The sequence below is a fragment of the Amycolatopsis sp. NPDC114503 genome, assembly GCF_055633655.1.
The window spans coordinates 915,729-1,028,044 of record NZ_JBVKDT010000002.1; the positions used below are offsets into that span (position 1 = coordinate 915,729).

The 112,316-nt window shown below is 70.3% G+C and carries 108 protein-coding genes (2 of these 108 cut by a window edge); 61 read left to right on the forward strand and 47 right to left on the reverse strand.

Annotated elements, in window-relative coordinates:
- Positions 1–1,849 carry the 5' portion of a heavy metal translocating P-type ATPase gene (locus tag ACZ7OI_RS12005; RefSeq protein ID WP_470264177.1) on the reverse strand. 395 nt of this gene lie to the left of the window's left edge, so the window shows 1,849 of its 2,244 coding nt (coding positions 1–1,849); its start codon is at positions 1,847–1,849; its stop codon lies off the left edge, out of view.
- A gap of 190 nt (positions 1,850–2,039) precedes the next feature.
- Between ACZ7OI_RS12005 and ACZ7OI_RS12010 the strand changes: the two genes are divergently transcribed.
- Positions 2,040–2,273, forward strand: a complete 234-nt coding sequence (locus ACZ7OI_RS12010) for a hypothetical protein (protein WP_470264178.1) — start codon at positions 2,040–2,042, stop codon at positions 2,271–2,273.
- 159 nt (positions 2,274–2,432) lie between these two features.
- On the opposite strand, the gene ACZ7OI_RS12015 is transcribed toward ACZ7OI_RS12010, so the two are convergent.
- Together ACZ7OI_RS12015 and ACZ7OI_RS12020 are read right to left on the reverse strand one after the other, a co-directional pair.
- Positions 2,433–4,373 (reverse strand): bifunctional copper resistance protein CopD/cytochrome c oxidase assembly protein, encoded by a 1,941-nt coding sequence (locus tag ACZ7OI_RS12015; RefSeq protein WP_470264179.1) that lies wholly within the window; start codon positions 4,371–4,373, stop codon positions 2,433–2,435.
- Positions 4,374–4,828: 455 nt separating this feature from the next.
- Positions 4,829–5,398, reverse strand: coding sequence for a sigma-70 family RNA polymerase sigma factor (locus ACZ7OI_RS12020; protein ID WP_470264180.1), 570 nt, complete (start codon positions 5,396–5,398; stop codon positions 4,829–4,831).
- A gap of 100 nt (positions 5,399–5,498) precedes the next feature.
- On the opposite strand from ACZ7OI_RS12020, the gene ACZ7OI_RS12025 reads away from it, so the two are divergent.
- A complete protein-coding gene (locus ACZ7OI_RS12025; protein ID WP_470264181.1) occupies positions 5,499–6,239 on the forward strand; it encodes a zf-HC2 domain-containing protein in 741 nt (246 codons plus the stop codon).
- 866 nt (positions 6,240–7,105) lie between these two features.
- Here ACZ7OI_RS12025 and ACZ7OI_RS12030 read toward each other — a convergent pair.
- Positions 7,106–7,714 carry a DUF5134 domain-containing protein gene (locus tag ACZ7OI_RS12030; protein ID WP_470264182.1) on the reverse strand — a complete coding sequence of 203 codons (609 nt, stop codon included), beginning with the start codon at positions 7,712–7,714 and terminating at the stop codon, positions 7,106–7,108.
- Positions 7,711–9,153, reverse strand: coding sequence for a PepSY-associated TM helix domain-containing protein (locus ACZ7OI_RS12035; protein ID WP_470264183.1), 1,443 nt, complete (start codon positions 9,151–9,153; stop codon positions 7,711–7,713). The genes ACZ7OI_RS12030 and ACZ7OI_RS12035 overlap by 4 nt, the downstream gene beginning before the upstream one ends.
- A gap of 190 nt (positions 9,154–9,343) precedes the next feature.
- Between ACZ7OI_RS12035 and mftA the strand changes: the two genes are divergently transcribed.
- From mftA to mftD, 7 genes are read left to right on the forward strand one after another with little or no spacing between them, the layout of a single operon-like run.
- The gene (mftA, locus tag ACZ7OI_RS12040) at positions 9,344–9,448 is read left to right on the forward strand and encodes a mycofactocin precursor MftA (RefSeq protein WP_470264184.1); all 105 of its coding nucleotides are present in this window, start codon (positions 9,344–9,346) and stop codon (positions 9,446–9,448) included.
- Positions 9,438–9,731 carry a mycofactocin biosynthesis chaperone MftB gene (mftB, locus tag ACZ7OI_RS12045; RefSeq protein ID WP_354743320.1) on the forward strand — a complete coding sequence of 98 codons (294 nt, stop codon included), beginning with the start codon at positions 9,438–9,440 and terminating at the stop codon, positions 9,729–9,731. The genes mftA and mftB overlap by 11 nt, the downstream gene beginning before the upstream one ends.
- Positions 9,731–10,903 carry a mycofactocin radical SAM maturase gene (gene mftC, locus ACZ7OI_RS12050; RefSeq protein WP_470264185.1) on the forward strand — a complete coding sequence of 391 codons (1,173 nt, stop codon included), beginning with the start codon at positions 9,731–9,733 and terminating at the stop codon, positions 10,901–10,903. The genes mftB and mftC overlap by 1 nt, the downstream gene beginning before the upstream one ends.
- A 1-nt stretch (position 10,904) precedes the next feature.
- Positions 10,905–11,594: a mycofactocin biosynthesis peptidyl-dipeptidase MftE gene (gene mftE, locus ACZ7OI_RS12055; RefSeq protein ID WP_470264186.1), complete on the forward strand. Its 690-nt coding sequence runs from the start codon at positions 10,905–10,907 to the stop codon at positions 11,592–11,594.
- The gene (locus ACZ7OI_RS12060; RefSeq protein WP_470264187.1) at positions 11,591–12,379 is read left to right on the forward strand and encodes a mycofactocin-coupled SDR family oxidoreductase; all 789 of its coding nucleotides are present in this window, start codon (positions 11,591–11,593) and stop codon (positions 12,377–12,379) included. Before mftE ends, ACZ7OI_RS12060 begins: the two co-directional genes overlap by 4 nt.
- Positions 12,376–13,803, forward strand: coding sequence for a mycofactocin biosynthesis glycosyltransferase MftF (gene mftF / locus ACZ7OI_RS12065; protein ID WP_470264188.1), 1,428 nt, complete (start codon positions 12,376–12,378; stop codon positions 13,801–13,803). Before ACZ7OI_RS12060 ends, mftF begins: the two co-directional genes overlap by 4 nt.
- A complete protein-coding gene (gene mftD, locus ACZ7OI_RS12070) occupies positions 13,800–14,972 on the forward strand; it encodes a pre-mycofactocin synthase MftD (protein WP_470264189.1) in 1,173 nt (390 codons plus the stop codon). The genes mftF and mftD overlap by 4 nt, the downstream gene beginning before the upstream one ends.
- Before the next feature lie 89 nt (positions 14,973–15,061).
- Here mftD and ACZ7OI_RS12075 read toward each other — a convergent pair whose 3' ends face one another.
- The 5 genes from ACZ7OI_RS12075 to ACZ7OI_RS12095 form a co-directional block, all read right to left on the reverse strand.
- Positions 15,062–16,030 carry a hypothetical protein gene (locus tag ACZ7OI_RS12075; RefSeq protein WP_470264190.1) on the reverse strand — a complete coding sequence of 323 codons (969 nt, stop codon included), beginning with the start codon at positions 16,028–16,030 and terminating at the stop codon, positions 15,062–15,064.
- 82 nt (positions 16,031–16,112) lie between these two features.
- Entirely contained in the window at positions 16,113–17,435 is a 1,323-nt protein-coding gene (locus ACZ7OI_RS12080) for a HAMP domain-containing sensor histidine kinase (RefSeq protein WP_470264191.1), read from the reverse strand.
- The gene (locus ACZ7OI_RS12085; RefSeq protein WP_470264192.1) at positions 17,432–18,118 is read right to left on the reverse strand and encodes a response regulator transcription factor; all 687 of its coding nucleotides are present in this window, start codon (positions 18,116–18,118) and stop codon (positions 17,432–17,434) included. The genes ACZ7OI_RS12080 and ACZ7OI_RS12085 overlap by 4 nt, the downstream gene beginning before the upstream one ends.
- A gap of 30 nt (positions 18,119–18,148) precedes the next feature.
- Positions 18,149–18,733: a nuclear transport factor 2-like protein gene (locus ACZ7OI_RS12090; RefSeq protein WP_470264193.1), complete on the reverse strand. Its 585-nt coding sequence runs from the start codon at positions 18,731–18,733 to the stop codon at positions 18,149–18,151.
- 64 nt (positions 18,734–18,797) lie between these two features.
- Entirely contained in the window at positions 18,798–19,490 is a 693-nt protein-coding gene (locus ACZ7OI_RS12095; protein WP_470264194.1) for a helix-turn-helix transcriptional regulator, read from the reverse strand.
- 244 nt (positions 19,491–19,734) lie between these two features.
- Between ACZ7OI_RS12095 and ACZ7OI_RS12100 the strand changes: the two genes are divergently transcribed.
- The 3 genes from ACZ7OI_RS12100 to ACZ7OI_RS12110 all read left to right on the forward strand — a co-directional run bounded on the left by ACZ7OI_RS12100 (position 19,735) and on the right by ACZ7OI_RS12110 (position 21,977).
- The gene (locus ACZ7OI_RS12100) at positions 19,735–20,592 is read left to right on the forward strand and encodes a MerR family transcriptional regulator (protein ID WP_470264195.1); all 858 of its coding nucleotides are present in this window, start codon (positions 19,735–19,737) and stop codon (positions 20,590–20,592) included.
- Between the two features lie 82 nt (positions 20,593–20,674).
- Complete coding sequence (locus ACZ7OI_RS12105) at positions 20,675–21,604, forward strand: hypothetical protein (RefSeq protein WP_470264196.1); 930 nt, start codon at positions 20,675–20,677, stop codon at positions 21,602–21,604.
- A 7-nt stretch (positions 21,605–21,611) separates the two neighbouring features.
- On the forward strand, positions 21,612–21,977 hold the full coding sequence (locus ACZ7OI_RS12110; RefSeq protein WP_370938275.1) for an RNA-binding S4 domain-containing protein: 366 nt from the start codon (positions 21,612–21,614) through the stop codon (positions 21,975–21,977).
- A 134-nt stretch (positions 21,978–22,111) separates the two neighbouring features.
- Here ACZ7OI_RS12110 and ctaD read toward each other — a convergent pair whose 3' ends face one another.
- The 4 genes from ctaD to ACZ7OI_RS12130 form a co-directional block, all read right to left on the reverse strand.
- Complete coding sequence (gene ctaD, locus ACZ7OI_RS12115) at positions 22,112–23,815, reverse strand: aa3-type cytochrome oxidase subunit I (protein ID WP_470264197.1); 1,704 nt, start codon at positions 23,813–23,815, stop codon at positions 22,112–22,114.
- Between the two features lie 101 nt (positions 23,816–23,916).
- Positions 23,917–24,159: a hypothetical protein gene (locus tag ACZ7OI_RS12120; RefSeq protein ID WP_470264198.1), complete on the reverse strand. Its 243-nt coding sequence runs from the start codon at positions 24,157–24,159 to the stop codon at positions 23,917–23,919.
- Positions 24,160–24,163: 4 nt separating this feature from the next.
- A complete protein-coding gene (locus tag ACZ7OI_RS12125; RefSeq protein ID WP_344279461.1) occupies positions 24,164–24,589 on the reverse strand; it encodes an SPW repeat domain-containing protein in 426 nt (141 codons plus the stop codon).
- 22 nt (positions 24,590–24,611) lie between these two features.
- Complete coding sequence (locus ACZ7OI_RS12130; RefSeq protein WP_470264199.1) at positions 24,612–25,376, reverse strand: acetate uptake transporter family protein; 765 nt, start codon at positions 25,374–25,376, stop codon at positions 24,612–24,614.
- Positions 25,377–25,575: 199 nt separating this feature from the next.
- On the opposite strand from ACZ7OI_RS12130, the gene ACZ7OI_RS12135 reads away from it, so the two are divergent.
- From ACZ7OI_RS12135 to ACZ7OI_RS12150, 4 genes are all read left to right on the forward strand, one after another.
- Positions 25,576–26,670 carry a calcium:cation antiporter gene (locus ACZ7OI_RS12135; protein ID WP_470264200.1) on the forward strand — a complete coding sequence of 365 codons (1,095 nt, stop codon included), beginning with the start codon at positions 25,576–25,578 and terminating at the stop codon, positions 26,668–26,670.
- A 282-nt stretch (positions 26,671–26,952) separates the two neighbouring features.
- Positions 26,953–27,177, forward strand: coding sequence for a hypothetical protein (locus ACZ7OI_RS12140; RefSeq protein ID WP_470264201.1), 225 nt, complete (start codon positions 26,953–26,955; stop codon positions 27,175–27,177).
- Positions 27,174–28,616 (forward strand): MDR family MFS transporter, encoded by a 1,443-nt coding sequence (locus ACZ7OI_RS12145; protein ID WP_470264202.1) that lies wholly within the window; start codon positions 27,174–27,176, stop codon positions 28,614–28,616. The genes ACZ7OI_RS12140 and ACZ7OI_RS12145 overlap by 4 nt, the downstream gene beginning before the upstream one ends.
- Before the next feature lie 53 nt (positions 28,617–28,669).
- Complete coding sequence (locus tag ACZ7OI_RS12150) at positions 28,670–29,026, forward strand: hypothetical protein (protein ID WP_470264203.1); 357 nt, start codon at positions 28,670–28,672, stop codon at positions 29,024–29,026.
- Positions 29,027–29,673: 647 nt separating this feature from the next.
- On the opposite strand, the gene ACZ7OI_RS12155 is transcribed toward ACZ7OI_RS12150, so the two are convergent.
- From ACZ7OI_RS12155 to ACZ7OI_RS12170, 4 genes are all read right to left on the reverse strand, one after another.
- On the reverse strand, positions 29,674–31,266 hold the full coding sequence (locus tag ACZ7OI_RS12155; protein ID WP_470264204.1) for an FUSC family protein: 1,593 nt from the start codon (positions 31,264–31,266) through the stop codon (positions 29,674–29,676).
- 275 nt (positions 31,267–31,541) lie between these two features.
- Positions 31,542–31,982 (reverse strand): Asp23/Gls24 family envelope stress response protein, encoded by a 441-nt coding sequence (locus ACZ7OI_RS12160; RefSeq protein ID WP_470264205.1) that lies wholly within the window; start codon positions 31,980–31,982, stop codon positions 31,542–31,544.
- Between the two features lie 57 nt (positions 31,983–32,039).
- A complete protein-coding gene (locus tag ACZ7OI_RS12165) occupies positions 32,040–34,211 on the reverse strand; it encodes an ATP-binding protein (protein ID WP_470264206.1) in 2,172 nt (723 codons plus the stop codon).
- Between the two features lie 62 nt (positions 34,212–34,273).
- Positions 34,274–34,417, reverse strand: coding sequence for a hypothetical protein (locus tag ACZ7OI_RS12170; protein ID WP_470264207.1), 144 nt, complete (start codon positions 34,415–34,417; stop codon positions 34,274–34,276).
- A gap of 505 nt (positions 34,418–34,922) precedes the next feature.
- Between ACZ7OI_RS12170 and ACZ7OI_RS12175 the strand changes: the two genes are divergently transcribed.
- On the forward strand, positions 34,923–35,882 hold the full coding sequence (locus tag ACZ7OI_RS12175) for a hypothetical protein (RefSeq protein WP_470264208.1): 960 nt from the start codon (positions 34,923–34,925) through the stop codon (positions 35,880–35,882).
- A 290-nt stretch (positions 35,883–36,172) separates the two neighbouring features.
- Positions 36,173–36,823 carry an RNA polymerase sigma factor ShbA gene (shbA, locus tag ACZ7OI_RS12180; RefSeq protein WP_470264209.1) on the forward strand — a complete coding sequence of 217 codons (651 nt, stop codon included), beginning with the start codon at positions 36,173–36,175 and terminating at the stop codon, positions 36,821–36,823.
- A gap of 115 nt (positions 36,824–36,938) precedes the next feature.
- On the opposite strand, the gene ACZ7OI_RS12185 is transcribed toward shbA, so the two are convergent.
- The gene (locus ACZ7OI_RS12185) at positions 36,939–37,355 is read right to left on the reverse strand and encodes an STAS domain-containing protein (protein ID WP_470264210.1); all 417 of its coding nucleotides are present in this window, start codon (positions 37,353–37,355) and stop codon (positions 36,939–36,941) included.
- A 260-nt stretch (positions 37,356–37,615) separates the two neighbouring features.
- Here ACZ7OI_RS12185 and ACZ7OI_RS12190 point away from each other — a divergent pair, with 260 nt between their 5' ends.
- Entirely contained in the window at positions 37,616–38,323 is a 708-nt protein-coding gene (locus ACZ7OI_RS12190; RefSeq protein ID WP_470264211.1) for a S1 family peptidase, read from the forward strand.
- A gap of 49 nt (positions 38,324–38,372) precedes the next feature.
- Here the strand turns inward: ACZ7OI_RS12190 and ACZ7OI_RS12195 are convergent, their stop codons facing one another.
- From ACZ7OI_RS12195 to ACZ7OI_RS12210, 4 genes are all read right to left on the reverse strand, one after another.
- Positions 38,373–41,732 (reverse strand): ATP-binding protein, encoded by a 3,360-nt coding sequence (locus tag ACZ7OI_RS12195; RefSeq protein ID WP_470264212.1) that lies wholly within the window; start codon positions 41,730–41,732, stop codon positions 38,373–38,375.
- On the reverse strand, positions 41,729–42,355 hold the full coding sequence (locus ACZ7OI_RS12200; RefSeq protein ID WP_470264213.1) for a hypothetical protein: 627 nt from the start codon (positions 42,353–42,355) through the stop codon (positions 41,729–41,731). Before ACZ7OI_RS12200 ends, ACZ7OI_RS12195 begins: the two co-directional genes overlap by 4 nt.
- 65 nt (positions 42,356–42,420) lie before the next feature.
- Positions 42,421–44,028: a KGGVGR-motif variant AAA ATPase gene (locus tag ACZ7OI_RS12205; protein ID WP_470264214.1), complete on the reverse strand. Its 1,608-nt coding sequence runs from the start codon at positions 44,026–44,028 to the stop codon at positions 42,421–42,423.
- Between the two features lie 4 nt (positions 44,029–44,032).
- A complete protein-coding gene (locus ACZ7OI_RS12210) occupies positions 44,033–44,608 on the reverse strand; it encodes a toll/interleukin-1 receptor domain-containing protein (protein WP_470264215.1) in 576 nt (191 codons plus the stop codon).
- 190 nt (positions 44,609–44,798) lie between these two features.
- On the opposite strand from ACZ7OI_RS12210, the gene ACZ7OI_RS12215 reads away from it, so the two are divergent.
- Positions 44,799–45,767, forward strand: a complete 969-nt coding sequence (locus ACZ7OI_RS12215; RefSeq protein WP_470264216.1) for an SEFIR domain-containing protein — start codon at positions 44,799–44,801, stop codon at positions 45,765–45,767.
- A 362-nt stretch (positions 45,768–46,129) separates the two neighbouring features.
- Here ACZ7OI_RS12215 and ACZ7OI_RS12220 read toward each other — a convergent pair whose 3' ends face one another.
- Complete coding sequence (locus tag ACZ7OI_RS12220) at positions 46,130–47,035, reverse strand: serine hydrolase (RefSeq protein WP_470264217.1); 906 nt, start codon at positions 47,033–47,035, stop codon at positions 46,130–46,132.
- Positions 47,036–47,039: 4 nt separating this feature from the next.
- Complete coding sequence (locus tag ACZ7OI_RS12225; RefSeq protein WP_470264322.1) at positions 47,040–47,924, reverse strand: LysR family transcriptional regulator; 885 nt, start codon at positions 47,922–47,924, stop codon at positions 47,040–47,042.
- A gap of 105 nt (positions 47,925–48,029) precedes the next feature.
- On the opposite strand from ACZ7OI_RS12225, the gene bla reads away from it, so the two are divergent.
- The 7 genes from bla to ACZ7OI_RS12260 all read left to right on the forward strand — a co-directional run bounded on the left by bla (position 48,030) and on the right by ACZ7OI_RS12260 (position 52,894).
- The gene (bla, locus tag ACZ7OI_RS12230) at positions 48,030–48,917 is read left to right on the forward strand and encodes a class A beta-lactamase (RefSeq protein WP_470264218.1); all 888 of its coding nucleotides are present in this window, start codon (positions 48,030–48,032) and stop codon (positions 48,915–48,917) included.
- Complete coding sequence (locus tag ACZ7OI_RS12235) at positions 48,914–49,435, forward strand: D-alanyl-D-alanine carboxypeptidase family protein (RefSeq protein WP_470264219.1); 522 nt, start codon at positions 48,914–48,916, stop codon at positions 49,433–49,435. The genes bla and ACZ7OI_RS12235 overlap by 4 nt, the downstream gene beginning before the upstream one ends.
- Positions 49,436–49,567: 132 nt before the next feature.
- Positions 49,568–50,320 carry a hypothetical protein gene (locus ACZ7OI_RS12240; protein WP_470264220.1) on the forward strand — a complete coding sequence of 251 codons (753 nt, stop codon included), beginning with the start codon at positions 49,568–49,570 and terminating at the stop codon, positions 50,318–50,320.
- A 169-nt stretch (positions 50,321–50,489) separates the two neighbouring features.
- Positions 50,490–51,224, forward strand: coding sequence for a hypothetical protein (locus ACZ7OI_RS12245; protein WP_470264221.1), 735 nt, complete (start codon positions 50,490–50,492; stop codon positions 51,222–51,224).
- Positions 51,225–51,264: 40 nt separating this feature from the next.
- Positions 51,265–51,990, forward strand: a complete 726-nt coding sequence (locus ACZ7OI_RS12250; protein WP_470264222.1) for a maleate cis-trans isomerase family protein — start codon at positions 51,265–51,267, stop codon at positions 51,988–51,990.
- A gap of 53 nt (positions 51,991–52,043) precedes the next feature.
- On the forward strand, positions 52,044–52,406 hold the full coding sequence (locus ACZ7OI_RS12255) for a VOC family protein (protein ID WP_470264223.1): 363 nt from the start codon (positions 52,044–52,046) through the stop codon (positions 52,404–52,406).
- A gap of 32 nt (positions 52,407–52,438) precedes the next feature.
- Positions 52,439–52,894: a MarR family winged helix-turn-helix transcriptional regulator gene (locus ACZ7OI_RS12260; protein ID WP_470264224.1), complete on the forward strand. Its 456-nt coding sequence runs from the start codon at positions 52,439–52,441 to the stop codon at positions 52,892–52,894.
- On the opposite strand, the gene ACZ7OI_RS12265 is transcribed toward ACZ7OI_RS12260, so the two are convergent.
- Positions 52,895–53,341: a hypothetical protein gene (locus ACZ7OI_RS12265; RefSeq protein WP_470264225.1), complete on the reverse strand. Its 447-nt coding sequence runs from the start codon at positions 53,339–53,341 to the stop codon at positions 52,895–52,897.
- A 215-nt stretch (positions 53,342–53,556) separates the two neighbouring features.
- Between ACZ7OI_RS12265 and lexA the strand changes: the two genes are divergently transcribed.
- Positions 53,557–54,210: a transcriptional repressor LexA gene (gene lexA, locus ACZ7OI_RS12270; RefSeq protein WP_470264226.1), complete on the forward strand. Its 654-nt coding sequence runs from the start codon at positions 53,557–53,559 to the stop codon at positions 54,208–54,210.
- A 55-nt stretch (positions 54,211–54,265) separates the two neighbouring features.
- Here lexA and ACZ7OI_RS12275 read toward each other — a convergent pair whose 3' ends face one another.
- From ACZ7OI_RS12275 to ACZ7OI_RS12290, 4 genes are all read right to left on the reverse strand, one after another.
- Positions 54,266–55,525 carry a Bcr/CflA family multidrug efflux MFS transporter gene (locus tag ACZ7OI_RS12275; RefSeq protein WP_470264227.1) on the reverse strand — a complete coding sequence of 420 codons (1,260 nt, stop codon included), beginning with the start codon at positions 55,523–55,525 and terminating at the stop codon, positions 54,266–54,268.
- Between the two features lie 104 nt (positions 55,526–55,629).
- Positions 55,630–58,767 carry a GH92 family glycosyl hydrolase gene (locus tag ACZ7OI_RS12280; RefSeq protein WP_470264228.1) on the reverse strand — a complete coding sequence of 1,046 codons (3,138 nt, stop codon included), beginning with the start codon at positions 58,765–58,767 and terminating at the stop codon, positions 55,630–55,632.
- Between the two features lie 121 nt (positions 58,768–58,888).
- Entirely contained in the window at positions 58,889–59,566 is a 678-nt protein-coding gene (locus ACZ7OI_RS12285) for a phosphotransferase family protein (protein WP_470264229.1), read from the reverse strand.
- A gap of 201 nt (positions 59,567–59,767) precedes the next feature.
- Entirely contained in the window at positions 59,768–59,956 is a 189-nt protein-coding gene (locus tag ACZ7OI_RS12290; protein ID WP_470264230.1) for a hypothetical protein, read from the reverse strand.
- A 381-nt stretch (positions 59,957–60,337) separates the two neighbouring features.
- Between ACZ7OI_RS12290 and ACZ7OI_RS12295 the strand changes: the two genes are divergently transcribed.
- The 6 genes from ACZ7OI_RS12295 to ACZ7OI_RS12320 all read left to right on the forward strand — a co-directional run bounded on the left by ACZ7OI_RS12295 (position 60,338) and on the right by ACZ7OI_RS12320 (position 65,176).
- A complete protein-coding gene (locus ACZ7OI_RS12295) occupies positions 60,338–61,588 on the forward strand; it encodes a helix-turn-helix domain-containing protein (RefSeq protein ID WP_470264231.1) in 1,251 nt (416 codons plus the stop codon).
- Between the two features lie 30 nt (positions 61,589–61,618).
- Positions 61,619–61,957 (forward strand): hypothetical protein, encoded by a 339-nt coding sequence (locus ACZ7OI_RS12300; protein WP_470264232.1) that lies wholly within the window; start codon positions 61,619–61,621, stop codon positions 61,955–61,957.
- A 57-nt stretch (positions 61,958–62,014) separates the two neighbouring features.
- Complete coding sequence (locus ACZ7OI_RS12305) at positions 62,015–62,323, forward strand: cupin domain-containing protein (protein WP_116205631.1); 309 nt, start codon at positions 62,015–62,017, stop codon at positions 62,321–62,323.
- 79 nt (positions 62,324–62,402) lie between these two features.
- A complete protein-coding gene (locus ACZ7OI_RS12310; RefSeq protein ID WP_470264233.1) occupies positions 62,403–63,230 on the forward strand; it encodes a peptidoglycan-binding domain-containing protein in 828 nt (275 codons plus the stop codon).
- A 58-nt stretch (positions 63,231–63,288) separates the two neighbouring features.
- Positions 63,289–64,107 (forward strand): LLM class flavin-dependent oxidoreductase, encoded by an 819-nt coding sequence (locus tag ACZ7OI_RS12315; protein WP_470264234.1) that lies wholly within the window; start codon positions 63,289–63,291, stop codon positions 64,105–64,107.
- A gap of 46 nt (positions 64,108–64,153) precedes the next feature.
- Positions 64,154–65,176 carry an NADPH:quinone reductase gene (locus ACZ7OI_RS12320; RefSeq protein ID WP_470264235.1) on the forward strand — a complete coding sequence of 341 codons (1,023 nt, stop codon included), beginning with the start codon at positions 64,154–64,156 and terminating at the stop codon, positions 65,174–65,176.
- Here the strand turns inward: ACZ7OI_RS12320 and ACZ7OI_RS12325 are convergent.
- Positions 65,169–66,029, reverse strand: a complete 861-nt coding sequence (locus tag ACZ7OI_RS12325) for an SDR family NAD(P)-dependent oxidoreductase (RefSeq protein WP_470264236.1) — start codon at positions 66,027–66,029, stop codon at positions 65,169–65,171. The two genes, ACZ7OI_RS12320 and ACZ7OI_RS12325, sit on opposite strands and share 8 nt — an antisense overlap.
- Positions 66,030–66,096: 67 nt before the next feature.
- On the opposite strand from ACZ7OI_RS12325, the gene ACZ7OI_RS12330 reads away from it, so the two are divergent.
- Positions 66,097–66,669 carry a TetR/AcrR family transcriptional regulator gene (locus ACZ7OI_RS12330; RefSeq protein ID WP_470264237.1) on the forward strand — a complete coding sequence of 191 codons (573 nt, stop codon included), beginning with the start codon at positions 66,097–66,099 and terminating at the stop codon, positions 66,667–66,669.
- 38 nt (positions 66,670–66,707) lie between these two features.
- On the opposite strand, the gene ACZ7OI_RS12335 is transcribed toward ACZ7OI_RS12330, so the two are convergent.
- On the reverse strand, positions 66,708–67,277 hold the full coding sequence (locus ACZ7OI_RS12335; RefSeq protein ID WP_470264238.1) for a TetR/AcrR family transcriptional regulator: 570 nt from the start codon (positions 67,275–67,277) through the stop codon (positions 66,708–66,710).
- 85 nt (positions 67,278–67,362) lie between these two features.
- Here ACZ7OI_RS12335 and ACZ7OI_RS12340 point away from each other — a divergent pair, with 85 nt between their 5' ends.
- Together ACZ7OI_RS12340 and ACZ7OI_RS12345 are read left to right on the forward strand one after the other, a co-directional pair.
- Positions 67,363–68,280 (forward strand): NADP-dependent oxidoreductase, encoded by a 918-nt coding sequence (locus tag ACZ7OI_RS12340; RefSeq protein ID WP_470264239.1) that lies wholly within the window; start codon positions 67,363–67,365, stop codon positions 68,278–68,280.
- Positions 68,281–68,666: 386 nt separating this feature from the next.
- Positions 68,667–69,095, forward strand: a complete 429-nt coding sequence (locus tag ACZ7OI_RS12345; protein WP_470264240.1) for a DoxX family protein — start codon at positions 68,667–68,669, stop codon at positions 69,093–69,095.
- Positions 69,096–69,102: 7 nt separating this feature from the next.
- On the opposite strand, the gene ACZ7OI_RS12350 is transcribed toward ACZ7OI_RS12345, so the two are convergent.
- A complete protein-coding gene (locus ACZ7OI_RS12350; RefSeq protein ID WP_470264241.1) occupies positions 69,103–70,137 on the reverse strand; it encodes a LacI family DNA-binding transcriptional regulator in 1,035 nt (344 codons plus the stop codon).
- Positions 70,138–70,255: 118 nt separating this feature from the next.
- Between ACZ7OI_RS12350 and ACZ7OI_RS12355 the strand changes: the two genes are divergently transcribed.
- The 4 genes from ACZ7OI_RS12355 to ACZ7OI_RS12370 are packed head-to-tail and all read left to right on the forward strand — an operon-like array spanning position 70,256 to position 75,256.
- A complete protein-coding gene (locus ACZ7OI_RS12355) occupies positions 70,256–71,692 on the forward strand; it encodes a purine-cytosine permease family protein (protein WP_470264242.1) in 1,437 nt (478 codons plus the stop codon).
- Between the two features lie 20 nt (positions 71,693–71,712).
- The gene (locus ACZ7OI_RS12360) at positions 71,713–72,777 is read left to right on the forward strand and encodes a C45 family autoproteolytic acyltransferase/hydolase (protein ID WP_470264243.1); all 1,065 of its coding nucleotides are present in this window, start codon (positions 71,713–71,715) and stop codon (positions 72,775–72,777) included.
- Positions 72,774–74,366 carry an amidohydrolase gene (locus ACZ7OI_RS12365; protein WP_470264244.1) on the forward strand — a complete coding sequence of 531 codons (1,593 nt, stop codon included), beginning with the start codon at positions 72,774–72,776 and terminating at the stop codon, positions 74,364–74,366. Before ACZ7OI_RS12360 ends, ACZ7OI_RS12365 begins: the two co-directional genes overlap by 4 nt.
- 32 nt (positions 74,367–74,398) lie before the next feature.
- Positions 74,399–75,256 (forward strand): LLM class flavin-dependent oxidoreductase, encoded by an 858-nt coding sequence (locus tag ACZ7OI_RS12370; protein WP_470264245.1) that lies wholly within the window; start codon positions 74,399–74,401, stop codon positions 75,254–75,256.
- A gap of 243 nt (positions 75,257–75,499) precedes the next feature.
- Here the strand turns inward: ACZ7OI_RS12370 and ACZ7OI_RS12375 are convergent, their stop codons facing one another.
- The 6 genes from ACZ7OI_RS12375 to ACZ7OI_RS12400 form a co-directional block, all read right to left on the reverse strand.
- The gene (locus ACZ7OI_RS12375; protein ID WP_182891926.1) at positions 75,500–75,958 is read right to left on the reverse strand and encodes a MarR family winged helix-turn-helix transcriptional regulator; all 459 of its coding nucleotides are present in this window, start codon (positions 75,956–75,958) and stop codon (positions 75,500–75,502) included.
- On the reverse strand, positions 75,955–77,313 hold the full coding sequence (locus ACZ7OI_RS12380; protein WP_470264246.1) for an MFS transporter: 1,359 nt from the start codon (positions 77,311–77,313) through the stop codon (positions 75,955–75,957). The genes ACZ7OI_RS12375 and ACZ7OI_RS12380 overlap by 4 nt, the downstream gene beginning before the upstream one ends.
- Before the next feature lie 141 nt (positions 77,314–77,454).
- A complete protein-coding gene (locus tag ACZ7OI_RS12385; protein WP_470264247.1) occupies positions 77,455–78,003 on the reverse strand; it encodes a hypothetical protein in 549 nt (182 codons plus the stop codon).
- A 56-nt stretch (positions 78,004–78,059) separates the two neighbouring features.
- Positions 78,060–79,373, reverse strand: a complete 1,314-nt coding sequence (locus tag ACZ7OI_RS12390) for a M14 family zinc carboxypeptidase (RefSeq protein ID WP_470264248.1) — start codon at positions 79,371–79,373, stop codon at positions 78,060–78,062.
- A gap of 109 nt (positions 79,374–79,482) precedes the next feature.
- On the reverse strand, positions 79,483–80,133 hold the full coding sequence (locus ACZ7OI_RS12395; protein ID WP_470264249.1) for a VldE C-terminal domain-containing protein: 651 nt from the start codon (positions 80,131–80,133) through the stop codon (positions 79,483–79,485).
- Between the two features lie 148 nt (positions 80,134–80,281).
- Complete coding sequence (locus ACZ7OI_RS12400) at positions 80,282–81,139, reverse strand: NAD(+)/NADH kinase (RefSeq protein WP_470264250.1); 858 nt, start codon at positions 81,137–81,139, stop codon at positions 80,282–80,284.
- 65 nt (positions 81,140–81,204) lie between these two features.
- Between ACZ7OI_RS12400 and ACZ7OI_RS12405 the strand changes: the two genes are divergently transcribed.
- The 4 genes from ACZ7OI_RS12405 (at position 81,205) to ACZ7OI_RS12420 (ending at position 85,334) form a co-directional block, all read left to right on the forward strand.
- Positions 81,205–82,440 carry an FAD-binding protein gene (locus tag ACZ7OI_RS12405; protein ID WP_470264251.1) on the forward strand — a complete coding sequence of 412 codons (1,236 nt, stop codon included), beginning with the start codon at positions 81,205–81,207 and terminating at the stop codon, positions 82,438–82,440.
- Between the two features lie 151 nt (positions 82,441–82,591).
- The gene (locus ACZ7OI_RS12410) at positions 82,592–83,566 is read left to right on the forward strand and encodes an amino acid ABC transporter permease (RefSeq protein ID WP_470264252.1); all 975 of its coding nucleotides are present in this window, start codon (positions 82,592–82,594) and stop codon (positions 83,564–83,566) included.
- Entirely contained in the window at positions 83,563–84,348 is a 786-nt protein-coding gene (locus ACZ7OI_RS12415; protein WP_470264253.1) for an amino acid ABC transporter ATP-binding protein, read from the forward strand. The genes ACZ7OI_RS12410 and ACZ7OI_RS12415 overlap by 4 nt, the downstream gene beginning before the upstream one ends.
- Positions 84,345–85,334, forward strand: a complete 990-nt coding sequence (locus ACZ7OI_RS12420) for a transporter substrate-binding domain-containing protein (RefSeq protein ID WP_470264254.1) — start codon at positions 84,345–84,347, stop codon at positions 85,332–85,334. The genes ACZ7OI_RS12415 and ACZ7OI_RS12420 overlap by 4 nt, the downstream gene beginning before the upstream one ends.
- Positions 85,335–85,470: 136 nt before the next feature.
- On the opposite strand, the gene ACZ7OI_RS12425 is transcribed toward ACZ7OI_RS12420, so the two are convergent.
- Together ACZ7OI_RS12425 and ACZ7OI_RS12430 are read right to left on the reverse strand one after the other, a co-directional pair.
- Entirely contained in the window at positions 85,471–86,163 is a 693-nt protein-coding gene (locus ACZ7OI_RS12425) for a GNAT family N-acetyltransferase (RefSeq protein WP_470264255.1), read from the reverse strand.
- A complete protein-coding gene (locus ACZ7OI_RS12430) occupies positions 86,163–87,512 on the reverse strand; it encodes an aminotransferase class I/II-fold pyridoxal phosphate-dependent enzyme (RefSeq protein ID WP_470264256.1) in 1,350 nt (449 codons plus the stop codon). Before ACZ7OI_RS12430 ends, ACZ7OI_RS12425 begins: the two co-directional genes overlap by 1 nt.
- 188 nt (positions 87,513–87,700) lie before the next feature.
- Here ACZ7OI_RS12430 and ACZ7OI_RS12435 point away from each other — a divergent pair, with 188 nt between their 5' ends.
- From ACZ7OI_RS12435 to ACZ7OI_RS12445, 3 genes are read left to right on the forward strand one after another with little or no spacing between them, the layout of a single operon-like run.
- Complete coding sequence (locus tag ACZ7OI_RS12435) at positions 87,701–88,531, forward strand: ABC transporter ATP-binding protein (RefSeq protein ID WP_470264257.1); 831 nt, start codon at positions 87,701–87,703, stop codon at positions 88,529–88,531.
- 28 nt (positions 88,532–88,559) lie between these two features.
- Complete coding sequence (locus ACZ7OI_RS12440; RefSeq protein WP_470264258.1) at positions 88,560–89,570, forward strand: ABC transporter substrate-binding protein; 1,011 nt, start codon at positions 88,560–88,562, stop codon at positions 89,568–89,570.
- Between the two features lie 4 nt (positions 89,571–89,574).
- Complete coding sequence (locus ACZ7OI_RS12445) at positions 89,575–91,668, forward strand: iron ABC transporter permease (protein ID WP_470264259.1); 2,094 nt, start codon at positions 89,575–89,577, stop codon at positions 91,666–91,668.
- Here the strand turns inward: ACZ7OI_RS12445 and ACZ7OI_RS12450 are convergent.
- Complete coding sequence (locus tag ACZ7OI_RS12450) at positions 91,665–93,080, reverse strand: FAD-dependent monooxygenase (RefSeq protein ID WP_470264260.1); 1,416 nt, start codon at positions 93,078–93,080, stop codon at positions 91,665–91,667. The genes ACZ7OI_RS12445 and ACZ7OI_RS12450 overlap by 4 nt on opposite strands.
- A 59-nt stretch (positions 93,081–93,139) precedes the next feature.
- Between ACZ7OI_RS12450 and ACZ7OI_RS12455 the strand changes: the two genes are divergently transcribed.
- Together ACZ7OI_RS12455 and ACZ7OI_RS12460 are read left to right on the forward strand one after the other, a co-directional pair.
- Positions 93,140–93,745 carry a TetR/AcrR family transcriptional regulator C-terminal domain-containing protein gene (locus ACZ7OI_RS12455; RefSeq protein ID WP_470264261.1) on the forward strand — a complete coding sequence of 202 codons (606 nt, stop codon included), beginning with the start codon at positions 93,140–93,142 and terminating at the stop codon, positions 93,743–93,745.
- Positions 93,746–93,841: 96 nt separating this feature from the next.
- Positions 93,842–95,044, forward strand: coding sequence for an FAD-dependent oxidoreductase (locus ACZ7OI_RS12460; RefSeq protein WP_470264262.1), 1,203 nt, complete (start codon positions 93,842–93,844; stop codon positions 95,042–95,044).
- A gap of 64 nt (positions 95,045–95,108) precedes the next feature.
- Here ACZ7OI_RS12460 and ACZ7OI_RS12465 read toward each other — a convergent pair whose 3' ends face one another.
- Positions 95,109–96,725, reverse strand: a complete 1,617-nt coding sequence (locus tag ACZ7OI_RS12465; RefSeq protein WP_470264263.1) for a choice-of-anchor A family protein — start codon at positions 96,723–96,725, stop codon at positions 95,109–95,111.
- Positions 96,726–96,913: 188 nt separating this feature from the next.
- Between ACZ7OI_RS12465 and ACZ7OI_RS12470 the strand changes: the two genes are divergently transcribed.
- Together ACZ7OI_RS12470 and ACZ7OI_RS12475 are read left to right on the forward strand one after the other, a co-directional pair.
- A complete protein-coding gene (locus ACZ7OI_RS12470) occupies positions 96,914–97,585 on the forward strand; it encodes a FadR/GntR family transcriptional regulator (RefSeq protein WP_470264264.1) in 672 nt (223 codons plus the stop codon).
- Entirely contained in the window at positions 97,582–98,388 is an 807-nt protein-coding gene (locus ACZ7OI_RS12475; protein WP_470264265.1) for an ABC transporter ATP-binding protein, read from the forward strand. The genes ACZ7OI_RS12470 and ACZ7OI_RS12475 overlap by 4 nt, the downstream gene beginning before the upstream one ends.
- Positions 98,389–98,495: 107 nt before the next feature.
- Here ACZ7OI_RS12475 and ACZ7OI_RS12480 read toward each other — a convergent pair whose 3' ends face one another.
- Positions 98,496–99,719 carry an MFS transporter gene (locus ACZ7OI_RS12480; protein WP_470264266.1) on the reverse strand — a complete coding sequence of 408 codons (1,224 nt, stop codon included), beginning with the start codon at positions 99,717–99,719 and terminating at the stop codon, positions 98,496–98,498.
- Between the two features lie 107 nt (positions 99,720–99,826).
- Between ACZ7OI_RS12480 and ACZ7OI_RS12485 the strand changes: the two genes are divergently transcribed.
- From ACZ7OI_RS12485 to ACZ7OI_RS12495, 3 genes are all read left to right on the forward strand, one after another.
- Complete coding sequence (locus ACZ7OI_RS12485; protein ID WP_470264267.1) at positions 99,827–100,732, forward strand: LysR family transcriptional regulator; 906 nt, start codon at positions 99,827–99,829, stop codon at positions 100,730–100,732.
- A 79-nt stretch (positions 100,733–100,811) separates the two neighbouring features.
- Positions 100,812–101,309, forward strand: a complete 498-nt coding sequence (gene msrA, locus ACZ7OI_RS12490) for a peptide-methionine (S)-S-oxide reductase MsrA (RefSeq protein ID WP_470264268.1) — start codon at positions 100,812–100,814, stop codon at positions 101,307–101,309.
- Complete coding sequence (locus ACZ7OI_RS12495; RefSeq protein WP_470264269.1) at positions 101,306–102,037, forward strand: DUF427 domain-containing protein; 732 nt, start codon at positions 101,306–101,308, stop codon at positions 102,035–102,037. The genes msrA and ACZ7OI_RS12495 overlap by 4 nt, the downstream gene beginning before the upstream one ends.
- Here ACZ7OI_RS12495 and ACZ7OI_RS12500 read toward each other — a convergent pair whose 3' ends face one another.
- Positions 102,038–104,857: an MGDG synthase family glycosyltransferase gene (locus ACZ7OI_RS12500; protein ID WP_470264270.1), complete on the reverse strand. Its 2,820-nt coding sequence runs from the start codon at positions 104,855–104,857 to the stop codon at positions 102,038–102,040.
- 18 nt (positions 104,858–104,875) lie between these two features.
- Entirely contained in the window at positions 104,876–105,859 is a 984-nt protein-coding gene (locus tag ACZ7OI_RS12505; protein ID WP_470264271.1) for a DMT family transporter, read from the reverse strand.
- Between the two features lie 98 nt (positions 105,860–105,957).
- Here ACZ7OI_RS12505 and ACZ7OI_RS12510 point away from each other — a divergent pair, with 98 nt between their 5' ends.
- A complete protein-coding gene (locus ACZ7OI_RS12510; protein ID WP_470264272.1) occupies positions 105,958–106,623 on the forward strand; it encodes a VC0807 family protein in 666 nt (221 codons plus the stop codon).
- Positions 106,623–107,372, forward strand: a complete 750-nt coding sequence (locus tag ACZ7OI_RS12515; protein WP_470264273.1) for an SDR family NAD(P)-dependent oxidoreductase — start codon at positions 106,623–106,625, stop codon at positions 107,370–107,372. The genes ACZ7OI_RS12510 and ACZ7OI_RS12515 overlap by 1 nt, the downstream gene beginning before the upstream one ends.
- 122 nt (positions 107,373–107,494) lie before the next feature.
- On the opposite strand, the gene ACZ7OI_RS12520 is transcribed toward ACZ7OI_RS12515, so the two are convergent.
- Complete coding sequence (locus ACZ7OI_RS12520) at positions 107,495–108,691, reverse strand: PucR family transcriptional regulator (RefSeq protein ID WP_470264274.1); 1,197 nt, start codon at positions 108,689–108,691, stop codon at positions 107,495–107,497.
- A gap of 151 nt (positions 108,692–108,842) precedes the next feature.
- On the opposite strand from ACZ7OI_RS12520, the gene hpnC reads away from it, so the two are divergent.
- The 4 genes in view from hpnC to ACZ7OI_RS12540 are tightly spaced (each overlapping or abutting the next) and all read left to right on the forward strand, a layout consistent with a single transcriptional unit that may run on beyond the window.
- Positions 108,843–109,709, forward strand: a complete 867-nt coding sequence (gene hpnC, locus ACZ7OI_RS12525) for a squalene synthase HpnC (RefSeq protein ID WP_470264275.1) — start codon at positions 108,843–108,845, stop codon at positions 109,707–109,709.
- Positions 109,706–110,572, forward strand: a complete 867-nt coding sequence (gene hpnD / locus ACZ7OI_RS12530; RefSeq protein ID WP_470264276.1) for a presqualene diphosphate synthase HpnD — start codon at positions 109,706–109,708, stop codon at positions 110,570–110,572. Before hpnC ends, hpnD begins: the two co-directional genes overlap by 4 nt.
- The gene (hpnE, locus tag ACZ7OI_RS12535) at positions 110,569–111,906 is read left to right on the forward strand and encodes a hydroxysqualene dehydroxylase HpnE (RefSeq protein ID WP_470264277.1); all 1,338 of its coding nucleotides are present in this window, start codon (positions 110,569–110,571) and stop codon (positions 111,904–111,906) included. The genes hpnD and hpnE overlap by 4 nt, the downstream gene beginning before the upstream one ends.
- Positions 111,903–112,316, forward strand: the beginning of a protein-coding gene (locus ACZ7OI_RS12540) for a polyprenyl synthetase family protein (RefSeq protein ID WP_470264278.1). Its footprint extends 618 nt past the window's final position; 414 of the gene's 1,032 nt are visible here — the first part of the coding sequence; its start codon is at positions 111,903–111,905; the stop codon falls past the right edge of the window. Before hpnE ends, ACZ7OI_RS12540 begins: the two co-directional genes overlap by 4 nt.

The window sequence follows — 112,316 nt, forward strand, 5'->3', positions numbered from 1 at the left end:
AAACCCCGGCGCGCACCTCCGGGATCCCGACCTCCGCCGCGACGGCCTGGGCCGTCGCCTCGTTATCGCCGGTCAGCAACACCGTTTTCAGCCCCAGCCGATGCAACTGCGCGACCGCCGCCCGCGCCGACGGCTTCACCTCGTCCCGCACTGCGAGCATGCCCGCGACCTCGCCTGCCTTCGCCACGAGCACGACCGTCGCCCCGCCAGCCTCCGCCGACGCGACTTCAGCCTCGACCTCCGGGCCAACCGAAACCCCTTCGCCGACCAGCAACCTCGGCCGCCCGACCACGACCGCCGTACCCTCGACCACGCCGCGCGCACCCAGCCCCGGCAAGGCCTCGAACTCGGCGGCGGCCGGAAGCACCTCCGGCCCACCGGCGACAATCGCCGCCGCAATCGGGTGTTCCGACGAAGCTTCCACCGCGGCCGCGAGACGCAGCACCTCCGTCGGCGAGCACGACCCGAACGCCCTGGTCTCGGCGAGAGTCATCCGCCCTTGAGTCACCGTTCCGGTCTTGTCCAGCACGACGGTGTCGACCGTACGGCTCGCCTCGAGCGCGTCCGGCCCCTTCACCAAGATCCCGAGTTGCGCGCCTCGGCCGACGCCGACCATCAACGCCGTCGGGGTCGCCAGCCCCAGCGCACACGGGCACGCGATGATCAGCACGGACACCGCCGCCCCGAACGCATCCCGCACCGGGTTCCCGCTGAGCAGCCACCCCGCCAGCGTGAGCACCGCGAGCGCCGAAACCACCGGGACGAACACCGCGCACACCCGGTCGGCCAGCTGCTGCACCGCCGCCTTCCGCTCCTGCGCCCGCTCGGCCAGCGCGCTCATCTGCGCCAGCTGCGACCGTGCTCCGACCGCCTCCGCACACACGACCAGCCGGCCGTTCAGGTTGATGCTCCCGCCGATCACCCGGTTTCCCGGCCCGACCTCCGCCGGCACCGGTTCTCCCGTGATGGCACTGACATCCACTGTGGACAGACCGCTGTCGACAGTTCCGTCGGCGGCGATCTTCTCCCCTGGCCGCACCACGAACCGGTCGCCGATCGCCAGTTCGCCTATTCCGACCAGCACTTCGCCGTCCGCGCGCAGAATCCGCACGTCCTTCGCCGCCAGCGCGTCCAGCGCGCCGAGCAGGTCCGCCGCGCCTCGCCGGGACCGTGCCTCGAAGTACCTGCCAGCGAGCAAGAACGTCGTCACTCCTGCGGCGACGTCGAGATACACCGAATCCGCACCCGGCGCGGTCGCGCCGAACCCGATCCAGTAGCCCGCCTCGCCGCCCGAACCGATCAGCACCGAAGCCGCCGACCACAGATAGGACGCCAGGACGCCCAAGGAAACGAGAGTGTCCATACTGGACGATCGGTGCCGCAGATTGCGCAGGGCGGCTCGGTGGAACGGCACCGCCGCCCAGAACACCACCGGCGTCGCCAGCAGCAGGCACACCAGCTCCCACAACGGGAATCGCAACGACGGCACGAGCGCGAGCGTGATCGACAGGTTTCCCAGCGGGACAGCCAGCACCGCGGCCACGATCAGCCGGCGGCGCAGATCGCGAACCCGCGCGTCGCGGTTTTCCGGGCTCGTTTCGCCGCGGACAGCCGCCGTGTAACCCGCCCGCTCGATCGTCGCGACCAGCGAGGCGGGGTCAAGGTCAGGCGGACAGTGGACGGTCGCGCGTTCGGTCGCGTAGTTGACCGTGGCGCGGACGCCGTCGAGCTTGCCGAGGGAACGCTCGACGCGCGCCGCACAAGCGGCACAGGTCATCCCGCCGACGGCGAGATCGAGGCGACGGGTCGGGGTCGGGGTCGCTGCGGGGGCAGCGGTGTGCGTAGACATGGTTCTCCGGATTCCAGGACGGGCGCTAAGGCGGTGGCAGCGCCGACGCCGGGAAGGCGGACTGATTTCCATAGTACGCCTGGTTTTCCGTCGCCACTCCTTCGGGTGACTTGGGAACCTTTCGGCCCTCCCCGACGACTATCCAGATGGTGGCAGTGCCCGACCCGACCCCGATCAGACAGGAGCGAGAATGTCCGAAACCTTTGCCGCATCAGGAGATCTGCAGCACGTGACCACGTTCTGCGGCAACTGCGACTGCGGCTGCCCGGAGCTGTTCCTCGACGACGCCGCCCCGCCGGAACGTGGTGTCGTCTTGACCGACGACTTCGGGCAGCGCGTGCAGATGAGCTTGGCACAGCTGAAAGTTCTCGTCGCGGACGTCAAGGACGGAGCCTTGGACAAGGTGGTGACAGCCGTGGTTTAGCGACGGAATCGGTGCGGTGCGGCGAGATCGAGACTTCCCCTATGCGGGACGTGCGATCTGGGGCTGCCAGATTTCAGCGTGCGGTGGGCCGATGCCGGTCGAGCGGAATTCAGGAGTGAACCAACCTGATTCGCCGAGGCAGGCACCGGGCTGCGGCTGCTACTGCCTTCTGGCCGCCAGGTTGGCGAGCATCGCGTTGTAGGCGGCGAAATCGTCGTCCTCGCCTTCGTCGTAGCGACGGTCCAGACGCGCGGCTTCGCGGTCGTCGTAGCGGCCCCACTGCACCAGCAGCGCCACGACGACCACGATCATCGGGATTTCGCCGGTGGCCCAGGCGATGCCGCCGCCCAGGCGTTGGTCGGAGAGGAGGTCGGGCATCCACGGCAAGGACAGGTAGCGGTAGAACGTCTCGGCGATCACCGTCTGCTTGTTCATCAGGATCACGCCGAAGAAAGCGTGGAACGGCATCACCGCGAACATCATGCCGAGCCGCGCGAGATGCGGCATGGAGCGCGGCGGGCGGTCGACGCCGATCACCAGCCAGAAGAAAACGTAGCCGGACACGAGGAAATGGAGGTTCATCAGCTGGTGCGCCCAGTGGTAGCGCATTGCCTCGCCGAACAGGCCCGAGAAGTACAGCGCGTAGTACGAGCCGACGAACACCACTGACGCCACCAGTGGGTTCGCGACCAGGCGCGTGAACCGCGAGTGCAGCAGCGCCACCAGCCACTCGCGCGGACCGTCCGGCCCCTTGCCTGCCACCGGCAAGGCGCGCAGCGCGAGGGTCACCGGGCCGCCGAGCACGAGCAGCACCGGGGCGAGCATGGCCAGCGTCATGTGGATGACCATGTGCAGGCTGAAGGTTCCGGACGAGTACTTGCCCAGGCCGGACGACGTCGCGATCAGCACCGTCGCCCAGCCGCAGGTCCACGCCCAGAACCGGCCGCGCGGCCAGTCGTCGCCGCGGACGCGGAGACGGCGTGCCCCGACCGCGTAGGCCGCGACGGCGAGAACTGCCACGACGCCGAGCAGCAAGTCCGGCCGCCAATCGAGGAAGAGCCGGGCGAACGTCGGAGGGTCAGGCAGGTCGTAGCCGAGCACTGTCTCGCCGACGGTCGCCGGATCGTTCACGAACGCAGGCGGCACCAGGTGCGCCAGCCCAGCAGAGACGCCCATAGCCCCAGACAGCACCACGACCTCGACCGCGAGAGCCGCTTTCCCGCCACTCCAACGACGGCGCGCAACGGCGATCAGCACCGCCAACACCACCGTGAGCACAACCTTCACCCCGAGGAGAAAGCCATAGCCAGTAACTAACCCATCCGGACGAGCAAGTGCGAGACCGTCGACGGCTCCGGACGCGGCGAGTACGACGAGGCAACACGTCGCCAACCGTCGATACCGGCGCAGCGCGACCTCTCGTGCCGAGCCCGAGCGTCGGACGTGAACCAGCAGCGCAACCAGGGTTCCAGTCCACAACGCTGCCGCGATCACGTGCCACACCAACGCATTCGTGGCCAGGTCATGCCACGCGCCGATGGAAACGTGCCCGGCGATCGCCCTCGGCAGCAGCCCGACCGTGGCCAAGCCCAGCCACCATACGGTGGTGCGCCAGGTCAACGTGCGCCACACGCCGATCGCTACGACCGTCGCGACCGCCAGGACGCAGAGCCAGGCTTTGGGTTCCTCCATGGCGTCAACGAGGACCGCGAGGTTCGCCAGGTGCAATGCCTCGGAAACTGGCCGCCCGGACGCGTCAGCGGCGTCGAACGGCACCAGTGCCGCGGCCGCGAGCGCCCAGACGACCGCAGCACCCGCTGCGGTGCGGGTCGCCGCGTAACCGTCCGGGGAAAGCCGTCCCGATTCGCCGGGCGGGCTGAGGAACGCGGCGAACGCGAGCGCGCCGACGCAGACCACGCCGGCCGCGTTGGCGATCAACCGGAGCAAGGAGGTGCCAACGGACGTCAACGGGCCAGGAGCCGGGTTGCCGAGCGCGGCATAGACATCGCCCGCCGCGGCGACCACCGCCACGACGGCCACCGCGGCAAACCCCGCCGCGGCAAGCAAACCCCGCCGATGCGGGGCCGGAATAGTACGCACAGCAGAGTGGTCGCGCGGAGACGGCCGCGAGTTCCCGCGATCTGGATCACGGCCGGATCCACCGGCGAGTCCTGGCGGGCTGCCGGAACGCCGGCTCCGGCTCCGGCTCCGGCTCCGGCTCCGGCTCCGGCTCCGGCTCCGGCTCCGGCTCCGGCTCCGGCTCCGGCTCCGGCTCCGGCTCCGGCTCCGAAAAGCCAAGCAGATGGCCCAGCCTGGCAATCCGCAACGGTCCACGGCGGACAATCGCCGTCGAGCGGCCAACCGGCAGCCGTCATCCGATACAGCCAGCCGTCCACCCCGCTTGCGGCCCGACATGAGCAGCGGCCGGTCCGGCAGCCGAAGCGATCCGCCCGGCTGCCGCGCAATCCGGCTCGCCCGCCGACAGCCAAGATCCGCCGAACGATCCCGCACACACCGATATCCAGACGCCCCAGCAGAACCGGAACAACCCCGCATCACATCGCGGTGTCGCTCTCCTCCTGCGCGCGCAGCAAATCATCACGGGCACGGGACACCCGGGAACGCACTGTGCCGACCGGGCAGCCGCACACCTCGGCCGCCTCCGCGTACGACAGGCCCAGGAATTGGGTCAGCACCAGGGCTTCCCGGCGGTCCTCGTCCAAGGTGTCGAGCAGGAGGCCCAGTTCGATCAGGTCCTCGAAGCCCGCCGTGCGCGTCCGGGCCGACTGCTCTTCGGCGGCGCGCTGCCAGTCGGCCGTCGTGGATTCGCGGGGGCGGACCGAGCGCGCGCGGATGCGGTCGACGACGACCCGGCGGGCGATGGACAGCAGCCACGTCCGCGACGACGACCGGCCCGCGAAGCGCGGCAGCGAGCCGAACGCGCGCAGGTAGGTTTCCTGGGTGAGGTCGTCCGCGTCGGCCGGGCTGGTGCGGTGGGCCAGGAATCGCCACGCGTCGGCTTGCGTCGCGCGGACCCACGCTTCCAATGCGACCTGGTCACCGCGGCCTGCGGCGAGGGCCAGCGCGGTGATCCGCTCGTCGTCGTTGTCGCGGCCGGTGGACACGCGCCTCACGGTAGTCCATGCCGGACGGCGGCGGTTCCACGACCAGGTCCCGGGAAAATGGCCGAACCCGCCGGGAACTCGGGCGGGCATCCGAGCGACTATGACAGACGTGAGCTGTGAAATCTTCCGCGAAGCGCTGTCCGCGCGACTCGACGGCGAAGCGGGTCCGCTGCCCGAACCGCAGGTCGACCAGCACCTCGAGACCTGCGCGGCGTGCCGGAGCTGGTACGAGCGAAGCGCGACGCTGCGTCGCACCCTGCTGGTCCGCAGCGCGCCCGAGGTGCCCGACCTCACCGACCGGATCCTCGCCGAAACCCCGGCCCCGCCACGGGAAAAATGGGGGCTGCGGGTCGCGCTGGGGCTGGTCGGGCTGGTCCAGTGCGGGCTGGCGTTCGCGCAACTGCTCGGCATGGACAACGCCCACCGCGGCGGCGGTTTCATGGAAGGCCACCTCATCAACGAAAGCGCGGCCTGGAACCTCGCGGTCGGCGTCGGCCTGCTGTGGGCCGCGCTGCGAACCCGCGCGGCGGCCGGGCAGCTGCCGATGATCACCGGTTTCGTGATCGTCCTCGCAGTGCTCACGACCAGCGACCTGATCGGCGACCGGGTGACCGTCGCCCGGGTGCTGTCGCACGTCTTCCTCGTCGTCGGCCTGGCGCTGCTCTACGCAGTCCACCGCCAGCACCGGCTCCGGCACCAGCCGGGCCCGGACCTTGCCGACACCGCCGACGACCCGGACCAGACCACCGTGACGACCCACGGCGCCCTGGCCCTGGTCCGCCCGCACCCGAAGCGCGGCCGCGACTCCCAACGCCCGACCGGACGGCACCGCGCCGCCTGACACCCGCCCGCTCGGGAATCCCGGCCAAGCAGCTCACCCCGCCGGGACTGCCCGAGCACGGAATCGCTCCGCGGCGTCATCGGAGGGCGACCACGCGACGCGAACCGCACGCCAGCAACCCGAGGACGACCGCACAGTCTGAAACAGCTCGCTACACCAGCCGACGCGACCCCGAGACAGCAGCCACGAACCACCCAACGCGACTGGCTCCGCGCGACTCACATCAAGTCCGCGAAGCCTGCCCAGCCCAAACACTGGCCTCGCGAAACTCCGGCCCATAGCTCACAGCACCAGTCCCTGCGCGAGCCGAACTCGGAAGGGCGGAAGGGCAGTCCCGTCGAGCCCAAATAGAGGCCACCGCCGACTCCGGCCCGCGGCCCAAGCAGCAGCCCAGCGCGAGCCACACTCGCAAGGCCAAACCCATCCGGCCCAAATAACGGCCACCGCCGACTCCGGCCCGCAGCCGAAACAGCAGCCCAGCGCGAGCCGAATTCGCAAGGGCAGTCCCGTCCAGCGCAAAAAAACCGCCGCAAACCCCGGCCCGCAGCCCAAACAGCAGTCCCAGCGAGCCAATTCCCAAGACCAATCCCATCCAGCGCAACAACCGCCACCGCAAACTCCGGCCCGCGCCCGAAACGAGATTCCCCGTCGCCCGAACCACATCCTCGAAACCCGGCCCGACCACCCCAAGCAACGGCCGCACAAACTCTGCCCCGCCCCAAACCAGGGCCCACGCAACCTTCCCGACCGCCCACCCGCGCGTCAGCCAAACCCACGTCACCCTGGAAAAGCTGCCACCAAGCCGAGCCCGCCACTCCACGCCAGCACCGGAAACCGGCACACCCCGAAACCCAACCAAGCCCGGCTCAGATCATCGCCACCGCCATCACCGCCATTCCCAAGCTCATCACGCCTTCCATCGCCGGCCCGACCTCCCGCCGTCCGGGCCGGGCGACCGTCCGGGCGTGATCGATCGCACGGGCCAGCCACACCACCCCGGCCACCAGAAAAACCACCGCCAGCACAGCCGCGACCACCACCACGTGCGCGGGCGCGTGCCCGGTCATCGTCATGCCGGCGTCGCCCATGTCCATCCCGGCGTGCTCGCCGCCCATCGCCGTCGCGGACATCGTCATTCCCGACATCGCCGACGGCATCACGAACGCCATCCACGCCATCCCGGCCATCATCAGCGCGTGGTGTGCTCCCGGCAGACGTCCGTGCCCGAATCCCAGCGCCGTGCTCAGCGCGAACCATCCGGCCGCCGCCGCGAACAGGACGACTTGCGGCAGGCGCGCGAAAGTCATCGTCGCCGGCCAAGCCATCGTGACCATTCCGACGCACATCGCCGCGTGCAGCGCGTCCGCCACTCGTCCGCTCACGCTGGGGCGCCGCGCACATCGATACAGGCAGAACGCGCCGGCCGCCGCGAAGAGCAGCGTGAGGATCCACCGCAAACCCGCTTCGGCGATCATCGCGCGGCCTCCCGGCGCAAGCCCAGCAGGCAGTCGACGGCCAGGAATCCCAGCAGCGACACCCCGAACACCGGCAGGAACCACCCCACTACCGCCACTCCGACCAGCACCGGAGCCAGCACTCGCCCGGGGATTCGCCGCCACGCGCCACGCATCGGCAGCCGTCCGAAACGACCCCGGTCCCGCAACCGTTCGCCGCTCTCCGGCACCCGATCCACCTCAGCTTCACCGCGCGACCGCGACCCGCCTGAACGACCCCCGCGCAGCAACCACCCGCCACCCGCGACCAATCGCCCAGAACGGCCCCGCAGCCACCACATCCGGTATCCCCACCCCACCACACACACCAACGCCGCCCCCAGCACCGTCAGCACAACCTGATTCGCGACCCCGAACAACAACCCCATGTGCGCGTCGATCCCCCACCTGCTCAGCTTCGCGGCGAGCGGATAGTCAGCGAACCTCAACGTCCCGGCGATCGCCCCGGTCCCCGGATCCACCGCCATCGAGTCCTGTTTGGACGGCCAGCCCCGCCCGACCTGCTGCACCACATAACCGCCCCCGGCGGAAGGCGGCCGGATCTCCACCGGATCCGACAATCCGGCCCGCACGGTCGCGTCACGAACCGCCTGCCAGCCGACGTCGCCGGGAGTCCGGGAAGCCGCGGACGAAACCGACGGCGCAGTCCAGTCCAAAGAGGACCGCAGATCGGTGATGTTCGCGCCCGCGTGCAGCGACCACGTCAGCCCAGTGGCGGAAAGAAACAACAACCCCGCGGCGATCCACAGCCCGGCCGAACCGTGCCAGGAACGCAGCCGGTGCCGTCCAGGTTTGCCGCCGGAAGGCAACAGCACTGCCCGCAAGCGTCGACGGCGGCCAAGCCACAAAGCCAACCCGGCGAGAGTGATCACCCACAGCCAACTCGCCGCCAGCTCGCTGTACAACCGGCCGAAATCGCCGAGATGAAGGTTGCGGTGCAGGGTGTCGATCCAGCCTCGGACCGGCATCGCCTGGCCCGAACCGTAGGTCTCCAGCGCGCCGCGGACGTCGCCGTCGTGCGGGTTGACGAACACTGTGTACCGATAGCTCGGCGCCAGCCCCGGACGGTCGAAGATCACCTGGGTGGTGTCAGTCGCGGACGGCGCCGGGCGGACGCCGATGACCTTCCCGTCCGGCACCCGGCCGCGCGCGACAAGGACCTGCTGGTCGAGCGGGACCGCGCCGGCGGCGGCCGGGACGTGCAACTCCTGCGAGTAGACAGCCTGTTCCAGCTGCGGCGTCCACGCGTACGCGATCCCCGTGAGCGCGGCGACCAGCAGGAACGGGCCGACGAACACTCCGGCGTAGAAGTGCAGCCGCAGCACCAAAGGACGCAGCGCCGCCCACCCGGTCGCCGGTTCTCGTTCGGTGCGTGGCGCGTCGTCTGTGCCGATGGCCATCCTGCTCCCTTCGCGTGGTCCGCCTCCTGAGGAGTCGGGCGAACGGGGCAGTCGGTTCCCGGCCTCGGCGAACGCCCGATCGGGTGTCCCGCGCGGACCGGCCATTGCTTCTGGCACTGAGTGACAGTATTGTCGCCGTCACATTCGACACCAAGTGTCAAATATCGCCGAGCGGGACAAGGGAGTCACGATGAGCGAGACGACAGCCCCATCCGAGACGAAGGCCGAAGAGGTCGTAGCCGACGAATTGCTCGTCGAGGAGGTCTCGATCGACGGAATGTGCGGTGTCTACTGACCGCGACGCCGCGGCGTTCGATCTGGACGGTGCTTGGGAACTGGACAGCCGGGTCTCCATCCGGCCGGAGCGGTTCGGCGCGCTGCTGTACCACTTCGGCACCCGCCGGCTGTCCTTTCTCAAGAGCCGCACCATGCTCGCCGCGGTGCAGGCGCTGACCGACCACCCCTCCGCCCGCGCCGCGTGCGCGCGAGCCGGGGTCGCGCAGGCGGAACTGCCCCGCTACCGCGCCGCCCTCGCCGCGCTCGCGGCGTCGGACATGATCCATCCGAGGAGCGTGTGATGCCGCTTGTCGACGAATTCCAGTTCGGGCTCGACGCGCCGATCTGCCTCACCTGGGAACTCACCTACGCCTGCAACCTCTCCTGCGTGCACTGCCTTTCGTCGTCCGGCCGCCGCGACCCGCGCGAGCTGAGCACTCAGGAGTGCAAGGCGCTGATCGACGAATTCGAGCGCATGCAGGTGTTCTACGTGAACATCGGCGGCGGCGAACCGACCGTCCGGCCCGATTTCTGGGAGCTGGTCGACTACGCGACCGAGCACCACGTCGGCGTCAAATTCTCCACCAACGGCATCAAGATCACCGAGGACGTCGCGAAACGGCTCTCCGGCAGCGACTACGTCGACGTCCAGATCTCCCTCGACGGTGCCACCGAGGAAGTCAATGACCACGTCCGCGGCCCCGGTTCCTACCGCACCGCCGTCCGGGCGATGGAGAACCTGCACGCCGCCGGGTTCGGGAACTTCAAGATTTCTGTCGTGGTGACCCGGCAGAATGCGGGACAGCTCGACGACTTCAAAGCAATTGCCGACCGCTACGGCGCCCAGCTGCGGCTCACCCGGCTCCGCCCGTCCGGCCGCGGCGCGGACGTCTGGGACGAGCTGCACCCCACCGCGGCCCAGCAACGGGAGCTGTACGACTGGCTGGTCAAGCACGGCGAAAACGTGCTCACCGGCGATTCGTTCTTCCACCTTGCGGGCTACGGCGACGGCGGCCTGCCCGGGCTCAACCTGTGCGGGGCGGGCCGGGTGGTGTGTCTGGTCGACCCGGTCGGCGACGTCTACGCGTGCCCGTTCGCCATCCACGACACCTTCCTCGCCGGAAACATCCGCGGCGAGGGCGGATTCACCCGCGTGTGGCGGGAATCCGAGCTGTTCGCGCAGCTGCGCAGCCCGCAGAGCGGCGGGGCCTGCACGTCGTGTTCGGCGTTCGACGCCTGCCGCGGCGGGTGCATGGCGGCGAAGTTCTTCACCGGGCTGCCGCTCGACGGCCCGGATCCGGAATGCGTGCGCGGCCACGGCGAACGCGCGCTGGCCGGGGTCGCCGCGGGCAGCGTGCCGAAACCGTCGCTGGACCATTCGCACCGCAAGGTGCCGGTGACCATCGGCATGCGCCGCCCGCCGGAACGGGCCTGCGACGAGAATCCGCTCGCCGGCTTCGCCCCGGGCCGCTGAAATGCGCCTGGCCGATCTGTCGTCGCCGGACGTCGCCGAACAGGCGGCGTCCGGCGCGATCCTCGCCGTGCCGCTCGGGGCCACCGAGCAGCACGGCCCGCACCTGCCGCTGAGCACGGACACCGACATCGCGACGGCGTTGTGCGACCGGCTCGCGGCGGAACGGCCGGACGTGCTGGTCGCGCCAGCGGTGCCGTACGGATCGAGCGGCGAGCACGCCGGATTCGCCGGGACGCTGTCGATCGGGCAGGCGGCCACGGAACTCCTGCTCGTGGAGCTGGGCCGGTCGGCCTGCGAAACGTTCCGGCGGCTGCTTTTCGTGTCCGCGCACGGAGGCAACGCGGCTTCGGTGACGCGCGCGGTCGCGACCCTGCGCACCGAATCGCGGGATGTCTCGATGTTCGAGCCGCGCTGGCAAGGCGATCCGCACGCCGGACGGCCGGAAACCGCTCTGCAGCTGGCACTTCGGCCGGATGCAGTGCAGATGGAGAAAGCAGTACCGGGCGACACTCGTCCGCTGAGCGAGTTGCTTCCGGTGCTGCGCAAGGGCGGCGTGCGGGCCGTAACCGACACCGGAATTCTCGGCGATCCCACTGGCGCCACCGCAGACGAAGGCCGGGACCTGCTCGATCGCCTCACCGCGCAGGTGCGCGCGCACGTGCGCGACTGGACCTCGGCGGTGACACCATGAACGTCGCCCTCGTGACCGGCGCGGCGCGCGGCATCGGCGCGGCCACCGCGGTAAAGCTGGGCGAACAGGGCTGGGCCGTGCTCGCGGTCGACGTCGCCGAAGACAATCCCGCCCTCCCCTACCCCATGGGCACCGCCGAAGAACTGTCCACAGTGGTCGCCATGATCCGGGGAAATGGCGGTACAGCTGAGGAATTCCGTGCAGATGTCCGCGACCGCGCTCAACTGGCCGCAGCCGTCGCGGAAGCAGAACAACGCTGGGGCGGACTCGACACGGCCATCGCAGCCGCAGGTGTGATCGCGGGCGGCGTACCGCTGTGGGAAATGCGGCCGGAGCAGGAAGACGCCGTCCTCGACGTCAACCTCCGTGGCGTCCTCAACCTCGCCCACGCGGCGATTCCCGCGATGCTGCGCCGCCCGAAACCGCGCTCTGGGCGGTTCTTGGCCGTCGCGTCCGCCGCCGCGACGCGCGGGCTGCCGACGCTCGCCGCATACTGCGCGGCGAAAGCCGGAGTCGCCGGGTTGATTCGCGCGCTGGGCACCGAATTGGGCGGCTCCGGCGTCACCGCGAACGCCGTCAGCCCGGGCTCGACCGACACGCCGATCCTCGCCGAGAGCGCCCGGCTGTACGACCTTCCTGCGGCGCAAACGTTTGCCGCACAACAACCTCAGCAGCGGCTGCTCGATCCCGCCGAGGTCGCCGCCGTCCTGGTCTTCCTCGCCGGTCCGGAAAGCAGCGCGATGACCGGCGCGGTCGTCCCGGCGGACGGAGGGCTGGCGCTGTGACCACCCCGCTGCCCGCCGGATTCCGCCTAATCGTCGATCCAAGCGTCAAACAACTCTCCGACGGCCTCCTCTTCGGCGGCTCCCCCGCCCGCGTGCTGCGCCTGACGAAAGCCGGACGAACGGCATGGGCACGCCTGGCGGACAACCCAGTCGAAACCTCGGCGGAAGGTGTCCTCGCCCGGCTGCTCACCGACGCCGGGTTCGCACACCCGTTGCCACCAGCCACAACCGCGGACGTCACCGTCGTCATCCCGGTCCGCGACCGCACCGGACTGCTCGGCCGCTGCCTCGCCGGACTCGGCGGCCGATACCCCGCGCTGGTCGTCGACGACGGATCCGCCGACCCCGCTGCCGTCGCCACAGTAGCCTCCGCGCACGGCGCGAAACTCGTCCGCCGCGACGTCAACGGCGGCCCGGGAGCAGCCCGAAACACCGCGCTGGAGCACGTTTCCACCGACCTGATCGCCTTCCTGGACAGCGATTGCGTCCCCTCCCCGGACTGGATCGACCGACTGGCCGGACATTTCGCCGACCCGCTCGTCGCCGCCGTCGCGCCGCGCGTGCGTCCGCTCGCTCCCGACACGCGGGCTGGCCGCTACACCCGCGCCGCCAGCAGCCTCGACCTCGGCTCCGCCGCCGCCCGGGTCGCGCCTGGCACGCGACTGTCCTATGTGCCCACTGCCGCCCTGCTGGTTCGCCGAACCGCTGTGGAATCGGTCGCCCGCAACGGTGCGGTTTTCGACCCGGCAATGCGCGTCGGCGAAGACGTGGACCTCGGCTGGCGACTCCACGACGCAGGCTTCCGGATCCGCTACGACCCGTCCGCGCACGTCGACCACCACGAGCCGACCACCTGGCGTGCGTTGCTCAACCGCCGCGCCAGCTACGGTACTTCCGCCGCGCCGTTAGCCCTGCGTCGTCCGGCCGCAATGGCCCCGCTCGTCCTGCACCCATGGCCGACGCTGACCGTCGCCGCCCTTCTGGCCCGCCGCCCGCTTCCGGCTGCAGCCGCCTTCGCGGGCGCAGTGCTGACCATGGCCCGCGTATTGCGCCGCAGCGACGTGCCAACAGATGGTGTCGTGCGCGCGATGGGCACTGCGGTCGGTCAAACCTGGCTCGGCTTCGGCCGCTACAGCACGCAGTTCGCCGCTCCCCTGCTCGCCGCGCTTTTGTTGCCCGGCGGTCGAAAGCGCTGGGGACGACGCGCTGCGATCGCGTCGCTGCTCGCCGGACCGCCGCTGACCACCTGGCTGCGGCAACGACCCGACCTCGACCCATTCCGCTACACCGCCGGCGCAGTCGCCGACGACCTCGCGTACGGCGCCGGAGTGTGGGCGGGCTGTCTCGACCACCGGACCGCGGTCCCGCTGCGGCCGCGCGTCACCTGGCGCCCTCTGCGCGTCGACCCGAAGGGAAAACGATGAGCACCACCTGGTTCGAATCCGTCGCCGAAGCACAGCGGCGGGCGAAGAAGCGCCTGCCCGCGTCCGTCTACTCGGCACTGATCGCCGGTTCGGAAAAAGGGCTGACGCTGCAGGACAATCTGGCCGCGTACGACGAACTGCGCTTCGCCCCGCGCACCGCCGGACTGCCCGGCGAGCGCGATCTGAGCACGAACGTCCTCGGCCGGGACGTCGCGCTGCCGGTTCTGATTTCGCCCACCGGCGTGCAGGCAGTGCACCCCGACGGCGAGGTCGCGGTCGCTCGCGCCGCCGCCGCGCGCGGGACGTCGATGGGGCTGTCGTCGTTCGCCAGCAAGCCCGTCGAGGAAGTGGTGGCGGCGAACCCGCATACCTATTTCCAGGTGTACTGGACGGGAAGCCGCGACGACATCCTCCGGCGGCTGGATCGAGCCCGGTCCGCGGGGGCGGTCGGGATCATCCTCACGCTCGACTGGTCGTTCTCGCACAGCCGCGACTGGGGCAGCCCGCACATCCCGGACAAGCTGACGCTGCGCGAACTGATCCGATTCGCGCCGGAGGGCATGATGCATCCGCGATGGCTGCTCGCCTACGCACGGACCAAGAAACTGCCCGACCTCAGCGTCCCGAACATGGCCGAGCCCGGCACGCCGGTGCCGTCGTTCTTCGGCGCGTACGGCCAGTGGATGCAGACCGCCCCGCCGAGCTGGGAAGACGTGAGCTGGCTGCGGAAACAGTGGGACGGGCCGTTCCTGCTGAAGGGCGTGTACCGGGTCGACGAGGCACGCCGCGCGGTCGACGCCGGGGTCAGCGCGATCTCGGTGTCCAACCACGGCGGCAACAACCTCGACGGCACTCCCGCCACGATCCGCGCGCTGCCCGCGGTCGCGGAAGCGGTCGGCAACGAGGTGGAAGTGTTGCTGGACGGCGGAATCCGGCGTGGGAGCGACGTCGTCAAGGCGCTCGCGCTCGGGGCGCGCGCGGTCCTGATCGGGAGGGCGTATCTGTGGGGCCTCGCCGCGGGCGGGCAGGCCGGGGTGGAGAACGTGCTGGACGTGCTGCGCAACGGCATCGACTCGACGCTGCTCGCGCTAGGGCACCGCAGCGTGCACGACCTGAGCCGCGACGACCTGATCGTCCCGGAGGGCTTCGAACGCCGGGTTGGCGGTTGATCAGTTGAGCCCTGAGGGACTGTGATTCCCTCAGGGTTCCCCTCACAGACAGTCTCTTCGCGTGAAGTCTTTTCGCCGCAAGGACTCCGCTATCGCCCGCGCGGGGCCGGGTTCTGCTGGAACTGCCCCTGCCAGCTGGCTTGGGCACCGGTGTCGCCGATCCGCACGATGTCGTAGACCGCCGCCCCGGCAGCCAGGATCGACAGCACGATCAACGTCACGCTGACCGCTTTCGAGGCAGGCGCGAGAAACACGCGACGCCGGGTCGCGGCAACCGGGCTCGCGCTGGTGCCGCTCACGGCGAGACCGGCCTGACGCGGACCAGCCGCGGCACCAGACAGACCAGCCCCAGACACACCCGCCCCAGTCACGGCAGCCTCGGGCACCGCTGCCGCAGCACCGCCGGTCGCCACCGCACCGACCGCATCCGCCTCGGCACCAGGGTTCCCGGGCACCCCAGCGCCAGCGCGCGCCGCAGTCGCGTCGCCCACGCCAGGCGCTCCCGCAGCATCGTCACTGCTTCCGCGCGCACCAGCGTCTGCCCCGCCCACGCGACCGGAGCCAGCGCCACCTGCCCCAGGCACCACCGCCACAGCACGGCCAGCCACCGCCGTCACAGAACCGCCAGCCACCGCCGCACCGGACGCCACCGCCACAGAACCGCCAACCACCGCAGCGTCAGCACCTGCATCAGCGTCACCCGCCGCACCGGCACCCGCCTCCGCCGCAGCCGCACCGGCCTCCCGCTGTCGCCACCACAGCGCCAAAGCCAGCACCGCCACCGGGATCGCCGCCCAGATCGCCGTGTCGCCGATTTCCGTGTGCGCCCGCACGAGCGGCGTCCGCGCCACGCGACGTTCCAGCCACTCGCCCGCATCCGTCGTTATAGGCACGAGGATAACCACCAGCACCGACAAAATCGCGTTCGCGCCGGCCAGCCGTCTCCGCACCGGAGCCAGGCAAGCGGTCAGCACCAGCACCAGCGCCGACAACGGCAGCAGCACGACGATCGCGTGCACGAGCAGAATATGAGCGGGCAACCCGTTGACCGTCGTCATGCAGCCTTCCCCATCCACCGAACCACAACCAGCCACAACTCTGGCCGAACCCCGTTAGCCCCGGGCAAGATCAAGGTGTGAATCAGGTAAGAGCCACCGTGAACCCGACCACCGCGCCGCCGCCGTCCCGCGGTCCGGCGAACACCTCGCCGCCGTGCGAGAGCGCGACTTCCCGCACGATCGACAACCCCAGCCCCGACCCGGGCGAAGACCGCGCGCCCGCCGCTCGATAGAACCGGTCGAACACCCGGTCGGCGTCCTCGCCCGCGATCCCCGGCCCGCGGTCCAGCGCCTCGACCCGTCCGTCCCGCACGCGCAACTCCACCGGGCCGGAGCTGAACTTCACCGCGTTCTCCAGCAGGTTCGTCATCGCCCGCTCCAACGCCTTCGCCCGGCCGGAGACCGTCGTGCCATCGGCGTCCACGGCGACCGCCCGCCCCGACCGCCGACGCACCCGCGCGGCAGCTCGCTCCGCAGGCTCGCGCAGTTCGACCGGCTGCAACGGCTCGTCGTCGTACTGTCCGGTCGCCAATTCCACCAGCTCCGTGACCAGGTGCGTCAGCTCGCGCGTCTCGCCGTCGACGTCCGCGAGCAGCCGATTTCGTGCGTCCGGCGACAGTTCCTCGAACCGCCGCAAGACGCTCGCGTTGGTGCGCAGGCTGGTCAGCGGAGTGCGCAGTTCGTGCGCGGCGTCCTGGACCAGCCTCTCCTGGTCGTCACGGGCGCGGGCGAGCCGCTCGAGCATCCCGGCGAACGAGGCGGACAGCCTGCCGACCTCGTCGCGGCCGCGGTCCGGTACTCCGAGCCCTGGCCTGCTGCCCGCGCTCACCTCCTCGGTCAGCCGGGTGAGCCGGACCAGCCGCCGGGTGATCTGCCGCGCCAGCAGCCAGCCCGCGAGCGCCGCCCCGGCCAGCACCGCGAGGCTGAGCCAGGTCATCCGCTCGGCGAGGTCGCCGAGAACGTGCCGGGTTTCGTCCACGTCGATGCCGAGCTGCAGCGACCCGCGCCCGGGGCCGAGCGCGACGGTGAGCACCCGGTAGTCGTCCCGGCCGACAGTCGCGTCCGCATAACGGGTGCCGGTGGTCAGTCCCCGATCAGCAGCGGTGACCGGCAGTGCGACCGGCCGTCCGCCGACCCGGCGCACGGTCCCGTCCGGCGCGATCGATTGCGCGACCATCGGCTGTGCTTCGTCGTGGTCGTCGTCCCCCGGACCGCGGGTGAGCGGGCTCGGCGCGAGCAACTGCACCGCGCCCGCCGACACCTGCGACGCCGTGCTCAGCAGCGAACGGTCGAGTTCCGCGCTGATCCGCCGGGAAGCCGTGTGATAGCCCAGCACGCCCACGAGAATCGCCGCGCCGCCGCCGACCGCGGCGAACGCGATCGCCAGCTTCCCGCGCAGATTCATGCCGGCCGCACCACATAGCCGACACCGCGGACGGTGTGGATCAGCTCGTCCGCCCCGGCGCTCTCCAGTTTCCGGCGCAAGTATCCGATGTAGACCGCCAGATTCTTCGACTCCGGGCCGAATTCGTACCCCCAGATCCGCTGGTGGATCGTGTCGCGGCCGAGCACGATCCCGGCATTGCGCACCAGCAGCTCCAGCAGGTCGAATTCGGTCTTCGACAACGCCACTTCGGTGTCCTGCCACCACACCCGGCGCGCGCCGGCGTCGACCGCCAGCCCGCCCAGCCGCACCACGCGCTGGGCCTGCTCGCCCGGCTCCGCGCTGCGCCGCAACAGTGCGCGCAACCGGGCGAGCAGTTCGTCCAGTTCGAACGGTTTCGGCAGGTAGTCGTCGGCCCCCGCGTCCAATCCGGCGACCCGGTCGGCGGTCTCGACGCGCGCGGTCAGCATGAGCACCGGAGTGCGGTCGCCGCCCGCGCGCAGCACGCGGCACACGCCGAGCCCGTCGACGCCGGGCATCATCACGTCGACGATCAGGACGTCGAACTCCTCGCTCCGCGCGATCGCGAGCGCCTCGACGCCGTCGGCGACCTCGCTGACCCGGTAGCCCTCCAATTCGAGCGCGCGGACCAGCGATTCCCTGATCGCCCGGTCGTCGTCGGCCAGCAGAACGCGGTTCGCCATGGCGCCATCATGCCTCGCGGGCGCCCGCGGTCACGGGAGCGGACGCGTCCCCGGCACCACCCATTCGCGGTCCGCCCGGCCGTCGACCGCGACCAGCACCGCCAGCCCGCCGCGCGCGCCGTCCGACCAGGTGCCGGCGATGGTTTGCCGCACCGGGTCGAGCACCAGCTCGCCGTGCCATGGGTGCGCATCCGTTGCCAAAGCACGCAATCCGTCCCGGTCCAGGTCGCCTTCGCCCGGTCCGTCCGGCAGCGACGACCGGCCGTCCGGCGAGGGAATTGTCCAGTTCCGCGCGACTTTCCCGCCGGAGAGGACGCACAGGTCGGCTCCGGTGATGACCACGCCGTCACGGCGAGTGACGTCCCAGGTGAAGGCGAGCCGGTCGGATCCGTCGACGACCAAAGTGCGCGGGACGAACACATTCCCGACGTCGCGCTGGTACTTCGCGATGAACGCCTCGGCGTCCGCCGGGCCGATCAGCGGATCGAGGCCGGGTTTGGTGCCGGACCATTGGCGGCCGTCGGCGGTGAGCAGCCGGTGCGCGAGCGACGCGTCCTCGTTCCACATGCGACACCAGAGGGCGGGGATTTCTTCGGGGTTCAGTTCTTTCGGCATGCGACGACGATCGCGGGCGCCGGCGACACCGTCCTGTCGGTGTTTCCGCACCGCGTGGCGCAGGTCACTCGCCGAGCGGACGGGCGGAGATCCGCGCGAGCTCGGCGTCGAGGTCCACCTCGCGGCGCACGACGCGGTCGCCGGTGAGCTCGATGGCGCGGATCCGGTCCAGCAGGAAGCCGCGGACCGCGTCGCGCAGGCGGCACCAGCCGAGCACGTACCAGCCCGCCGGGCCCCACAGCAGCCCCAGCGGCTCGACGTCGCGTTCCGTCTCCTGGCCTTTGGCGTCCGCATAGGACAGCCGGAGGACGCGCCGGGAAGCGAGCGCGGTCGGGATCAGTCCGCTGTGGACGGACGGCGGTTCGGGCTCGCCGACCCGGTGCAGCCGCGCGGCGAGGTGCTGTTCGGCGTCGCGGACATCGGAGGGCAGCCGCGCCAGCACCTTGCGCGCCGCCGACTCCGCCGCGCCCGCGAACGGCGAACCAGCGGCGGAGCGCAGCGCGACAGTGATCGCGATGGCTTCCTCCGGCGTGAGCGTGAGCGGCGGCAGGGTCCGCTCGCGGTCGAGGCCGTAGCCGCCGGTCCGCCCGGTCTCGGTCCAGATCGGCACGCCCGTCTCGCGCAGAGCGCCGAGATCGCGCTCGACCGTGCGCACGCTGACCTCGAACCGGGCCGCGAGCCACGCCGCGGTCCGGGTGCGCGGCGCGACCGCCCGGAGCTCCTCGACAAGCGCGTACAGCCGGTCCGTGCGATTCACCCGGCCAGCCTACGGACCTGCGAATCCTCACCCGATCGGGTGGCTTTGCGGACGACCGCCGTCACGAGGAACGACCTCCGCTGTTCCGTTCGCGGGAGCCGCGACCGGCGTCGGTCCGTCCTGTGGAGGGCGGCGGACCGGCGTGGTCCCCTCGTTCGTCGGGGGACGAGGGGGCCATCGGGAGCGGGTCGGCGCAGGGGGCCGGCCCGTTCCCGGTCCGGCGGGGACACTTGACTCTCACACCGTGTCAGAGCGTGTGCTGGGGAGGTCATGGTCACCATCGGAGAATTCGCCCGCCACGGCCGGGTTTCGGTCCGCATGCTGCGCCATTGCGGTCATATCTCAGTGCTCGGCCTGGCCCGCCGAGGTCGACCCGCACACCGGCTACCGGCGCTACACCGCCGGGCAGCGGGCCGCGCTGAACCGGATCGTCGCGCTCAAGGAGCTCGGCTTCGGGCTCGGCGAGGTCGGCGCGCTGCTGGACGAGCAGATCACGCCCGAGCAGGTCCGCGGAATGCTGACGCTGCGCCGGGCCGAGCTGGCCGACCGGGTCGCCGCCGACCGGCTCCGGCTGGCCGAGGTCGAGGCGAGACTCCGCACGCTGGAAAGCGAGCACGCCATGCCGGACACCGCCATCATCGTCAAGGACATCCCCGCGACGCGCGTCGTGCGGCTCACCGCGACCGTGGAGAGCTTCTCCCCCGAGGCGATCAGCCCGGTCCTGCGCCCGCTGTGCGCGGAACTCGGCCGACGGCTCGAAGGATCCGACGCCGCCCCGGCCGGACCGCTGACCTGCTACTACGAAAAGCCAGCCGCCGAAGACGACCCGGTCGTCGTCCACGCCGCGCTCCCCGTCTCCGGCGCCGTCGCCGCACCGAACGGCCTCGAAGTGGCCGAACTGCCCGCCGCCCGCGCCGCGACGCTCGTCCGCCACGGCCCGGCGAGCGGATTTCTCTCCGGCTACCAGGAACTCGCCCGGTGGACCGACGAGCACGGATTCCGCGCGGACGGCTTCCCGTGCGAGGTCTACCTGCACACTTCCGGCGACGAACGCGAATGGGTCGTCGAACTCCGCGAGCCCTTCGTCGACGAACCGCGCTGACCGGCCAAGACCCGACCTCCGACGGTTGCGCCGCCGCCCGTTCCGGAGGCGAATGGGTGGGGACGACCCGAGGAGGACGCAGGTGTTCTCGACAGGTCCCGGCACCCAGCCGGACCGGCTCGCCGACGCGCTGGCGGACGGGCCGTTCAGCCGCGCCCTGACGCTGGCCATCGACCGCAGCGGGCTCGGCCTCGACCGGCTGCGCGACCGGCTCGCCGCGGCGGGCGCGGCCGTCAGCACCACGACGCTCAGCTACTGGCGGACCGGCCGCACCGTGCCCGCCCGCGCCCGCTCGCGCGTCGCGGTGCGGATTCTCGAAGGCGTGCTCGAGCTGCCGCCGGGCTCGCTGACCGGGCTGATCGAGCGCGATCCGGAGCCGCCGCCGGTTCCCGTCGTGCGCTGGGAACGGCTGTGGGGACGGCGTGGCGCCCTGCTGCGGGTGCTGAACTCGTTCGAGACGGCGTACCGGACGTCGCTGGTGGTCGTCAGCCTGCACGAGGCCGTGCACGTGGGCCCGGACCGGCGGCTGCACCGGCTGGAAGTGCGCGAGGTCCTGCGCGCGACGGAGGACGACACGCACATCCGGCTGGTCACCGCGCACGGCGTCGGTCCCGGCTGCCCGCCGAAGCTGGTGCGCACCCGCTACTGCTCGCCCGGGCGCACGGAAACCCTCGCCGAGGAGGGGTTCACGGTGGCCGAACTCGTCCTCGGCCGCGGACTGGACCGGGGCGAGACCGCGATCGCCGAGTACGAGTTCGAGTTCACCGACGACCGCCCGGACCGGTCGTACGAGCGGCGGTTCCGCAACGCCGTGCACGAGCACCTGCTGGAACTGCATTTCGCGCCCGGTTTCGAGCCGCGGGCCTGCCACGCCTACCGGCTCGACTCCCCTGCCGGGCCGGAGACGACCGTCGCCGAACTGCCGATCACCCAGGGCCTTCCCGCGCACGTCATGTCGGCCGCGGTCACCCCGGGGATCCTCGGCCTGCGCTGGCAATGGGACGCGCCATGATGGACGCATGGAATCGACGCGGATCGACCGCTGGCTCTGGGCGGTCCGGCTGACCAAAACGCGCGCCGACGCCGCCGCTGCCTGCCGCGGCGGGCACGTGCGCGTGAACGACCGCCCGGCGAAACCCGCGACGACGGTGGTTCCCGGCGACGAGGTACGCGCCCGGATCGGCACGACGACCCGCGTGGTCGAGGTCGTGCAGGTGATCCAGAAGCGCGTCGGCGCGGCGGTCGCGGCCACCTGCCTCATCGACCGCACGCCGAAGCCTCCGCCGGAAGCGGCCATCCCGGTCGCCCGGCGCGAGCGCGGCGCGGGCCGCCCGACGAAGCGGGAACGCCGGGTGCTGGACGAATTCCGCCGCCAGCAGAGCTGACGCCCGCGCCTGCTGGGCGCGGTCGTCAACCGCCTGGTCACCAGCGCGCTCGCCGATCTCGCGCCCAGGGCGTCGTGGCCGGAAGCGGCGACGACCGGTTCGCCGCCGGGCTGGTCAAGGGGTTCCAGCCCTGGTCAGGCGTCCGATTTCTCCCGCGACCGGCGCCCCCAGCGGACGTGCTGCTCGTCCCGGATCCGCTCCACCGCCTCCGGATAGTGCAGCTCGAAAGCGGGCCGTTCGGAGCGGATCCGGGGCAGTTCGGTGAAATTGTGCCGCGGCGGCGGGCACGACGTGGCCCATTCCAGGGAATTGCCGAAGCCCCACGGGTCGTCCACGTCGACCCGCTCGCCGTACCGGTAGCTCTTCACCACATTCCAGACGAACGGCAGCACCGAGGCGCCGAGAACGAACGCGCCGATCGTGGAAATGGTGTTCAGCAAGGTGAATCCGTCGCTGCGCAGGTAGTCCGCGTACCGCCTCGGCATCCCTTGCGAGCCGAGCCAGTGCTGCACCAGGAACGTCGTGTGGAAGCCGATGAACGTGGTCCAGAAGTGCCATTTCGCGAGCGATTCGTCGAGCATCCGGCCGGTCATCTTCGGGAACCAGAAGTAGATCCCGGCGAACGTGGCGAACACGATCGTGCCGAACAGCACGTAGTGGAAGTGCGCGACCACGAAATACGTGTCGGTGATGTGGAAGTCCAGCGCGGGCGCGGCCAGCAGCACCCCGGTCAGGCCGCCGAGCAGGAACGTGACCAGGAATCCGACCGACCACAGCATCGGCGATTCGAACGACAGCGTCCCCTTCCACATCGTGCCGATCCAGTTGAAGAATTTCAGCCCGGTCGGCACCGCGATCAGGAACGTCATGATCGAGAAGAACGGCAGCAGCACCGCGCCGGTGGCGAACATGTGGTGCGCCCACACCGTCGCGGAAAGCCCGGTGATGCCGACCGTCGCGAACACCATCAGCCGGTAGCCGTAAAGCGGTTTCCGGCTGAACACCGGAATGATCTCGGTAACGATCCCGAAATAGGGCAGCGCGACGATGTACACCTCGGGATGGCCGAAGAACCAGAACAGGTGCTGCCAGAGGATCGCGCCGCCGTTGGCGGGGTCGAAAACGTGCGCGCCGAGCCTCCGGTCGGCCTCCAGCGCGAACAGCGCGGCGGTGAGGATCGGGAACGCGATCAGCACGAGAATCCCGGTGAACAGGATGTTCCAGGTGAAAAGCGGCATCCGGAACATGGTCATTCCCGGCGCGCGCAGGCACAGGATCGTGGTGGTCATGTTGACCGCGCCGAGAATGGTGCCCAGACCGGACACGATGAGACCCATGATCCACAGATCGCCGCCGGTGCCGGGGCTGTGCACGGCATCCGACAGCGGCGTGTAGGCGGTCCAGCCGAAATCCGGGGCGCCGGCGGGCGTGAGGAACGCGCTCAGCACGATCAATCCGCCGAAAAGGTACAGCCAGTAGGAAAACGCATTCAGCCGGGGGAACGCCACATCCGGCGAACCGATCTGCAGCGGCAGCACGAAATTGGCGAATCCGAACACATTCGGCGTCGCGTACAGCAGCAGCATGATCGTGCCGTGCATGGTGAACAGCTGGTTGTACTGCTCCTGCGACAGGAATTGCAGCCCCGGCTGGGCCAATTCGCCGCGCATCAGCAGGGCCATCGCACCGCCGATGAGAAAGAAAGCGAACGACGTGCCGAGATAGAGCAGCCCGATCTGCTTGTGGTCGGTGGTGCGCAGGATGCCCAGCAGCACCGAGCCTTTTTTGCCGCGGGGCGCTCCGCCGCTCACCACTGGCCGGGGCTTCAGCTGCGTCATGACCGACCTCCCGCGCACCCGCCGATCGCCGGGCAGCCGAAGGCAGCCCGGCCTCACCCGGAGCGGGTAGCCAGCCGGAACCCGCGGCAAACCCGGCTTTCTCAGCGAGACGGCAGTTGTCCGTTCGCCAGCGCCGCGCCGAACACGACCGCCGCGCCGATCACCAGGAACACCGCCCCGGCCGCGGGTGCGGACGCCCACCACACCACGCCCGAAGCGGCCACCAGCCAGGCGCCGACGAGCGTCTCCTTCCGCACCGGCGGCGCCGCCTTGAGCGCACGCAATCCCGCGCCGCCCAAGGCGAGCACGCCGATCGCCAGCACCGTCAGCACTGGCCAGTACATCTCCTCACTCCCGGAATTCGCCGCTGTGCCTGCGGTAGGCGACGGTCACCGAAATGACGGCGAAAATCGCCAGCAGCACGCCGACGATCAACGAATTCGTGCGGATCGCGTCGCGATGGCCGTCGACCGGGTAGCCGAACGCGAAAGGCGCGGCGATGAGCCAGAACCCGATCGCGACGTTGACCAGTCCCAGCCAGCGCGCCCGTTCCGGCAGGCCGAACCGGACCAGCGCGACCGCCGCCACGGCGATCCCGCACGCCAGGCTGTTCCAGAACCCGGCCGTCGCGGACAGCGTGAACGAGTAGCTGTACGCGAAAGCCGCGAACACCAGCCACGCCCCGGCCAGGAACTCGGCGGTGAGCGGAAGCCTGCTTTCCCGCAGCTTCCGGTCCTGCGGCGTCAACGCGGTGAGCGCCATGCTCATCTTCATCCGTGGTCACCTCCTGGCCGGACTACTGCCCGGCCTTGATTCCCGGCTCTCCGTGGTCGAACTGGATCGCTTGGTGCAACGGCACCGTCGTGGTCCGGGCAGGCCGCGGAGCGCGCAGGCCCATCGGCAGGATCACCCGGTGATGCGCCGCTTCGAGCACCATCGCGCTGCACGCGTACCAGGCCAGCACCGCGGACGCGAGCAGGAAGTACGCGGCGATCGTGCGCACCACGCCGACGTCGCCGATCAGGCCGATCGCCAGCAGCGTCGCCCCGGCGGCGAGGACCGCGAGCAGCGTGCAAAGCACCAGGCTTTCCGCCAGCGCGGCGAGCGCGCCGGTCCAGGTGATCGCCGCGAGCCCGATGAACCAGAAGCCGATCGCCGCCGCCGCGACCGGGCTCGCCGTCGTCGAGGGCAGTCCGCCGAGGCCGACGAACAGCTGATAGACCCCGTAGCCGAGCCAGAACGCGCCCCACGCCCCGTGAATCACGGTGGCGAGCGCGTCGCGGGCCCGGTAGGACCACATCCCGGCGAGGAACTGCGCGACGCCGCCGAAAGCGAACGCGAACGGGGCCAGCAGCAGGGGCGTCGTCGTCTCGTCGCCGAACCAGCCGGCCATGTTGGCCGCCACCATGAACGTCGACACCGCGAACCCGGCGAGGCCCAGGATCGACGGTGCGGCCACCGGACTCAGGTTGATGTGCGTGTGCTCGCGCCAGAACGAATACTCCGCGCCGTCGCCGCCTGCCGGCATCGCGCGGTCGGCCATCTTCATTTCGCGGGTCATTTCCGGCTCCTTTCCGCGCCGACCACCCCTGTGCGCCGCGCGTACCCCGCCGCCGACCTGCGGAACCCTGCATTTACTACGCCGAACGAGTGAACTTCGCGCCGGGCCGCGCGACCTGGAGTGTCCATTTCGGACGCGACACTCCCCCGCGAGGACGGCATGCCAGGCGACGCAGGGTCCGATATGCCAGGGTGTGCGCATGGCGAGCGTCCGCGGTTATCTGTTGTCCTGGACCACTTTGCTGCCGTTGATCTCACTGGTCCTGCTGGCGCTCACCTGGGGCCGCACGCTGGGTCCGGTTCCGGTCGCGCTGGTGGCGATCGCATTGGCGGGCACGGTTCTCGCCGCGGTGCACCACGCCGAGGTGGTCGCGCACCGCGTCGGCGAACCGTACGGATCGCTGGTGCTCGCGGTCGCGGTGACCGTGATCGAAGTCGCACTGATCGTCACGATGATGGCTTCCGGCGGCGACAACGCGGACACGCTGGCGCGCGACACGGTGTTCGCCGCAGTGATGATCACCACCAACGGCATTGTCGGCCTGTCGCTGTTCGTGGGCGCGCGCCGGTACGGGGAAACCCGGTTCAATCCCGAAGGCAGCGGCGCGGCGCTGGCGACGGTCGGCACGCTGGCGACGCTGAGCCTCGTGCTGCCGACGTTCACCGCGAGCACGCCCGGTCCGGCTTTCTCCGCGCCGCAGCTGGCTTTCGCGGCCGGTGCGTCGCTGGTTCTGTACGCCACTTTCGTGATGACGCAGACCGTCCGGCACCGCGATTTCTTCCTGCCCGTCGACGCCGACGGCGAGACCCGCGAGGAAGAGCACGCGGAACCGCCGAGCCTCCGGACCACGTTGGTGAGCCTCGGCCTGCTGCTGATCGCGCTGGTCACCGTCGTCGGCCTGGCGAAGGTCGAATCGCCGGCGATCGAGGCCGGCGTGCGGGCGGCCGGGCTGCCGCAATCCTTTGTGGGCGTGGTGATCGCGCTGCTGATCCTGGCCCCGGAAACGCTCGCGGCGGTCCGCGCGGCACGGCGCGACCGGATGCAGATCAGCCTCAACCTCGCGTACGGGTCCGCGATCGCCAGCATCGGCCTGACGATTCCGGTCATCGCGCTCGCTTCGGTGTGGCTGAAGGGCCCGCTGCTGCTGGGTCTCGGGCCGACGCACATCGTGCTTCTCGCGCTCACCGTGGTGGTCAGTGTGCTGACGGTGGTGCCGGGGCGGGCGACGCGGCTTCAGGGCGGGGTGCATCTGGTGTTGCTGGCGGGATTCCTGGTGCTGGCGATGAATCCGTGAGGTTGTCTGGCTGCGGGTGCGCTGACGGCGCTTTCCGGCGGAGGACCTGGTTCGCCTGACCGGATTCCTGCCTGGCCGCGGTCGTACTGGCTGAGGTGGCTCCCAGCGGACCTCGCCCGCGAGCGAGATTCCCGGTTCGCTTAGCGGACTCGCAAGCACCCGTCCGGCCGCTGGTCGAGCCGCTTTTTCTGCCGCTGGCCGAAGCGCGATTCCCCGTGCCGGCGCGGGCTGCGGGAGGAAAAGGACGCCGGTTTTGTCGGTGCTCATCCGTATCCTGGCCGGGTGAAGATCCAGCAGTCCCCGACCCCGTCCGCTGCGGCCGGTGAAGCCGCGCGCAGAGCTTCCCCCGGCAGCCGCCCGACGTTCCCCGGCCGTCCGTCGGCCGATGCCCGTTCCGTTCGTGCCGCCGACCTCGCACCCATCGCCTTCGCGAGCGCCCGAGGCGACGCCGCCCGGCTCGCGACCCGTGCATTCGTCCGCGCCTCCGCCGGCGAGGTGCGCGCATGAGCGGCGTTTCGTCCCCCGCCACGGAGGCCCCGGGACGGCCGCCCGCCAAGCCCGGGCTGCTGATCGGCGTCCTCGTGCTGTCGGCGTTCGTGATGATCCTCAACGAGACCATCCTGAGCATCGCGCTGCGCGACCTCACCGTCGACCTCTCCGTGCCGACCACCACGATCCAGTGGCTCACCAGCGGGTTCCTGCTCACCATGGCAGTAGTGATCCCGACGACCGGGTTCCTGCTCGAACGGTTCACGCCGCGCCAGGTGTTCGTCTTCTCGCTCGCCTCGTTCAGCCTCGGCACGCTGCTGTGCGGCGTCTCGCCCGGGTTCGGCCTGCTGATGACGGGCCGGGTCGTGCAGGCGTGCGGCACCGCGGTGATGATCCCGCTGCTGATGACCACGGTCATGCGGCTCGTGCCGGCGCAGCGCCGCGGCGCGACGATGGGCACGATCAGCATCGTCATCGCGGTCGCGCCCGCGATCGGCCCGACGATCGGCGGCGCGGTGCTGTCGTCGCTCGGCTGGCGGTGGATGTTCTTCATCGTGCTGCCGCTGTCGCTGGCCGCGCTGGTCACCGGAATGCTGCAGCTGCGGATCGACAGCGAAACCCGCCCGGTTCCGCTCGACGTCCTCTCCGTGATCCTGTCCGCCGTCGGTTTCGGCGGAGTGCTGTACGGCCTGTCGTCAGCGGGCGAATCCGCCGAGACCGCGCTGATGCCGCCGTGGCTGCCGATCGTCGTCGGCGCGGTCTCGCTGGCGGTGTTCGGCTGGCGGCAGCTCCGCCTGCAGCGACGCGACCGCGCACTGCTGGATCTGCGGCCCTTCACCCACCGCAGTTTCGTCGTCGCCCTGGCGCTCAGCGCGTTGCTGTTCATGTGCCTGATCGGCGTGGGCGCGATCCTGCTGCCGCTGTATCTGCAGACCGTCCTGCACAAGTCCACGTTCGTCAGCGGCCTGGCCGTCCTGCCCGGCGGCCTGGTGCTGGGCTTGCTCGGCCGTCCGGTCGGCGCGATGTTCGACCGCGTCGGCGCGCGTCCGCTGGTGCTGCCGGGCGCGCTCGCGATGACGGTCTCGCTGTGGCTGTTCTCGTTGCTGAGCCCGGATTCGCCGCTGATCGCGGTGATCGGCATCCACATCGTCCTGATGGCCGGCCTCGGCCTGATGATGACGCCGCTGATGACCGAATCGCTGTCGGCACTGCCCGACCACCTCTACTCGCACGGCAGCGCGATCCTGTCCACGCTCCAGCAGGTCGCCGGCGCGCTGGGCACCGCGGTGTTCGTCAGCGTCGCGACCGTCAGCAGCACCGAACACGCCGCCGTCAGTCCCGACGCCAACGGCCTGCAGATGGCCTTCGTCGTCGCCGGCTGCATCGGACTGGCCGCGGTTGCCGGGGCGTGGTTCGTCCGGTCACCGCGCCCGGCACCAGCAGAGACGGAGGCCTGACACCAGTGGACCCAGAACGGCTAGACGCCGTTGCCCGCGCCTACACCGCGTCGATGACCAGCATCCGAGGCCGACGCGTGCACCGCCTGGTGACGCGCTGGCTGGCCGGTTACGACCACGTCCTGCCCACCGTCACCGCCGACGGCACCCCGGCCCTGCTGGCGCTGTCCTCCGACGGTCGAGCCGCCTTCTGCCACAGCGACGGCCGCGGCTCGTCAGCAGACGTGGTCACGTGCGGCCCGACGCCCGGGATCACCCTGACTTCCGCGCACGACCTCACGAAGGATTCGCTGCCGGTGCTGAGCTGGACGGTCCGGCATCCGGGATTGCTGGAGGTCGCGGGCCCGCTGACGATCACCCCGGGCGACGCGGATCGGGAGGAAATCGAGGCGGCGCTGCGTCCTCGGTGATCGGTGGGTTGCGGGCGTTGCACGCTGGAGCGGGTGGCTCGGAGTCTGTGCGTGGCTGGTGCGCGGTCTGGCTTCGAGGCGCTCGCTGGGGCGGCGGACGACAGCCGGGCAGTGACGGTGAAGCGGCCTGGTCAGCACGCGTCGGTCGGCGGACCGGCCACAGGCAGATCCGTCGGCCCGGTGCCCGGTGCCGGGGTTGTGGAGTTCCGGTGCAGGAGCGCCCGGATGCCCGGTGCCCGGATGGCCGGGCCGGGGTTCCGGTTCCGGGAGGCAAGCAAGCCCGAGCCCACCTCGCCAGGCAGCAGTCTCGCGCGAGCCAACCCGAGGTTGCGGTGCTCGTCGTCCAAGACTGGCCAGCGGAGCTTCGCCGACCAGCCTCAGGGAGCTCGGCAAACATCAGCGCAGCCTTGGACCTCGCCAACCCACCCATCTGCAGGCACATTCGGCAGACACGTCCACCGGCCTCCCCAGAGGCATCCCGGCCGTGTATCAGCCTCCCCAGAGGCATCCCGGCCGTGTATCAGCCTCCCGAGGGGCATCCCCGCCGAGTATCCGTCGTCGGGCGAGCCAGGCACGGGCACTTTCACCGAACACGGCAACCCGCGCAGCCCGAGCAACCCGCGCGACCCCGAGCCACCGCCCCAGCCTCACCGGCCGAACGCGCTCCTCCACCGTTCCACGTCCCGCACCCCGTCGTCCGGCGCGGACCAGCAGGACTGGAGCAAGTCATAACCGTCGTGGACCAGGGCCGCGTGGGCGGGCCAGCGCTCGGCGGCCCAGCCGGGTTCGTTGTGCACCGAATCCACTCCCGCGCGGGTCGCGCCCTCCAGTTCGAACTGGAGGTCCCGGCGCGCAGCCGCACGCGGGACCGGCGCACCGGCCAGTACCGCACGCGCGGCGGCGCGAACGCGAGATCCGGTCCAGGCCAACGTCTTCCGGTGCGCCCGCGGCACCACCGCGTACTGCACGACGACCGCCACCGCGACCCCGATCGCCGTCTGGGCGAAGCGGTCCGCCACCGCGGGCCACACCGGGCCCGGTGCGCTCGCCACTCCGGCGGCCAGCAGCGCGAGCGGCGTGATGACCACCGTCGCGACCGCGTAATTCCGCGGCACCACCAGTTCCACACAGAACTGCAGCACCGCCAGGATCACGATCAGCACGATCCCGGACGGCGCGATCGTCATCACCAATCCGAACAGCACCAGCCCGGCCGCGGTCCCGACAAACCGGTGCAGCGCACGCACATTCGCCCGCCGCCGGTCCAATCCCTGCTGCAGCACCACCAACGCGCTCAGCACCGCCCAATGCGGCCGTCCGAACCCGACTGCCACCGCCAGTTCCCCGGCCACCACGCACCCCGCGCCGACGCGCAACGCCGTCAGCGCAGCATGCGACCGCAACGGAACCGCGCGCCGCAACCGGTACCCGATGCTCGGTCGCGGCAACGGCAGCTTCCCCGGCGGCAGCTCGACGGACTCGCCCGGCGAAGCGTCCGCAAACCTCCGGTGGGCGGCAAGCAACGTCGCGACCAGATCCGGCTTCGTGCCCCGGCGCGGATGTCCCGCGTCGTGCAACGCAGTCCACGCCGCCGACACCGCGGCACCGGCAGCGTGCCGAGCCTCGGCCGTCTTCCGCTCCGCCGAGATGAACGCGTCGACCGCCCGCACCGCACGTTCGACGGCTGTCCGCTCCGGCTTCGTGCGATCGGCCAGCACCCCGACCATCGACACCGCGACCGACGACCCGACCCCCGCCGCGGCGCACCCCAGCACCGCCCACGGCCGGGCTCCGGCCTCGACCGCCGCCTGCGCACCCGCACAAACGAGCGCGAAGAACAACGGCCCCGGCGGCCCGAGCCGCAACGCGTCGACGACGTAGGTCGCCAGCACCGCGACCGCCGAAACCACCAGGACGGACACCGGCCCCGGCGGAACCACAGTCCCCGCCGAAGCACCCAACGCGGCCGCCGCGAGCAACCCGGCCCCGGCAGTCGCCACAACGCCCGCCCGAACCCGGTACGGCCGCCCCTCGCCGTACAAGACCGCGAACGTCCCGAGCGTGACGAACAACGCGGACGCCGACGCACCCGCCAGCACCAGCGCGATCCCCGGAACGGCCACCGCCGCGGCAGCCCGCAACCCCGCCGACCATCGCCTTCCGACCGGCGGCAAAGCGAACATCAGCGCCCGAAACCCCGCCACGCGAGGCAACTGCTCAACCGGCTCGGGCGATCCCATCCGCCCATCCCAACACGCCGCCGCCCGCCCCGAAACCCCGGCCGCACCAGCCAGAGACGACGGGCACACTGCGGGCGTGAAGTGCGCCTCGGTCTGGCTCCGCCGTCGAAACGCCTAGCCTCCGGAGGGAAGGGCAGCCGCCGACCCAGCCAGTGCGGCCGCGGGCGCATTCAGCCGCGACAGCCTGAACGTTCCTCCCGGCAAATACTTCCGGCGCACTTCCCGGCCAAGCAGGAGCAGCGCGCCGCCGCCAGTACCGTCAGCTGCAGGCTGGTTCACTCCACCCTCCCGGACTCCGCCGCCCCCTCCTCCCCGTCCTCCGGCAAGTGCAGGTCCGTCACCGCGATGTTCACCTCCACCACCTCCAGCCCGGTCATGTGTTCCACCCCGGTGACCACCCCGCGGCGAACCGAGCGGGACACGTCGGCGATCGAGGCTCCGTATTCGACCACTACCTGCAGGTCGACGGCCGCCTGCTTCTCCCCCACCTCGACCGACACGCCCTGGCCCGCTGACGCCGTCGCGCCGGGGATGCGGTCCCGGATCGCCGAGAAGGCCCGCGCCGCACCGCCGCCGAGGGCGTGGACTCCGGGGACCTCGCGGGTGGCCAGCCCGGCGATTTTCTGGACCACGACGTCCGCGATCGCGGTCTGGCCCTGGTCAGCGGCGAGTCCGGGCTTCCGCGGTTCCGTCTTGCTCGCAGTCGAGTCGGTCATCGTCTCTCCCTCGTCGGATGAACACGTCGTCAGGAGGACACCCGCCGTCCGGGAAGCTCACGCACTCCGGGGATATTCAGCGCGCGCAGCCGCCTCGCCCACGGTCACCGGGTCCAGGCCGGGGTGCGCGGCCTCAGCTCGTTCCCACAGCGAGGCGGCCTCTCCCTCGATCCCTTGCGCCGCAGCGACATTTCCCAAACCCAGGTAAGCCCGCGCCGCCTCATGGGTGCTCCCGCAGGACTCTGCGCGAGCCGCGGCTTCCCGGTACGCCGACTCGGCGCCGGAATGATCCCCGGAGCGGAATCGCGCCCAGCCGAGGCAGTTCAATCCCATGACGACGTCCAGTTCCAGCCCCAGCTCTTCGAACACCGCCAGGGTTTCCTCGACGAGCTGCGCAGCTTCGGCCGGACGTCCCAATGCCGTCAGGACCAGCGCGACACCCCGCGTCGTGATGGCACCGCTGCGCCGGTTGCCGGTCAGGTCGTAGAAATCAGCTGCGGAACGCAAGTCCCGCAAGGCCTGTTCGTGATTGCCGCGGTAGTGCTCAGCCCAGGCGGAATGCGCCAGCGCGGTCGCTTCGCCGTGACGATCGCCGATTTGCCGGTACTCCGCCAAAGCCTGGCTGTAGCAACGGGAAGCCTCGTCCAGATCGCCGCGGTCGACGTAGGCGATGCCCAGGTTCGCGGTGGTCGTGGCGGCGGCCCATCTGTTGCCGACAGCCTCGGCGGCGGTGCGCGCCCAGCGGTGCGTCGCGATCCACGGGTCCCACAGTTTGGTCAGGTAGAAGAAACCGCGCAGGAAAAAGGCCAGTTGCCAGCATCGGTCGGTCTCGCCCGCCCGGCGGCAGAGCGCGACGAGGTTCGGCCATTCGGCGCGGAACCAGGCGATCGCGCTTTCCTGGTCCGGGAATTCGACCTCCGGCAGCCCCTCCGGGCAGATCACCTCCGGGCGGTAACGCGGGCCGCTCAACGTCCGGTCGGCGCGTTCCGCGGCGGCGACGGAGAAATCGGCCAGGCGGCGGAATGCGTCCTCGTCGGTCACGCCTGAAGCAGCGAAAACCCTTACCAGGTCGTGGAAACCGAACCGGCCCAGTTCCGGCTGGGTGAGCAGGTACGCCTGGTGCAGGCGGTCCAGCAGGCGTTCTGCCTCCCGCGAATCCAGGGATCCCAGCGCCTGCGCGGCGGTGACGTCGAAGTCCGGGCCGGGGTGCAGGGCGAGCAGGCCGAACAGCCGCGCTTCCGGCTGGTCCAGTTGGCGAACCGACAAGCGGAACGCGGCGGCAAGGCTTCGTTCGCCGTCGTCCAGTTCGCCCAGTCGGCGGGTCTCGTCGGCCAGGCGACGCTCCAGCTCCGCGACATCCCACGCCGGGTGGGCGCGCAGGCGGGCGGCGGCGATCCGGATTGCCAGCGGGAGGCGGCCGCAGCGGCCGGCGATGCGCAGGGCGGCGTCGGGGGTCGCGCCGGTCAAAGCCGCGACCAGCTCAGCGGCGGAAGCGGAGGGGAGGACGCCCAGCGAGACGTGCTTGGCTTCGTCCAATGCGGGCAGACGGGAGCGGCTGGTGATCACGACGCGGCATTTCGGTTCGGCGGGCAGCAGCGGGCGCACTTGCCCCGTGCTGCCCGCGTTGTCCAGCACCAGCAGAAAACTCCGGCCGCGCAGGCAAGTCCGGAAGAGCGCGGCGCGGTCGTCGGCATCGGCGGGGATCCGTTCGGCGGGCACCTCCAGGATCCGCAGCAGACGGTCGTGGGCGTCGGCGGGCGTGACCGGATCGTCGGAAGTGCCGCGCAGGTCCAGGAAGAGGCTGCCGTCGGCGAAGGACGCTTCGTGCCGGTACGCGCAGCGCACCGCCAGCGCCGTTTTCCCTGCCCCGCCCATCCCCGAAATAACGCAGACGCCGCCGTCGGACTCGAGGATCTCGCGTACGGCTTGGGATTCGGCGTCGCGGCCGGTGAAGTCGGCGGTCACCGGAGGGAGGCCGGACGGGCGGACGTCCGGCCGGGTCCGGCGTTTCCCGGTTTCCGCGGGAACTAGCGCAGTGAGCGCTCCAGGAGTGCCGAATTCTGCTTCACATAAGGCTGCGAGTGCGGAATTCGGAGAAGCGAGGCCGGTTTCGACTTTGCTCAGGTATCCCTTGCTGTAATGCACCCGTCCGGCCAAATCGGTGAGCGACAGCCCGGCCGAAGTGCGCAGCCGCCGCAGTTCCGCCCCGAACGTCGCGCGCGCTGTCATCCGCCTCCACCCTCTTCTCGCTCCCAGTATGACGATCCGGCAGACGCCGGGCCGTGGTTTCGTCACGGCGCGGTCCGCACCGAGACCGGCGGCGCGACCGGCGCGGGCCCGCCCGGATGGCCGAGCGCGAGCCCGGACACGAGCGCGACCCCGGTCAGCCACAACGCCGCTCGCACCAGCAGAGAAAACGAACAGACGACCTTCACGGCAGCTCCTTCGGGGGATTTTCGCCCGCCTGATCGGCGGCTTGTCCCGAGAATGCGGGACCGTGCGGCAATCGGGGAAGGAGTTTCCTGTTTCCGCCTTAATCGCGTGAACGGGGAACAAGAGGCAACGCGGGCGCCGCATTACCCCGGGCCGCCGGGGACTGGGGCGAAAGGGCATATTCGGCTTCGGCGAGCCGGGAGCCAACCAGCACAGTAGACCCAAGACGCCTGCCGCGCAGCTTGCGAGATCGAAAACCGGCCAGCTGAACGTCCGCCAGCAGCGCGGACGAACCGCCCGTCGCCAATAGGGAGCAGTCACCCGCCGTTTCGGGAAGGCGCCATCCGAGCGAATTTCCGGCGCGGATAAACCCGGCCGCGCCAGCCGGATGCGGGAATGGGAAATCATTCCGGTCACAGTCCGTGCGCCAGTGCCGGGCAAGGCTGGACATCCCCGCCCGCATTGCGGAACAGTGGCTTCGGGCGGGGAGACGCGAGGGAGGAACGGGTGGAACCGAACGCGGCGGACTTGGTCGCGGAATTGAAAGTTCTCCGGAAGGGGCGCGGCGTATTCACCACTCCGCTCGGGATTCGGGTCGGCCCGGTCCTGCGCGAGGTCTGCGGGATTCCCGACCACGCGGAAAACGTCGAGATCCGCGACCGCCTCGCGCACGTGCTGGAACCGCTGGCCAAGACGCTCCCGGACGACCTCCGGATCGCCGTGCTCGCCGCGTTCGCGATGCACGAACCGGCGCGCAAGCCGTTCTACCAGGAGCGGGTGCACTGGGCCGCGCGCGAGCTGGACCGCGACGACCGCACGATCCGGCGGCGCATCGACGAGGGCATCGAGCACGTCGCGCATCTCGCGCTCGCCGGCCCGCGCGAGGGCGACCGGCGGCCCGCGCCCGACGGCAGCTGGCACACCGAACTGCTGCGCGTGTCCCTCGCCCTGGACCAGGAGCGGCCGGAGGTGTTCGAGTTCCGCCGGATCGTCGCCGACGCCGACGAGATCGCCGAACTGGACCTCGCGCTCACCCTCACCACCACGTCCGCGACCTCCGGGCCGGTGCGGGAAAGCGACCTGGACGTCGACGTCTTCCACGGCGGCACGCTCGTGCGCCGCGCGATGGAGTCGAACGACCGGGTCGGGCTGGCGCTGCAGCTGGCCGAGCCGTTGCCGCGCGGGAAAACGCACGACCTCGCGCTGCGCTTCCGCGCGGAATTCCGGCATCCGCACTACGTGTGCGTGCCGCGCCATCCGGTCGACCGGTTCGACCTGCACGTGCGCTTCCCGGCCGCGCCGCCGACCGAAATCGTGCGGCTGGACCGCGTGTTTCAAGACGACGCACGCGATCTGGGCGCACGCGGAGACGTGGTGAGCCCGGACGGTTCGGGCGAGGTGCACCTGCGGTTCGACCATCTCGCGCCCGGCTTCGCCTATGGCATCCGGTGGGACCCGGCCGGCTGAACCTCCTGCGCCGGCCGGGCCCGCGGCCGCGGTCAGTGCGTGATCATCGCGATTCCCCTTCCCGATCGGGACAATTCTCCGACCGCACCGGGATCGCCGCCGTGCCCGGACGCGCTACCGGCGGGGCGAAGCTGTCCAAGATCTGTCCAGGTCCGCGCGGAACTCGTTGCCGCGCAACGGACAGAAGCTGGACAACACCCGCGCATGCGCAACATCCGGGGCCGGACCGCCGACTCCCGGATCGAGCGGGCGAGACCACCGCGGCCGCCCGTAGGAAAGGAACGACCCCTATGCCCACCGCCACCGTGCCCGAACCGGCCGAAGGCTACGTCCCGCTCGCCGCGCTGCCGCGCCCTTCCGGGCTGTCCGAGCGCCTGGAAACCGTGGTCCGCGCGGCTCGCGACGGCGTCCCCGGCGCGGCTCCGGAACTGCTGGCGCTGCTGAAACCGGTGATCGCGCGGTACTGCCGGGCGCGCATCGGCGGACGCGACCTGTCGTACCTGTCGGCCGACGACGTCGCGCAGGAAGTGTGCATCGCGGTCCTGCAGGCGGTCGCCGGCTACGAGGACCGCGGCGGATCCTTCCTGCACCTGGTGCGCGCGATCGCCGCGAACAAGGTGGCCGACGCCTTCCGCGCGGTTTCGCGCGACCGCTCGCGGCCGGTGTCCGACGTCCCGGAGAACCCGGATCTGCGCGAGGGCCCGGAATCGCACACGCTGACCGCCGACCTCGGCGCGTCGCTGGGCAGGCTGCTGGCCGGGATGCCGAAGCTGCAACAGGAAATCCTGACGCTGCGCGTGGTCGTCGGCCTGACTTCGGCCGAAACGGCGAAGGCGCTGGGGATCTCGCCGGGCAACGTCCGGGTGACGCAATGCCGCGCGCTGGCGAAGCTGCGGGAGTCGATCCAGGAACAGGGGCTGGCCGAAGCGCTGCTCGCGTGAACTCGCAACATCCTCCAAGGTGGTCTGGACCACTCGCGAAAAAATCTCCGAAGTTCACCCGCTCGGGCCACCTCGCCGGTGCGGGCGGGCCCGAAACGACCGGATCCGGACCGGCTCAGCCCGCGTCGAGACGCCGTTTCATCCGGCGCAGGAACGCGATCCGGTCGGTCTCCACGCGGACTGCCGTGCGGTCCGGATAGATGTCGAACACGCCGGTCATGCCGGTTTCGGCGAGCCGGCGGCCCGCCTCTCCGGAGGGGTGCGCGAGCAGCCGCAGCACCACGCCCTCGGCGGCCGCGCGGTCCTGCGCGGCCCGCAGGACGTGGACGCCCGCGTCGCTCAGCTGCGTCAGCCCGGTCAGGTCCAGCACCAGCGCCATCGGGCGCTTAGCCAGCGCGAACGTCACCGCGCGCACCACCACCAGCGCGGTGCCGGCGTCGAGTTCCCCCGCCAGCAGCAGCGTGAGCACGTCGAGGTCGTCGTAGCGGTACGACGACTTCAGCCGCGCCGTTCCCTGTGAGCCGGCTTCCATCCGCGTGCTGCGCTCCCTGTCCAGGCGGGGCCCGTCGCGCCCGCTCGTCCACCCGACACCATTCTGGACCTCAAGGCATGGTGACCGCGCTCACAGTCCACGTCCGCACACCGCGAACGGCGGCTGCTCCGCTCGTCCTACGACGAAAGTCGGGAACTGTGTCAGCCCGACCTTCGGCGGGTTCCGTCATTTACCGACATTCACGACGGTGGGTCAGTACCTGACCATTCGCTCCCCGTACCCACCGGAGATGATCACCAGTGCGAATCGCGCGTACCGCCGCAGTCCTGTCCGGCTTGGCTTTCGCCGCCGTCGCCGCGGCCTCCCCGGCCGCGGCCGCTCCCGCCCAGCCCGCCATCATCGACGGCAGCACCGCCGACTCCCTGCACGCCGCCGCCCGCATGTTCGCCGGCGGCCAGGAACTCTGCTCGGCCACGATCATCGCGCCCGACTGGATCCTCACCGCCCGCCACTGCACCCAGGGCGCGGGCGGCAAGCAGATCACCTTCCACGTCGGCAGCCTCGACCAGACCCAGGGCACCGAGGTCTCCGCGACGTCGGTGCACGACTCCCCCGACGCCGACATCTCGCTGGTCCAGATCGACCAGAAGGTGCAGACCGAGTACGCGCCGCTCGGCACCGCGAGCGACGTCAACGTCGGCGACACCGCGCAGGTCTACGGCTGGGGCGCGACCTGCACCGACCAGCCGGAGATCAACTGCCAGTCGCAGGTGCTGAAGGTGGCGAACGTCCAGGTCACCTCGGTCGACTGCCCGGACGGCGCGGCCGGCGTGTCGGTGTGCGCGAACCGCGGCGACGGCATCACCGCCGGCGGCGACTCCGGCGGCCCGATGTACGCCAACGGCAAGCAGGTCGGCGTCGCCTCCACCAGCGACCGCCAGTCCTACACCGCCTACATCAACGTCACCCAGTACCGCGACTGGATCCAGTCGGTCGCGGGCGTCTGATCCGCGGACGGCCCGGGCCCGGACGGATCCCCGGGCCCGGGCCGCCGTTTCATCCCTCCCCTTTTCCCTCCCCCGCCCTGGCCCGCGCGAGCACCTCCTCGAGGCGCAGCGGGCTCGCCGGATGGTGGCTCAGGCACAGCGGCGTCGACACCCGCCGGAATCCGAACGCCTCGCCGGACACGTAGAACTGGGCCCGCTCCAGCCGCGAGATGTCCGCCACCGGGCTCCCTTTCGCCCGCGCCATCTCGTTCGCCGCGGCGATCTGCGCCGGGCTGTTGAGCCGCCCGAAGAACTGCGTCGTCGCGTTGCCGGCGATCTGGTTGTGCAGGCCCTTCGGCGCCTGCGTCGCGAACAGCAGCCCCAGCCCGTACTTCCTGGCCTGCGCGGCCAGCACGATCGTGCTGCGCGTGCTCGCGGTGAGCGAGCCCGACGCCGCGAGCGTCTGCGCCTCGTCCATCACGAACAGCGCCCCCAGCGGCCGGTCCCCCGCCGGATTCCGCTTGATCCACGCGAACAGCTCCATCTGCAGCTGGTTCACGAAACTCTGCCGCTGCGCCTCGGACGGCAGCCCGGCGAAGCTGATCACCGAGATCCGCGCCCGCTTGCCGCTTTTCGGGGTGAGCAGCAACGCCGGATCCACGGGCGTTCCGGTTCCGGCGAACAGCGGGTCGTTCACCATCGCGGCCTTGAGCAGCTCGGCGACTTCCGCGGCGATTTTCCTGCCGTCGTTGAGATTCGTGACTCCCTCGGGCAGATCTCCGAGGACGTCGATCAGCTCCGGCAGGCTTCGCGAGCCGGTGCGGGCGTGGTGCACGATCGTCTGCCGCAGCACGGCCAAGCCGATGTCGGCCTTCGCGGTGCTGCCGGTGAGCCGGGCTTGCGGCGCGAGGGCGGCTACCGCCACCTCGACCGCCGCGGAGAACTCGTCCTCGTCGTCGAGCACCCCGGCGAAATCCGGCAGCGGCTCGAACCCCAGCGGACGTCCGGTGGCCCGGCCCGGCGTCCACACGACGACGTCGGTGCCTTCGAGGTAGCGCTCGGCGAGTTCGGCGTCTTCGGGTCCCCAGCCGCTCGGCGGGCTCGGCCAAGCGTCGCCTAGGCGGGCGAGGTCGTTGTTGGGATCCAGCACGATGGACGAGACGCCGAGCAGCGCGCATTCCTCGATGATCCGGCGCAGGAGCACGGTTTTCCCCGACCCGGAACCGGCGAAGACCGCGGCGTGCTTGCGCAGAGCGGAGAGTTCGATGCGGACGGGCTTGCCGGAGCCGGTTTCGGTGCCGAGGGCGAGGGTGCCGTCCGGGGGCGGGTGGGTTCCGTCGGAACGGGGGGCTTGGGCGCTTCCGGTGCGGTGGGATCGCGGAGTTTGCGCTGGTGGCGGGGCGGGTTGGGGGAAGAGGGACGGTTGGGGTGCGGGGTTCGCAGGCCGCGGGGACTGGGGTGGCGGGTTTGCCGGTCCTTGGGATGCGGGTGCGGGGGTTGCCCGTCGCTGGGATGCGGGTGCCTGGGATGCAGGTGCCTGCTTTGCCGGTACCGGGTTCGCGGGCCGCTGAGCTGCGGGTCCCGGGACCTCCGGCGGACTGGTCGCGTCCGCGGCGCCGTCGGGACGAGGGACGGCATCGGGCAGGACCCCGGACAGCAGCTGGGAACGCCGGGCGGGCCTGCGGTCGATGAGCCACTCGTGGACGTCCGGGCCGCCCTTGACGAACATCTCGTCCAGCGCCCAGAACGTCCGGACGTCCGCTTCGGACATCTTGAGCCGCTTCCCTCCCGCGGCTTCGAAGGCCCGGAGCTCGGCTTGGGTCTTCTCCCCTTTGGACCACGAGGAGTTCCGGATCAGCACCAGATGCCGGTTCCCCGCGCCTGCCCGCAGTCCCGCCGCCGAACGGGCCTTCCGGAAGCGGCTGAGCACGGCGATCGGGTTCTTCGCCGAGATCGCGCGGAACGCCCAGTGTTCTTCGAGATCCGAGGCCTCGTCGAGGGTGTGGGTGAGCCAGGCGTGGAGTTCGTCTTCGCTGACGCGGGTGTCCCATTCCATCTCGTCGTCGCCGACCTCGGTGATCCAGCCGCGCAGCGCGGCCGACAGCAGCCGGGGCATCACCTCGTCCTCGACCTTGTGGTCGAGCAGCGCCGACGGGTCCGCGTCCGCGCGGAGCTGGTCGAACCACGCGTCGAGTTCGGTGAAGCGGTCGGGCTTCGGCTCTGGGCGCGCGGGCAGCACCGCGGGCGTGTCCGGATTGAACGTGGTCAACTCCTGCACGCGTTCCGCTCGTACGCAGGCGTCGATGTGCGAACCGATCCGCTTGAGGATCTCCCGCGGCGTGTTCTCCTCCCACGGCCCGTCGAAGGCCGAGGCCGCGACTGGCCAGGTTTGGTGCGGCGGGGTGAAATCCATTGTCGCGTAAGCGAAACCCAGCCGCCGTTCCACCAGCTGCCTGCCGACCTCGGCGTCCAGCACCCGGCCGAGCGTGAGCGTTTCCCGGAACCGGTCGGGCACCGTGTCCGCGGCTTTCCCCTTGATCTGCTGCCAGGTCGCGGGCAGGCAGGCGAGCACGGTGAGCGTCCGCCGGGTGATCTCGCGCAGTTCCATCAGCCCGTCGGCGATCTGGGCGACGAGCAGGTTGTTGTCCTCGCGGCGGCCGACCTCCTTCGCCTGCAGATCGGAAACGGCCAGCAACGTGTCGAGCTGGTCGACGCCGATCACGACCGGCCCGGTGAGCGCGAGCAGCCGGGTGATGTCGTGCACCTGGTCCGAGGCGGATTTCGGCTTCGCCCTGATCCCCCACTTGCGCCGGGCCCCGGATCTCGATTCCTCGAAGCGGCCGAGGTAATCGTCGCCGACCTCGTTCTGTGTCAGGTCTTCGGCGGCGTACAGCACCAGTGCGCGGGCGGTGTCCGCGCATTCGACCGCGACCTGCCGGTCCAGTTTCCGCAGTCCGATCAGGAACGCGTCGACGTGCGACCGGCTCAGTCCGCGTCCGCTGATCAGCGCCGAAGTGCTTTCCCACGGCACGTCGCCGCGCTCGCACACCCGGCGCACGAAGCTGCGCACCTGAGGTTCCGCCGAATCGTCCGAGCGCAGCAGGCCTCGCCGCAGGGCGTCGGCGGTGTCCTCCCAGAAAGCGTCGCCCGCGGTGAGATCGTCGAGGAAGAAGTAGCCGCCCGCCCGGTGTGCCGCCCGCCGCACCATGCCGAGCAGATGGGTTTTGCCGACCCCCTTCATGCCCTGCATGACCAGTCCGATGGGGCTCGGCCCGTCGCTCGCCGCGGCGTCGCGGATGCCTACGTCGATCGCGGCCATCACGTCGGGGTGCAGACCGTCCACATGGTACGGGGAATCCCGCCACACGTGGTCAGGAGTGTCCGCCCAGTCGAACCGCAGGGTCGCCAATACCGCCAGGTGTTCGATCATGACACCTCGATGGAAAGCAGATGATTGTCCTCACCGCCGATGCGCACGGCCGCCTCCTTGTCCTCGGAGGTGAGCGCCTTGCGGTTGGACTCGGGCACCAGATGCGCCTGGCCGGTCCGGCTCAGCTGCTTGAGCACCGCGTCGACCTCGGCAACCGCCGCGTCGCCCAGCAACGGGCGCAGATCAGCCAGGCCGACCCAGTCGCGGGGCGAGCGGGCGAGTTTCCGGTACGCCGTCCGGATCAGTTCTTCCAAGTCCGCCGCCTGCGGAGCGTCGCTGCCCGCGAACACCTCCTTCAGCGAAACCTTGTGCAACCGCAGATACTCGAAAAACCCGTGCAGCGCTTGATAAGCCACCACAGTCAACGTGCTCCGCACCGGTTGCGGCGGGGACAGCGCGGCGAGTTCCTCCTCGCACCATTCCCAGCCGTCGTCGGTGAGCTGGTGCACGAACGCGCGGCCGGATTTCTTGCTGCTGACGTACTTTTCGTTGAGCTTCAGCCGGTCCCTTCCGTCAAGCGCGAAGCCCGCGGTTCTGCGCAGGTCCGGGTTCGACATCTCCCGGCCGTGCACCATCAGCGCGATCATCGCCGCGGACTGCTTGTGGCTCAGTCTTTCGTGCATCCGCCGTCCTTCCTCGGGGCATCCCGGCCGCGGGCGCGGGCGGGGCGTTCTGGGGTCGAGCGGGTCTAGCCGTTCACCCGCACGTCGAGCACTCGCTGGGCCCACGCCAAGGCGTTGCGGACCCGTTGCGGCGGCGGCACCGCGCCGTCGTCGTCGCGGCGCGGGCGCAGCAGCACGGCCAGGTCCGCGCCGAGTTCTTGCGCGCGCACGCTGTCCCCGGCTCCGACCGCGGCCGGCATTTCGCTGGCGAGATCGTCGACGAGGTCCCACAGTCCCGGCCGGAGCCGGGCATGCACCGCTTGCCGCAGAAGGGAAACCAGATCGGACTGGCCGGTGTCGACCAGTGACCGGCCGGCGCCGATCTCGTCGGCGAGGCTGCGCGCGACCTTCGCCGGGCCGGTCGCCGGGCCGAGTCGCAGGTACCGCACGCTGCCGAGATAGCCGGACAGGTCGCGCGGGTCGGTGCCCTCGGTGAGCACCAGGATCAGCTTGCGGTCGTGGCCCAGCGTGCGGTGCAGGAACAGTTCCGCCTCCGCGGATTGCCACCGGCTCGCCTTGCCGTCGATCACCAGGCACAGGTGCTGCGCTTCGGCTTCCGCGCGGCCGAGCCGGGAGCGGTCGCCGGACAGCGATTTCCCTACCTGGATCCCGAGTTTTTCGAGTTCTTCCGCCACCGCCCTGGACGCGGTCAGGTTCGAGCGCGGCATGCTCACCTGGATGTCGTAAGCGAAATCCTCCTTCTGCGGGCGCACCGCGGCCACGTAGGCGTCGCGGTTCTCCTCCAGCAACTCGGTGCGGTCGAAGGAATGCGCGATCACCGCGGCGACCGTTTCGAGCGCGAAGCCGACCTGGTCCGCGCCGGGACTTTCCTCGTGCAGCACCGGAAGCTGCTCGCCGAAGGTCCAGTACGACACGTACGGCAGAGTCAGGTGCCGGGCCATCGTTTCCGGCGCGACGTCCTGGTCCAGCCAGGGTTCGAACAGGCTTTCGGTCTCCTCGACGCAGAACTTCCGCCATTTCTCCGAGCGGTCGTACTCCTCGCGCGTGTCGAACCGCGAGAGCACCGGCAGCACCGGCAGCTGCGGACGGTCGTACGGCAGGGCGTTGCGGGCGGCGTTGGCCCGTTTCGCGATGTCGACCGCGCCGCGGACGCTTTGCCGGTTCGCGGTGTAGAGGACGACGAGCCGGTCCGGCAGATGCGCCGCGCAAATGCCGCCGACGTCGGAGATTCCGGTGCGGCTGTCGAGGAGAATGTAGTCGTAGTTCGAGGTCCAGTGCTCCCGGCACTTTTCGAGATACGCGCCGAACCGGTTGTCGTACAGGCTTTCCCAGTCGATTCCCTGCACCTGCGCGGGATAGTCGAGACTGTCGCGGCCTGCGGCGAGGAAATCCAGGGTCCCCGGCGTGTTGTCGCCCGCGGCCAGCCGGAGGATGTGCCGGTCCGGCTGGACAGTTCCGGCCCGGAAGTCGGCCACCAGGTCCACCACGCCGCCGTCCGGTTCGCGGTCCAGCATCGGGCGGAAGTAGTCGCTCAGGCCGGGCGCTTCGAGGTCCCAGTCGACGCACAGCACGCGGTGCCCCCAGCGCGCGAGCAGCACGGCGATGTTGGCCAGCGCGAAACTGCGGCCGACACCGCCCTTGAACGAGTAGAACGTGATCACCGTGCCGGTCATCGGTTCAGAACTTCGGGACGCGGGAGGTCGGCGGGTCGTCCGGCACCGGGGTGAGCACGGGCCAGTCCGACTGCCACGGAGGAGCGGCGCTGATCAATTCCTCCACCTCCGCGGCGATCTCGTTCATTTTGTCGTGGAAACCGATGTACTTGGGCGAAACCTGGAAATGCTCGTACGGATGGTTCCAGTCGGTCAGGTTCTGCCACCGGCGCTGATGCGCGAACGGCGGGAAATTCTTCGAATCGGCGTAGATCACCGGATAGATCAGCGTGGCCGGACGGTCGCCGCCGGCGAGTTTCTCCCGGTGTGCCATCGACGCCCATTCGGCGAGGCACCATTCGTTGTAGAAGTACTGCCCGGACGCGACGGGGACGAGAATCCTGGTGCGCTGCAACGCGTTGCGCAGTTCGTCCGGCCAGCGGTCGCCGACCCGGACCGAACCGTCGAAGAACACCCGGACCTCCCGGTCGAGGTTCCCGTCGAGCAGTTCGCGCAGCCTCGGCTGGAAATGGTTGCGCACCCACCGGGCGATCGGATCGGCGGTCCGCAGATAACTGATGAAAACGTCATAGTGGTACACCTGGGCAGCGCTCCCCGTCGATTTCCGCGTCCTGGCGATCCGACCTCGGCCCCGACGATACCTTTGGCGCACGCCCGGACAAGGGACAGATTCTGGACACTTTGTGGCCGAAAACCCGCGCCCGCGGGCGGGACCCGCGAACCGGACCCGAAACTGGACCGGTCGCCGCCGCCGGAATTCGAGGAGCCCGATGTCCGCCCCCGCCGCACCCCGGATCTTCATCAGCTACGCCCACGACACCGCCGCCGAGCACTACCGGCAGGTCGGGACCTTCGCTACCTTCCTCCGCGCCCGGATCGGGCTCGACGTCCGGCTGGACCAATGGGACGACGCCTCCCGGCTCGACTGGTCCGCCTGGGCGATCCGGAACATCCGCGCCGCCGATTTCGTCTTGGTGGTCGCCTCGCCGAACTACCAGCGGCGCGCGGACGGCGAGGCTCCCTTCGACGAGGGCCGCGGCTCCCAGTTCGAGGCGCGGATCATGCGCGACGCGCTCACCCGCGACCTGGAGCGCGAGACCCGCCGCATCCTGCCGGTGGTGCTGCCGGGCGCTTCCGTCGAAGACATCCCGGCGTTTCTCACCCCGTATTCCACCACGCATTTCCGGATTTCGGCATTCACCGACGACGGCGTGGCCGGGATGGTCTCCGCGATCACCGGACGCAGCCAGAACGAACGCCCGGTGCGCGGGATATGGCGCGGGGCACCGGATTCCGCGGCCGGACCGGTCCTGGCGACCGAGCTTCCCTGGCGCGAGAAGAGCGCGGACATCACGGCCGGCTCGGCGCGGATCGACGGGATCGGCTACGAGCACAGCGTCGTTTTCCGCACGGCCGGGCCGACTTCCGGGGCGTGGGCGTTCGCGGAAATCGACCTCGGCGGCGCGTACGCGCATTTCACCGCCGTCGCCGGCGTGCTTGACGACGCCGAAGACGCGGCTTTCCAGACCGGCCTTTTCTGCATCCGGCTCGACGGCGAAATCCGCCACCTCGACCATTCCGCGTTCGGCAGCCCGCGGCACACCGAACTCGACGTCACCGGCGTCCGGCGGCTGCGCCTGGAGATCCGCCGCCCGGCGGCGGGCGTCTCCCCCGCGGGCCCGGCCGCCCGCACGACTCGCCCGGCCGCGCTGGCCTGGGGAAATCCCACCCTGCGCTGACCGCCCGGGCCAAGTCCGCGAGGGGAACCCTGGGGGAATCAGCGTCCCTCGGGGTTCCCCTCACGGACGCTCGACGGCGCTGTTTCCTGCTTTCGAGGAAACAGGAAACCCCTTGTCCGCTCTCGTTCCCGGACCGCATTCTGGGTGCACGCCGCTCGTTCCGGGCGGTTCGCCGAGAATCACGGAAAACCGAAAACCGCGAAATCACGTCATTTCGCGGCCGGGATTTTCCGTGCCCGGATCCGGGAGGGAGGTGCGCGGAAATGCAGACGCACGGAATCGTTCTCATCCTCACGCTGCTGGGCCTGGCCTGACGCGGAACCGGCCGGATTCGTCGCGAGGGCGGATCCGGCCGGACCCGCCTATCCGCGAGCCCGCAAATGGTCCCGCAACGCCCGCGCGACCCGCGTCATCAGCATCTCCGCCTCCGGCTGAACCGCCGCGGGCACCCGGGATTCGGTCAGCGCCGCGACCGCGAACGACTGGCCGTCCGCGTGCTCCACCACCCCGATCTCGTGCCGCAAATTCAGCAGCGTCCCCGTTTTCGAGGACCACTTGGCCGAATCCGACGCGAAATCCGGCGCGAGCCGTTGCCGCAGCAGGTTGTCGCCCATCAGCTCGCGCACCCGCGCCGACACGTCCGGATCGATCTTCGAGGGCGTCCACAGCGCGGTCAGCAGGTCGGCGAACGCGCGGGCCGAACCGGAACTCGCGCGCGAAACGTCCAGCTGCCGCACCGGATGCCCTTGTCCCTCGGTCACCGCGCCGATCGCGAGCGAGTGCGCGAGATGCACGTCGGCCGCGGCGAATCGTTCCACCGGCGTGTCGCTCAGCTCCCGCACCGAATGCCGCACCGAGATGCCGGTGATGCCCCAGTCCCGCACCGTCCGCGTGACCTCCGCGGGCGAGGTGAGCGCGAACAGTTCGTCGGCGGCGGCGCTGTCGCTGATCGAGGAAGCCAGGTACATCAGATCGGCCACCGCCACCCGCGCCGGATGGCGGAAGCGCGACAGCCCGGTCGGCCCCGCGGTGTCGATGCGGTCGGGTTCGATCTCCACCTGCCGCGCGCCGTCCAGCTCGCCGCGCCGGATCCGGTCCTGTGTCACCGCCACGAGCGGGACCTTGACCAGCGACGCGGTCGCGAACTCGAGATCGGGCTCGATCCCGATCTCGCGGCCGGACCCGAGATCCCGGACGAGGAACGAACCGCGCAGCCCGCCTTCGTCGAGTTCGTCCCGCAGCCGCGCCAGCAGCGCCTCAGTGTTCACGGCGTCAGTCTGCCGCAACGCTCGCGCCGAGACAGCGGGCGATCGCCGTCCGCAGCGGTGCCCGCACCCGGTCGACGTCATCGCCCAGCCCGGCCGCCACGTCGTACCCGCGCGCGAGCCGGACGCCGCCCGCCGGACGCCACGCCAGCCCCAGCTCCCGCGCCTGATCCGCCGAGCACAGCAGCAGATCCGCCGACCCGATCACGCTCGCCGCGGCCGTCGTCAGCGTCGCCGCGACCTCGACCTGCGCGGGCAGCAGCCCCGCCGCGTCCCGCGCGCGGAACACCCGGTCGCGGACATGCGGCACGTCGTCCTCCGGCTGCACCCACACCCGGCGGCGCGCTCCGGCCGCCCGGCCCGCGCGCAGGGTTTCCAGGTGCACCACGGCTTCGTCCGGCTCGGCCTCGCTCGCCAGCCCGAGCGGCACCGTCCACACCCCGTCCTCCGGCGGCACCGCGACGAGCGCGGCCCGCACCTCCTGCGTCCGGACCAGCTCCGCCCGCTCGACCGGCCCGGCGACGCGAAACTCCAGGAACACCTCGACCGTCCGCGCCTGCGCCTCGAGTTCGGCGAGATCGCGAGTGGTCGACGTGTCCGGGACCGCCAGCCGCAACGGCCGCCGGCGCGCGCGCTGAGCGTCGTGTTCCATCGCCTCGGCGAGCCGGACCAGGCGTTGCGCGGACGGCAGCAGGTCCCGCCCGAACGGCGTGAGCCGCGCGCGCCGCGTCGACCGGTCGAAAAGCCGCTCCCCCAGGTGCCGCTCGAGCGCGGCGATCCGGCGGGACGCCACCGGCTGCGGGATCTGCGCGATCGCCGCGCCCCCGGTGAAGCTCCCCGCCTCGGTCACGCTCACGAACGCTTTGCAGCAGCCGACCAGGTCCACGACCAGAGCTTATGCCAGATTCGCATCATCTCGCACAGAAGTGTCTTGGACCGCATGAACCGGCCAGGGGCACGCTGCTGGGGAGTTGATCGACTTCGGAGGGAGAACCCCGTGTTCCGCAGGCTGACCCTGGCCTCGTTCGCATTGGTCGCGCTAGCCTCGTGTGCCACACCAGCACCACCGGTCGCCACCGCGCCGCCCGCCTCGCCGGCCGCGGCCAAGACTGTCGTCCAGCCGGATTTCGCCGCGCTGGAAAAGGCTTTCGACGCCCGGCTCGGCGTCTACGCGATCGACACCGGCGACGGCCGCGAGGTCGCTTATCACGCCGACGACCGCTTCGCCTACGCATCAACGCACAAGGTGTTCACCGCGGCAGCCATCCTGCACCGAGGGGACGATCTCAACCGGACGGTCACGATTCGGCAAAGCGATCTCGTGCCCAACTCCCCGATTACGGAGAAGCACATCGGGGAGCCAATGTCGTTACTGAGCGTCCTCGACGCTGCGCTGCGTTACAGCGACAACACAGCGGATAACGTCATGTTCCGCGAAATCGGCGGTCCCGCCGGGCTGGCGGCGGAGGTCCGCAGGCTGGGGGATACGGTCACCCACGTGGACCGCATCGAGCCCGCTCTCAACGAGACGAGCCCTGGTGACGTCCGGGACACGACCACCCCGCGAGTCTGGGCCAAGGACCTGCGCGCCGTCGCGCTCGACTCGGGACTCCCGGCGGACAAGCAGGCCGTGCTCGCCAAGATCATGCGCGCCAACACCACCGGCGCGAACGTGATCCGCGCCGGCGTGCCCGCGGACTGGCAGGTCGCGGACAAGACCGGGTCCGCCGATTACGCCACGCGCAACGACATCGCCGTGGTGTGGCCGCCGAACCGCGCGCCGATCGTGCTCGCCGTGCTGTCCGACCACGCGAAGAAAGACGCGAAGACCGACGACAAACTGATCGCGCAGGCCGCGGCCGCGGTCGTGAAGGCCTTGCAGTGACCGGAATCTACCGAGTGGTCACCCACGTGCTCGCGGCGCTTTTCGTGCCCGTCGCGTGGGTGGTCGCGCGGGGCCGGGCGCGGCACGTCGCGTGCCAGTGGGCGCTGGGGGCCCGCTATCCGGCCGAAAACCTCTCCGGGCTCACGCCCGGCACGTACGCCGCGTTCACCGCGGCGCGCACCGAAGCCTTGTGGCGGCACGGAATCCTGCTCGGCCTGACGTCCGGCCACCGCGACGCCGCCACGCAGGCCGACCTGTTCCACGCCGAAGTGCAGCGCGCCGGTTCGCACGAACTCGCCCTGCACCTCACGCTCCCGCCCGCGCAATCGCAGCACGTGCAAGGCGTCGCGCTCGACGTCCGGCCGTACGAAGGCGCGCAGTGGCTCGAAGTCCACGGTGGACGGTTCGGCCTGTATCGCGTGTACGACAACGAATGGTGGCACTTCGAGTACCACCCGAACGGCCGCCCGCAACGGCTGCCGCACCCCGGTTACGCCACCACCCGCGCCGCCAGCTGATCCCTGGTCCGTCCACAGTGGACCGAGGTCACGAATACATGACGGAATCGGGCAAGCCGTAACAAACCTCCGGACCGGGCGATAACCGGATGAGCCCGGGGGTGTCCTGGGCCTGTCCCGAACGGAAATCGCATGATTCGCCCGGTCTCGAACCGTCTCCTCCTGCGCTGCGGCGCCGTCGCGGCCGCCGCCGCGCTCGCGTGCACCGCCTGCTCCGGCTCCGGCGGAAACGCCGCGCAGCCGCCCGCCGCCGCCAGCCCGGCCGCGAGCTCGCCGGCCGCGCCGTCCGCCGCCCCGCCCGACGCCGCGACCGTCGGCGAAACCGTCAAGGCCGCGATGAAGAAGTCGACCGCGGTCCACGTCAAGGGCTCGAAGAGCGAAGACGGCAAGATGAAGGTCGACATGCAGTTCAACAAGGACAGCGTGAGCGGCTCGATCGAGAAGGACGGCGTCGAGGTCCCGGTGCGGCGCGTCGGCGACAAGGTCTGGATGCGGTTCAGCAAGTCGCTGACCAAGGAGGCCCGCCTGCCCGCCGAGGCCGCCGCGATGGTGAACGACAAGTGGGTGTCGCTCGACTCCCAGCTCGGCCAGGGCCTCGGCGAGGCCTTCAAGCTGTTCCTGGACTACGACGTCTTCGTCGGTTCCATGGCCGACGACGCCGCCAAGCCCGGCTACTCCGCGGGCGAACCCGCCGACGTCGCGGGCGCCCCGGCGCTGCGGTACAAGAACGGCAGCCGGACGATCTTCCTCGAGGCTGCCGGCTCGCACCGCTTGCTGCGGCTGGAATCCCCGTCGGAAGGCACCATGGAGTTCAGCGGCTGGGACCAGCCCGTCCCGGCCCAGGCCCCGCCCGCCGCGGAGATCTACTCCGGCCCCGGCTCCTGATCGGACGGCCTCGCGTTCCCGCGCCGCTCGGGAGCGCGAGGCCTTCGTCCACTGTGGACCACGCGGCACGAATCCATGACGGGAACCGGCGCGCCGTAACGGACCGCCGGACCAGGCGATAAGCGGATGCGCCCGGGGGTGTCCCGGGCCTGTCCCGAACGGAAACCGCATGATTCGCCCGGTCCACAAACGTTTTCTCCTGCGCTGCGGCGCAATCGCAGCTGTGCTCGTGTGCGCCGCCTGCTCCGGCTCCGGCGGCGCTCCCGCCCCGTCGCTCGCCGGCTCGGCCGCGAGTTCGCCGGTCAAGCCGTTCGACGCGCCGCCCGACGCCGCGACGGTCGGCGACACCGTCGCGGACGAGCTGGGCATGGCCAGGGCTGTCCACGTCAAGGGCACGAGCGCCGAGGGCATCACGGTCGACCTGCAGCTCAACCACGACAGTGCGGGCGGCTCGATCGAGAAGGACGGCGCGGCGGTGTCGCTCGTGCGAGTCGGCGACAAGATGTGGATCAAAGTCACCGACGCGCTGGCCAAGATCGCCGGACTGCCCGCCGGAGCCCTGTCGAAGATGGACGGCAAGTGGTTGTCGGTGGACGCTCCGCTGATGCACGGTCGCGGCGCGAAATTGAAGCGCCTCCTGGACTGCGATGCCTTCCTCGGCGCCGCCACCGACGATCTCGGCCAGCCCGGTTACTCCGCGGGCGAACCCGTCGACCTGGCGGGCACTCCGGCGGTGCGGTACCGGAACGGCAGCAAGACGATCTACCTCGGGCGCTTCGGAACGACCTACTCCCTGATGCGGTACGAGTCCCCGAAGGACGGCGCGATGGACCTCGACTTGGGCGAGCCCCGCCCGGCCCAGGCCCCGCCCGCCGCGGAGATCTACTCCGGTCCCGGCTCCTGAAGTTCTGCCGCCGAAGCGAACGAGTGCGACACTGCCCGAGATGATCGGTCTGCTGTATCCCACTCGCGATTGCGCCGAAGACGACTTCACCGCACTGGCCGGATGCCTGGACGCCCGGCCAGGCGTGGAGTTCGCCTACGTGCCCTGGGCCCGCCGCACCGTCGAGCGGGAGAACGTCCAGGCCGCCGTGCGCGAGCTGAGCGAACCGGACCGGCTGGTCCAGGCTGCGGCGGCCTTCACGACGTCCCCGCGGGTGGTCAGCTGGGCGTGCACGAGCTGCAGCTTCCTCGACGGCGTCGCCGTGGCCAAGACGCAGACCGACGCGCTGACGAAGGCGCTGGACGTCCCGGCGAGCAGCACGTCGCTGGCGTTCCTCGCGGCGGCGCACCGGCTCGGGCTGGAGCGAGTCGCGCTCGCCTCGGTGTACGCGCCCGAAATCACCGACGAGTTCGCGGCGTTCCTGGCCGAGGAAGACATCGCCACCGTGCACGCCGTGTCGGCCGACGCCGGTTCGGACCGCGACCTGGCCGCCTGGGACAGCGACCGCATCCGGGGCCTCGTCGATTCCGCGGGCTCCTCGGACGCCCAAGCCGTCCTGGTCCCGGAGACCGCCCTGCACACCGCGCCGCTGCTCGCCGAACTCGAAAAGCGCGCGGGCAAGCCCGTGCTCACCGCTACCCAAGTGACGCTCTGGCACTGCCTCACCCTGCTCGGCCGACCGGCCGCCGGACCCGGTCTCGGCGCCCTTCTCGCCCACCCGCACTGATGTCCACTATGGACAGATGAGTACCCGGGCCGGATCGCGGGTAGCCACCGGTCATGAGCAGCCACCTGATCGCCGTCGCCGTCGACTGCCGAGACGCCGAGGCGCTCGCCGAATTCTGGCGGGAAGCGCTGGGCTATCCGCCCGCCGAGAAGTGGCCGGACAGCCACGGGCTCGGCTACGTCGAGCTGAAAGCCCCGGACCGGCCGTCGCTGCTGTTCCAGCCGGTGCCCGAGGGGAAGACGGTCAAGAACCGGCTGCACCTTGACATCGCGCCGGATACGGTGGAACAGCGCGACGAGGTGGCCCGCCTCGTGACGCTCGGCGCGAAAGTCGTGGAAGATCCGGAAAACGACCACTGGATCGTGCTGAAAGACCCTGAAGACAACGAATTCTGCGTGCTGCCCCGGCGGTCCTGACCCGTATCCGGCCGGGGGCTACGATCTTCGCCGTGCCCGACTCCCGAGTGCCCGCCCGTCCCGACCTCGGGATGCTCGCCGGGCGGTTGCTGTTCGCGGTGCAGCGGGAACTGTTCACCGAGCTGGCCGCCGAAGGCTTCGGCGACCTGAGCCCCCGGCACGGCGCGGTGCTCGCCTACCTCGGCCCGGACGGTGCGCGCGCGACGGAGCTGTCCCGGCTGTCCGGACGGCGCAAGCAGGTCATCGGCACGATGGTCGACGAACTCGAAACGCTCGGCTACGTCGAACGCCGCCCCGACCCGGCCGACCGGCGCGCGAAACTCGTCTGCCCGACCGAACGCGGACAGGCCATGATCGCGGCCTCGGCCCGCGTTCTCGCCGGGATCGAGGACCGGCACGCGCAGCGGCTCGGACGGGGCGAGTACGCGGAGTTCAAGCGGGTGCTCGCCGAGGTCACCGACGAGCAGCGGCATTTCGCCGGGCAGTGATCACTGGCCCGGCCAGTTCTGCTGCGGCGGACCTGAGGCAGGCCATTGCCCCGGCATCGGCTGCTGAGGATAAGGCTGCTGCTGCGGGTACTGCTGCGGCATTCCCGGAGCGCCGTACTGCGGCGGATACTGCGGCAGAACCGGCCCCGGCTGCGGATACGGCTGTCCTGGGTACTGCTCCCCCATCGGAACCTGTCCCGGATACTGCGGCATCCCCGGAACCGGTGCCCCGTAAGGCATTCCGTATCCCGCGGGCGGAGGCGTCTTCGCCGACACCCCGGGCAGCCACAGCACCGCCGCCAGGACAGTCATCACGCCGAACGCGGCGCTGTCCCACCAGGAATGGAACAAGATCACCAGGACGAGCGCGCACAGCAGCTGCACCGGCGCGGCCCAGAGCAATATCCGCCCGATCGGCTGCCGCCGCGCGAAGATCATCCCCCACATGCCGCGTAAACCTCCAGCAGCGCGAGGAACACCGCCACCGCGATGCCGATTCCCGTCACCTTCGGCCGCACCACCGGCTGAGTCATCCCCGGTCCCCTCCGTCACCCTCCGGAGGGAATACTCTGCCAAGCGCATCCACAGTCCACAGTGGAACAACTGCCGGAACAACGCCCCCGGTCCCCGCGACCGGCCCGGACGCCCTCTACGATCGGCCCGTGACCGCCTACGACGACGTCTTCGACCACCTCGACGCTTCGGCCCTGCCCGAGCGGCAGCAGCACATCCTCGCCACCATCCGGGACTGGGTGGGCCAGCACGGGTACTCGCCGAGCACGCGCGAGATCGGCGAAGCGGTCGGATTGCGGTCGACGTCCTCGGTCTCGAAGCATCTCGCCGCACTGGAGGACAAGGGTTTCCTGCGCCGCAGCTCGACGATGTCGCGGCCGATCGACGTGCGCGCCTTCCTCCGCGACATCCCCTCGCGCGACGGCGGCGACTCCGTGCCGGTGCCGGTGGTCGGCGACATCGCGGCCGGCACGCCGATCTCCGCGATGGAGCACGTGGACGACGTCATGCAGCTGCCGCGCGGGCTCACCGGCCGCGGCACCGTTTTCGGGCTTCGCGTGCGCGGCGATTCGATGGTCGACGCGGCGATCTGCGACGGCGACATCGTGGTGGTGAAGCAGCAGCCCGAGGCGCATTCGGGGCAGATCGTCGCCGCGATGATCGACGAGGAGGCGACGGTCAAGGTCTACCGCCGCCGCAACGGGCACGTTTACCTCGAGCCCCGCAACCCGGCCTACGACGTGATCGACGGCGACCGGGCCACGGTGCTCGGCGTGGTCGTCTCGGTGCTCCGCAGCATGTGACCGCGTGAGCGGCGACGCCGGGAAACCGGCATCGCCGCTCACGAGCCCCCCGGCCCTAGTCGACCGCCACCGGCACCCGGACGTCGACCGTTTCGTCCTGCTCGGCCGCCCGGCCCTGCCACGGCCGCGCGATCAGCCACAGCACCAGCCCGGACACCACCAGCCCGCCGAACATCACCGTGGCCATCGCGGCCGCGTTGTTGCCCAGCAGGCCGACCACCGGCGACACCGCCGCGCCGACGCCGAACTGCACCGCGCCCAGCAGCGACGCCGCCGTTCCGGCGTTGTTCCCGTGCGCGTCGAGCGCGACCGCGGGCGCGTTCGGCAGGATCAGCCCGGCGAAGAACAGCACCGCCCACACCGGCACCGCGACGCCGAACATGCCGCCGAAGCCGGTCAGCGCGGTCGCCAGCAGCACCGCCGCCGAGGCCGCCGCGGCAACGCTCGCCGCGAGCAGCACCTGGTGCGGTTCGAACCGGTTCATCAGCCGGGCGTTGATCTGCGTCGCGGCGATCAGCCACACCGCGCTCGCCCCGAACATCAGGCCGAACTGCTGCTGGTCCAGCCCGAACTGCTGCTGGAACACGAACGACCCGCCGCTGACGAACGCGAACAGCCCGGCCATCGCGAACCCGGCCACCAGGACCAGCCCGACGAACGAGCGGTCGGCGAACAGGCTCCGGTAGGACCGCACGGTCGACCGGAACCGGAACGGCTGCCGCCGCGCCGGCGGCAGCGTCTCCGGCAGCACGAGCGCCGCCGCGACCCCGCTCGCCAGCCCGATCGCGGCGAGCGCCACGAACACCCCGCGCCAGTGCGTCCACGCCAGCAGCGCGCTGCCGAGCGTCGGCGCCAGAACCGGGGAAACGCCCATCACCAGGATGAGCTTGGACAGCAGTTTCGCCGCGGCGCGATCGGTGTAGAGATCGCGCACCACGGCCAGCGCCAGCACCGCGCCGGCCGAGGCGCCCAGCCCCTGCAGCACGCGGGCCGCGCTCAGCAGCTCGACCGTCGGAGCCACCAAGCACAGCAGCGACGCGAGCACGTGGATCGCACTTCCCGCGACGAGCGGGATGCGCCGCCCCATCGCGTCCGAAAGCGGGCCGGCGATCAGCTGGCCGAGCCCGAGCCCCAGCACCGTTCCGGTGAGGGTCAGCTGGATCGTCGACTCCGTCGTCGACAGTTCGCGGGTGATGTCCGGCAGGGCCGGCAGATACATGTCGATGGACAGCGGCCCCAGTGCCACCAGAACGCCCAGCACGAGCACCAGCTTCAGCTGGCTCCCGGCGGTCGGCGCTTCGCGTGTTTCGTTCACGCCACTCCCCTTCGTCGTGAGCACTTGAGCACCTACGAAGAAGACGGCCGAGAAATTCCGGAACCCGCGAATAGATCACACCGTGGGAATCCTGCTTGACAAGCTCACCCGAGGCCGAGGGCGAAAACGTGGAGGTCCGGATCGGCCGGAAGCGTCACCGTCGCGATCTTCTTGCCTGCCGGGATTTCCAGCGGCGCGGTGGCATAAACCGAGGCGCCGATTCCCTGGCCGCCAGGCTGATTCCGGTGCGCGGTACGGGCCACGAGCGTATTGCCGAACACTGGTTCGGTATTTCCTCCCGGCAACACCCAGTCACCGAACGAAAGATCGGCGGTCGCGGTCGTGCCGTCGGTGAACGCCACGGTCGCGCTCCCCCGGTGGTCGCCGTTCGTCGCGGAGCCGACGAAAAGCAGGCGACTGGCTGAAGTTCCACCTAGATCGAGCTTCTGCCCGGACGCCACCGCGTTGTCCGGGCGACCGGACGGCGCAGCGGGCCACACGAACGTCGTACCCGCTGCGTGTCCGGTCGAGCCCGGAGCGAGACCGGCGTCGGACAGCGCTTTCCGGGAATAGCTGTTTCCGGCGCCGTCGAAATTCGCCGAACCGCCGTCGCCGTCATCCGAAATCCCGACATTGCCGAACGAGCCGGCCAGGCTTCCCTTCGGCGCGACCAACACAATTACCGAGGAAGAAACCGAATGTCCGGCTCCGCGCAACATTACGGGCACTTCGTAGTAACCCGCCTTCGTTCCCGCCGCAGCCGTCACGGTCAGTTCGGTTTTCCCGCTTCCGGTGCGGTCGTCGAGCCACACCGAGCGCGAGCCGGACACGCTGATCCCGGCCGGCGCCGACGTCGCGATGTTCAGCGAGCGCAGGTGTCCGCCAAGCCGCTGGCCGTTCACCGCGACGGTGCCGGAGCCGCCCGGTTCGACGGTGACCTGGTTGGCCACCGAGGCGACGTACGGCTCCTCACCGTCCCGATAGGACGGTGGCTGCGTGTTCGCGGCCCAGTTCCGGTCCGGCTGCGCGGACAGCGCGAAATCGAGCCGCCCGCCGTTGCGCGCCAGATCCCGCGGCAGCGACGTCCGATCCCACTGGTGCCCGTCGAGCGCCAGACCGTGGACGTACTGCGTGGTCGTCGACGCGCCCGGCGCGCGAAGGTCCAGGGTGCGGCCGCCCGGCAGCGTCAGCACCGCGCGCTCGAACAGCGGGCTGTGCACGGTGAGATCCGGCGTGCCCGGAGTCGACGGGTACAGCCCCAGCGCGGCCCAGACGTACCAGGACGACTGCGCGCCGAGGTCGTCGTTGCCGGGTTCGCCGTCCGGGGTCGCGCTGAACAGCGTGGTCGCGATCCGGCGCACCACCTCCTGCGTCTTCCACGGCTGGCCGACGTGGTTGTACAGCCAGGGCACGCCGAAGTCGGGCTCGTTGCCCGCCCACATGTACGGCTCGTTCGGGCCGACGTTGAGCTTCTGGAAGAACGTGTCGAGCCGCGCGGACACCGCGGCCGGACCTCCCATCGCGGTCACCAGCCCGGCCGTGTCCTGCGGCACGAGCCAGGTGTACTGCGCGGCGTTGCCCTCGTCGAAGCCGTCCTGGCCGAAGGTGCCGGGCGCGGGCGGCTGGTACGCAGGACCGTCCGGGAAGCGTCCGTCCTGGCCGCGCGGCTGGAGGTAGCCGGTGGCCGGGTTGAACAGGTGCTGCCAGTTCTGACCGCGTTTCGCGAAGTCGCGGGCGACGCCGCGGTCGCCGATCGCGCCCGCGAACTGCGAGATGGCGAAGTCGTCGATCGCCCATTCCAGCGTGATCGAGGCGCCGACGCGCGCGTGGTCGCCTCGGGAGGCGTCGTTGTTCGGCAGATAGCCGCGCGCGAGATAGTCCGCGATCCCCCGGCGTTCCTGGTACGCGCCCGGCGTTTCGTCCACCGAGGTCGCGCCCTTGACCAGGTACTTCAGCGCGGTCTTGACGTCGAAGTCGCGCGCGCCGAAGGCGTAGAGGCTGGACAGCAGCGCGACCGAGCTGTCGCCGGTCATCTGCCCGGTGTAGCCGTTGGCCATCGGCCAGCGCGGCCACCAGCCGCCCTGGACCGCGTCGTTGGTCAGCGACTGCGCCATGTCGCTGGCTTCCTTCGGGAAGAGCATGCCGTGCAAGGGCGCGAGCGAGCGATAGGTATCCCAGTCGGAGAAGTTGGCATAGTGCGAATGCCCGGCCGGGAGCGTGCGGACTCGGTTGTCGAAGCCGAGGTAGCGGCCGTCGACGTCGTTGAACGTGTTGGGGTGCATCAGGCTGTGGTAGAGCGCGGTGTAGAACGTCTTGAGCTGCCCGGAATCCTTGCCCGCCACGCGAATCCGGCCGAGAGCGTCACCCCAGGCGTCTCTCGTGTTCTTGCGCATCGCGGAGAAGTCCCAGCCGGAGTCCATGTTCTTCTTCGCGCCCTGAACGTCCACATAGGACATCGACACCTTCGCGTGGACTGTGCCCGCGTCGCCGAACGTCAGGTACGCCCCGGCTTTCGGCGCGTCGACCTGATCGCTGCCCGGCTGGACGGTTTTGCCGTCCCAGGTGCCGTGCGCGGTGAACGGACGGTCGAAGACGATGTCGTAGTAGACGGTGTAGGTGTTCGGCTTCCCGCAGAAGTGGCCGGTCGTCGCCTGCCCGCTGACCTCACGGTCGCCGGTGATCCTGAGCCCGGCCGCGGAGTTGCCCGCGAGACTCGCGCCGCCCTTCACGAGCACCTGTGCGTTCTGTCCGGCGGGGAAGGCAAACGCCGCCAACCCGGTACGCGTGGTCGCCGTCAGCTCGGTACGCACGCCGGAATCGGGAAAAGTGACGGCGTAGTAGCCGGGTTCCGCCTGCTCTCCGTCGTGGGTGAACCGCTCCACGCGGTCCCACGGCTTCGCGCCGACGTCGCCGGTGACCGGCAGAATCGGGACGTCGCCGAACGCGTTGCAGCCGACCGACGCGTGGTCGAGGCTGAAGCCGCGGATCTTGTCGCTGTGGTACTGGTAGCCGGCATACGACCCGTCGGTGTCCGGCGAAAACTGCATCATCCCGAACGGCGCGGCCGGCCCGGGGAAGTTGTTGATCTCGCCGACCGAAGTGCCGCCGCGCCCGGTGCCGACGAGCGGATCGACGTACGCCGCCGGATCGCTTATGAGCGGCGTCTGCGGAGCGGCCGCCGCAACGGTTCCCGCTCCGACGACCGCCGCCGTCACCAACGCTGCCACGACTGAATACCGCACGCCGCCTCCCAGACCTCGTGTTGTCCGACCTTTCCGGCTGGCGGGCGGCGAGGTCAACCGGATGACAGAGATCTGGCCGGTTTTGTGCGGACAGACATCCGACAGGTTGCCCGGAAGGCGGTCACCGGGCCAGGCGATGCCGGACGTAGCGCCTGGCGACCTCGGTCAGCTGGGGAAAGGCATCCCGATACGTCCACATGCCCAGCACGAGCACGGAGAAGGCAGTGATTCCCTGGTCCGGGGCGCCGCGATAGGCCGGAATCCGCCGAGCCCACTCTTCGGCCTGCGCCGGGGTGTGGCCGTCCGCGACGAGCCGCAGGACCAGCGACGCCGCGTCGAGCCAAGGCGCGCCGAGGCTCGACCAGGCCCAGTCGACGACCCGAGCCCGGTCGGCTACGAGGATGTTCAGCGGATGAAGGTCGCCGTGCACAAGACTGTCTCCGCGCACCCAGTCGATCCCCTGGCGCTCCCACTCCACGAGTTCGTCCAGATGCCGCCGATCCCACCGGTCCAGTTTGTCGTCGGCCTGCTTCGACAGCCGCCGCCACGGACTCGACCAAGCCCACTGCTCGGAGGCGGACGGGAGGTCGAGCGAACATCGCGCCAGCGCTTGCGCCATCGTGACCGCGGTGTCGGCGACCATCGGGAGGTCGGGAGAGCCAGGCTCGAGGTTCGCGTGCCGTCCCGCGACATGTTCGAAGCCCAGCAAGGACCATCCGTCTGCTTCGGCTTCCCAGAGAAGGCGCGGAGCGACAGAATGCGGCAGGACCGGGTTCGCCTTGGCCTCGATCCGCTGCATCCGCTCACGGCGGGAGCTCTTCAGGACCCCCTTGACGAAGCAGCGTCCCCGTTCGGTCTGAAGCGTCGCCAGAAAGTCCGAGTTCCGTCCGTCGGACGGAGAAACGGAGCTCGAAACCTTTCCCGTTTCCTTCTCGACCGCCCGCCGCACCGTGGCAGGAATGTCCTCCCAGGCTTGGCTGGACATTGCCTTCCCTTCGCGTCAGCACGACGGCGGCGGCGGATCGTCGGTGCATCCGTTCTTGCACTGTGAGCACTTCGCGCACTTGGCGGCCGAAGTAAACCACAGCTCGGGATCCACGGCGAAACCTGCCGCCTGAATCGCGGACGTCGTGCGATTCATCTTCTCGGCGAGGACCGCGTCTCCGCCCCCGGCCTCGTCATCAGGCACGTGATGGATGAATCCTCCCGAGATCCGCTCGCAGAAATCCGCGTAGTCACGGGTATAAAGATGAACGCGTGCCACCCGATATCGACAATGTCGCTCGGAGCCAGCGGCCGGGCAGTCCGCGCACAGGCTGCGAGGAAAGCCAGCGCCTGGTCCATGACTCGCGTTGCATATTCACACGACCACGTGTTCTCTTTCGCGGTCCGGGCGACGAGACGAGCGAACAGCGCTTCCGGGACAAGCCCCTTGCAGGTGAGGTCGTCGACTGCGAAAGTCATGTTGTTTCCCCTCTGCTTCGAGACGACACGAGGGCGTCGCCCCTGACGTCTTTCCTGCACTCGGCCGCGACGTTACGACACGTCCCTCCCGGGAAGGGACAATAAAATGGCAACCCGAATAGAGCACTGGCCAAGCATCGGGAAATTGCGGAACGATACTCTGGTGGACTCTGGAATCGGTGGGCGGATCGCTGCGGCCCGGAAGCTTGCCGGCCTGACGCAGCATGCTCTGGCACGCAGGATCAGCTACAGCACGAGCATGCTCTCGAAGGTGGAACGCGAGGCGGAAGTCCCGACGCCCGAGTTCCTCGGACGGGTCGCCGGCTCCCTCGGAATCCGCGTCGAGAGGCTGGCCTGGAACAGATTCGAGTGGCAGCGGCAGGACGACGGACTCGCCGCCCGGCTGTCGCCTGTCCGTGCCGCGTTGGATCTGCTCGATCTCCCGCCGGACTCGGCTATCGCGCCGCGCCCGCTCGCCGTGCTTCAGGCCGATGTCCGGTATCTCAACCAGCTCGCGCAGGCCGCGCAGTACGAGCCGATGGTCGCACTGCTGCCCTCCCTCGTCACCGAGCTGCACATCGCCGCCGAGAGCTGTACCGGGCGAGACGGGCATGAAGCGTGGGCGCTCCTCGCACTGACGACTCGCTGCGGCCATTCGGCGGGGATCGCCGTCGGAGACAACATGCTGTCCGTGAACGCGCTCGGCAAAATGGATTGGGCCGCGCGGCAGGCCGGGGCTCGCGCGCCCGGCCTCCGCGCTGCCCGGGAATACCTGCGGGTGACCGCATGCCTTCGAGACGAGGACTATGAGACGTGCTGGCGGTTGAACAAGGCAGGCGCAGCGCTCCTGGACGACGCGGAGGACGCTCCGGGAGCACTGGTGGCTCGAGGACAGCTGCACCTCGGCGCGTCGGTGATCTCAGCTCGCACCGGGGACCGCGACGCCATGACGGGCCACCTCGAGGAAGCAGCCCGGATCGCCGCGCTGACGGGGGAAGAGCCGGAAACCTTCTGGCTCGGCTTCGGGCCCGCCAACGTTCAAGTCCACCGCGTGGTGACCTTCGGCGCTCTCGGCGAGCACAGCCTGGCTGTCGAAGCCGGCCGGGGGCTGCAGATCCCGACCGGATGGCTTCCCACCCGGATCGGGCATCACCATCTGGACATGGCCCGCGCGTACCGCTGGCTGAATCAACCGGAGAAAGCGCTGAAGCAGCTGCAACGCGCACGCACGGTCGCGCCGGGTCAAGCCCGGAGGCACCCGATGGCCCGCGAAACAGTCTCGGCGCTCGTCCGTTCCGCACGGCGGCAATCAGAGACGCTGACGAGCTACGCCGCGTGGCTCGGTTTGAAACTCTGAGACCTGCGATCTCCCGACAGATTCGATGCCATGGCGAAAGGCTTCGACGAGGCGATGCGCATGATGCGCAGCCGGGATCCGGAACGCGCCGAGGACGGCTTCGGGTTGCTGCGCGACCGCGCCGCCGAGTACCTCCCCGCGTTGATCGCGGAGTTCGAGGCCGAACGCGAACACCGCGGCCTGCGCAGCCGGCTGCTGGAACTCATCGGGACGGCCGAATCCCCCGAAGCGCTGCCGGTGCTCGCGGCCCAGCTCAACGGCACCGACGAATTGCTGCGCGACTGGGCAGTCATCGGGCTGAAGCGGCAGAACACCCGCGAAGCGCGAACGGAACTCTGGCGGGCCAGGGCCAACGGCACCATCGCCTAGCCGGGATCCGGCCGGTTTCGCCCCGGCAGCCTCTCCGGCGGGCTAACGTCCACGGACATGACTGAACCCGCCACCCGGGACGTCGAGGGCTACGAGGTCGGCTCCAGCGTCTCCGTCATCCGCGAGTACGCCACCGAGCCCGGCACCGGACCGCGGCTGCACCGGCACCCTTACCGCGAAACCTTCGTCATCCAGCGCGGGCGCGCGTTGTTCACGATCGGCGACGAGCAGCGCGAGGGCGTCGCCGGGGAGGTGCTCGTCGCGCCGCCGGACACGCCGCACAAGTTCGTTTCGCTCGGGCCCGAACCGTACGAGGCCGTGCACATCCACGAGAACGACCGGTTCGTCACCGAGTGGCTGGAGTGAGGTCAAGGCGCATTTGTACGTCCCGTGTATCCCGCTCGGCGATGCTCGGCCCGGACCGACCAGGACCGGGAGGACACGGATGCTCAGGAAACTCGCAGTGCTCACCGCCGGGGCCGCGGCGGCGGCCACGGTCGCCGTCGCCGCTCCGGGCGTAGCCGCGGCGCTGCCGGCGGCGAACATGGAGGCCGTGCTGCTGGCGGCCCAGATCGACCCGCAGCGCGCCGACAGCACTCAGACGCCGGGCGCGCACGACAGCGTCCTGCTGGTCGAGAAGGCGTTGCAGGCCAAGGGGCTGCTGGACGCCAAGTACGTCGACGGCTACTTCGGCACCACCACGATCGACGCCTACTCGAAGTACCAGAAGTCGCTGGGCTACACCGGAATCGACGCTTCCGGCCTGCCGGGCAAGACGTCGCTGGAGAAGCTCGGCGCCGGCAAGTACAGCGTGTCGAATCCGGTATCCGCGGGCAGCCACGTGACATATCACGGCGTCACGCTGAACACCCGCACCAAGGCGATGCTCCAGGCGGCGGAGAAGCTGTACGGCAAGGAGGTCGGCCTCACCCAGGGTTCGTACAACCCGGGCGGCGTCGGCGCGTCGGCCGGAACGCACGACGGCGGCGGCGCTTTCGACGTTTCGGTGGCGAACATGTCGTCGGCGACCCGCACCGAATTCGCCAAGGACCTCCGTAAAGTCGGGTTCGCGGCCTGGGTGCGCACGCCCGCGCAGGGCGACTGGGGCTACCACATCCACGCGATCGCGGTCAACGACCCGGACCTGTCCTCGGGCGCGCAGCACCAGGTCGGCGCCTACTACCTCGGGCAGAACGGACTGGCCGACCACGGCAAGGACGACGGCCCCGCGGTCAACCCGAAGCTGACCTGGGAGCAGTACCAGCGCGGCTGACTCAACCCGGCTGCCGCATTTGCTGGCGCGAGTGCGGCAGCCGTGGTTTTCTGGTGCCATGGCGGGAAAAACATTTCGGTTCGGAGTGGTCGCGGCGGCGCAGGAGGGCGGAGCGAAATGGCGCGAGACCGCCCGGCGGGCGGAGGACCTCGGCTACTCGACCCTGCTGTCTCCGGACAATCTCCATTTCCCCACCCCGACCGCTTCGCTGGCCATCGCCGCGGCGGTGACGACCGAACTGCGGGTCGGGACGTTCGTGTACGCCAGTCCGCTCCGCACGCCGCGCGCGGCCGCGTGGGAGGCGCACAGCCTCAGCGTGCTCACCGAACGCCGGTTCGAGATGGGGATCGGCACCGGGATCCCGCCGATGCGCGAAGCCGCCGCCGAACTGGGCCTGCCGTACGGCACCGGCCCGGAGCGGCTGGCCCAGGTGTCGGACACGATCTCGCACCTGCGCCGCCTCGACGGCGACGAGCACACACCGGTGATGGTCGCCGCGGGCGGGCCGAAAGCGCGCCGGCTGGCGGGTGAACGCGCGGATGTCGTCACCCTCTCCCACAGCCTCCTCGCGAGCCGGGCGGAGACCGCGGAGTGCACCGCCGAGGTCCGGGCCGCGGCCGGCGGCCGGGAGGTCGAGCTGGCGATGAACATTTTCGTCGTCGGCGAGGAAATCCCGCCGTGGATCCGCAATTTCATCGGGTACGACCTCGAAACCCTCGTCGAGCACGATTCGCTCACCCTCCTGCGCGGCGGCCCGGCCGCGATGGCCGAGGAGCTGGAGCGGCGGCGCGAGGAACTCGGGGTGTCGTACTACAGCGTCAACGGCGCTTTCCTCGAGGACTTCGCCCCGGTGATCGCGCGGCTCAGCGGCCGCTGACGCACGCGGCGGGAATAGCCGCGGCCGCCGGGGAATTGCACCGAGGGTGAAAGCTGTGACCTACCGCCAGTTCGGCGGCCCGGAAGTGCTGACGTTGTCCGAACTCGCCGTGCCCGAGCCGGGGCCGGGCGAGGTGCGCGTGCGGATCGCGGTGTCCGCGGTGAACCCGACCGACTGGAAGGCGCGTTCCGGCTCTCGTTTCGGCGTCGAGGCGGAGTTGTCCGTGCCCAACCAGGACGGAGCCGGCGTCGTGGACGCGATCGGCGCCGGGGTGGACGGATTCTCCGTGGGCGACCGGGTGTGGCTGCTGCTGGCCGCCGCGCACTCGCCGTTGTCCGGGACCGCGCAGGAGTACACCGTGCTTCCGGCGGACCGGCTCGTGCCGCTCCCCGACGGAGTCGGCTTCGACGAGGGCGCCGCTTTCGCGATCCCGGCACTCACCGCGCACCGCGCGCTCACCGTCGCGGAGGACGGACCGCAGCGGCTGGCGCCGAATGCGTTGGCCGGCAAGACTGTTCTGGTCAGCGGCGGCGCGGGCGCGGTCGGCAACGCCGCGATCCAGCTGGCGCGCTGGGCCGGAGCGACCGTGATCGCCACCGTCAGCACCGAGGACAAAGCCGCGCTCGCGCGCGGCGCCGGTGCTCAGCACGTCGTGCGGTACACCGAAGGAGACGTCGCCGCGGCGATCCGGGACATCGCGCCGGACGGCGTGGATGTGATCGTGGAGGTCGCCGTCGGCGTGAACGCTCCCCTGCACGCCGCGGTGCTCCGCCCGCGCGGGGTGGTCGCGGCCTACGGCGACGACCGCGGCACCGGGACCGTGACTGTCGACTTCGGACAGAACGTTTTCCTCAACAGCCGCTACCAATTCCTGGTGCTCTACACCGTCGGATTCGACCGCCTTCGCGCCGGTGCCGAAGACCTGAACGCCGCCCTGGTCGACGGCGGCCTCCGGCTCGGCCCCGATCACGGCCTGCCCGTGCACCGGTTCCCGCTGGCGGAAACCGCTCGCGCGCACGAGGCGTCGGAGAAGGGCGTCACCGGGAAGGTGCTGATCGACGTCAGCTGACCGCCGGCTCGACCCCGGTCAGTTCCGCGCTCGCCGCCCACAACCGGGCGGCGGCTTCGGCGTCCGCGTACGGCCCGCGCACCGGCTCCGGCCGAGGCCGTCCCTTGAGGCCGAACACGCGCGGACCCCAGATCTGACCACTGTGGACATCCGGGCCGACCGCCGCCCGCACCGCCGGCCGCGCGCCGCCGTCCTTGCCCTGCAAGGCGATTCGCGCGAGGCTCAGCTTGTGCTTCGTGCTGCGCACGTGCAGCGGCGGCCGGTCTGGAGTCAGACTGTCCAGCGCCCCGCCGGGATGTGCGACGACACTCAGCCTGCTGCTGCCCGCCGCCCTCAGCCGTCGATCCAGCTCCAGCGCGAACAGCGTTTGCGCGAGCTTCGACCGCTCGTAGGCAGTTTTCGGCTGGTAGTCGCGCGTGCTCTGCAGATCCTCGAAATCGAGCTTCGCTGATTTCGCCGCGAAACTCCCTGTCGTCACGATCCTCGCGCCCGGCTTGAGCTGATCCTGAAGCGCCGCAGTCAGCGCGAAGTGCCCGAGGTGATTGACCCCGAACGTCATCTCGTGCCCGTCCTCGGTCTCCCGCCGCTGCGGCCCGTCGAGATACACGCCCGCGTTCAGCACAACCGCCTCGAGTTCCCCGGCCTCGACCCCCTTCACCGAGGCCAAGTCCGCAAGGTCCAGCCGCACCCACGACACCCGCGCCCCCGGCACCCGCTCGCGAAGAACCATCAACGCGACCTCCGCCTTCGCCGAGTCTCGGCTGCCGAGCACCACCTCCGTACCTGCCTCGGCCAGCTGCTCCGCGACGAAGTAGCCGATCCCGGCATTGCCCCCGGTCACCAGCACCGCCATGACACCCTCCTAAAACTAAAGTGATTCCAACTTTAAACCCAATTCAGTTTTGGGTACAGTGGGGGTCGTGGTCAACACGGGACGGCGCGAACGCCGCAAGCTCGAAACCCGGCGCAGGCTGGACGAGGTCGCACTGCGGCTGTTCCTGGAGCACGGTTACGACGGGGTGACCGTCGCGCAGATCGCCGAGGAGGCCGACATCTCCGTCGCGACCCTCTTCGCCCACGTCCCGGACGGCAAAGACGCCCTGATCTTCGACGACGGTTCGGAACGCCGCGCCGGAATCGTCGCCGCGGTCCGCGACCGGGAAGAGCCGATTCTCGCCGCCCTGCACCGATTCTTCGCCGCCCGCGGCCCGTACTCAACGGACATCCCAGCCGAACACGCCCCGAAACGCGACCTGATCGTGCACACGCCCGCCCTGCGCGAGTACGCGCGGAAGCTGTGGCATTCCTGCGAACCCGACCTCACGGCTGCCCTGGCCGACGAGAGCGGCCTGTCGCCGGATGATCCAGCGGTGCGCGCGCTGGCGCGGTTCGTGCTGGAGATCCCGGATCTCACGGGCACCGCGCCGGATCCCGCTGCGGCGCTGGCGTCCGTGTTCTCACTGCTGGAATCCGGCTGGCCGCCGCAGTCTTGATTTGAGGCACCCCTGGCGTTCGATGCCGACCGGCATCCTCAGCAGGCGGCGCTGACCTCACGCACCTCGGCGAGCACCTGCCGCACCAAAGAACCGAACTCCTCGCCGCCGCTCGTGGCAATCCACTGGTCATGGGCAATCTCCCAGGCGAGCGCGCCCAGTTTTCCGGCCACCCGCGCGGTCCGCTCCGGAACACCGCGACGTTCGAGCGCTTCGATCATTGAACCGGTAAGACCGATCCTCTTCCGCGCCTCGCGTTCCCCCAGCTCCGGATTAGCGTCCAGCACGGCCTGACGCCGGGCGCTGAATTCGCGACGGTCGACCGTGAAAACCTCCCGGCCGAGCACGTCCAGCGCGTGCGCCACCGCCTCGAGCGGCCCGGCCGAGGACGGAGCCGCGGCGATCGCCTCGACCAGCAGGCCGGTCATCGCGCTTTCGCCGAAGAGCACCTCGCGCTTGTCCGGGAAATACCGGAAGAACGTGCTCTTGGTGAGACCCGCGCGCTCCGCGATCTCGATCACGGTCGTGTTCTCGTAGCCGCGTTCCTCGAACAGGTCGAGGGCCGCGGCGGCGAGCCGCCCTGGTGCGTCGGGTTGCCAGCGAGCCATGAGAGAAGTCTACGGGACTTGGTCCCGTCACTCGGGTACGGTTGATGAGACCAAGTCCCATCACTGCCCCGAGGAGTAGCACGAGATGAGCAAAGCTGTCCGCTACCGGCGATTCGGCGGTCTGGAAGCACTCGAACTGGAGGAGGTGCCCGAACCGCACGCCGGACCGGGCGAGGTTCGCGTCCGGGTCGCCGCCGCCGGGCTGAATCCGATGGACTGGCAGATCGCCGCCCAGCCCGAGATGGCGGCGCGGTTCGGCATCGCCCTGCCCGCCGGGTTCGGCAGCGACTTCGCCGGAGTAGTCGACGAGGTCGGAGACGGAGCCGCCGGATTCGCGGCGGGCGACCGGGTTTACGGGGGCGCGATTGGAAGATCCGTCGCCGATTTCGTCGTGGTCAAGACCCCAGCCACGACGCTGTGGCGCATTCCGGACGGCATCGGCGACGAGGTGGCGAGCACGCTTCCGGTCGCCGGACTGACGGCCTCCGCCGCGCTGGCCGCGATCGGGCTCCGCGCCGGAGACACCGTCCTGATCGGCGGGGCGGCGGGCGGCGTGGGCGTCTTCGCCGTGCAACTGGCGAAACTGGCGGGTGCCCGGGTGCTCGGCACCGCCTCCGAGCGCACGTTCGGCTTCCTGCGCGAACTCGGCGCCGAACCCGTGGCGTACGGCCCCGGCCTCGCGGCCCGAGTGCGAGCCTTGGCACCGGAAGGGATCACCGCGGCGACCGACCTGTTCGGCCGGGAAACAGCCGAGACCGCACTCGAACTCGGCGTGCCGCCCGAGCGGATCTCCACCGTCGCCGACGGTCCCGCCCTTCCGGGCGTGCGCGCGACGGGTGCGTTCGACGCGGAGTCCGGCGCCCTCGAACGGATCACCGATGCGATCAGTTCCGGCGGACTCACCGTGCCGATCGCGGCGACCTTCCCAGTCGAGCAGATCCGCGAAGCCGTGACGATGCAGGCCGGGCGGCACGTCCACGGCAAGATCGTCATCGCGCTGTGAACCGGTAAAGGGAGCACCGAATCCGAAAACCAGGTCCGGACCTGGTTTTCGGGCCGCCGCTCCCCCGTGGCCCTGAAACCGCTTTGCCCGCCGCGGAATCCGCGCGCCGCGGCTTCGTCTCGCCTGCCGCCGCCCGTCCGGCAGATGCCGGAAACCCCGTTGCTCCCAACGGACCTGCTCCTTCCCCGAACCGGACGTCACCCCGTTCCCCGACCCTTACCACACCCCCTGAATCAGGCGAAACCTGACTTTCGCAGGTATCGCCGAGACTCCGGTCACCGGTATACCTGACACCGGTCCAGGAAAGGTCTGGACCACTCTGCGGACTGGTCATGGTGTCCGAACGGACGTCGCCGTCCGCCTGAGTCGTCCTATGTGGAGGCATCATGCACCGGCTGGACGCGGCACAGGATTACGCGCTCGGTTTGTTCCGCATCGTCGTCGGGTTCCTTTTCGCCTGCCACGGCGTGAAATCGCTGTTCGGAGTGTTCGGCGCGCACGGCGCGGCACAGGTGGGCTCCTGGCCGGGCTGGTGGGCCGCGCTCATCCAGCTCGTCGCCGGCGGGCTCGTGCTGCTCGGCGTCGCCACCCGGATCGCGGCCCTGATCGGGTCCGGTTCGATGGCGTACGCCTACTTCTCCGTCCATGTGTCACAAGGGCTTTTCCCCATCGAGAACGGCGGCGAAGCGGCCGCGATGTTCTGCTGGGCGCTGCTGCTGCTCGCGTTCACCGGCCCCGGCCGGCTCGCGCTCAGCGGAGCGCTCACGGCGATGCGGCCGCGCGACTCGCGCGTCGGAGCGGTCCCGCACGCCTGACGCACGACTAGACAGCCGCTTGTCCCCGGGTCGATCCGCGCACTACCAGTTCGTACTCCGCCGGCCCGGGGACAAGCGGTTTTTCAACGCCCTCAATGCGATCGGCGAGCACCGCGACCGCGGTGCGCGCCAATTGCACTGGACGCAAGTCCACTGAGGTGATCGGCGGGACCGACGAGCGGGTCTGCTCGGAATCCGATCCTCCCGCGATGAGCAGGTCTCCCGGCACCGCAAGCCCTCGAGCCCGCGCGGCGGCCAGCACTCCGGCCGCGTGCCGTCCCGTCTGGCAGTAGACCGCGTCCGGCGGCGAGGCCAGTCCGAGCAGCTCCTCGCCCGCCGAAACTCCTCCCGCCTCGCCGGTGACCTCGGCCCGAGCCGCTACCAGCGGCTGCTGTCCGCGCTCTGAAGCCCAAGCCAGGTAAGCGCTTTCGGCGTCCCGGTTCCATTCGTTGGGGTCGGTGCCCAGCACCACCGCGACCCGCTTGCCGCCCGCCTCGGCCAAATGGTCCAGCACCTCGGTGACGACCTGTTTCGTGGCGAGGTCGAGGTAATCCTCCGACGGCGGGCGCAGCGGATCCCGGCCGACGCCGAGGAACGGCACGCAATCCCGCGTCAGCATCGTGATCAGCGGATCGTTCTCGACCGGTTCGGTGATCAGGAATCCGTCGCAGGCGAGCCCGACCGCCGAGGCGTCGGCGCGCGCCGGATCGGGCACCAGCATCAGCCCGTACCCGCGCTCGACCGCGGCCAGCGCGGCGGACCCGGCGAACCGCAGGAAGTAGTCGACGCCTTCCAGGAACGCGGTGTCCAGCGGATCGAGCGGCCGGACCACCAGCCCGAGCACCCCGAGCCTGCTGGAGCGCAGCCCGCGCGCGATCGCGTCCGGCCGGTAGCCCAGCTCGCGCGCTGCCTCCCGGACCTGCTCCGCGGTGCCGGGCGCGACTGTCCCGTTCCCGCTGAAGGCGTGCGACACCGTGGTCGCCGAAACCCCGGCGCGGCGGGCGACGTCCTTGATGGTCGCGCGCGTTCTTTTCCCGGCCATGACGCACGATCTTAACCTGGTCCAAATCGTTTTGGCACCTCCCGGAAACCGACCGTTGCCCAAATCGATTTGGGTCCTTACCGTGGCCCGGGTCACTTCCCCGGTCCGGAGGTTCGCCATGACCGCTCCCGCCACCCCGCCCGTGTCGCCCGGCACGGCCGCGCCGCCCCCGGCCCGCTCCGGGCGCGGCCCCCGGGTGGAAGCCCACGGCATCGACGTCATCGGCGACGACGAGCGGCACGGCCGGGCCCGCGACCTGTTCGGGGTGTGGGCCGCGCCCAACGTCAGCTACCTCAGCCTGGTCGTCGGCGGCGCGCTGGTGCTCAGCGGATTGAGCCTGCTGCAGGCACTCGCGGCGATCGTCGTGGGCAACCTGTGCTGGGTGCTGGTCGGCCTCGTCGCGGTCAGCGGCCCGGCGGCGGGCGCGCCGAGCGAGGTCATCATGCGGGCGATGTTCGGCACGCGCGGCAACCGCTTCGTGATCGGGCTCAACGGCTGGCTCGTTTCGGTCTGCTACGTGGCCTTGAGCTGGTCGGCGGCTTCGGTGACCGCGTTCAGCCTGTGCTCGCGGCTCGGCATCGAGCTGAACACCCTGGGCAAAGTCCTCGTGATCGTCGCGATCGCCGCCGCGACGCTGGCGATCAGCGTCTACGGCCACTCCGTGATCGTGCGCCTCTACCTGCCGCTCGCCATCGTGACGACCGCGGTTTTCCTGGTGCTGGGCGGTTTCCTGATCCGGCACACCGCGTGGAGCTACCAGCCCGCGACGCCGCTGCACGGCGTCGCGCTGTGGGCGGCGCTGGCCGGCGGCGTGGCGCTGGTCGCGTCCGCTTCGTTGTCCTACAACAACAGTGCGGACTTCGCGCGGTATCTTCCGCGCGACACCAAACCGTTCGCCGTCGCCGCCTGGACCGCCGCCGGAGCCTTCCTGCCGAGCATCGTGTTCACCGCGCTCGGTGCGTTCGCCGCGACCACTTTGGACATGAGCGACCCGCAAGCCGCGCTGGAATCCGTTCTGCCGCCGTGGTTTACGCCGATCTTCCTGATCGCGGTGATCCTCGGCGCGATCGCCAACAACGCGATGACCGTCTACAGCTCCGGCCTCGCACTGCAGGCGATCGGCGTCCGCCTGCGCCGTTCCCGCAGCGTCCTGCTCGACGGCACCGCCGGAGTGCTGCTCACGCTGTACGCCTTGCTCGTGTCGGATTTTCTCAAGGCAGTCAACGACATGATGCAGCTGATGGTCGTCGTGCTCGGCCCGATGATGGCGATCTACGCGACCGACCTTCTCCTTCGCCGCAACCGCTACGACGGCCACGCGCTCGCCGACGAACGCCGCGGCGGTCCGTTCTGGTACGTCGGCGGCGTGCACTGGCCCGGCATCGCGGCCCTTGTCCTCGGCGCGACCGCGTCGGCCTCCTGCCTCGCCGTTCCCGGGATGTACACCGGATTCGTGGCGAGCGCGGCCGGCGGGATCGACTTCTCGCTGCCGGCCGGAATGCTGCTCGCCGCCGCCGTCTACCTGCTCGCCGGCCGTCCCCGCGCCACGGCCTGACCTCGATCGCAAGGAACAGAATGCACCTGCTCGTCAACGACTCCGATCCGCACGCCCGCGGCGTTTCGCGCGGCACCCAGCTGCGAGCCGGCCTCGCCGACGCGCTGGAGCTGTACCTGCGCTGGTTCGACACCCTCGGCATTCCCGAACAGCAGATCCGGACCGACGCGCTCCGGTTGCTGGACAACGTCTCCGTGTGGCGAAGCTGCTACGCCGACGAAATCACTGGCATCGCCGCAGGCGCCGGAATCGAGCTGTGGCAAGCAGCAGCACTCAACGGACGGACCGAGATCATCGCCGCCGAGCCGCGCACGCAGCCGGAATGCTCGACCCTCGTGTGTGTTCCCGGCTCCAGTTCGCCGTTCGGAATCCAAACCTGGGACTGGCACACCGAACTGTCGAACTGCTGGCACACCCAGGAAGTACGCGGCACGCGATACGCCTTCGCCGGGATCACCGAACACGGCATCCTCGGCAAGATCGGCGTCAACAGCGCAGGTCTCGGCCTGTTCTTCACCATCCTCGGCCACCAGGACGATTCCGCCGCCGGTGTCCCGGTCCACGTGCTGGCCGCGGCTGTCCTCGGCGAGGCAGGCAGCACCGCCGAAGCACTCGACCTGCTTCGGACAGCCCCGATCCGCACCTCCGGAGCCTTCACGCTGCTCGATCCCGACTCCGCAGTCTGCGCCGAGCTGAGCCCGGCCGGAGTGACCACCCTCGACCCCGAAGCAGGTTTTCTGGTGCACACCAACCACTTCCTCGACTCTCACACCGCCGCCCGCGAGAAACCCGGACTGTTCGAACCGGATTCCCAGCTTCGGCACGCGCTGGTAACCGCCCGGCTGCAGGACTACCCGACGCCCACGCACGCCGTCGATCTCGTCGCCTTCCTTCGCTCCGGGCCAGGCGAACCGAAGCTGTGCTGCGTCCCGGATCCGGACGCCGCGTTCGGCGACCGGTGGGCGACCTTGGCCACCGTCCTGATCGAACCCGCCGCCCGCACCGTCCGGGTGCACGCGGGCAACCCGAACACCTTGACCGGCTGGCGCACGTTCGCCGCGGCGGAAACGGTGGTGGCCCGATGACCCCGGTGCACTACCGCGGCGGCCGGATCTTCACCGCGAGCGCGTCCGGATGGGCGGAATCCATGGTCGTGCGCGACGAAACCATCGAATACGTGGGCAGCACCGCGGAGGCCGACCAGATCGAGGCGCGAGTGGTCGAACTGGACGGAGCCTTCGTGCTGCCCGGTTTCGTCGACGCGCACACGCATCTGGTGTCGATGGGCGAAGCGCTGGAGCAAGTCGATCTGTTCTCCGCCACCTCCCCCGAAGACATCCAGCACCGGCTCGCCCGCGCCGCGGCGGACGATCCGGCGGCACCGCGAATCCTCGGCCGCAGCTGGCTTTTCGACGCACTCGGCGGCCAAGCTCCGCACCGGCGGCTGATCGACGCGGTGATCCCGGACAGGCCGGTCTACCTCGCCGCGAACGACGTCCACTCCGCGTGGGTCAACAGCGCCGCCTTGCGCGAGCTGGGCATCGACCGCGACACACCCGACCCGCTCGACGGGCGGATCGGCCGCGACGAGACCGGCGAACCGGACGGGATGCTGTACGAAACCGCTGCGCTGCAACTGATGCGGCACTTCCTCGACGACCAGACCAGCGACGCCGACCGCGACCGTGCGCTGGCATCCGCGTTCGCGCAATACCTCGCGGACGGCGTCACGACCGCTGTCGACATGGCGCTCACCGAGGCCGATCTCGCCACCCTGGAACGAGCCCTCGAAGGCGGGCGGCTTCCGATGCGCGTCGCCGGACACTGGCTGATCGAGCGCACCGGAAACACCCGGGACGATCTCCGGCAGGTCGAGCGCGCGGCCGAGCTGAGCGCGCGGCTGTCCGGGCCGTGGCTTCGGGTGGCCGGGATCAAGCTGATGGTCGACGGAGTCATCGACACCTGCACCGCGGCCATGAAAAAGCCGTTCGCCGACGGCAGTCACCCCGGACCGCTGTGGCCGTCGGAAGCGCTGGCCCCGGTCGTGGCGGCGGCGGACGCGGCGGGTCTGCAGGTCGCGATGCACGCCATCGGCGACGAAGCGTCGGACATCGCGCTGTCGGCGCTGGAGCACGCGATCGAGGTGAACGGACCGCGCGACCGGCGGCATCGGCTCGAACACCTGGAGACCGTGACCGCGGAAAACGTCAAACGGCTGGCCGGACTCGGTGCCGTCGCGTCGATGCAGCCGGTGCACGCCGACCCGGCGATCCAGGAAAACTGGCGCGCGAAACTGGGCGACGACCGGGTGCGGCGAGGCTTCCCGTGGCCGGAGATCACTTCCGCCGGCGGCGTCCTCGCGTTCGGCTCCGACGCCCCGACCGCGCCGCATCCGCCGCTGCCGAACATGTACATCGCGACGACCCGCCGGTCCGCGCTGAATCCTGACCTGGAACCCAACCTGCCGGAATTCGCCCTCCCCCTGGCCGAAGCCCTCGCCCACGGCACCCGCGATGCCGCGTACGCGTGCCGATGGGACGGGCTGACCGGTCAGCTCGCGCCGGGTTTGGCGGCGGATTTCGTCGTGCTGGATGTCGATCCGTTCGCCGAAGCGCCAGACGCTCTGCTACGGGCGAAGGTGCGGCAGACCTTCGTGGCGGGCAAATCCGTTTGACGCGTTCGCGCGGGCTGGGCAGGGTTGCGATCATGCGTTTCTCGGTCTGCATCCCGAACTTCGGCGATTTCGCCGACCCGCGCGCGGTGGCCAAGGTCGCCACGGCCGCGGAAGAGGCAGGCTGGGACGGCCTGTTCGTCTGGGACCACCTGGTGCTGGACAAACGTCCCGGCCGCCTCTTCGGCGATCCGTGGATCCTGCTCGCCGCCGCCGCGCTCGCCACCAGCCGGATCCGGCTCGGCCCGATGGTCACGCCCGTCGCGCGCCGCCGCCCGCAGCAGCTCGCCCGCGTGGTGTCCACTTTGGACAACCTGTCCGGCGGCCGGGTGGTGTTCGGCGTCGGACTGGGCGCGCCGCTGGAAGCGGAGTTCGGCGACTTCGGCGAATCGGCCGACCCGAAGGCGGTCGCCGAGAAGCTGGACGAGGGCATCGACCTGATCGCCCAGCTGTGGACCGGCGACCCGGTGACGTTCTCCGGCAAGCACTTCACCGCCCGCGACATCACGCTGCTTCCGACGCCGGTGCAACGCCCGCGCCCGCCGGTCTGGGTGGCGGGCCGATGGCCCAACCGCCGCCCGATGCGCCGCGCGGCTCGCTGGGACGGGGTGGTGCCGATCTTCGAATCCGCTGGCGCCAAGGGTTTGCCCGAGGTGTCCGAAGTGCGGGACATGATCGGCTACATCCGGAGCGAGCGGGAGACCGACGCGCCGTTCGACGTGGTCTTCGGCGGAACGAGCCCGACCGACCCGGTCCAGGCGCGAAGCGTCGTGGAACCGTTCGCCGAGGCCGGTGTCACGTGGTGGGAGGAGAGCCTTCCGTTCGGGAGCCCGGAGGAGGACAAGCTGGAGCACGTGCTGCGCCGGGTCGAGGCCGGGCCGCCCGCGCTTTAGGCCCGCTCAGCGCGATTGGCCGGACTCATGCGACGCGACAGCCGACCGGCCCGCGGTGAACTCCGTTGTTCCGGCTACGACGCGAGCCACGGGACCGCCGCTCGGATCGCGGAAACCGGCTGCCGTCAGCCGGTCCTACTAGAAAGCGCGCCGATTCCGTGCGATCGACCGCGCTCAACGCGGGCACCACTCAAGCGCGGAAAGCGAAGCCGATGACCCCGCCGCCGCGAAACCTCGCCCGGTTCAGTGCGGCTGCCCCGACTCCGCCAACGCGTCGATCGCCCCCACCAGCTCGTTCAACGCGGGCACCGCCGCCGCGATCAGATGCCGCCACGCCGGATGCACTCCGTCCAGCGCCGCGGCCAGGATCGCCGCGTTGTGCCCCTGCCACCGCTCGACCGCGGCCCGGCCCGTATCGGTGAGTTCGAGCGCCACCGTCCGCCGGTCGTCGCCACCGCTGGTGCGGGTCACGAGGTCCCGCGAACGCAACCCCGTGACCATCGTCGTCACCGAATTCGGCGCGAGCTTCAGCAACTGCGCGATCCGGCTCGGCCGCGCACCGGGATTCTCGAAGAGGCACGACAACAACTCCAGCTGCGCCACCGACAACGTGTTGTCCGGATCCGCAGTGCGCGCGGCCCGTCGCATCGCTCGCCGGAGCCGCGCGACGACATCAGCGAGCGCGGGTTCGGGCGCGGTCACCGGGCCCGCTCCGGGCGCGCCGCCAGTCCGGTCGCCGCGGCCAGGACGCCGGCGCCGGCCAGGACCGCCAGCGCGGCCGTTTCGCCGCCGGTGTGCAGGCACAGTGTCACGAGCGCAACGCCCAGCGCCGTCCCCAATCCGCGCGCCATGTTGACCAGTCCTCCTCCGGTGGCCGACATCCGCGCCGGGATCGCGCTCATGACAGCCGAGTTGTTGGCTGGAATGAACACTCCCAGACCGAGCCCGGCCACCACCAGCGACACGCCCACCTCCCACGGAGCGGACGCCGGCCCCAGCGCCGCGCATCCCGCCGCCGCGACGAGCGCGCCCAGCACCGTGCGTCCGCGCGAACCGAGCCGCTTCGGCAGCACCCGGTCGGCCAGCACCGCCGCGACCGCGAACCCGGCGGGAAGACAGGTCAGCACCGCGCCGGTCCCGCCCGCCGTGCCGAGCACCTGCGGCAGCAACGTCAGCGGCCCGAACAGCACGAGGTATCCGCACAGCGCCCCGGCCAGCCCCAGCGACACCACCGGCGGCCGCAGTACCGACAGCTGCAAGATCGGGCTGCTCGCCGCCTTTTCCCGCAGCACGAACCCGATCGCCGCGCACACCGCCGCCCCGGCCAGCGCGACGAGCAGCCACCCCGGCATCTCCAGCCCGGACACCCCGGAAATCACCAGCAGCAACGCCGTCGACGCGGTCGCCAGCAACCCGACCCCCGCCCCGTCGAAGCGCCCCAGCGGCGTGCGCTCGCGGGTGCGCGGCAGGAGGTAGCGCCCGGCGATCAGCCCGGCCAGTCCGACCGGCGCGTTGACCAGGAAGACCCACCGCCAGCCGACAGTGTCGACCAGCAGCCCGCCCACCGCCGGGCCGAGCGCGAGCCCGAGCGCCTGCGCCGCCGCCTGCACCCCGAGCGCGGCGCGCGCCCGGTCCTCGCGCACGCTGCGCACCACCAGCGCGACGCTGTTGGCCTGCAACATCGCCGCGCCGATCGCCTGCACCACCCGGAACGCGACCAGCCAGCCGAGCGTCGGCGCGAGCCCGCACGCGATCGACGCGACGGTGAACACGCCGAACCCCTGCACGTAGGTGAGCTTGCGCCCGACCGCGTCGGCGACCCGCCCGACCGCGGCCAGCAATCCCACCAGCGCGAGCAGATACGACAGCGACACCCACTGGACGGCGGCCAGCGGAGCCCCGTATTCGTGCTGCAGCGCGGGAAAGGTGAGCGTGACGATGCTGGCGTCGAGCTGCCCCATGAAGGCCCCGAAACACACCGCGCCGACGGCGAACCAGCCTGCGTTCGGATGGTCCCGCACGACCGCCGGCCGAGCCCGCTCCAGGCCGATCGTCACTGCCGCCTCCCGCTCAAGTAGTTCTGCTACAGAACTACTGTACGGGATGTACGTACATATGACATCACCAGGATCGTGACGTTCTTCCGGATAGCAGGGTGAGATAGGTCGCCCGACGAGTTAACTGAAGGTAACGAGCCGTCACATGACGTCGTATTCCTCGTCCGGCTCGTCGCCGAAGGCTCGCGCGAGGCCCAGAAGCCGGTCCAGGAAATCCGGGACGTCCTTCGCGATCTCGCCCGGCCCGACGGAGTCGATCGAGCCGTCGTAGACCTGGTCCACGACGGTGCCGACCGGCAGCCTGAACACGGTCCCGCTGCGGTATCCGACCGCGAACAGGCGTCCGCCGCCGTCCGAGGCGAAGACGGCAAGCCGCTCATCGGTGGCTTCGGGCGCCCAGGCGGGAGTGTCGCTGCGGTGCAGGCTGTCCAGCACCAAGGCGAGGGAGTGAATGAAGTAAGCGTTGTGCAGGTGCGCGAAGCTGGCTTCCCGGATGGACCCGTACAGCTCAAGCAGCGCCCGCGGCAGCGGCGGATCGGTCTCCTCGGCTTTCCGCAGCGCGGCTGAATCGACCTCGTCCGTCACCGTGTCCGGCTCAAGCTCGCCGAAGCGGCTGAAGACGGCCTGAATACGGGGCAGGTAGCCGTCGATCGCTTGGCGCATGTCGTCGCGCCACCGCAGGTAGTCCACTCCAGACACGCTACGGTGCGCCCAGGCGTCACACGCCTGGGCGCACCGCGCCGCGCCTACTGCTGATACGGAGCCGCCGCAGACTGGGCCGCCGTGATCAGTGCGCCCTTGTTCTTCGGCCAGAAGGTGCCGTCCACGCACGAATACCGCGGCAAGAACCCGCCGCAGCTGCCGCTCTGTCCGCCCATCTCGAACGTGTAGCTCGCGACCCCCAGCGCGCCGTAGGTGAAGTCGTCCGTCGTGCCGCTGGTCGAATAGCCCACGGTTTCCGTGTTCGTCCCCACCAGATATCCGTTCGAGTCGCTGAACTTCGCGCCGAGCTTGCGCAGCGCGGCGTCATTCGGCGCGGGGTCGGACGTGAAGCCCCACGGAACGATGATGTCGTTTCCGTAGCTGTGCAACGTGATCATCGTGCCGCGGGCGGTGTCGGGCGCGGGATCGTTGTCGCCGCTGCCGCGCTGTTCCGGGTAGATCGAGCGGAAAAGCTTTTCCAGTGCCTGGACTTCGGGTTCCGAACCGGCGCTCGGCCCCTGGTAGGTCTCCGCGCACGGCGAGTCCGAGTCCGCGCCCCAGCGGAAGGTCGAGTTGCGGTTCAGGTCGATGCCGTTGTTCGTGCCGCCGCAGTTGCCCTGGCTGGTGTCCGCGTTTTTGCGCTGCAGTTTCGGCGAATTCCCGCCGGAAGCCACGATGTCGACGCCGTCCGGGTTCGCGATCGGCACCACCCACACCTCAGTGGTGTCCAAAATGGACTTCGCGGTGGCGTCGGTGGCGTACCCGTCGGCGAGGTAGTCGATCCAGCGCCAGGCGACCTCTCCGGTGGAGATTTCCCGGGCGTGGATCTGCGCCATCAGCACGAATTTCGGCTTCGGGGAGTTCGTGGACAGCGTGCAGTCGCCGTCCTGCTTCTTCGTCAGGCAGATCGCGTTGATGTCGTGGCCGCCCAGGCCCTGGGTCTTCCGCCACGACTGGCCGAGCGTGTACTCGGTCGCCAGATCCGGGTGCGCCGCCGCGACTTTCGCGAGGTGGGCTTCTTGCGCCGGAACAGTCCGGTAGCCGCCGTAGAACGTGTCGCCCGCGGCGCGCGTCGTCACTCCCTTGTAGACAGTGTCGAAGAATTCCGGCGCATAACCGCGGTCCCGCAGCTGCCCGGCGACAGCCTGGTTCCCGACCACGTAAGCCACGCCAGGGCTGGTCCCCGTGACATCGAACCCGGCGCGGGCCAGGTCAGCGGCCTGCGCGGGCGTAGCGGGTACGCGCCACGAAACCGGATCGTCCGGCGCGGCGGCGGCTGCGGCGGTCGTGGTGCCGCCGAGTGCGACCAGCACTCCGACGACGCTGAGAGTGAGCCGGATCGAGAACTTGCCCGCCATCGGAGCTCCTCACGCAGCGAAGGAAGGTCACCACGCGCGGACGGTGACCAATCGGCCGCGCACAGTGTGCTCTCCGCGACGAATCCGGCCCACCTCCGAAAGTCGGGTGTCAGCAGGTGACCGACACCTTCGCGCCGCGCTCGAACGAAACGTGGACGTGGTCGTAATGGTTCGCGGTCTCGCCGCCGCGGTCCTCCATCGCCGACCAGCCGCCGCCGTCGTTGTAGCGCTGCTGCCAGATCACGTACTTCGCGCCGAGTTCGCTCTGATGCTCGAGAACGTAAGCGGCCAAAGCGTTTCCGGTCTTCGTGTCGACCATGAAGTCCAGCGCGAGACCGGCCGGATGGTCGCTCGCGCCGGACCGTCCGGCCCGGCCGCCGACCGTCTCCACCGAGAATTTCTCCTTGAGGTAATTGCCCGCTTGGGCCACCGCGGGCTGCGTACCGCCCAAAGTGGACGAACACGCCTTTGCCGCCGGAGTGCTCGAAGTCGTTTTGCTGGTCGGCGAAGGCGAAGACGAAGACGTCGTCGGGGCAGCACTGGAAGACGTCGCCGGCGGCGTCGAAGTGGCGGACGGAGCGGTGCTCGACGCCCGCGGCGCGCTGAACGCGTGCATCTCCGCGGCCGCGGCCGGGAACTGCTGCGGCTCGACCGCGCCCGCGGTCAGCCACACCGGCACCGCCAGCGCGCCGACGGCCAGCACGCCCGCCGCGGCCGGCAGCCGCCACGACTTCGATCCGTCCCGATGTCTACCGGACACCTCGCACCACCATCTCCTCGTTCGGTCGCAAAGCCGCCACGACATTACGAACAGGACACGGCAATGTCACCGACAAGTGACGGCAGGCACAGCACGAACGAGAACACTGCAGGTCAGCGCGCGATTACCAGGCGAACGCGCGGCCTGCTCAGGACAGCGGAATCTCCGCCGAATCGGTCAGCCGCAGCTTGCGCCGGGCGCGCTGGTAGAAGGTCGTCATGCCGAGCCGGACCACGCGGGCCGCGTTCGGCCGGGCGTGCAGGTCGATCGTTTCGCCGGGCCCGACGTACCCCGCGACCTGGCCGTCGACCTCCACCGCGAGCCGCCCGCTCGACGGCAGCACCTGCAGCGTCACGGTGTCGTGCACCGACAACACGACGCCGCGGCTGTACGCCGAATGCGGCGCGGCGGGCGTGACCAGCAGCGCTTCCACCGCAGGGCTCGTGATCGGGCCTCCGGCGGAGAAGCTGTACGCGGTGGACCCGGTCGGCGTCGCGACCACGACCGCGTCCGCCGCGTAGCTCACGAACTGCTCGCCGTTCACCAGCACCGCGACCACGGCACTCCCGTCGCCGGGCACGCGCACCACCGCGACGTCGTTGAACGCCGTCTCGATCCGGCCGCCGAACCGCGCGTCCACCGCGATCCGGGGCTCGACGGTGAACTCTTCCCGGTCGATGGCGGACAGCGCGAGCGGCAGGTCCGGGACGTCGACCTCGGCGAGAAACCCGAGCTTCCCGAGGTTCACGCCGAGCACCGGCGCGTGCTGCCCGTCGGCGAGCCGCATCGCGCGCAGCATGGTGCCGTCGCCGCCGAGGCTGACCACCAGATCCGACCGTTTGCCCAGTTCAGCGGGCTGGACGCCGGTCGCCGAACAGTCGACCCGCGCGATCTCGTCCGCGATGCCGAGGATCTCGATCCCGCGTCCGGCGGCCCAGCCCAGCACCGCGTCGACCGCGGCTTTCGAGTCGCGGCGCGGGTGCAGCACGAGTCCAGCGGAATGCATGTCGGGTCTCCTCGCCTCGGCCTGCCCCCAGTCTGCCGCGCCGGGGCCGGTTAGGCTCGGCGTTCGTGATCGAAAACTGGGCTGGCAATCTCACCTACCGCGCCCGCGAGATCCTCGCCCCGCACACCCTTACCGAGGCACAGGAACTCGTCGCCAGCGCGACCCGAGTCAAAGCGCTCGGCAGCCGACACAGCTTCAACACGGTCGCCGACACCCCGGGCGGCGTCCAACTCGATCTCTCCGCGCTCGACATCGCCCCGGAAATCACCGCCGAGACGCTCACCATCGGCGGCGCGACCCGCTACGGCGACGTGGTCGCACAGGTGCACGAAGCCGGGTACGCCCTGGCCAACCTGGCGTCGCTCCCCCACATCACCGTCGCCGGCAGCGTCGCGACCGGCACCCACGGCTCCGGACAGCGACTGCCAGGCCTGGCCTCGGCAGTGTCCGCCGTCGAACTCCTCACCGCCGACGGCTCCCTGCGCACCTTCTCCCGCGCCGACGCCGAGTTCCCCGGAGTGGTCGTGAACGTCGGCGCACTCGGCGTCCTCACCCGGCTCACCCTCGACCTAGAGCCAACTTTTTCGGTACGCCAAGACGTTTTCGACGCTCTCCCGTGGTCCGCCGCGCTCGACCACTTCGACGACATCCAGGCCTCGGGCTACAGCGTCAGCCTGTTCACGAACTGGGCGCGCGACGTCGTCGACCAAGTCCTGCTGAAGAACCGCGTCCCGGCCGAGATCCCCGATGCGCTGTTCGGCGCACTTCCCGCCGACGGTCCGCGCCACCCCGCCCATGCAGCGGGCATTTCGGCGGAAAACACCACAGTGCAAGGCGGCGTTCCCGGACCGTGGTACGCCCGTCTGCCGCATTTCCGCCTGGAATTCGCGCCGAGCGTCGGGGCGGAATTGCAAAGCGAGTACTTCGTGCCGCGCGCCCATGCGGCTGCCGCGTTCGAGGCGTTGCGCGGCATCGGAGACCGGATCGCGCCGCTGCTGGTGGTGTCGGAAATCCGCACTGTCGCCGGTGACGAACTCTGGCTGAGCCCAGCGTATGGCGGTGATCGGGTAGCGGTGCATTTCACCTGGCAGCAGCGCCAGCCGGAGGTGGAGGCGGTGCTGCCGTTGATCGAGGAGAAGCTGGCGCCCTTTGGCGTTCGCGCCCATTGGGGGAAGCTGCTCCACGGCGCGGCTTTGGACCTCGACCACCAAGGGGTGCGGCAGTTCCGGGAGCTGGCGGCCGAGCTGGACCCGGATGGGAAGTTCCGGAACCCGTTCCTGGAACGGCACCTGCTCCGCTAGTCCACAGTGGATAGTCAGTAACAAAGGCGGTACAAAAACCCCTTCCGTACCACCGCGCTCACCATGTGGGAGTCCCAAGAGGACACTCGACAGCCGGGAACTCGGCGGGTCACAGTGGCGATCGCCCTCTCCGCGATCCCCAGGAGCCACTGTGAGTTCTCCTCCGACGCTGCGCGCCGTGCCGGCGCCGTCCGCTGGTCCCGAACCGCCCGGTGAAGCGCTGCTGCGCGAACTGGCCGCGAAGAAAGTCGCCCCGTTGCGCCGTCCCGGCCGATGGGTCGCTGCGGCGGTCGTACTCGTTCTGCTCGCCCAACTGGCGCACGCCCTGATCACCAATCCGGTGTTCCAGTGGGACGTCTTCGGCTATTGGTTTTTCCGTCCGGTCATCCTCGACGGGCTGTTGCTCACCCTTGAGCTGACCGGCCTCGCCGCGGTGTTCGGGCTCGTCGGCGGCGTCGTGCTCGCGTTGCTGCGGCTGTCGAAAAACCCGCTGCTCCAAGCGGTTTCGTGGGCCTATGTGTGGATCTTCCGTTCGATTCCGCTGATCGTGCTGCTGCTGTTCCTCGCCAACGTGACCGCGCTGTACAGCACGCTCAGCCTCGGCATCCCGTTCGGCCCGTCGTTTTTCAGCTTCAGCGCCACCGACGTGCTGAGTTTCTTCGTCGTCGCAGTGCTGGGCCTGAGCTTGAACGAGGCCGCGTACGCGGCGGAAATCGTTCGTGCCGGCGTGCTTTCGGTGGACCAAGGCCAGCTCGAAGCGGCGGCCGCGCTGGGGCTTCCGCGATCCCGGCAATACCGGCGGATCATCCTGCCGCAGGCCACCCGCGCGATCGTGCCAGCCTACGCGAACCAGCTGATCGGCCTGCTCAAAGGCACTTCGGTCGTCTACATCACGTCGCTGCTGGAACTGTTCGGCGTGGTCGAAACCCAGGCCAGCACCAACAGCGGGCAGATCATTCCGCTGCTGCTCGTCGGCACGGTCTGGTACATCATTCTCACCAGCGTCCTGTCGGTGATCCAGTATTACGTGGAACGCTTCTTCTCCCGTGGCGCGCTGCGCACCGTCCCGCCGACGCCGTTCCAGCGGTTCCGCGCCCGGTTGCGCACGCTGGGGGTGGCCCGATGAGCGCCGAGGTCCGCGTTCGAAGCGCGGTCAAGACGTACGACGGAATCCGGGTGCTCGACGAGACCGACCTCACCGCGCCCGGCGGGAAAGTGACTGTGGTGCTGGGGCCGTCCGGTTCCGGGAAATCGACCTTGTTACGGACGATCAACCATCTGGAACGCCTTGACAGCGGCTACGTCAGCATCGACGGCGAACTCGTCGGCGTGCGCGTGCACGGCGACCGGTTCAAGGAACTGAGCGAGCGCGCGATTCTGCGCCAGCGGTCCCGGATCGGGTTTGTGTTCCAGAATTTCAATCTCTTTCCGCATCTCACGATCCTCGACAACATCGTGGAAGCGCCGATCGTCACACAGCGGCTCGCGCGCGCCGACGCGGAAACGCGGGCGAAGGAATTGCTTGCCCGCGTGGGTCTCGAGGACAAGGAAAGGGCATACCCGCGGCAACTGTCCGGCGGACAGCAGCAACGGGTCGCCATCGCGAGGGCGCTCGCGCTCGAACCGCAGCTGATCCTGCTCGACGAACCGACGTCCGCACTCGATCCGGAACTCGTCGGCGAAGTGCTGGCCGTGATCCGCGAACTCGCCCGCTCCGGCACGACGATGATCGTGGTGACGCACGAGATCGGATTCGCCCGCGAGATCGCCGACCACGTCGTCTTCCTCGACGACGGCCGCGTCATCGAAAAAGGACCGCCGTCGGCCGTCCTCGACCGTCCCCGCCACGACCGGACCCGAGCCTTCCTCGGGAAGGTCGCCCGCCTCGAAACCCCGGAGCACGCATGAAAACCCGCACGATCCTGCCCGTCCTCGCCGCAGTCGCACTGCTCGCCGGCGCGTGCGGCAGCAACACTCAGGCGTCGACCAGCGCGAACGGTTCGCAGACCGTCGCCGTGGCCGCGAACACCGCGGACGCGCACCCGGTTTCGCTGACCGTGCCCGTCGTCGCCGAGATTCGCGCGCAACTGCCGAAGAAGTTTCTGGACAAGGGCAAGCTGACGATCGGCATCGGCGCGCTGCCGTCCGGATTCCCGCCGCTGGCCTACGTCGGCACCGATCAGCGCACGCTCACCGGAGCCGAACCGGACCTCGGCCGTCTCGTCGCCGCAGTGCTCGGACTGGAGCCGGACGTCCAGAACGCTTCCTGGCAAAACCTGTTCGTACGCCTGCAAAGCGGCCAGTTCGACGCCGGATTCTCGAACATCACGGTGACTGAACAGCGCAAACAGCAAGGCTTCGACTTCGCCGCCTACCGCGAGGACAACCTCGGCTTCGAGACGAACCGCGCGAACACGTGGACCTTCGACGGAAATTACGAGGGCCTCGCAGGGAAGACCGTCGCCGTCGACAGCGGGACCAACCAGGAGAAAATCCTCAAGGAATGGCAGCGGAAGCTGACCGCCGAGGGCAAGAAACTCGACGTGCGCAATTTCGCGGACAAGAACAGTACTTATCTGGCACTGGCGTCCGGCCGGATCGACGCGTACTTCGCACCGAACCCGGGCATCGCCTACCACGCCGCGCAGACCGCGAAGACTCCGAACCCGACCCGCAGCGCGGGCACGTACTCCGGCGCTGGGGCCACGCTGCAGGGGCTGATCGCCGCTACGACCAAAAAGGACAACGGCCTCGTGAAGCCGGTGGCTGCCGCGATCGATTACCTGATCCAGCACGGCCAGTACGCGAAATGGCTTGCCGCGTACGGGTTGGAGAACGAAGCGGTGAAGAAGGCGGAGGTCAATCCGCCGGGCCTGCCGTTGAGCGATTCCTGAACGCCTGGCAGGTCTCCGGCCCGCCGGAGGCCTGCCACACGGGGCGAGGGGCTCGCCCCCGTCATCGATTCGCGGGACCTGGCCGCGTTCTCCGAGACGATGCTGGACCTGCGCCGAGCAGGAATCGAAAGCTGATTCAAGCCGCCGCCCGCCAGCCCTCCGGAATTCGCACCCGGCCGAACGAATTCCTCCGCCGCAACCGAAACCCCATCCCCTCATACCGCCGGATCGCATTCACATTCGCCGCCGCCGCGTGCATGAACGGCGTCTCTCCCCGGTCCCGGATCCCCGCGGCCACCGCACGCACCAGCCGCCCGGCGAGGCCCCGGTCGCGATAATCCGGATCCGTGCACACCGCGCTGATCTCCGTCCATCCCGGCGGGTGCAACCGCTCCCCCGCCATCGCGACGAGCGCACCGTTGCGACGAATGCCGAGATAAGTCCCGAGCAGCACAGTCCGCGGCAAAAACGGACCAGGTTTCGTCCGAGCGACCAGATCCAGCATCTCCGGCACATCAGCCACGGTCAGCCGGACCGCCTCCGGGTCGGGCGCGGCCTCGACCCCGGCGTCCACCAACTGGACCCCGGCCATCTTCTCCAGCAGCTCCCAGTCCGGCGGAGGCGACCCCGCCTGCGGAAGAACCGGCACCACCGCACCCGGTCCGGCGAGCGTGGCGATGTCGTCCCACACTCCCGCGGAGGGCTCGTCAGGCACCGCCAGAAACACCGAAACATCGACCGGGTAGCGCACGGCTTGCCCGACCCGCTCCGCGAACCCGGCGTGCGGGCCAGTCAGAGACGCCCACGCGGCATTGTCCAAAACAGACATCAAGCCCGCCGAGCGGCCCGGGCGATCATCCGCGCCAAGTCGGCCACCAACGCCGGATCATCCGGCAACTGCCCGGTCGCTATCCGGATATGCGGCGTCCCCGGATTGCCCGCGCGAGTACCCGACCCCGCGGAAACCCCATTAGCCGCCAGGGCCATCAACGTCCGCGACTCCTCCGGAACCGGCACCCACAACGTCAACCCGTCCCGTGCCCGCACCGAAATCCCGTGCTCCCGCAACGCTTCCGTCAACGCCGACCGCCGCTGCGCGTACCGGTGCCGAGCCCGGTTCAGCAGTTCCGCGCTGCCGGGGTCTGTCAGCAAAAACGCCTGCGCGTCCTGAAGAATCCGGCTCGACCACACCGACCCCGGCCCGCGCTGCTGCCGCACTCGCTCCACCAGCACCGCCGACCCGCCGATCACGCAGCTGCGCAATTCAAGCCCGAACGCCGTGCAATACGACCGCACCAGCAACACCCGACCGGGCAAGTTCGTGCCGAGGCTCAGCGAAGGAGCCGAAGCCAACGGCCCGAAATCGTCGTCCTCGATCACCGTGATGTCCTCTTCGGACAGTACGGCGGCGAGTTCCGCGAGACGGTCCGCCGGAACCGAGTGCCCGAGCGGCGACTGCGCGCGCGGCTGATAGACGAACGCGACAGGCCGATGTTCCAACGCCGCCGCCAGCGAGGACGGCAGCGGCCCGTTCTCGTCGCACCGCACCGGCACCACATGGATCCGCGACCGGCGCAGCAATTCGCGCAGCCACGGCGCGGTCGGAGCTTCGAGCGCGATCACGTCGCCCGGCCGCGCGACCGCCTGGCAGGCCAGCATCATCCCGTCCTGCCCGCCGGCCGCGACGGTCCACGATTCGGCGGCGAAGGGCCATGTCGGCTTCACCGCGGCACGCAATTGCGGCGTGATCGAGTTCTTGACCGGGCCGCCGAACCGTTCCGTGTGGACACCCGCCGCGACGGCGTCCTCCAGCGGCGGCAGCAGTCCCGGATCCGGCAGGCCGTGTTCCAGATCGACCGTCTGCCAGCCGGAAAACGCGCGCTCCGGCGGGGGGCTCGACGGCGGTTCCAGCACTATCGTGCCGCGCCGCCGTCCCGTGCCGATCAACCCGGCCGCGCGCAGCTGCGACCACGCCTCGGCGATCGTCGTGGGGCTCACCGAAAGCTCGGCGGCCAGCGCCCGCACGGTGGGCAGCCTCGTGCCGGGAGGCACCTCCCCTTCGCGGATCAGGCCGGACACCGTGCCGGCCACGCCCCGCGCGGTGCGCTCGCCGATGCGGGACCCGAGCCAGCCTGCCCCGACCGGCAGCGTCGTCGTCGCGAGTTCGCCCGTGGCCACGCACCGGCTCCCCTCGTCACCCGGAAATCCGAAAACCTCTGACCCGATCAGAAGCTAGAGCGGCAACGGCACGCGGCAAAGGCGTTTCACATCCTGGCGGGCCCGCCCGGTACAAAACGCCCGTGACGTCCGACACCGCCGCGGTGTCCGGTTTCGGAATATCACTCGATCAGGTTAGGCTAACCTTCATGAGTCACTCCTGGCCGGAAGCACCGGCGCTCGCCGGCGCCGGGCTCGCGCTCGGCTACGGCGGAAAGCCGGTGGTCCAGGACGCCGAGATCGTCCTGCGCGCGGGCGCGGTCACCGTCCTGGTCGGGCCGAACGGCTCCGGCAAGTCGACCCTGCTGCGCTCGCTCGCCCGGCTGCACCCGCTGACCGCGGGCGACGTCACCCTGGCCGGACGAGACGCGCTCGCCTTGTCCCCCAAGGAATTCGCCCGCCACGTCACGCTGCTGACCCAGTCGCGCCCCACGCCCGGCGGCGTGCGCGTGCGCGACGTCGTGTCCTACGGCCGCCATCCGTACCGCGGCCGCTTCGGCTCCGGCGATCCGGAGGGACCGGAGCTGGTCGAGCGGGCCATGCGGCACACCGGCGTCGACGGAATGGCCGAGCGCCCGGTGGACGAACTGTCCGGCGGCGAACTGCAGCGCGTCTGGCTGGCGACCTGCTTCGCCCAGGACACCGGCGTCGTCCTGCTCGACGAGCCGACCACCTTCCTCGACCTGCGCTACCAGATCGAAACGCTGGATCTCGTCCGCGACCTCGCCGACGAGCACGGCGTCGCGGTCGGCGTCGTGCTGCACGACCTCGACCAGGCCGCCGCCGTCGCCGACGAGGTGGTGCTGCTGTGCCGCGGCTCCGTCCGCGCGACCGGCCGCCCGGCCGACGTGCTGACCGCCGAGGCGCTCAGCGACGTCTACGGCCTGCGCATCGACGTCCACGTCGACGACGAGGGGCACGTCCGCACGCGCCCGGTCGGACGGCACACCTCCCGGCCGCGGCCGGTCCGCTCAGCTTGACCCATCCCCGAGTTCAAAGGAAAACCCCGTGTCCGCTGTGTTCTCTCGCCCTGCCCGCAGAACGGTCCTGACGACCGCCGCGGCCGTCCTCGCCACATTCGCGCTCGCCGCGTGCGGCACCACCGAGGCCCCCGCCGCCGGGGACGCGCCCGCCGCCGCGAAGCCGTCCGGCCCGGTCCAGCTGACCGACGAACGCGGCAAGGTCGACCTGCCCGCGCCTGCCGCCAAGATCGTGTCGCTGGAATGGGGCCTCACCGAGAACCTGCTGGCGCTGGGCGTGAAGCCGATCGGCGCGGCGGACGTCAAGGGCTACAACACTTACGACAAGGTGATGCCGCTCGCCGCGTCCACTCCGGACGTCGGCACCCGAGGCGAGCCGAGCCTCGACGCGATCGCCGCGCTGCACCCGGATCTCGTGGTCACCACCACGGACCTGCCGGAAAACGTGATCGCGCAGCTCTCGAAGCAGACGAAGGTGCTCACGCTGCGCGGCTCGGATTCGGCCGACCCGATCGGCTATCTGCGCAAGACCGTCACCACGCTGTCCGAGGCGACCGGAACGCAGGAGCAGGGCCGCAAGCTGCTCGCCGAATTCGACGCCAAGGTCTCCGAGGGCAAGAAGAAGCTGGCCGACGCGGGCAAAACCGGGGCCAAGTTCGTCATGACCGACGGCTACTCGACCTCCGGCACGGTCACCGTCCGGATGTACACGAAGGGCTCGTTCCTCGGCAGCATCGCCGATCAGCTCGGCGCCGCGAACCAGTGGACCGGCGAGGGCGACAAGGTCTACGGCCTCGCCCCGACCGACGTCGAAGGCCTGACCAAGATCACCGATCCGGCCACGTCCTTCGTCTACGCCGCCAACGCCGCCGAATCCGACGTGTTCACCCAGGAACTCGCGGGCAACGCCGTGTGGAAGCAGCTGCCGTTCGTCAAGGCCGGGAAGCTGCACCGGATTCCGGACGGCATCTGGATGTTCGGCGGCCCGAAGTCGGCGATCGCCTACGTGGACGCGCTCACCGGCGCCCTGACGCGCTGATCCGATGACCGCACCAGCCCCCGCACCCGCCCGGCCGCGCGTACCGAGGCTCACGGCGTCCGTCGTCTTCCTCAGCGGAATCGTCGCGCTGCTCGTCCTGTCCGCCGTGCACCTGCTGCAAGGCACGTCGCACGTCGGGCTCGGCGAACTTCTGCGCGCAGTTTTCCCTGGCACGGACGACGACGCGCGCAGCCAGGCGGTGGCAGTGCTCGTGGCCAGCCGGCTCCCCCGGCTGGCCGCGGCGCTGCTGGTGGGGCTGGCACTCGGGTTCGCGGGCTGCGTGCTGCAGTCGGTGGCGCGAAACCCGCTCACCTCGCCGGACACGCTCGCGGTCAACGCCGGTGCTTATGTTTCGGTGGTCGGCGTCGCGGCTTTCGGGATCTCGCTTCCCTTCTACGTCAACGGAATCGTCGCTTTCATCGGCGGCCTCGCGGCTGCTGGGCTGGTGTTGCTCGTCGCTCGCAGCAGCAGCGGCGGAGCGGCCCGGCTCGTGCTCGCCGGGTCCGCGATCGCGCTTGCGCTGACCGCGCTCACCTCCGTGCTGCTGATGTTGTTCCAGGAGCGGACCGCCGGACTGTACGGCTGGGGCAGCGGCACGACTGTCCAATCCGGACTGCGGCAGGTTTCCCTTGCCGCACCGGTGATCGCGATCGGCATCCTGGCCACGCTCCTGCTCGCGCACCGGCTCGACGTCCTCAGCCTCGGCGACGACCACGCACGCGTGTTGGGCATCGACGTGCGTCGCACGCGCACTTTCGCCGTCATCGTGGCGGTGCTGCTTTCGGCTGTGGCGGTAACCGTCGCCGGGCCGATCGGATTCGTCGGCCTGTGCGCGCCGGTCATCGCGCGGTTACTCGCCAACCGAGTACCCGGACTCGGCAAACATCCGGTGTTGCTGCCGCTCGCCGGGCTGACCGGAGCGCTGGTCGTCGTGGCCGCCGACGTCCTGCTGCGCGCTCTCGTCCCGGCCGACAAAGCGGTTTCGGTGCCGACCGGCGTCGTGACGACCCTCGCCGGCGCGACCGTGCTGGTCTGGCTGGCGCGACGGCAGCCGTCCGGAACACCGTCCGCGCGCGGGACGCACGGCACCGTCCGCTCCCGCCGCTGGGTCGCCGGGACCGGCGTCGTGCTGGCGATCGCGCTCGTCGGCGCGGTGATCGCCGCGCTCCTGCTCGGCGACCGGATCGTGCTGCTCGGCGACGTCCTGAACTGGCTGCGCGGGGTGTCCGGCACCGAGGTGTCGTTCGCGCTCGACCTGCGCTGGCCGCGGATGCTCGCCGCGCTGCTCGGCGGGGCGGCGCTGGCCGTCGCGGGGTCGCTGGTGCAGGCGATCTGCCGCAATCCGCTGGCCGAACCGAGCCTGCTCGGCGTGACGCCCGGCGCGAGCGTCGGCGCGATCAGCGTCGTGCTTCTAGTGCCCGGCATCGGAATCTGGCCGATGATGGGAGCGGCGACCGTCGCCGCGTTCGCGACGTTCGCCCTCGTGCACTGGCTCGCCACCGGGCGCGGTTCGGGCGGCCGGGGGCTGTCGTCGGACCGGCTGGTGCTGGTCGGCATCGGCGTCAGCGCGGGCGCGCAGGCGATCACGACGCTCGTCGTGGTGCTGACCTCGCCGTGGAACGCGCACCTCGCGCTCACCTGGCTCGCCGGATCGACCTACGGCCGGGAGCTCGGCCAGGTCCTGCCGGTGCTGTTGTGCCTGGTCATCGCACTGCCGATCGCGCTGTCCAGCGCGCGGACGCTCGATCTGGTCTCGCTCGACGAGGACGTGCCGCGCGTGCTCGGCGTCCCGCTGGACCGGTCCCGCCTCGCGTTCGCCGCACTCGCCGCGGTGCTCACCGCCGCCGCTGCGTGTGCCGTGGGCGCGCTGGGTTTCGTGGGCCTCGTCGCCCCGCACGCCGCGCGGGCGCTGGTGGGTTCCCGGCATTCACGCTCGCTGCCGGTGGCCGCCGCGCTGGGTGCGGTGCTGGTGTGCGTCGCGGACACAGTGGGACGCACAGTCCTCGCGCCGACCCAGATCGCGGCGGGCTTGGTGACCGCGCTCATCGGGGCGCCGTATTTCGGCTGGCTGCTGTGGCGGAGCCGCGCGAACGCCTAGCCGAACCAAGTGTCCAGCGCGATCTTCAACTCGGCTTCTCCCCCAGCCCAGGCAATGGCCCCGTCCGGACGCAGCAGGAACGATCCGGTGTTCGTCACCGGCACCACCTCGACCCGCTTTGCCGCCAGCGCGGCGAGCTCGCGGCTCTCCGGATCGAGCACCAGCACGCCCCGCCCCGTGCGGGTGTGGTCCGACAGCCGCGTGACCCGGCCGTCATCGTCCACAAGGGACCTTTCCGGACTGTGCCGCCCGACAGGTTCCTCAGCGGGGTAAGGGAATTCGTACCGCTCCGTCACTCCGGACAGCAGTTCCGAGAAGTACCGGTTCGCCTGCGGCAGATCCATCAGCTCGGCGACGATCTCTCGTAACGCGTCGACATGTGGTCCCGGCGCGAGCAACGCCGACTGCGCCCGCGTATTGCGCAGCACTGCCGCGCCGGCCGGGCCGCGTTCGCGGAAGTAGCTGTCCAGCAACGTCTCCGGCATTTCTCCGCGCACGACCGCAGCCAGCTTCCAGCCGAGGTTCGCCGCGTCCAGCAGACCGAGGTTGAGCCCTTGCCCGCCGCTCGGCGAATGGACGTGCGCGGCGTCGCCCGCAAGGAGAATCCGTCCGCGACGATAGTCGTCCGCCTGGCGCGCTTGGTCGGCGAACCGACGGGAATCGCGCACTTCCGTCACGGTGACGTCCTCGCCGGTCACCCTCCGGATCGCCGCCGCCAGCTCCGCCGGAGTCACCGGACCGTCGGGTTCGCCGTCGCGGGCGAACTCGGTGACGCCAGCCATGCTTCCGCCGTGCATGAACGTCCCGTCGGGGTACCGTCCGCCGGGCGGCACCGGCCCGTCGAACCGGACCTGGCCCGCGAGCGTCCGCAACAACGGCGGCGTGCCCGGAAACCCGAATCCGCCGAGGCTTCGGACCTTCCCCCGGCCGCCGTCGCACCCGACCAGGTAAGCCGCAGTGATCCTCTTTTCTCCTTGCGGCGTCTCGACAATCGCCGTCACTCCGTCTACATCGGACTCGATCGCGGTCACCCGATGCGCCCGCCGCACGGGGACGCCGAGCGCGTCCGCGTGTCCGGCGAGCAGCCGCTCCAGCTCCGGCTGCCAGATGTGCGTACGCGGGCGGTCCTCGTCCGGCAGGAGTTTGTGGATGTTCGCGAAGTGGCCGAGCGAACTGCCGTGGTCGCGGGCGAAATCGCGCATCCCCTCCTCGTGCGCCGCGGCCAGCTGCGGCCCGAGCCCTCGCCGGGTCAGCGCCTCCGTCGCGAGCACGCCGATGCCGCGCGCCTTTTGTTCCGTCGCGGGCCGCGCGAGCCGCTCCGCCACCAGCGGCCGGATGCCGCCGAGCCGGAGTTCGGCGGCGAGGAACAGGCCGACCGGACCGGCCCCGACTATCACCACATCTGCGTCCATGACTCTCCTTAACTTGTTAAAGACTAGACTGCCCTGAACTAGTTAAGGAGGCAACCGCCTTGCCGATCGAGATCCCCGCCGCGGTCCGGACCGCACTCGCCCTTGTCGACGCCGACGGCCTCGACAAGCTGACCGTGCGCCGCCTCGCCGCCGAACTCGACGTCAAAGCACCCGCGCTGTACTGGCACTTCAGCAGCAAACGAGTCCTCCTCGACCACCTCGCCGACGCTCTCGTCACCCCAGCCCTGAACGATCTCCCGCCACTCGACGCCCCATGGCTGTCGTGGCTGAAGCAAGCGGGCATCGCCCTGCACGCCGCCCTCCTCGGCCATCGAGACGGCGCCCGCATCGCACTCGGAGCAGACCTCCGGATCGCCCGCTCGCTGGGCGAATTCGCCGAGCGAGCGGTGGACGTGCTGCACCGCGCCGGGTTCCCGCTCGCCGACGCGACCCGGTGCGCCGGGGTGTACGTGCATTTCATCCTCGGCCGCGCCGTCGAGGACCAGACCTGGCCGGACGACCTGGACGCGACCATCGAGACCATCCCGTTTCCGCTGATGGCGGAGGGTTTGCGGGAACGGCAGGCGGCCGGGAGCACTGTCGGGGACAGCTTCGAATACGCCCTCGGCATCGTGCTCGCCGGACTCGAGGCTAAGCAGCCTTAGCAGGGGTGTAATGGCTCACTAAGTTGTACGGTTGCACTTTTTGCATGGTTCCACTTATGCTGGGTGTCAGACCACACCGGCACGAGAGGGGAAACCATGAAAGAGACACCGCGCATCGCGATCGTCGGCGGCGGCCCGGGCGGGCTGCTCGCCGCGCACGTCCTGCACCGGCACGGCCTCGCCGCAACTGTGTTCGACGCCGACACCGCCGTGGATTCACGCGATCCCGGCGGCACGCTCGACCTGCACGCCGACAGCGGGCAGATCGCACTGGAAGACGCCGGGCTGCTGCCCGCCTTCCACGCACTGGCCCGCGTCGAAGGCCAAGCCATGACCAGACGCGACCACCACGGCACCCTGCTGAAGGAATTCAAGCCCGCCGACGACGACACCGCCGCCCCGGAAATCGACCGCGGCCAGCTGCGCGTCATGCTGTACGAACAGCTCGCGGCCGGGACCGTCCACTGGGGACACAAACTCACCGACCTGACGACCGAAAACGGCGTCCACCGCCTGAAATTCGCCAATGGCTCCACTGTGGACGCCGACGTGGTGATCGGCGCGGACGGCACGTGGTCAAAGGTGCGTCGCCGCCTCACCGACGCGATGCCGAACTACCTCGGAGTGTCCTTTTTGGACGTCCGGTTCGACGACGTCGAAACCCGCCACCCGGAGATCGCGGCCTTGGTCGGCAACGGACAGCTGTTCACCGCCGACGGCGCGGGCCGGGCGGTGATCGTGCAGCGCAACAGCAACGGAGTGATCCGCGGCTACGTGGCCTTCCGCGCCGAAGAAGATTGGGCTGAGAGGGAAGGCGTCGACCTCGCTGACCGCAACTCAGTGCGGGAGTTCCTGCTCCGCGAATTCCGCGACTGGGGCTCGACGGTGCGTCCGCTGCTGACCGACAACGACGGCGACTACGTGGCGCGCGCGTTCACCGCGCTGCCCGCTCCCCTGACGTGGGAACGGGTTCCGGGCATCACCGTGCTCGGGGACGCCGCACACGCGATGGCCCCGTTCGGCGGACACGGCGCGAACCTGGCGCTGCTCGACGGTGCGGAATTGGCGCACGCGCTGCACGAGGAGCCGACCGTCGAAGCCGCGTTGACCCGCTACGAGACGGCGATGTTCGCCCGCACCGGCCAGCTCGCCGCTGACGCGAACGAGGCGTTGCGCGGCTTCTTCGCCGACCGACCGGCCGACGCTTCGCAGGACGTGCCGGATCGGGAGGAAGAACTCCGCGCTTATGAGGCTCGGGCCGCCGAGTACCGCGCCTCACGCACGCCTGCCGCCCGGTAGCCGAACGCCGTGAAGGGGTCTTTGAGGGAATCAGATTCCCTCAAAGACCCCTTCACGGCCTACGTCAGGAGCGCTTGCGGCGAACCGCCACTGCCGCCACCAGTGCGCCGCCGATGAGCAGCAGCGCGCCGCCGCCGATCAGGTAGCCGCGGATGTCCGCGCCGGTCGAGGCGAGCGGACCCTGGTCCGACGGGCCGGTTCCGGGGGCCACGCCGCCGGAGTTGTCGCTCGTGGTCGTGATCGGGGCCGGAGCCTCCGAGGACGAGCTGGACGTCGTCGGGCTCGTGCTGCTGGCCGAGGATGTCGGCTGCGAACTCGAGGACGTCGCGCTGGACGACGTCGGCGCGGTCGAGGACGACGTCTCCGACGGGCCGGTCGGCGCCGTGGAACTGGAGGTCGTCGAGCTCGTGGACGAGGTGGCGCTCGACGAGGTCGTGCTGGACGACGTGGTGCTGGACGACATGGTGCTGGTCGGCTCAGTCGTCGTGGTCGACGTCGTGGAGGAACTCGACGTGGTGCTCGGCGTCGGCTCAGTGCTCGACGTGCTGGTGGTGGTCGAGCTGGTCGGCTCGGTGCTCGACGTCGTGGTGCTGGTCGTCGTGCTGGACGTGGACGTCGTGCTGGTCGGAGTAGTAGGCGTCGTCGTCGGAGCAGTGCAATCCGGCAGATCCCCGGTGAACGGATAGGCGTGGAACTCCTGCCCGCCCGCCGCGCCCTCGGACGTGTGCAGCAGATTGCCCGCCGTGAAGAACCGGCCGTTGGTGCCCGACGCGGTGACCGCCGTGTCGCTGGACGGGTTGCCGACCAGCACGCTGCCCTGGAACTGCGCCTGTCCGGCGATCTTCACCTTCGACGCGTCCGGGAAGTTCCACAGCAGCTTCTCGCGCAGGCGGTTGATCGGGTCCTGGTCGGCGAGGTCGCCGGTGTAGGTGTTGATCGCCCGGTTGCCGCCGACGAGGTTCACCAGCACCGTCGCGCCCGCCGGGATGCCGGCGAACTCCAGTCCCTGCATGCCGCCGCCGGGGCCGGTGAGGTCGAAGTCGACGTTGAACACCTGCAGCGCGGACTTCCCGTCTCCGGTGAACAGCGTGCGGTAGCCCTCGTTCTTCGCCGTCCCGGTCGCCGCCGACTTGCCGTAGCAGGTGCTGGCCTCCTGCAGCTGCGGCCGGAGCTGCTTGTACTGGTCCGCCGCGTTCGGGTCCTGCTTCAGCGTGCCGACCACGGTTCCGGTGACGGTGCCGCCGTACCGCACGACGCCGCCCTCGGCGAGCAGCCGCTGGTTCGGCGCGATGGTCACGTCCTTGCCGGTGGTCAGGAAGTCGCCTCCGTCCGGCGGGGGCACCCGCGAGCCGACGCCCACGATGCCGACGTTGTAGATGGAGGACGCGCCTGCCCGCTTCGCCATGTCGAAACCGCCGAGCACGACGACCCGGCCCTCGGCCTCGGCCGCGCCTTCGCGCACGAGGAAATCGCCGCCGGCGAAGACGTTGATGCCGTTGTCCCGTCCCGCGAACGACCCGTTGTTGACCGGCGGGTACTTGCCCGGGCAGGCGTCGCCGACGCACGGCCCCAAGCCCCCGGGCAACGGAGCGGCGCTCGCGCCCGGACCGGCCACGAACGCCACCGCACACACCGCCGCGGCGAGAGCTCCGCCGACGACGGCCATTTTCCTGGCACGCATGCGGCCGATCCTTACCCGGCGCGGGCGAAATCCGGCAATCGAAACACCGTAACCCACCCGAACGGGTCAGAAAATCGCCTACTCCTCAGACAAGTAGACTAGTGACGCTCCACACTCGACGCCCCGCCGGAAGAATGTCCCCCAGTAGCCTCGATCCCGCAGCCCCGCCCGATCAGAAAGCCCTCCTGATGCCCCCTCTCGTGCACCGGCACCCGCTCGCCGCGCAGGCCGCGGAAGTCCTTCTGGGACGCATTCGCGCCGGCGAATGGCCGCTCGGCCACAAATTGCCCGGGGAAACGACTTTGGCCGCGCAACTGGGCGTCGGCCGGTCGACGCTGCGCGAAGCGATCCGCGAATTGGCGGGCAAAGGCGTGCTCGATTCCCGCCAGGGATCCGGCGTTTTCGTGACCTCGCTGGACATCGCCGAGGATTGGGACGCGGTGCTGCGCCGCGCCACCATCGGCGCGGTGATCGAGGCGCGCATCGCCATCGAAGCGGAAGCCGCCGCTCTCGCCGCGCACCGGCGGACGCCGACCGACCTGCGCGCGATCCGCCGAGCGCTCGCCGCCCGCGCGCTCGGCGACCCGGACGTCGAATTCCTGGTGGACACCGACACCGCATTTCACCGCACGGTGCTCGTCGCCGCGCACAACGACGTGCTGATCGAGTTGTTCGACAGCTTCGTGCCGCGCGTCCACCGCGCGATGACCGACATGCTGCGCGCCCGGCCGATCACCGCGCCCGAAGAGGACCAAGCCGCGCATCTGGCGCTCGTCGACGCGATCGCGGACAAAGACGCGTCCGCCGCCGCGGAACTGAGCCGGGCGCACCTGACCGCTTTGAAGGAGGCGCTTTCGTGAGCGAGGTCGTGCTGCGGCTGACCGACGTCGTGTTCCGCAGGCAGGGCAAGGAAATCCTGCACGGCGTGAACCTGACCGTGCGGGCGGGCGAACACTGGGCGCTGCTCGGCCCGAACGGCGCGGGCAAGAGCACGATCCTCGGTTTCTGCGGCGCCGTCACGCATCCGACCACCGGCACCGTCGACGTCCTCGGCGGACGGCTCGGCCGGGTCGAACTGCAGGCGCTGCGCCGCAGCATCGGGCACGTCGACCCGCGGCATCCGCTGCGTTCGCCGCTCACCATCCGGGAAGTCGTGCTGACCGGCATCACCGGAAGCATCGACACGCCGCCGCGCTGGCAGCCCACCCCCGCGCAACTCGAGCAGGCCGACGAACTCATCGGCTTGCTAGGCCTCGATGGCAAGACCGGCGAACGCTGGCCGACGCTGTCCCAAGGCGAACGCGGCCGCGCCCTGATCGCCCGTGCGCTGATCAGCGACCCCCGGCTGCTGCTGCTCGACGAACCGTCCACCGGCCTGGACGTCGCGGCTCGCGAGCAGCTGCTCGAAACGATCGACCTGCTCACCCGGACCCATCCCCGGCTCGCCTCCATCGTGGTCACCCATCATCTGGAGGAGCTGCCGGAAACGACGACGCACGCGCTCCTGATCGCGGACGGTTCGGCGGTGTCGTCCGGGCCGATCGACCAGGCGGTGACCACGGCCAGCATCAGCCGGGCGTTCGGCCATCCGATCCGCGTGGACCGGCACGACGGGCGGTGGAGCGCCCGCGCCGCCCGCACCCGGTCCACCGAAGTCGCCTGACGCGGGCCGCTGTCCGTGAAGGGCTCCTTGAGGGAATCTGATTCCCTCAAGGAGCCCTTCACGGACCTCCGGCGGCCCTGGACCGGCAGCGTGACCGTCGAAGCCGCTCAAGCAGTCCGCAGCACCCGCCACGCGGAGAAACCCAGCAGCACCAGCTCCGCGGCCGAAAACCCGACCAGCGCGAGCGGGCTCGGCACCCACAGCAGCGTCATGCCGACCAGCAGCACCGGCACCACCAGCCCTGCGTAAGCCGCCAGGAAGATCCCCGCCAGCACCTCGCCCCGGGACATGGGATCGGCCAGCGCCGCCACCGTCGCGACCGAGGCGCGGAACCCGAGCCCCATCCCGCCCCCGGCGATCACCGATCCGGCGAGGAACAACGCCAGCGAAGGCAGCAACGCGGCGACCGACAGCACCGCCAGCCCGACCGGCATCAGCACGAACCCCAGCCGCAGCTGCACCCGCGACGCCATCGACGCGAAGACCACCTGCGACACCGCCGCCGCGCCCAGCATCGAGCCCGCGGTGACCCCGGCGAGCATCCGGTTGTGCTGGTGCAGCCCTTCGGCGAGCAGCGTCGGCGCGAGCGACATGAACAGCCCGGTGATCGCGAACGCGGCGAACACCCCGATCGCCGCGCCGACGAACGCGGGCCGCGCCCCGGCGGGCAGCGACACCCGCTGCGGCCGGTACGCCGGACGCTCCTCGCGCCGTTCGACGGTCTCCGGCACCAGGCACACCGCGAACGCGGCGACCAGCAGCACGACCAGGAACACGACGAACGTGCTGGTCAGCGGGCCGTCGATGTACTGCGCGAAGACCCCGCCGACGATCGGCCCGAGCCCGAGGCCGCCCATGTTCACCACGGTGGCGATCAGGCCGGAGCGGCCGAGATCCTGGTCCGGACGGGTCACCGCGCGCAGTTCCGAAAGGTGCGCGGTGGCGGTGGCCGTCAGCGCGCCGATGCCCACGCCGCACACGAACCGCGCGATCAGCAGACCCGGGACCTCCGGCCAGAGCAGAAACAAGACTGCCGACAGTGCCTCGGCGAGCGTCGAAGCGAGGATCACGCGGCGGCGGCCGAGCCAGTCGCTGACATGCCCGGCAAGGTAGAGGCTGGCCATCACACCGACCGCGTACGCCGCGAAGATGACGGTGACCAGGAACGTCGGGAACCCGTCCCGCTGCTGGTAAATCGCGTACAGCGGGGTGGGCACGGTGGAGAACGCGAGGCACGCGGCGAACGCGAACGCGATGACCCGGAACCCCCAGCCGTGGCTGACACGCCATCCGGCCGGGGCGGAGAAAACGGGCGAAGCTGTGGTGACCATGTCGACCTTCCGAGCGGGAACCTACGTCTGAAACGATCCCCCGCCTCACTCATCAAGTCCAACGAAAAGTGTTGGTCAGAGTTATCTGGATCGGCGATAATTGGGCAATGGACACACGCCAGCTCGAGTTCTTCGTCGCGGTCGCCGAGGAGCTGAGCTTCACGCGGGCGGCGCAGCGGCTGTTCGCCACGCAGTCCACGGTCTCGGCGACGATCCGCGCCCTGGAAACCGACCTCGGCGCGACGCTGTTCGACCGGTCTACCCGCCGGGTCGCGCTGTCAACCGCGGGCGAGCTCTTCCTGCCCGAGGCGAAAGCGGCGCTGGACTCGGTCGAGCGAGCCCGCGAGGTGGTGCAGCAGGCGTCCGCCGGGCTGCGCGGGAGCCTCCGGATCGGCACGCTGACCAGCATGAACGCGTTCGATCTTCCGGTGCTGCTCGGCGCGTTCCACCGCAGGCATCCGCTGGTCGACCTGCACCTGACGGTGTCCCTCACCGGTTCGTCCGGGCTCGCCGACGACGTCCGCCACAGCCGGCTCGACGTCGCGCTGCTCGGCCTTTCCCTGGCGGAACTGGGCGGTCTGGACGCGACGCAACTGGCCAGCGTGCCGTATTACGCCGTGCTGCCGGACAGTCATCCGCTCGCCGAGCGCGACTCGGTCAAGCTGCCGGAGCTGGACGGCGAACTGTTCGTCGACTGTCCGCGCGGCTTCGGGAACCGGCTGGCGGTAGACCGCGAATTCGCCGCGCTCGGGCTTTCGCGGAGGGTAGCCGCCGAGGTCGCCGACCTGCGGACCGTCCCGCGCTACGTCGCCGCCGGGCTCGGCGTGGCCGTCCTGCCCGGCACTGCCCGGCTGACCATGCCGGGCGTCGTGTCGATCCCGCTCGCCGAAACCTCGCTGACCTGGCCGCTCACCGTCGTCGTCTCCGCGAAACGTCCGCCGTCGCAGGCTCTGCGGACACTGCTGGAGCTGTTCGTCGCGGCCGCCGGGGAGGGAGATATTACGGAGTTCTGACCGGGCCCCGGACGACCGGAATAGCGACCGGCGCCGCAGCGTCATCCTGTACACGGAGTTGTCGACGGGAGAGAAGGAAATGACGGAAAAAGCGATCCTGGCCGGCGGGTGTTTCTGGGGCATGGAGGAACTGTTCCGCCACCAGCCCGGCGTGACCGCGACCCGCGTCGGCTACAGCGGCGGCGACGTCCCCCACGCGACCTACCGCAACCACGGCACCCACGCCGAAACCATCGAAGTCACCTACGACCCCGCCCAAACCGACTTCCGCGCCCTGCTCGAATTCTTCTTCCAGGTCCACGACCCCAGCACCAAAAACCGCCAAGGCAACGACATCGGAGCCAGCTACCGCTCCGCCATCTTCTACACCACCGACGAGCAAAAACAGATCGCCGAAGACACCATCGCCGACGTCGACGCCTCCGGCCTCTGGCCCGGCAAAGTCGTCACCGAAGTCACCCCGGCCGGGGACTTCTGGGAAGCCGAACCGGAGCACCAGGACTACCTCCAGCGCTACCCGCACGGCTACACCTGCCACTTCCCGCGCCCCGGCTGGAAACTCCCGAGGCGCGGATGACCGATTATCCAGCGGCGGCAGTCCAAACCGGACACGTCGAACCAGTCCCCCGGCGAGTGCGCGGAGTGCTCGCCGGGAAGACCATTGTGGACAGTACGCGGGCGAAATACGTCTGGGAATGGCCCTACTACCCGCAGTTCTACTTCCCGATCGACGACGTTCTCCCCGGCGCGCTGGTCTCCGGGGACGAGGGGCGGCTCTCGCTGCGCGCCGGCGAGGTCGAAAAGCCCGCCGCCGCTTGGGTAAACGACTCTGTCCTGTCCGGACACGTCCGGTTCGCCTGGGACGCGCTGGATGCCTGGTTCGAGGAAGACGAACAGGTTTTCGTCCACCCGCGCAACCCGTACACGCGGGTGGACGCCTTGCGCTCGACCCGGCACGTCCGAGTGCGGCTCAACGGCGTGACTTTGGCGGAATCGTCGTCACCGGTGCTGCTGTTCGAAACCGGCCTCCCGACGCGGTATTACTTCAACCGCACCGAAGTCGATTTCACGCACCTCGTCGCCGAGCCGGACATGGTCACCGCCTGCCCGTACAAGGGCGAGACGTCCGGCTACTGGTCCGTCCGCGTCGGCGACGTCCTGCGCGAGCACCTCGCGTGGACGTACGCCTATCCGGCCGCGGCAGTCCAGCCCATCGCCGGACTCGTGGCGTTCTACAACGAGATGGTCGACATCGAAGTAGACGGCGAACTTCTCCCGCGCCCGCGCACGCACTTCTCGCAGTGACTACAACCGGCCGAACGCCTCCATGACCGCAGCCGCCAGCCGATCGCCGCGCTCCTCTTGTCCGGCAGGCACCGTGACGCAGACGGTGAACCGGTCCGCCCACGTCATGATGCCGACCGCCACCGGAACGCCCGGGGCCAGCGACAAGACCGGGTATACCGTGCGGACGAGAGCGCCGTTGAGCACCACCGGCGATCGCGCGCCCGGAAGCACCGAAGCGATGACGCTGAACCAGGTGCCGCGGTAGACGAGCTTGGCCGCCCGGCGATGCAGCGCTGGCGGCAGAATCCCGAGGACGCGCACGACCGCGTTGCCCGCACGGGGCGCGCCGTGACCGACCTGGTCGGACAGCATGCGGTCCGTCGCCCGTACCCGTTCGGAGAGCGACATCGCCCCGGTCGGAAGGTCGACTGACGCCGCGCCGGTGTGGTTGCCGAGCTGACGGAACGTCCCGGTGTCGCGGACCGACATCGGGATCAGCACCCGAAGCTGCTCCGGAGCGGTCCCTCCCAGCTCGCGATGCAAAGCCTCGGCGACGAGCGCGAGGACGAGGTTGGTCGTCGGCACCGACGCCCGGCGCGCGGCTTTCCGGACCTCGGGGGCGGAGAGGTGGGCCCGCGCGAAATGCCGATGGGGGCCGTCGATGCGCTTGTTCCAGCGGACCCGGGGCGCGGTGCCGGCTCGGGCGAGGGTCCAGATGCCACGGGCCAGGTCGGTGGCTTGATGGCGGGTTCCGGCACCGGGCTTCGCACGAGCGGGCTTGGCAACGCCGGAACCACCGGTCGATTCCGCGGGCCGGTCAAGCCCGTGCCACACCGGGCCCGCCACGCGAGCGAGCGCCTGGCGCACCGGTGCCGCCAGCGCGACGAGTCCCGCCCGCACCGCACTCCGCTCGGGTTGAGACCGGTTGCGCCCCAGAGTGGCATGGGGTGCATCTGACACACCCCATGCGGCGCTCGGCGTGTCAGACGCACCCAACGCGGCACCCGGCACGCCAGACACACCCGAAGCGACGCTCGGCGCATCTGACACACCCGCTGCGGCACCCGGCACGCAAGACGCAGCCGACGCGGCGCTCGGCGCGTCTGACACCCCCACTGCGGCGTCCGGCGCGTCAGACCCGCCCAACGCGGAGTTCGAGGCGTCAGACGCACCCCACGCGGCACGCGGCACATCAGACGCACCCGATGCCACACTGGGCCCGCTCCGCCACTTCCTCCGCCGAGGCACCGCCACCGGCACCAGCGGTTCCTTCCCCCGCGCCTGCCCCACCAGCGCACTGATCACCGCGATCCCGTCGCTGGCCGCGTGGTGCAGCGCGATCAGCAACGCCCCCTGCTCCCCCTCGATCCCGGTCACCAGCCGCGCCCGCACCGGCCGTTCCGGCGACACCGGTTCCGAGAAGAACTTGTCCATCTCCCGCGTCAAAGCCGCGTCCAACGGCGCCTCCGGCCCGACCCGCACCGACGTCAGCACATCCGAAGACGTCCGCCCCGGCTCCTCCTGCCAGCGCGCCCGCCACAACCCGCTGCCGGGCAGCAATCGCGTCCGCAAGCCCGGCGTCGCCGCCAGCAAATGCTCAGCGTCCGCGTGAGTGACCGGCGTGCCGTCGGCCTTGGGGTCGAACACCAGCACCGCCCCCACCTGCTGTGGCACCTCCGGGGTAGCCACGTGCACGAACAACGCGTCCTCCGGCCGCAACCGCTGCGTCGGCGGGTTCAACGGCGCGGAAACGAGCGATTCCAGCGCCTTCCCCAACGGGGTGGCCGTCTCGCAGTGCCGGGCGACAGCTTCGGCCATCTCCTTGAGCCGTTCCGGTTCGGCCAGGAGATCCCGCACCGTCTCCGCCAGCTCACCGTCCTTTGTGGACACCAGAGCGAGCCCGGCCGCAGCCATCAAGCGGGCGTTGGCCTTGCCGTGCGCGGCGATCGGGCGATGCATCAGCACCGGCCGCCCGCACGCCAGCGCCTCCAGCGACGTCGCCCCGCCCGCGTTGGTCACGACGACGTCCGCCGCCAGCGTGTACAACTCCGGCCGGTCCGTCCACCCGACCACGCGCAGCCGCGGTTCGTCCAGCGCCCGCAGCCGGGCGGCCACCGCGTCGTTGCGCCCGCAGATCGCGACCGGCACGACTGACGGGTCCGCCGCGAGCAATTCCCGCACCGTCGTCTCGATTTCGCCGAAACCCAGCGACCCGCACGAAACCAGCGGGACGAACGCGTCCGGCGGCAGCTCCAGTTCGTGGCGCGCCGCCGGCTGGTCGCCGGGCCGGAACACCGCGCGCACCGGCGGCGCGGACACCCCGACGTGCGCCGACGGCGACGAGCGCAGCGCGGGCGCGACCGCGACGTCGTGCATCACCATGGTGAGGTCGGCCGCGCCGTAAACCCAGAACGGATGCGGCGCGAAGTCCGAAACCCACGCACCGATCGGCACCGGGAGTTTTCCTTTGCGGCGCAGCCAGGCCAGGCCCGCGGTTCCCATCGGATACGTCGACAGCACCAGGTCCGGCGCGAATGCGGCGACCGGTTTCGCGAGCCGCGCCCCGCACCAGGAAGCGGTGAACCACCGGGACGCGGCGGCGAACCACGGAATCCGCCAGATCGCGCCGTAAAAGAACTCGTAAAGCCACGGGACGCTTTCCACATTGGCGACGTAAATCCGCTGGAAAAGCCCCTCGAAACCGGGGCCGAGCCGTTCGAGGGCGTTGAGCCACGAAACGGTCGCGTCCGGCCAGCGCTCCCGCACCGCGTCCTCGAGCGCGCGCCCGGTGGCGTTGTGCCCCTGCCCCATGTTCGCGGACACGATCAGCACGCGCACCAACACTTCCCCCTATCGCTAGCAGGCGGTCCCGGCGAGGCCGTACCCGTCGTCCGGGTCCGAATCAGGCCGTTCGCCGGGCTCGTCCGGCGTGGTTTCCCCTTCGGCGGGCGACATTTCCGATTCCGCCGACAAATGCGACGCGCGCGTGGACAGCAGCGCGATCCCGACCACGATCACCAGCCCGGCCAATGCCTCGCCGAACAGCGCGATCGGCCTCCCGTCCGCCGATTCGCCCATCCACGACAGCCCGATCGCGACGCCGACCAGCGGATCCAGCGCGGTGATCACGGCGAGCGCGGGCGTCAGGAACCGGCCCTGCTGGAACGTGTTCTGGCTCAACAGGAATCCCAGGGGCCCCACCACGCACACCAGATACAGCGTCCAGTGCCGGAACGGTTCGTCGATCCCGGCGCGGAACTGGCCCGCGACCACCTTCATCAACCCGGCGGTGAGGCCGTACAGCACGCCGGTGGCGACCGCGAGCCCGAGCACCCGCCAAGATCCGGAATTCGTTGACGCGGCAACGACAAGCGAGGCCAGCGTGAGCACCGCGAGCGCGATGCCGAGCGGCAGCAGGTCGCCGCCGCTGACGAGCGTCTCGCTGTTGCCGCTGGGCCGGGCGACGACGAGGAACGCGGCCAGCCCGGCCACGCACAGCAGGCCGCCGAGGGTCATCGTGCGGTCCGGACGGCGGCGCTCCAGCCGCGCGGACGCGAGCCCGGCGAACATGAGCGACGTCACGAGCAGCGGCTGGACCAGCAGCAACGGCCCGAAAGCGAGCGCGACGAGCTGCAGGACGAGACCCAGGATGGTCGCGGCGATCCCGATGAGCCACAATGGGCGTCCGACGAGCCGCTTGAAGAGCGTCAGGTCGAGCGGCTTGCCGGTTTCCACTTCTTTGGTCGCCCTGGCCTGCGCTGCGCTCGCGAGTCCCATGCACGCCGCGCCGGCGACGGCGGCGGGGACAGCCACGACCAGCGACATCCCCGTAACTGTCACGGACTCTTCACCTCACACCGTCCCCATCCCCCGTGCTTATGCTCGAGCCTTGTCCGAGGCCGAGTCGCCCGGTTGGCACCGGAGGCAGCAGAACCCGCATGCGACACCCCCATACGATCGACCTCCCCTCGTTCCGCAACCTCGCTGTGGGCGGGGGCCGGCACCTGCTGGAGTCGACGCTGGTCCCGGCCGGCCTGTTCTATCTCCTGCTGACCCTGGTGAGCTTCGACAGCGGGGTCATCGCCGCGCTGTGCTGGTCGGTCGCCGTCGTCGGCACCCGGCTGGCGCTGCGCAAGAAGATCCCCGCCGTGCTGCTGCTGACCACGGCTCTGCTGGTCGCGCGCACTGTGCTGGGCCTGGTCACCGGCAGCGCTTTCCTGTACTTCCTCCAGCCGACTCTACAGAATTTCCTCGTCGCGGGCCTGTTCCTGATCTCCGCGCCGTTCAACAAACCGCTTCTCGCGCGGCTGGCCGGCGATTTCTGCGCATTCCCCGAAACGCTGTCCGGACACCCCGGAATGCGGAGGTTCTTCCAGCGCGTGTCGGTGCTGTGGGGGCTCGTGTTCGCGGTGAACGGCGGCGTGACGCTGCTGATGCTCGCCCGTGAAACCGTCGGCAACTTCCTCATGGTCAGCACCGCGGGCTCGTATTCGATCATCGGGCTGGCCATCGCCGGTTCGCTGTGGTGGTTCCGCCGTTCGCTGCGCTCGGCGGGCATCACGCTGCGCATGGGCCACCGTCCGGCCGCGCTGCCCGCCGCCTGATGGCCCGCACCGCACTCGTCACCGGCGCATCGTCCGGCATCGGGGCCGCCACCGCCGCACAACTCGCCCGCTCCGGCGTCCACGTGCTGCTGCACGGCCGGAACGAGGAGCGGCTGGCCGCCCTCGCCAGGGAAACCGGCGGCACCGTGCTCGCCGCCGACCTCGCGAACCCCGACGCCGCAGCCGATCTCGCCGCACGCGCGCTGGCGATCACCGGATCGGTGGATCTGCTCGTCAACAACGCCGGCCTCGGCTGGGCCGGTCCCCTGCCGGAACTGTCCGCGGAGCGGCTGCGGCACCTGGTCGCGGTGAACCTCACCGCACCGCTCGACCTGACCCGCGCGCTGCTGCCCGCGATGCTGGAGCGCAACAGTGGGCAGATCGTTTTCGTCTCGTCGATCGCCGGACGCACCGGCGTTGCCGGAGAAGCGGTGTACGCCGCGGCTAAGTCCGGTGTGGACGCTTTCGCCGACAGCCTCCGATTCGAGCTGCACGGCACCGGAGTAACGGTCGGAATCGTAGTTCCCGGTGTGGTGCGCACAGAATTCTTCGAGCGGCGCGGCCGTCCGTACACCCGCGGCACGCCCCGGCCGGTGAGCGCCGAACGCGTGGCCGCCGCCGTCGTGCGCGCCGCCGCGCATCCGGGTGACTACTACGTGCCGCGCTGGCTGCGCATCCCCGTCGCGCTGCGCGGCGCGGCGCCCGGCCTGTACCGCGCACTCGCGGCACGCTTCGGCGCCGAAAGCTGACGGGCCCACCCAAACCTCCTCCCCCGCGTACCTCGTGAGCGGCAATGCCGGTTCCCACCGGCGCAGCCACTCACGAGACCCAATCATGTCCCCTGTCTTGCCGCATCAGGGAAATTCCCCCATCAGGCGATCTCGTCCGCTTCCCCGGGCGGCCCCCAGGCCAGCGCGAGCACGAGCGTCGCGCGCACGGCCGGCTCGTCCAGCGAGGGCCCGAACAGGTCGTGCAGGCGGCCGAGCCGGTACGACACCGTCTGCGGATGGATGTGCAGATCCTCCGCGACGGCCTTGCGGTCGCCCAGATGCAGCAACCAGGACGTGAGCGTGGTGGACAGGCGTTCCCGCGCGGATTCGTTCAGCTCGTCAAGCGGGGCAAGGGCTTGTCTTCGCAGCACGTCGAGCAGCCGGTCGTCGCGGTGCACGATGATCGCGTCGAGATGCTCGTCGGCGAACACCGGATCGTCGCTGAGCAGGTGGTCGCGGCGCAATCGCGCGGTCACTTCGGCGATGCGCAGGCTGGCCGGGAGCCGGTCGAGCGGCACCGTCGCGCCGACCACCGCGCCGCCGCCGCGCAGCGCGCGAGCCAGCCACGCCCGCCGGCCCGGGCCGCTCGGGTCCGGCACGATCGCCACGACCACGCCAGGGCGACGCAGCCGCAGGCAGCTGTCTTCCAGGCGGAACACCAATTCCCGGCCCAGCTCGTTGTCATCCTCCACCAGCACGACCGCGGCGTGCTTCGGCAACCGCCACTCCGCACGCAGCGCGGCGGCGCGCACCGCGGCCTTGTCCGCACGGTCCGACAGCAGCAGCGCGGTCAGTTCGTCGCGCAGCCGTTCCCGCGCGCGCACGGCGTCGGATTGCTCCTGCAGATACCCGCGCAGCGACGATTCCGAAAGCTGGTCCACCAGAGCGAACACGGTGGTGGCGAGCGAGGCGAACAGTTCGGCGGGCACGTCGAGATCGAGCGCGGCTTCCGAAACGTGCCGCCACGCCACGCGCGCGCCCACCCGATAGGCGGAAAGCAGGCTCGTGACGCGCCTGCCCTGCCGGTATTGCGCGCGCCCGATTTCCTCGAACACCGTCTGCTCGACGCCGGACCCCAGTTCCGGCAGCCGCTCGTCGGGCTCGGCCGCCATGGCGATCAGGCGCCGGACGAATCCCGCGCTGGCGGCGACGAGGTCGGCGAGCTCTTCGGTCAGGAACTCCGCGTAGTCGGGATGCTCGTCCGCGAGCTGGTCGCGGACCTCGTTGAGCATGGCGGGCAGCCGGCGGGTCACCACCCTCTCCAGTTCGTCAAGCCGGGTCACCTGATCTGGTCCCATGTGTCCGGGAGTCCTTCCGTCGCAGGCAGCGGTCCTCGGGTCGCTTTGGGACATCCTGTCCCCACTTTGGCCTCTCGTGCCAAGTCGAAGCCAGCGAAATTCGTCTTCCGGCGGCAGAAGCCGCCCGACCGGGGGCGCGACACTGGCGGGGATGAGATCAACCTCGGCCGTCCGTAACGCTCCGGAGCCATCCGGGCTGCGGGAGAAACGGCGCGCGGAAAACTTCCCGGTGGCCCTTCGGGTGCTGCCGGAAAAGCTGCGCGCCGACCTTGTCGCGGTCTATTCCGTCGCGCGCACTGTGGACGATCTGGGGGACGAGGCCGAGGGCGACCGGGTCGCGCAGCTCGAAACCTTCTCGGCGGACCTGTCCGCGGCGTTCGGCAACGGGGAACCGGAAGATCCCGCTGTCCGTGGACTTCTCCCGGCGATCCGCGCCGGACGGCTGACCGAGGAACCGTTCCAGCGACTCGTTCAGGCGAACATCCAGGACCAGCGGGTGCGCCGCTACCCGGTCTTCGCGGACTTGCTGGCGTACTGCCGGCTTTCCGCCGACCCGGTCGGGCGCATCGTGCTCGACCTGCTCGGAGTGGACGATCCGGCGGCGGCTGTCCTGTCCGACCGGATCTGCACCGGGCTCCAGCTGGTGGAGCACTGGCAGGACGTCGGCGAGGACTACCGCAACGGGAGGGTCTACCTGCCGCAGGAGGATCTCGCCGAGTTCGGCGTGGCCGAGGAGGAATTGGGCGCCGCGCACGCGTCGCCGGGGATGAAAGCGCTGATGCGATGGGAAACCGGCCGCGCCGCCGCCCTGCTGGGCGACGGCGCGGATTTGCTCGGGCATCTGTCCGGCTGGGGGCGGTTCGCGGTGAGCGGCTTCCTCGCCGGCGGGCTCGCGACGGTCGACGCGCTGCGCGCGAGCGGCGGCGACGTGCTGTCCGCGCCGGTCCGGCCGAGCCGGGCCGGACTGCTGAGTTGGCTGGGGTGGCTGCAAGTCGGCACGAGGAGGCGGTCCGGATGACAGTGACGACAGTGGACGAGGCCTACGCGCACTGCGCGAAGGTCACCAAAGACCAGGCGCGCAACTTCTACTACGGAATCCGGTTGCTGCCGCCGGACAAACGCTCGGCGCTGTGCGCGGTGTACGCGCTGGCCCGGATCATCGACGACATCGGCGACGACACCGCCGCGTCCGCCGAGGCGAAGCTGCAAGGCCTCGCCGGGGTGCGGAAATCGCTCGGCGACCTGTCCGCGACCACCGATCCGGTGTACGTCGCGGTCGCCGACGCGGCGCGCCGGTACCCGATTCCGCTGGGCGCGTTCGAGGAATTGCTCGACGGCGTCGAGATGGACGTGACCGGCCGCGAGTACGTGCGGTTCGAGGAGCTGGTCGAGTACTGCCGCTGTGTCGCCGGCTCGGTCGGGCGGCTGTGTCTCGGCGTGTTCGGCAGCCGTCCGGAGCCGAACGCGCCGGTGTACGCCGACGAGCTGGGAATTGCCTTGCAGCAGACCAACATCCTGCGAGACATCCGCGAAGACCTGCTCAACGGCCGGGTGTATCTGCCCAAAGAGGACCTCGACCGGTTCGGCGTCGAGCTGTCGGTCGGGCCGGACGGGAGGCTGGCCGACCCCGAAGGCGGACTGACCGCGCTGATCCACGACAGCGCCGCGCGGGCTCGCGACTGGTACTCCCGCGGTCTTCGGCTTGTGCCCTCTTTGGACAGTCGCAGCGCCGCGTGCTGCACCGCGATGTCGGGCATCTACCGCACCCTGCTGGACCGGATCGACGAGCAGCCCGCGCGCGTGTTCGACCGGCGGCTTTCGTTGTCCGGCCGGGAAAAGGCGGTGGTGGCGTTCCGGGCGCTGACCGGGATCGGCCGATGACCGCCGCGGTCGCGGTGGTGGGCGGCGGGCTCGCGGGGATCGCCGCCGCGCTCGCCTGCGCCGACGCCGGACGACCGGTGACGCTGTTCGAGGCGCGGCCTTACCTTGGCGGGCTCACGCATTCGTTCGCTCGCGGCGAGCTTCGGGTCGACAATGGACAGCACGTTTTCCTGCGCTGCTGCACGGCTTATCGCGCGTTGCTCGACCGGCTCGGCGTCGCCGACCGGGTGACGCTGCAGCCGCGGCTGGAGATTCCGATCCGCCTGCCGGGCGCGACCGAGCCGACCTGGCTGCGGCGCGACGACCTGCCCGCGCCGCTGCACCTGGCCGGCTCATTGCTGCGGTACGAGCCGCTCCGCCCGCTCGACCGGGCCCGGTTCGCGCTCGCCGCGCTCGCGTTGCGCCGGGTGGATCCGAAGGCGGACCGCACGGATCGCCAGTCCTTCGGGGAATGGCTGCGCCGCCACGGGCAAAGCGCGGCGGCGATCGAAGCGTTGTGGGATCTGGTCGGCGTGGCGACGCTGAACGCGACGGCCGACGACGCGTCGCTCAGCCTCGCCGCGACGGTGTTCCAGGAGGGTCTGCTCACCGATCCGGCCGCCGCCGACATCGGATGGTCGCTGGTGCCGCTGCGGGAACTGCACGGCGATCCCGCGCTCGACCGGTTGACCGAGGCCGGGGCGGACGTCCGGGTCGGCACGAAGATCCGCGCGATCAGCGAAGGCTGGCAGGTCAGCACCGACCGCGGCGAGGAAACGTTCGGCCAGGTCATTCTGGCCACTCCCCCGGCGGTGACCGAACAGCTCGCGCCCGCCGGGGCGATCGGGCTGCCGCCGGGCTGGTCCGGCGGGCTCGGCAGCTCGCCGATCGTGAACGTGCACGTGGTGCTCGACCGGAAGGTGCTCGGCGAACCGTTCGTCGCGGGCGTGCGCACCCCGGTGCAGTGGGTGTTCGACCGAACGCGACAGTCCGGTTTGGACTCCGGGCAGTACCTCGCGATGTCGTTGTCCGCAGCCGACTCCGAAATCGACCTGCCCACCGCGAAACTGCGCGAACGGTTGCTGCCCGAACTGCTGTCCCTGCTCCCCGAAGCACGCGACGCGCGGGTGCTCGACTTCTTCGTCACCCGCGAGCGGCACGCGACGTTCCGGCCCGGTCCCGGCACCGCCTCGCTGCGCCCGCCCGCGCGCACCGCCTTGCCCGGGCTGTACCTGGCGGGTGCGTGGACCGCGACCGGATGGCCCGCGACGATGGAGGGAGCCGCGCGCAGTGGTGCAGCTGCGGCCGCCGCCCTTCTTCAGCACAACGGTAAGAGGGAGGGAGTCGGAGCATGACCGCCAATCTGTTCACTGCCGAGAAAACGCGTTCCGCGGCGCCGCCGGTGCTCGGCAGCGCTCGCGACGTCGTGCAGCCCGCGTTGCGCGCCGCCGTCGACCGGCTGGACGACACCAGCCGCGCGATCAGCGCCTACCACCTCGGCTGGACCGATCCGAACGGCGTGCCGGTGCAAGGCAACGGGGGCAAGGCCGTGCGTTCGGCGCTCGCCGTGGTGTCCGCGCAGGCCGCGGGCGCGCCGGTGGAGGTCGGCGTGCCCGGTGCCGTCGCGGTGGAGCTGGTGCACAACTTCTCGCTCGTCCACGACGATCTGATGGACGGCGACACCGAGCGCAGGCACCGGCCGACGGTGTGGGCGCTGTGGGGCGCGGCGAGCGCGATCCTGACCGGGGACGCGATGCTCGCGCTC

What these genes read in the sequence shown, in the direction of transcription:
- ACZ7OI_RS12110 (WP_370938275.1), top strand. Translation starts at nt 21,612, where the DNA reads ATGGAATCGACGCGGATCGACCGCTGGCTCTGGGCGGTCCGGCTGACC.
- ACZ7OI_RS12315 (WP_470264234.1), top strand. Translation starts at nt 63,289, where the DNA reads ATGGCGGGAAAAACATTTCGGTTCGGAGTGGTCGCGGCGGCGCAGGAG.
- msrA (WP_470264268.1), top strand. Translation starts at nt 100,812, where the DNA reads ATGACGGAAAAAGCGATCCTGGCCGGCGGGTGTTTCTGGGGCATGGAG.
- mftE (WP_470264186.1), top strand. Translation starts at nt 10,905, where the DNA reads ATGCGCCTGGCCGATCTGTCGTCGCCGGACGTCGCCGAACAGGCGGCG.
- ACZ7OI_RS12480 (WP_470264266.1), bottom strand. Translation starts at nt 99,719, where the DNA reads ATGGTCACCACAGCTTCGCCCGTTTTCTCCGCCCCGGCCGGATGGCGT.
- ACZ7OI_RS12390 (WP_470264248.1), bottom strand. Translation starts at nt 79,373, where the DNA reads ATGGCGGGCAAGTTCTCGATCCGGCTCACTCTCAGCGTCGTCGGAGTG.
- ACZ7OI_RS12520 (WP_470264274.1), bottom strand. Translation starts at nt 108,691, where the DNA reads ATGGGACCAGATCAGGTGACCCGGCTTGACGAACTGGAGAGGGTGGTG.
- ACZ7OI_RS12075 (WP_470264190.1), bottom strand. Translation starts at nt 16,030, where the DNA reads ATGACGACGGTCAACGGGTTGCCCGCTCATATTCTGCTCGTGCACGCG.
- ACZ7OI_RS12285 (WP_470264229.1), bottom strand. Translation starts at nt 59,566, where the DNA reads ATGCAGCGGATCGAGGCCAAGGCGAACCCGGTCCTGCCGCATTCTGTC.
- ACZ7OI_RS12130 (WP_470264199.1), bottom strand. Translation starts at nt 25,376, where the DNA reads ATGACCCGCGAAATGAAGATGGCCGACCGCGCGATGCCGGCAGGCGGC.
- ACZ7OI_RS12030 (WP_470264182.1), bottom strand. Translation starts at nt 7,714, where the DNA reads ATGATCGCCGAAGCGGGTTTGCGGTGGATCCTCACGCTGCTCTTCGCG.
- ACZ7OI_RS12415 (WP_470264253.1), top strand. Translation starts at nt 83,563, where the DNA reads ATGAGCGCCGAGGTCCGCGTTCGAAGCGCGGTCAAGACGTACGACGGA.
- ACZ7OI_RS12195 (WP_470264212.1), bottom strand. Translation starts at nt 41,732, where the DNA reads ATGATCGAACACCTGGCGGTATTGGCGACCCTGCGGTTCGACTGGGCG.
- ACZ7OI_RS12450 (WP_470264260.1), bottom strand. Translation starts at nt 93,080, where the DNA reads ATGGACGCAGATGTGGTGATAGTCGGGGCCGGTCCGGTCGGCCTGTTC.
- ACZ7OI_RS12485 (WP_470264267.1), top strand. Translation starts at nt 99,827, where the DNA reads ATGGACACACGCCAGCTCGAGTTCTTCGTCGCGGTCGCCGAGGAGCTG.
- ACZ7OI_RS12305 (WP_116205631.1), top strand. Translation starts at nt 62,015, where the DNA reads ATGACTGAACCCGCCACCCGGGACGTCGAGGGCTACGAGGTCGGCTCC.
- ACZ7OI_RS12425 (WP_470264255.1), bottom strand. Translation starts at nt 86,163, where the DNA reads ATGTCTGTTTTGGACAATGCCGCGTGGGCGTCTCTGACTGGCCCGCAC.
- ACZ7OI_RS12445 (WP_470264259.1), top strand. Translation starts at nt 89,575, where the DNA reads ATGACCGCACCAGCCCCCGCACCCGCCCGGCCGCGCGTACCGAGGCTC.
- ACZ7OI_RS12090 (WP_470264193.1), bottom strand. Translation starts at nt 18,733, where the DNA reads ATGCCGAAAGAACTGAACCCCGAAGAAATCCCCGCCCTCTGGTGTCGC.
- shbA (WP_470264209.1), top strand. Translation starts at nt 36,173, where the DNA reads ATGCCCACCGCCACCGTGCCCGAACCGGCCGAAGGCTACGTCCCGCTC.
- mftD (WP_470264189.1), top strand. Translation starts at nt 13,800, where the DNA reads ATGAGCACCACCTGGTTCGAATCCGTCGCCGAAGCACAGCGGCGGGCG.
- ACZ7OI_RS12355 (WP_470264242.1), top strand. Translation starts at nt 70,256, where the DNA reads ATGACCGCTCCCGCCACCCCGCCCGTGTCGCCCGGCACGGCCGCGCCG.
- ACZ7OI_RS12215 (WP_470264216.1), top strand. Translation starts at nt 44,799, where the DNA reads ATGTCCGCCCCCGCCGCACCCCGGATCTTCATCAGCTACGCCCACGAC.
- ACZ7OI_RS12295 (WP_470264231.1), top strand. Translation starts at nt 60,338, where the DNA reads ATGGCAACCCGAATAGAGCACTGGCCAAGCATCGGGAAATTGCGGAAC.
- ACZ7OI_RS12245 (WP_470264221.1), top strand. Translation starts at nt 50,490, where the DNA reads ATGATTCGCCCGGTCCACAAACGTTTTCTCCTGCGCTGCGGCGCAATC.
- ACZ7OI_RS12240 (WP_470264220.1), top strand. Translation starts at nt 49,568, where the DNA reads ATGATTCGCCCGGTCTCGAACCGTCTCCTCCTGCGCTGCGGCGCCGTC.
- ACZ7OI_RS12205 (WP_470264214.1), bottom strand. Translation starts at nt 44,028, where the DNA reads ATGACCGGCACGGTGATCACGTTCTACTCGTTCAAGGGCGGTGTCGGC.
- ACZ7OI_RS12250 (WP_470264222.1), top strand. Translation starts at nt 51,265, where the DNA reads ATGATCGGTCTGCTGTATCCCACTCGCGATTGCGCCGAAGACGACTTC.
- ACZ7OI_RS12145 (WP_470264202.1), top strand. Translation starts at nt 27,174, where the DNA reads ATGAGCGGCGTTTCGTCCCCCGCCACGGAGGCCCCGGGACGGCCGCCC.
- ACZ7OI_RS12495 (WP_470264269.1), top strand. Translation starts at nt 101,306, where the DNA reads ATGACCGATTATCCAGCGGCGGCAGTCCAAACCGGACACGTCGAACCA.
- hpnD (WP_470264276.1), top strand. Translation starts at nt 109,706, where the DNA reads ATGACAGTGACGACAGTGGACGAGGCCTACGCGCACTGCGCGAAGGTC.
- ACZ7OI_RS12255 (WP_470264223.1), top strand. Translation starts at nt 52,044, where the DNA reads ATGAGCAGCCACCTGATCGCCGTCGCCGTCGACTGCCGAGACGCCGAG.
- ACZ7OI_RS12185 (WP_470264210.1), bottom strand. Translation starts at nt 37,355, where the DNA reads ATGGAAGCCGGCTCACAGGGAACGGCGCGGCTGAAGTCGTCGTACCGC.
- ACZ7OI_RS12465 (WP_470264263.1), bottom strand. Translation starts at nt 96,725, where the DNA reads ATGCGTGCCAGGAAAATGGCCGTCGTCGGCGGAGCTCTCGCCGCGGCG.
- ACZ7OI_RS12325 (WP_470264236.1), bottom strand. Translation starts at nt 66,029, where the DNA reads ATGGCGGTGCTGGTGACCGGGGGCAATGCCGGGATCGGCTACTTCGTC.
- ACZ7OI_RS12335 (WP_470264238.1), bottom strand. Translation starts at nt 67,277, where the DNA reads ATGGCTCGCTGGCAACCCGACGCACCAGGGCGGCTCGCCGCCGCGGCC.
- ctaD (WP_470264197.1), bottom strand. Translation starts at nt 23,815, where the DNA reads ATGACGCAGCTGAAGCCCCGGCCAGTGGTGAGCGGCGGAGCGCCCCGC.
- ACZ7OI_RS12400 (WP_470264250.1), bottom strand. Translation starts at nt 81,139, where the DNA reads ATGCATTCCGCTGGACTCGTGCTGCACCCGCGCCGCGACTCGAAAGCC.
- ACZ7OI_RS12200 (WP_470264213.1), bottom strand. Translation starts at nt 42,355, where the DNA reads ATGCACGAAAGACTGAGCCACAAGCAGTCCGCGGCGATGATCGCGCTG.
- mftC (WP_470264185.1), top strand. Translation starts at nt 9,731, where the DNA reads ATGCCGCTTGTCGACGAATTCCAGTTCGGGCTCGACGCGCCGATCTGC.
- ACZ7OI_RS12165 (WP_470264206.1), bottom strand. Translation starts at nt 34,211, where the DNA reads ATGACAGCGCGCGCGACGTTCGGGGCGGAACTGCGGCGGCTGCGCACT.
- ACZ7OI_RS12460 (WP_470264262.1), top strand. Translation starts at nt 93,842, where the DNA reads ATGAAAGAGACACCGCGCATCGCGATCGTCGGCGGCGGCCCGGGCGGG.
- ACZ7OI_RS12080 (WP_470264191.1), bottom strand. Translation starts at nt 17,435, where the DNA reads ATGAATCTGCGCGGGAAGCTGGCGATCGCGTTCGCCGCGGTCGGCGGC.
- ACZ7OI_RS12060 (WP_470264187.1), top strand. Translation starts at nt 11,591, where the DNA reads ATGAACGTCGCCCTCGTGACCGGCGCGGCGCGCGGCATCGGCGCGGCC.
- ACZ7OI_RS12035 (WP_470264183.1), bottom strand. Translation starts at nt 9,153, where the DNA reads ATGGCCATCGGCACAGACGACGCGCCACGCACCGAACGAGAACCGGCG.
- ACZ7OI_RS12420 (WP_470264254.1), top strand. Translation starts at nt 84,345, where the DNA reads ATGAAAACCCGCACGATCCTGCCCGTCCTCGCCGCAGTCGCACTGCTC.
- ACZ7OI_RS12025 (WP_470264181.1), top strand. Translation starts at nt 5,499, where the DNA reads ATGACAGACGTGAGCTGTGAAATCTTCCGCGAAGCGCTGTCCGCGCGA.
- ACZ7OI_RS12345 (WP_470264240.1), top strand. Translation starts at nt 68,667, where the DNA reads ATGCACCGGCTGGACGCGGCACAGGATTACGCGCTCGGTTTGTTCCGC.
- ACZ7OI_RS12340 (WP_470264239.1), top strand. Translation starts at nt 67,363, where the DNA reads ATGAGCAAAGCTGTCCGCTACCGGCGATTCGGCGGTCTGGAAGCACTC.
- ACZ7OI_RS12365 (WP_470264244.1), top strand. Translation starts at nt 72,774, where the DNA reads ATGACCCCGGTGCACTACCGCGGCGGCCGGATCTTCACCGCGAGCGCG.
- ACZ7OI_RS12085 (WP_470264192.1), bottom strand. Translation starts at nt 18,118, where the DNA reads ATGGCGAACCGCGTTCTGCTGGCCGACGACGACCGGGCGATCAGGGAA.
- ACZ7OI_RS12135 (WP_470264200.1), top strand. Translation starts at nt 25,576, where the DNA reads ATGGCGAGCGTCCGCGGTTATCTGTTGTCCTGGACCACTTTGCTGCCG.
- ACZ7OI_RS12155 (WP_470264204.1), bottom strand. Translation starts at nt 31,266, where the DNA reads ATGGGATCGCCCGAGCCGGTTGAGCAGTTGCCTCGCGTGGCGGGGTTT.
- ACZ7OI_RS12160 (WP_470264205.1), bottom strand. Translation starts at nt 31,982, where the DNA reads ATGACCGACTCGACTGCGAGCAAGACGGAACCGCGGAAGCCCGGACTC.
- ACZ7OI_RS12435 (WP_470264257.1), top strand. Translation starts at nt 87,701, where the DNA reads ATGAGTCACTCCTGGCCGGAAGCACCGGCGCTCGCCGGCGCCGGGCTC.
- ACZ7OI_RS12265 (WP_470264225.1), bottom strand. Translation starts at nt 53,341, where the DNA reads ATGTGGGGGATGATCTTCGCGCGGCGGCAGCCGATCGGGCGGATATTG.
- ACZ7OI_RS12470 (WP_470264264.1), top strand. Translation starts at nt 96,914, where the DNA reads ATGCCCCCTCTCGTGCACCGGCACCCGCTCGCCGCGCAGGCCGCGGAA.
- hpnC (WP_470264275.1), top strand. Translation starts at nt 108,843, where the DNA reads ATGAGATCAACCTCGGCCGTCCGTAACGCTCCGGAGCCATCCGGGCTG.
- mftA (WP_470264184.1), top strand. Translation starts at nt 9,344, where the DNA reads ATGAGCGAGACGACAGCCCCATCCGAGACGAAGGCCGAAGAGGTCGTA.
- ACZ7OI_RS12370 (WP_470264245.1), top strand. Translation starts at nt 74,399, where the DNA reads ATGCGTTTCTCGGTCTGCATCCCGAACTTCGGCGATTTCGCCGACCCG.
- ACZ7OI_RS12310 (WP_470264233.1), top strand. Translation starts at nt 62,403, where the DNA reads ATGCTCAGGAAACTCGCAGTGCTCACCGCCGGGGCCGCGGCGGCGGCC.
- ACZ7OI_RS12150 (WP_470264203.1), top strand. Translation starts at nt 28,670, where the DNA reads ATGACCAGCATCCGAGGCCGACGCGTGCACCGCCTGGTGACGCGCTGG.
- ACZ7OI_RS12300 (WP_470264232.1), top strand. Translation starts at nt 61,619, where the DNA reads ATGGCGAAAGGCTTCGACGAGGCGATGCGCATGATGCGCAGCCGGGAT.
- ACZ7OI_RS12360 (WP_470264243.1), top strand. Translation starts at nt 71,713, where the DNA reads ATGCACCTGCTCGTCAACGACTCCGATCCGCACGCCCGCGGCGTTTCG.
- ACZ7OI_RS12350 (WP_470264241.1), bottom strand. Translation starts at nt 70,137, where the DNA reads ATGGCCGGGAAAAGAACGCGCGCGACCATCAAGGACGTCGCCCGCCGC.
- ACZ7OI_RS12510 (WP_470264272.1), top strand. Translation starts at nt 105,958, where the DNA reads ATGCGACACCCCCATACGATCGACCTCCCCTCGTTCCGCAACCTCGCT.
- ACZ7OI_RS12010 (WP_470264178.1), top strand. Translation starts at nt 2,040, where the DNA reads ATGTCCGAAACCTTTGCCGCATCAGGAGATCTGCAGCACGTGACCACG.
- ACZ7OI_RS12125 (WP_344279461.1), bottom strand. Translation starts at nt 24,589, where the DNA reads ATGAAGATGAGCATGGCGCTCACCGCGTTGACGCCGCAGGACCGGAAG.
- ACZ7OI_RS12120 (WP_470264198.1), bottom strand. Translation starts at nt 24,159, where the DNA reads ATGTACTGGCCAGTGCTGACGGTGCTGGCGATCGGCGTGCTCGCCTTG.
- hpnE (WP_470264277.1), top strand. Translation starts at nt 110,569, where the DNA reads ATGACCGCCGCGGTCGCGGTGGTGGGCGGCGGGCTCGCGGGGATCGCC.
- ACZ7OI_RS12515 (WP_470264273.1), top strand. Translation starts at nt 106,623, where the DNA reads ATGGCCCGCACCGCACTCGTCACCGGCGCATCGTCCGGCATCGGGGCC.